Annotated in this window: 95 protein-coding genes, 6 pseudogenes and 1 riboswitch (1 of these 102 running past the window's edge); of the genes and pseudogenes, 39 read left to right on the top strand and 62 right to left on the bottom strand. The window is 61.1% G+C overall.

What is annotated here, in order from left to right:
• Positions 1–781: the 3' portion of a LysR family transcriptional regulator gene (locus EN845_RS29615; RefSeq protein ID WP_024505887.1), read on the top strand. Its footprint begins 137 nt before the window's first position; 781 of the gene's 918 nt are visible here — the last part of the coding sequence; its start codon lies off the left edge, out of view; its stop codon occupies positions 779–781.
• A gap of 48 nt (positions 782–829) precedes the next feature.
• On the opposite strand, the gene EN845_RS29610 is transcribed toward EN845_RS29615, so the two are convergent.
• The 11 genes from EN845_RS29610 to EN845_RS29560 form a co-directional block, all read right to left on the bottom strand.
• Positions 830–1633, bottom strand: a complete 804-nt coding sequence (locus EN845_RS29610; protein WP_024505888.1) for a TIM barrel protein — start codon at positions 1631–1633, stop codon at positions 830–832.
• A gap of 164 nt (positions 1634–1797) precedes the next feature.
• Positions 1798–2859: a LacI family DNA-binding transcriptional regulator gene (locus EN845_RS29605; protein WP_024505889.1), complete on the bottom strand. Its 1062-nt coding sequence runs from the start codon at positions 2857–2859 to the stop codon at positions 1798–1800.
• Between the two features lie 272 nt (positions 2860–3131).
• The gene (locus EN845_RS29600) at positions 3132–4418 is read right to left on the bottom strand and encodes a dicarboxylate/amino acid:cation symporter (protein WP_126063813.1); all 1287 of its coding nucleotides are present in this window, start codon (positions 4416–4418) and stop codon (positions 3132–3134) included.
• A gap of 377 nt (positions 4419–4795) precedes the next feature.
• On the bottom strand, positions 4796–5557 hold the full coding sequence (locus EN845_RS29595; RefSeq protein ID WP_024505871.1) for a sulfotransferase: 762 nt from the start codon (positions 5555–5557) through the stop codon (positions 4796–4798).
• A gap of 289 nt (positions 5558–5846) precedes the next feature.
• The gene (locus EN845_RS29590; RefSeq protein ID WP_029356621.1) at positions 5847–6635 is read right to left on the bottom strand and encodes an ABC transporter permease; all 789 of its coding nucleotides are present in this window, start codon (positions 6633–6635) and stop codon (positions 5847–5849) included.
• A gap of 3 nt (positions 6636–6638) precedes the next feature.
• Positions 6639–7553, bottom strand: coding sequence for a nodulation factor ABC transporter ATP-binding protein NodI (nodI, locus tag EN845_RS29585; protein ID WP_024505873.1), 915 nt, complete (start codon positions 7551–7553; stop codon positions 6639–6641).
• Positions 7554–7813: 260 nt separating this feature from the next.
• On the bottom strand, positions 7814–9139 hold the full coding sequence (nodC, locus tag EN845_RS29580) for a chitooligosaccharide synthase NodC (protein ID WP_032899868.1): 1326 nt from the start codon (positions 9137–9139) through the stop codon (positions 7814–7816).
• Between the two features lie 15 nt (positions 9140–9154).
• Positions 9155–9814, bottom strand: coding sequence for a chitooligosaccharide deacetylase NodB (nodB, locus tag EN845_RS29575; protein WP_126057632.1), 660 nt, complete (start codon positions 9812–9814; stop codon positions 9155–9157).
• A complete protein-coding gene (locus EN845_RS29570; protein ID WP_024505875.1) occupies positions 9811–10401 on the bottom strand; it encodes a NodA family N-acyltransferase in 591 nt (196 codons plus the stop codon). Before EN845_RS29570 ends, nodB begins: the two co-directional genes overlap by 4 nt.
• Before the next feature lie 853 nt (positions 10402–11254).
• Positions 11255–12463: a beta-ketoacyl-[acyl-carrier-protein] synthase family protein gene (locus tag EN845_RS29565; protein WP_135931259.1), complete on the bottom strand. Its 1209-nt coding sequence runs from the start codon at positions 12461–12463 to the stop codon at positions 11255–11257.
• Complete coding sequence (locus EN845_RS29560; RefSeq protein WP_126057635.1) at positions 12464–12745, bottom strand: acyl carrier protein; 282 nt, start codon at positions 12743–12745, stop codon at positions 12464–12466.
• 426 nt (positions 12746–13171) lie between these two features.
• Between EN845_RS29560 and EN845_RS36240 the strand changes: the two are divergent.
• Positions 13172–13297: pseudogene (locus EN845_RS36240) on the top strand (LysR family transcriptional regulator); the annotation flags it as partial.
• Positions 13298–13401: 104 nt separating this feature from the next.
• Here the strand turns inward: EN845_RS36240 and EN845_RS29555 are convergent.
• A pseudogene (locus tag EN845_RS29555) lies at positions 13402–13548 on the bottom strand (multicopper oxidase domain-containing protein); the annotation flags it as partial.
• Positions 13549–14541: 993 nt separating this feature from the next.
• Here EN845_RS29555 and EN845_RS35595 point away from each other — a divergent pair.
• Complete coding sequence (locus EN845_RS35595) at positions 14542–14811, top strand: hypothetical protein (RefSeq protein ID WP_024504272.1); 270 nt, start codon at positions 14542–14544, stop codon at positions 14809–14811.
• A 594-nt stretch (positions 14812–15405) separates the two neighbouring features.
• Here EN845_RS35595 and EN845_RS29545 read toward each other — a convergent pair.
• Entirely contained in the window at positions 15406–16347 is a 942-nt protein-coding gene (locus EN845_RS29545; RefSeq protein ID WP_281041029.1) for a TauD/TfdA family dioxygenase, read from the bottom strand.
• Here EN845_RS29545 and EN845_RS36235 point away from each other — a divergent pair.
• The 3 genes and pseudogenes from EN845_RS36235 to EN845_RS29530 form a co-directional block, all read left to right on the top strand.
• Positions 16253–16459: pseudogene (locus EN845_RS36235) on the top strand (pyridoxal-phosphate dependent enzyme); the annotation flags it as partial. The gene EN845_RS29545 and the pseudogene EN845_RS36235 sit on opposite strands and share 95 nt — an antisense overlap.
• Positions 16460–16734: 275 nt before the next feature.
• Positions 16735–16897: pseudogene (locus EN845_RS29535) on the top strand (thioredoxin domain-containing protein); the annotation flags it as partial.
• Between the two features lie 41 nt (positions 16898–16938).
• A complete protein-coding gene (locus EN845_RS29530) occupies positions 16939–18393 on the top strand; it encodes a glutamate synthase subunit beta (RefSeq protein WP_024504270.1) in 1455 nt (484 codons plus the stop codon).
• A 69-nt stretch (positions 18394–18462) separates the two neighbouring features.
• Here the strand turns inward: EN845_RS29530 and EN845_RS36230 are convergent.
• Positions 18463–18657, bottom strand: a pseudogene (locus EN845_RS36230) (DUF459 domain-containing protein); the annotation flags it as partial.
• A gap of 1201 nt (positions 18658–19858) precedes the next feature.
• Complete coding sequence (locus EN845_RS36805; RefSeq protein WP_236473435.1) at positions 19859–20167, bottom strand: helix-turn-helix domain-containing protein; 309 nt, start codon at positions 20165–20167, stop codon at positions 19859–19861.
• Positions 20168–20531: 364 nt separating this feature from the next.
• Between EN845_RS36805 and EN845_RS36225 the strand changes: the two genes are divergently transcribed.
• The gene (locus EN845_RS36225; RefSeq protein WP_224571023.1) at positions 20532–20774 is read left to right on the top strand and encodes a hypothetical protein; all 243 of its coding nucleotides are present in this window, start codon (positions 20532–20534) and stop codon (positions 20772–20774) included.
• A gap of 82 nt (positions 20775–20856) precedes the next feature.
• Here the strand turns inward: EN845_RS36225 and EN845_RS36220 are convergent, their stop codons facing one another.
• Entirely contained in the window at positions 20857–21240 is a 384-nt protein-coding gene (locus tag EN845_RS36220) for a hypothetical protein (RefSeq protein WP_245511838.1), read from the bottom strand.
• 586 nt (positions 21241–21826) lie between these two features.
• Here EN845_RS36220 and EN845_RS29510 point away from each other — a divergent pair.
• Both EN845_RS29510 and EN845_RS29505 read left to right on the top strand, forming a co-directional pair.
• A pseudogene (locus EN845_RS29510) lies at positions 21827–22048 on the top strand (insulinase family protein); the annotation flags it as partial.
• A 57-nt stretch (positions 22049–22105) separates the two neighbouring features.
• Positions 22106–23164, top strand: coding sequence for a class I SAM-dependent methyltransferase (locus tag EN845_RS29505; protein WP_127873394.1), 1059 nt, complete (start codon positions 22106–22108; stop codon positions 23162–23164).
• A gap of 611 nt (positions 23165–23775) precedes the next feature.
• On the opposite strand, the gene EN845_RS29500 is transcribed toward EN845_RS29505, so the two are convergent.
• From EN845_RS29500 to EN845_RS29490, 3 genes are read right to left on the bottom strand one after another with little or no spacing between them, the layout of a single operon-like run.
• Entirely contained in the window at positions 23776–24831 is a 1056-nt protein-coding gene (locus EN845_RS29500) for a hypothetical protein (RefSeq protein ID WP_063169411.1), read from the bottom strand.
• Positions 24828–26894, bottom strand: coding sequence for a hypothetical protein (locus EN845_RS29495; protein ID WP_127873393.1), 2067 nt, complete (start codon positions 26892–26894; stop codon positions 24828–24830). The genes EN845_RS29500 and EN845_RS29495 overlap by 4 nt, the downstream gene beginning before the upstream one ends.
• A gap of 2 nt (positions 26895–26896) precedes the next feature.
• Positions 26897–28234 (bottom strand): metallophosphoesterase, encoded by a 1338-nt coding sequence (locus EN845_RS29490; protein ID WP_127873392.1) that lies wholly within the window; start codon positions 28232–28234, stop codon positions 26897–26899.
• Between the two features lie 491 nt (positions 28235–28725).
• Between EN845_RS29490 and EN845_RS29485 the strand changes: the two genes are divergently transcribed.
• The 7 genes from EN845_RS29485 (at position 28726) to EN845_RS29450 (ending at position 34709) form a co-directional block, all read left to right on the top strand.
• Positions 28726–28989, top strand: a complete 264-nt coding sequence (locus EN845_RS29485; RefSeq protein WP_082826710.1) for a hypothetical protein — start codon at positions 28726–28728, stop codon at positions 28987–28989.
• A gap of 317 nt (positions 28990–29306) precedes the next feature.
• A riboswitch (TPP riboswitch) is annotated at positions 29307–29423 on the top strand.
• Between the two features lie 103 nt (positions 29424–29526).
• Complete coding sequence (gene thiC, locus EN845_RS29475; protein WP_063169414.1) at positions 29527–31362, top strand: phosphomethylpyrimidine synthase ThiC; 1836 nt, start codon at positions 29527–29529, stop codon at positions 31360–31362.
• Positions 31359–32360 carry a glycine oxidase ThiO gene (thiO, locus tag EN845_RS29470; protein WP_127873395.1) on the top strand — a complete coding sequence of 334 codons (1002 nt, stop codon included), beginning with the start codon at positions 31359–31361 and terminating at the stop codon, positions 32358–32360. Before thiC ends, thiO begins: the two co-directional genes overlap by 4 nt.
• Complete coding sequence (gene thiS, locus EN845_RS29465) at positions 32329–32526, top strand: sulfur carrier protein ThiS (protein ID WP_024504260.1); 198 nt, start codon at positions 32329–32331, stop codon at positions 32524–32526. The genes thiO and thiS overlap by 32 nt, the downstream gene beginning before the upstream one ends.
• Before the next feature lies 1 nt (position 32527).
• Positions 32528–33301 carry a thiazole synthase gene (locus EN845_RS29460; RefSeq protein ID WP_024504259.1) on the top strand — a complete coding sequence of 258 codons (774 nt, stop codon included), beginning with the start codon at positions 32528–32530 and terminating at the stop codon, positions 33299–33301.
• Positions 33298–33903, top strand: a complete 606-nt coding sequence (locus EN845_RS29455) for a thiamine phosphate synthase (protein WP_127873391.1) — start codon at positions 33298–33300, stop codon at positions 33901–33903. The genes EN845_RS29460 and EN845_RS29455 overlap by 4 nt, the downstream gene beginning before the upstream one ends.
• A complete protein-coding gene (locus EN845_RS29450) occupies positions 33894–34709 on the top strand; it encodes a hydroxymethylpyrimidine/phosphomethylpyrimidine kinase (RefSeq protein WP_127808891.1) in 816 nt (271 codons plus the stop codon). Before EN845_RS29455 ends, EN845_RS29450 begins: the two co-directional genes overlap by 10 nt.
• A 905-nt stretch (positions 34710–35614) precedes the next feature.
• Here EN845_RS29450 and EN845_RS29445 read toward each other — a convergent pair.
• From EN845_RS29445 to EN845_RS29415, 8 genes are all read right to left on the bottom strand, one after another.
• Entirely contained in the window at positions 35615–36181 is a 567-nt protein-coding gene (locus tag EN845_RS29445; protein ID WP_063169418.1) for a hypothetical protein, read from the bottom strand.
• Between the two features lie 24 nt (positions 36182–36205).
• Complete coding sequence (locus EN845_RS29440) at positions 36206–38179, bottom strand: DUF3732 domain-containing protein (protein ID WP_127873390.1); 1974 nt, start codon at positions 38177–38179, stop codon at positions 36206–36208.
• Positions 38180–38692, bottom strand: a complete 513-nt coding sequence (locus EN845_RS29435; protein ID WP_063169420.1) for a three component ABC system middle component — start codon at positions 38690–38692, stop codon at positions 38180–38182. It lies immediately after the preceding gene.
• Positions 38689–39855 (bottom strand): ABC-three component system protein, encoded by a 1167-nt coding sequence (locus EN845_RS29430; protein WP_063169421.1) that lies wholly within the window; start codon positions 39853–39855, stop codon positions 38689–38691. Before EN845_RS29430 ends, EN845_RS29435 begins: the two co-directional genes overlap by 4 nt.
• 323 nt (positions 39856–40178) lie before the next feature.
• Positions 40179–43652, bottom strand: coding sequence for an AAA family ATPase (locus EN845_RS29425; protein ID WP_127873389.1), 3474 nt, complete (start codon positions 43650–43652; stop codon positions 40179–40181).
• On the bottom strand, positions 43649–44908 hold the full coding sequence (locus tag EN845_RS29420) for a DNA repair exonuclease (RefSeq protein WP_063169423.1): 1260 nt from the start codon (positions 44906–44908) through the stop codon (positions 43649–43651). Before EN845_RS29420 ends, EN845_RS29425 begins: the two co-directional genes overlap by 4 nt.
• 71 nt (positions 44909–44979) lie before the next feature.
• Positions 44980–46440 carry a DUF3320 domain-containing protein gene (locus EN845_RS36215; RefSeq protein ID WP_245511837.1) on the bottom strand — a complete coding sequence of 487 codons (1461 nt, stop codon included), beginning with the start codon at positions 46438–46440 and terminating at the stop codon, positions 44980–44982.
• Positions 46397–50566, bottom strand: a complete 4170-nt coding sequence (locus EN845_RS29415) for a DUF4011 domain-containing protein (protein ID WP_245511836.1) — start codon at positions 50564–50566, stop codon at positions 46397–46399. The genes EN845_RS36215 and EN845_RS29415 overlap by 44 nt, the downstream gene beginning before the upstream one ends.
• A 633-nt stretch (positions 50567–51199) precedes the next feature.
• Here EN845_RS29415 and EN845_RS29410 point away from each other — a divergent pair.
• Together EN845_RS29410 and EN845_RS29405 are read left to right on the top strand one after the other, a co-directional pair.
• On the top strand, positions 51200–51613 hold the full coding sequence (locus tag EN845_RS29410) for a MucR family transcriptional regulator (protein WP_082826711.1): 414 nt from the start codon (positions 51200–51202) through the stop codon (positions 51611–51613).
• A 34-nt stretch (positions 51614–51647) separates the two neighbouring features.
• On the top strand, positions 51648–52478 hold the full coding sequence (locus EN845_RS29405; RefSeq protein WP_127224212.1) for a thermonuclease family protein: 831 nt from the start codon (positions 51648–51650) through the stop codon (positions 52476–52478).
• Positions 52479–52491: 13 nt separating this feature from the next.
• On the opposite strand, the gene EN845_RS29400 is transcribed toward EN845_RS29405, so the two are convergent.
• From EN845_RS29400 to EN845_RS29375, 6 genes are all read right to left on the bottom strand, one after another.
• The gene (locus EN845_RS29400; protein WP_095770037.1) at positions 52492–53637 is read right to left on the bottom strand and encodes a DUF4236 domain-containing protein; all 1146 of its coding nucleotides are present in this window, start codon (positions 53635–53637) and stop codon (positions 52492–52494) included.
• A gap of 50 nt (positions 53638–53687) precedes the next feature.
• A complete protein-coding gene (locus EN845_RS29395) occupies positions 53688–54737 on the bottom strand; it encodes a hypothetical protein (RefSeq protein WP_127382439.1) in 1050 nt (349 codons plus the stop codon).
• Positions 54734–56050 (bottom strand): hypothetical protein, encoded by a 1317-nt coding sequence (locus EN845_RS29390; RefSeq protein ID WP_127382440.1) that lies wholly within the window; start codon positions 56048–56050, stop codon positions 54734–54736. The genes EN845_RS29395 and EN845_RS29390 overlap by 4 nt, the downstream gene beginning before the upstream one ends.
• Complete coding sequence (locus EN845_RS29385) at positions 56050–56868, bottom strand: hypothetical protein (RefSeq protein ID WP_063169429.1); 819 nt, start codon at positions 56866–56868, stop codon at positions 56050–56052. Before EN845_RS29385 ends, EN845_RS29390 begins: the two co-directional genes overlap by 1 nt.
• Complete coding sequence (locus EN845_RS29380; protein ID WP_210326684.1) at positions 56861–58270, bottom strand: hypothetical protein; 1410 nt, start codon at positions 58268–58270, stop codon at positions 56861–56863. Before EN845_RS29380 ends, EN845_RS29385 begins: the two co-directional genes overlap by 8 nt.
• 227 nt (positions 58271–58497) lie before the next feature.
• Entirely contained in the window at positions 58498–58938 is a 441-nt protein-coding gene (locus EN845_RS29375; protein WP_126066778.1) for a hypothetical protein, read from the bottom strand.
• A gap of 129 nt (positions 58939–59067) precedes the next feature.
• Here EN845_RS29375 and EN845_RS36800 point away from each other — a divergent pair, with 129 nt between their 5' ends.
• The 4 genes from EN845_RS36800 to EN845_RS29355 are packed head-to-tail and all read left to right on the top strand — an operon-like array spanning position 59068 to position 60364.
• Positions 59068–59202, top strand: a complete 135-nt coding sequence (locus EN845_RS36800; RefSeq protein WP_199489651.1) for a YHYH domain-containing protein — start codon at positions 59068–59070, stop codon at positions 59200–59202.
• 28 nt (positions 59203–59230) lie between these two features.
• Positions 59231–59470 carry a hypothetical protein gene (locus EN845_RS29365; RefSeq protein WP_082826591.1) on the top strand — a complete coding sequence of 80 codons (240 nt, stop codon included), beginning with the start codon at positions 59231–59233 and terminating at the stop codon, positions 59468–59470.
• Positions 59471–59522: 52 nt separating this feature from the next.
• The gene (locus tag EN845_RS29360; RefSeq protein WP_063169433.1) at positions 59523–59807 is read left to right on the top strand and encodes a DUF6804 family protein; all 285 of its coding nucleotides are present in this window, start codon (positions 59523–59525) and stop codon (positions 59805–59807) included.
• Between the two features lie 14 nt (positions 59808–59821).
• Positions 59822–60364 carry a hypothetical protein gene (locus EN845_RS29355; protein ID WP_127382441.1) on the top strand — a complete coding sequence of 181 codons (543 nt, stop codon included), beginning with the start codon at positions 59822–59824 and terminating at the stop codon, positions 60362–60364.
• Positions 60365–60893: 529 nt separating this feature from the next.
• Here EN845_RS29355 and EN845_RS29350 read toward each other — a convergent pair.
• Both EN845_RS29350 and EN845_RS29345 read right to left on the bottom strand, forming a co-directional pair.
• A complete protein-coding gene (locus tag EN845_RS29350) occupies positions 60894–61592 on the bottom strand; it encodes an SMC-Scp complex subunit ScpB (RefSeq protein ID WP_127873388.1) in 699 nt (232 codons plus the stop codon).
• 2 nt (positions 61593–61594) lie between these two features.
• On the bottom strand, positions 61595–62551 hold the full coding sequence (locus tag EN845_RS29345) for a DUF1403 family protein (protein ID WP_127873387.1): 957 nt from the start codon (positions 62549–62551) through the stop codon (positions 61595–61597).
• Positions 62552–63445: 894 nt separating this feature from the next.
• Between EN845_RS29345 and EN845_RS35590 the strand changes: the two genes are divergently transcribed.
• Together EN845_RS35590 and EN845_RS29340 are read left to right on the top strand one after the other, a co-directional pair.
• Positions 63446–63601, top strand: a complete 156-nt coding sequence (locus tag EN845_RS35590; RefSeq protein WP_167531541.1) for a hypothetical protein — start codon at positions 63446–63448, stop codon at positions 63599–63601.
• Between the two features lie 15 nt (positions 63602–63616).
• Positions 63617–64039, top strand: coding sequence for a hypothetical protein (locus EN845_RS29340; RefSeq protein ID WP_127873386.1), 423 nt, complete (start codon positions 63617–63619; stop codon positions 64037–64039).
• 621 nt (positions 64040–64660) lie between these two features.
• Here the strand turns inward: EN845_RS29340 and recQ are convergent.
• Both recQ and EN845_RS29330 read right to left on the bottom strand, forming a co-directional pair.
• Positions 64661–66505 (bottom strand): DNA helicase RecQ, encoded by a 1845-nt coding sequence (recQ, locus tag EN845_RS29335; RefSeq protein ID WP_127873385.1) that lies wholly within the window; start codon positions 66503–66505, stop codon positions 64661–64663.
• Positions 66506–66711: 206 nt separating this feature from the next.
• Positions 66712–67254: a hypothetical protein gene (locus EN845_RS29330; protein WP_127873384.1), complete on the bottom strand. Its 543-nt coding sequence runs from the start codon at positions 67252–67254 to the stop codon at positions 66712–66714.
• A gap of 114 nt (positions 67255–67368) precedes the next feature.
• Here EN845_RS29330 and EN845_RS29325 point away from each other — a divergent pair, with 114 nt between their 5' ends.
• A complete protein-coding gene (locus EN845_RS29325) occupies positions 67369–68790 on the top strand; it encodes a coniferyl aldehyde dehydrogenase (protein ID WP_127873383.1) in 1422 nt (473 codons plus the stop codon).
• Positions 68791–68943: 153 nt separating this feature from the next.
• On the opposite strand, the gene EN845_RS29320 is transcribed toward EN845_RS29325, so the two are convergent.
• From EN845_RS29320 to uxaC, 8 genes are read right to left on the bottom strand one after another with little or no spacing between them, the layout of a single operon-like run.
• A complete protein-coding gene (locus tag EN845_RS29320) occupies positions 68944–69282 on the bottom strand; it encodes a cupin domain-containing protein (RefSeq protein WP_127275631.1) in 339 nt (112 codons plus the stop codon).
• Positions 69283–69292: 10 nt separating this feature from the next.
• A complete protein-coding gene (kduD, locus tag EN845_RS29315; protein WP_127873382.1) occupies positions 69293–70057 on the bottom strand; it encodes a 2-dehydro-3-deoxy-D-gluconate 5-dehydrogenase KduD in 765 nt (254 codons plus the stop codon).
• Entirely contained in the window at positions 70054–70905 is an 852-nt protein-coding gene (kduI, locus tag EN845_RS29310; protein WP_127873381.1) for a 5-dehydro-4-deoxy-D-glucuronate isomerase, read from the bottom strand. The genes kduD and kduI overlap by 4 nt, the downstream gene beginning before the upstream one ends.
• 22 nt (positions 70906–70927) lie before the next feature.
• Entirely contained in the window at positions 70928–71701 is a 774-nt protein-coding gene (locus EN845_RS29305) for a FadR/GntR family transcriptional regulator (RefSeq protein WP_127275634.1), read from the bottom strand.
• A gap of 12 nt (positions 71702–71713) precedes the next feature.
• Positions 71714–72994, bottom strand: a complete 1281-nt coding sequence (locus EN845_RS29300; RefSeq protein WP_127275635.1) for a TRAP transporter large permease — start codon at positions 72992–72994, stop codon at positions 71714–71716.
• A 3-nt stretch (positions 72995–72997) separates the two neighbouring features.
• Positions 72998–73585 carry a TRAP transporter small permease gene (locus EN845_RS29295; protein WP_167531540.1) on the bottom strand — a complete coding sequence of 196 codons (588 nt, stop codon included), beginning with the start codon at positions 73583–73585 and terminating at the stop codon, positions 72998–73000.
• The gene (locus EN845_RS29290; protein ID WP_127275636.1) at positions 73582–74559 is read right to left on the bottom strand and encodes a TRAP transporter substrate-binding protein; all 978 of its coding nucleotides are present in this window, start codon (positions 74557–74559) and stop codon (positions 73582–73584) included. The genes EN845_RS29295 and EN845_RS29290 overlap by 4 nt, the downstream gene beginning before the upstream one ends.
• 34 nt (positions 74560–74593) lie before the next feature.
• The gene (uxaC, locus tag EN845_RS29285; protein WP_167531539.1) at positions 74594–76006 is read right to left on the bottom strand and encodes a glucuronate isomerase; all 1413 of its coding nucleotides are present in this window, start codon (positions 76004–76006) and stop codon (positions 74594–74596) included.
• Positions 76007–76200: 194 nt separating this feature from the next.
• On the opposite strand from uxaC, the gene EN845_RS29280 reads away from it, so the two are divergent.
• Positions 76201–77709 carry a mannitol dehydrogenase family protein gene (locus tag EN845_RS29280; RefSeq protein WP_127873379.1) on the top strand — a complete coding sequence of 503 codons (1509 nt, stop codon included), beginning with the start codon at positions 76201–76203 and terminating at the stop codon, positions 77707–77709.
• Between the two features lie 143 nt (positions 77710–77852).
• On the opposite strand, the gene EN845_RS29275 is transcribed toward EN845_RS29280, so the two are convergent.
• The 8 genes from EN845_RS29275 to EN845_RS29240 form a co-directional block, all read right to left on the bottom strand.
• On the bottom strand, positions 77853–78260 hold the full coding sequence (locus EN845_RS29275) for a F0F1 ATP synthase subunit epsilon (protein WP_127873378.1): 408 nt from the start codon (positions 78258–78260) through the stop codon (positions 77853–77855).
• A gap of 111 nt (positions 78261–78371) precedes the next feature.
• Entirely contained in the window at positions 78372–79946 is a 1575-nt protein-coding gene (atpD, locus tag EN845_RS29270; protein ID WP_167531538.1) for a F0F1 ATP synthase subunit beta, read from the bottom strand.
• A 70-nt stretch (positions 79947–80016) separates the two neighbouring features.
• Positions 80017–80904, bottom strand: coding sequence for a F0F1 ATP synthase subunit gamma (locus EN845_RS29265; protein ID WP_127275642.1), 888 nt, complete (start codon positions 80902–80904; stop codon positions 80017–80019).
• Positions 80905–80950: 46 nt separating this feature from the next.
• Entirely contained in the window at positions 80951–82480 is a 1530-nt protein-coding gene (atpA, locus tag EN845_RS29260; RefSeq protein ID WP_127275643.1) for a F0F1 ATP synthase subunit alpha, read from the bottom strand.
• Positions 82480–83040 (bottom strand): F0F1 ATP synthase subunit delta, encoded by a 561-nt coding sequence (locus EN845_RS29255; RefSeq protein WP_127275644.1) that lies wholly within the window; start codon positions 83038–83040, stop codon positions 82480–82482. Before EN845_RS29255 ends, atpA begins: the two co-directional genes overlap by 1 nt.
• Positions 83041–83286: 246 nt before the next feature.
• Positions 83287–83682 carry a DUF4345 family protein gene (locus EN845_RS29250; protein WP_127275645.1) on the bottom strand — a complete coding sequence of 132 codons (396 nt, stop codon included), beginning with the start codon at positions 83680–83682 and terminating at the stop codon, positions 83287–83289.
• A gap of 94 nt (positions 83683–83776) precedes the next feature.
• Positions 83777–84472: an aspartate/glutamate racemase family protein gene (locus tag EN845_RS29245; RefSeq protein WP_127873377.1), complete on the bottom strand. Its 696-nt coding sequence runs from the start codon at positions 84470–84472 to the stop codon at positions 83777–83779.
• Between the two features lie 50 nt (positions 84473–84522).
• Positions 84523–86706 carry a primosomal protein N' gene (locus tag EN845_RS29240; RefSeq protein ID WP_127873376.1) on the bottom strand — a complete coding sequence of 728 codons (2184 nt, stop codon included), beginning with the start codon at positions 86704–86706 and terminating at the stop codon, positions 84523–84525.
• Positions 86707–86797: 91 nt separating this feature from the next.
• Here EN845_RS29240 and fsa point away from each other — a divergent pair, with 91 nt between their 5' ends.
• Entirely contained in the window at positions 86798–87454 is a 657-nt protein-coding gene (gene fsa, locus EN845_RS29235; RefSeq protein ID WP_127275648.1) for a fructose-6-phosphate aldolase, read from the top strand.
• Positions 87455–87533: 79 nt separating this feature from the next.
• Here fsa and EN845_RS29230 read toward each other — a convergent pair whose 3' ends face one another.
• The 3 genes from EN845_RS29230 to leuS form a co-directional block, all read right to left on the bottom strand.
• A complete protein-coding gene (locus tag EN845_RS29230) occupies positions 87534–90020 on the bottom strand; it encodes a DNA translocase FtsK (protein ID WP_127873375.1) in 2487 nt (828 codons plus the stop codon).
• Between the two features lie 331 nt (positions 90021–90351).
• Entirely contained in the window at positions 90352–90930 is a 579-nt protein-coding gene (gene lptE / locus EN845_RS29225) for an LPS assembly lipoprotein LptE (RefSeq protein ID WP_127279371.1), read from the bottom strand.
• Entirely contained in the window at positions 90917–93541 is a 2625-nt protein-coding gene (gene leuS / locus EN845_RS29220; protein WP_127873374.1) for a leucine--tRNA ligase, read from the bottom strand. Before leuS ends, lptE begins: the two co-directional genes overlap by 14 nt.
• A gap of 153 nt (positions 93542–93694) precedes the next feature.
• Here leuS and EN845_RS29215 point away from each other — a divergent pair, with 153 nt between their 5' ends.
• Together EN845_RS29215 and EN845_RS29210 are read left to right on the top strand one after the other, a co-directional pair.
• On the top strand, positions 93695–94357 hold the full coding sequence (locus tag EN845_RS29215; RefSeq protein WP_127873373.1) for a YggS family pyridoxal phosphate-dependent enzyme: 663 nt from the start codon (positions 93695–93697) through the stop codon (positions 94355–94357).
• 101 nt (positions 94358–94458) lie between these two features.
• The gene (locus EN845_RS29210; RefSeq protein WP_127873372.1) at positions 94459–95508 is read left to right on the top strand and encodes an aldo/keto reductase; all 1050 of its coding nucleotides are present in this window, start codon (positions 94459–94461) and stop codon (positions 95506–95508) included.
• 56 nt (positions 95509–95564) lie between these two features.
• Here the strand turns inward: EN845_RS29210 and EN845_RS29205 are convergent, their stop codons facing one another.
• The gene (locus EN845_RS29205; RefSeq protein ID WP_127873371.1) at positions 95565–96470 is read right to left on the bottom strand and encodes a LysR family transcriptional regulator; all 906 of its coding nucleotides are present in this window, start codon (positions 96468–96470) and stop codon (positions 95565–95567) included.
• Positions 96471–96607: 137 nt separating this feature from the next.
• Between EN845_RS29205 and EN845_RS29200 the strand changes: the two genes are divergently transcribed.
• Together EN845_RS29200 and EN845_RS29195 are read left to right on the top strand one after the other, a co-directional pair.
• Complete coding sequence (locus EN845_RS29200; RefSeq protein WP_127277733.1) at positions 96608–97789, top strand: MFS transporter; 1182 nt, start codon at positions 96608–96610, stop codon at positions 97787–97789.
• A gap of 55 nt (positions 97790–97844) precedes the next feature.
• Positions 97845–98879 (top strand): aldo/keto reductase, encoded by a 1035-nt coding sequence (locus EN845_RS29195; protein ID WP_127277734.1) that lies wholly within the window; start codon positions 97845–97847, stop codon positions 98877–98879.
• Positions 98880–99125: 246 nt separating this feature from the next.
• Here EN845_RS29195 and EN845_RS29190 read toward each other — a convergent pair whose 3' ends face one another.
• Positions 99126–99398 (bottom strand): usg protein, encoded by a 273-nt coding sequence (locus EN845_RS29190; RefSeq protein ID WP_023784217.1) that lies wholly within the window; start codon positions 99396–99398, stop codon positions 99126–99128.
• Positions 99399–99704: 306 nt separating this feature from the next.
• On the opposite strand from EN845_RS29190, the gene acs reads away from it, so the two are divergent.
• The 3 genes from acs to EN845_RS29175 all read left to right on the top strand — a co-directional run bounded on the left by acs (position 99705) and on the right by EN845_RS29175 (position 103389).
• Positions 99705–101660, top strand: a complete 1956-nt coding sequence (gene acs / locus EN845_RS29185; RefSeq protein WP_127873370.1) for an acetate--CoA ligase — start codon at positions 99705–99707, stop codon at positions 101658–101660.
• Positions 101661–101667: 7 nt separating this feature from the next.
• Positions 101668–102414, top strand: coding sequence for an MOSC domain-containing protein (locus tag EN845_RS29180; protein WP_127873369.1), 747 nt, complete (start codon positions 101668–101670; stop codon positions 102412–102414).
• A gap of 156 nt (positions 102415–102570) precedes the next feature.
• On the top strand, positions 102571–103389 hold the full coding sequence (locus tag EN845_RS29175) for a sugar phosphate isomerase/epimerase family protein (RefSeq protein WP_127873368.1): 819 nt from the start codon (positions 102571–102573) through the stop codon (positions 103387–103389).
• 22 nt (positions 103390–103411) lie between these two features.
• On the opposite strand, the gene EN845_RS29170 is transcribed toward EN845_RS29175, so the two are convergent.
• From EN845_RS29170 to EN845_RS29160, 3 genes are all read right to left on the bottom strand, one after another.
• Entirely contained in the window at positions 103412–104680 is a 1269-nt protein-coding gene (locus EN845_RS29170) for a cyclopropane-fatty-acyl-phospholipid synthase family protein (protein ID WP_127873367.1), read from the bottom strand.
• 361 nt (positions 104681–105041) lie between these two features.
• Complete coding sequence (locus EN845_RS29165) at positions 105042–106520, bottom strand: pilus assembly protein (RefSeq protein WP_127873366.1); 1479 nt, start codon at positions 106518–106520, stop codon at positions 105042–105044.
• 345 nt (positions 106521–106865) lie between these two features.
• Entirely contained in the window at positions 106866–107735 is an 870-nt protein-coding gene (locus EN845_RS29160) for a transglutaminase family protein (RefSeq protein WP_127277740.1), read from the bottom strand.
• Positions 107736–107900: 165 nt separating this feature from the next.
• On the opposite strand from EN845_RS29160, the gene EN845_RS29155 reads away from it, so the two are divergent.
• Positions 107901–108566, top strand: coding sequence for an HAD-IA family hydrolase (locus EN845_RS29155; RefSeq protein WP_127277741.1), 666 nt, complete (start codon positions 107901–107903; stop codon positions 108564–108566).
• Between the two features lie 60 nt (positions 108567–108626).
• Here EN845_RS29155 and EN845_RS29150 read toward each other — a convergent pair whose 3' ends face one another.
• Positions 108627–108845, bottom strand: coding sequence for a DUF1674 domain-containing protein (locus EN845_RS29150; RefSeq protein WP_127873365.1), 219 nt, complete (start codon positions 108843–108845; stop codon positions 108627–108629).
• Between the two features lie 105 nt (positions 108846–108950).
• Between EN845_RS29150 and htpX the strand changes: the two genes are divergently transcribed.
• The 4 genes from htpX (at position 108951) to purH (ending at position 114949) form a co-directional block, all read left to right on the top strand.
• Positions 108951–109970: a zinc metalloprotease HtpX gene (htpX, locus tag EN845_RS29145; RefSeq protein ID WP_127873364.1), complete on the top strand. Its 1020-nt coding sequence runs from the start codon at positions 108951–108953 to the stop codon at positions 109968–109970.
• Entirely contained in the window at positions 109967–111355 is a 1389-nt protein-coding gene (locus EN845_RS29140) for an RsmB/NOP family class I SAM-dependent RNA methyltransferase (RefSeq protein ID WP_167531537.1), read from the top strand. The genes htpX and EN845_RS29140 overlap by 4 nt, the downstream gene beginning before the upstream one ends.
• A 147-nt stretch (positions 111356–111502) precedes the next feature.
• On the top strand, positions 111503–113227 hold the full coding sequence (locus tag EN845_RS29135) for a heparinase II/III family protein (RefSeq protein ID WP_127873362.1): 1725 nt from the start codon (positions 111503–111505) through the stop codon (positions 113225–113227).
• Between the two features lie 105 nt (positions 113228–113332).
• Positions 113333–114949 (top strand): bifunctional phosphoribosylaminoimidazolecarboxamide formyltransferase/IMP cyclohydrolase, encoded by a 1617-nt coding sequence (gene purH / locus EN845_RS29130; RefSeq protein ID WP_127873361.1) that lies wholly within the window; start codon positions 113333–113335, stop codon positions 114947–114949.
• Positions 114950–115343: the final 394 nt, after the last annotated feature.

The raw sequence follows: 115343 nt of genomic DNA, 5'->3' as shown, positions 1-115343 counted from the left end.
TTATTTCCGCGATGAACTGTTTACGATAAGAGGTCGCGAACGATTTCTAACCCCGCGTGCGGCAGCATTTGCCCCCGCAGTTCGCGACGCTCTCCAGCACATCCAGTGCTCGATTATTTCTTCGGATCCGTTTGACCCAGCTCGAGCCGATCGCCTCTTCAGGATCATTCTTTCCGATTTCGTCACGCTCGTGTTTTTCGAAAAGCTTGTGGAGCGTATTTCACGGGAAGCCCCCGCCGTCAGCTTCGAACTGCTGCCTGTCGACGATAGCCCCGATGAGCTTCTCCGGCGCGGTGACGTCGATTTTCTAATTCTACCGGATATGTTCACGTCGAGTGTGCATTCAAGCATTGCGCTGTTTGACGAGAAGCTCGTGTGCGTAGGCTGTCCCACAAACAAGCAGCTGCCACAGCAGCTTACATTCGAGAGATACATGTCGATGAGGCACGTCGCGGTCAGGTTCGGGCGTACGATGAAGCCGTCTATCGAGGAATGGTTTTTGCTTGAGCATGGCCTTAAGAGACGTGTCGAGGTCGCCGTGCAGGGCTTCAGCATGATTCCACCTATGGTGTCCGGCACAGCTCGTATAGCGACCATGCCCTTACGGCTGGTCAGGCATTTCGAAAAAACGTTCCCCCTGCGGGTTATCGAACTTCCGCTGCCATTTCCCACATTCACCGAGACCCTCCAATGGCCGGCCCTCCACAATAGCGATCCGGCAAGCATCTGGATGCGGGAGATAATGATACAGGAGGCATCTCGGATGGCTGCCCCGCTGTGAACCCTCGGAAAATTCAGGCGCACCTATAGTCACTACTCCTGTCACCATCTACTTTGACGACAATAGCCCTCGCCGGATAAAGTCGATGCTGGCGGCAAGTGCGCCTGCGAGATCGTCCAGAGAATGGACTTCCTCGATCAGCTCGAACGAGAAAGGTCCCGCGTAGCCGCCATCCAGCAGCGCCTGAATCTGGCTGCCATTGTCGGAACCTGCAAGAAAGCGATCGGGGTAAATCCAGAAGGTCGGGTCGTTTACGCTTGAAATGTGCACCAGGCCGGTAAGCTCGCAGAACAGGCATGTCTCCCCGGCCAGGGTGTGGTGGAACGTGTCGTGCACGAGGCGAAAGACGGACTGGCCATCAACCGCGGCAACGGCCTCGGCCGCTTCCTTCTTTGATCGAAGCGAGCAGGTTCGGAAACCCAGCGGCTCGATGAGACCGATCAGACCCCGCGACTGGAGGATTGGCTTGATCTCGTTTAGAGCGAAACGAAGATTGTCCTGGCGCTCGCTATTGGTGGGCCACGAGCTGCGGTTGGCCGGCACCAACACGAGCGTCTCTGCCCCGCACGCCGTCGCATAATCGGCGAGGTTGCTTGCCTCGGCCTGACGCGTTGGAGTCCAGTCGTTGAACCGCTGCAAGGCGTTGACAGAGATGATCGTGACGCCCGCTTCGGTAGCGGCAAACCGAACGTCCGCAGCCGGAATGCCGCGTGCGACAGGATTGCTGAAATGAGGGTAACGGATTTGGACGTCGGTCAGGCCTTGGTCACGGGCAAGCGCGAAAAGCGCACTGACGTCAAGGCGGGGCGCCGCCATGTGATCGAGTGCAAAGCGGGGCGATACCTGGCGCATTGCTTGACTTTCCTTCCATGAAGCGCGGCTGCCATTTCGGCATCCGGCTTCTTTCAAGACGGAACCACGCCGGTTCACAGATCGGACAGAGACGGCCGAGTCAATCGAGCTTTCCTTTCATCGGTGAAAGGAAAATGGGCGCTCATGATAGAAATCCATCAAGGTCAAATATTTTCCGGAAGATAAATGTCGAACGGCAGAAATGTCTGCCCCGGGCTCTCCGCGACGCCGGCTTTGATGGCCCGCTCCATTGCCATTATCAGCTCCTGGCAAAGTCGGCGCATTGGCGTGCCGACCGCCATCGTCAAGATGTCATCCGCAAGCGCCCCACGTGACTGCGGCGTCATTTCACTCACGATCGCGACGAGATCCTGACCGCTCCCCTCTTCTCGGAGCGCGGAAATTGCTCCCTCTATACCCCCGCCGGCCATATAGAAGCCGACGAGCTCTGGTTCCCGCTGCATAAGATCCAGCAATTTTTCGTAAGTGAGCTGCCGTTCATCAAGGTTCACGAGCGGATCAAGCACCTCGAATTTGGGCGCGTTCTCACGAAAATAGGCACGAAAGGCCGTTTCCCGCGTCGCATGCGCCTGGAAGCGATGGCTTCCGACAAACACCGCCACCTTGCCGGGCCGTTTTGCGGCCTTGGAAAACACCCAAGCGGCAGTCCGTCCGACCTTGCTGTTGTTGAGGCCGATGTAGCCCTCGCGCACGCCATCGGCGAAGTCGGATAACAGCGAAAATACCGGGATACCTTTCGCCTTGAGCTCCTCGACTGATGCTGTGATTTTCGGGTGATCGGCCGCCACCATGGCGATCGCCTGGCAGCGGCTTCCAAGGTCCTTAAGAAGCGGGAGCAGGTCACGCGGCAAATGTGACTGCGCGAACTCGATGATCGGAAGGCCGTGGAAGGATTTAGCCATACTGACCGACTCTTCAATATTGCGAGCGAAATCTTGGTAAAAATCGTGGGCAGGTTTTCTCAAGATGAAGCCCAGCTTGTAGTGCGGCAGGTGCTGCTGCAAGCGCTGTTTGATGAGACCGGCAGCATGATAGCCGATCGCGTGCGCGGCCGCATGGACCCGCTGGGCGGTCTCCTCTCGCACCGGAAGGCGGACGTTCAGAACCCGATCGACTGTTGCTACGCTGACTCCGGCTTCGCGGGCGAGATCGGCAATTGTGACGCGCTTTCCCCTAGCGATTCTGATCGGCCGGTCCTCCGTCATCCGGTGCGATCCCGCGACGGCTTGGGGCGGCAAGCTGAAATAGTTACCACACCCCACGGTTGATAACGCATTCGACGAACAGCGCTCCATGCGGACCCAGATGAGTTTCCGTGAACCGTTCGTTTGCTTAGGGGCTTCATGGTGTTGTATTACTCTCCGCGTTAGTACACTATTTCCAGCGCTCTTTGGAGGCCGGCAATTCGACTGCTGTGAAGGCCGTGACTTACACGTCGCGCTATTGCTTGCTTGCGGGGAGCCCGTTTGATGTAACCCTAACCGCGGAAAGCGGCTTCCATCCGGGACTGGTCCAATTCGCCTTCCCAGCGAGCGACAACGAGCGATGCCACCGCATTACCGACTAAATTCGTCAGCGCGCGGCATTCCGACATGAAGCGGTCCACGCCAAGAATTAGAGCCATTCCGGCAACGGGAACACTCGGCACGACAGACAGAGTAGCGGCCAATGTGATGAAGCCGGCGCCGGTGACGCCTGCCGCACCCTTCGAGGAAAGCATCGCAATTAGCAGCAGGAGGATCTGATCGGCAATTGACAAATCTGTGTTCGTCGCCTGCGCGATGAAGAGGGCGGCGATCGTCATGTAGATATTGGTGCCGTCCAGATTGAATGAGTATCCAGTAGGGATGACGAGACTTACGACCGAACGCGCGGCGCCGGCCTTCTCCATCTTCTCCATGAGCGAGGGCAGCGCGGCCTCCGAGGAGGACGTTGCCAGGACAAGCAGCAGCTCGTCCTTGATGTAGCGGACAAGAGAAAAGATCGAGAAGCCGTTGCAGCGGCAGACCACGCCGAGAACCCCGAACACGAAGAGGAAGGCGGTCAGATAGAACGTCGCGACCAGTATCGCGAGGTTGGCCACCGAACCGATTCCGTATTTGCCGATCGTAAAGGCCATAGCGCCGAAGGCGCCGATGGGTGCAGCCTTCATGAGAATGCCGACGAGCTTAAAAATGGGGGCGGTGAGCGCCTGGAGAAAGGTAACGACCGGCCTGCTCGTCTCTCCGGTCATCGCCAGAGCAATGCCGAACAAGACCGAGAAGAACAAGACTTGCAGGATGTCGCCTTCCGCGAAGGCACTGGCAATCGTTGACGGGATGATGTTCATCAGGAAGCTGGTCACGGACTGCTCGTGAGCCGTGGCCACATAGCCCTTAACGGCTTCGACATCGAGCGAGGCCGGATCGATGTTGAGGCCGGCGCCAGGCTGAACGATATTCGCGACAATCAGCCCGACAACGAGTGCAAGCGTCGAGAAGGTAAGGAAATAAACCATCGCCTTGGCGGCAACTCGGCCGACCTTCTGCAGATCGCTCATGCCGGCAATGCCGGTCGCAATTGTCAGGAAGATGACAGGTGCGATAATCATCTTGATGACTTTGATGAAGGCATCGCCGAGCGGCTTCAGGCTTTGGCCGGTTTCCGGATAGAGGTAGCCAATTGCGGCTCCAAGGACCATGGCGGCAAGTACCTGCACGTAGGTCCGGGCAAAATGGCGCTTGCGGGGCGCTGCGATCGCGCGGGGGACTCTTGGAACCAACATCGTTTCTCTCTCCCTGACCGGATCGGGGTGGGGGCTCCTCCTTCTCCCATGCTGCGCTCCGGTCGAGCGCTGCTGTCATCTCGGAGCAAGCGCCGTGCCAACTGGACGCCTGTCCCGTCCAGCGAGATTGGTGCAGTTGCGCACTGGAACCCTCCACCTTGCCGGAATTCTGCACTCGAGGCTCGCCAAAGATCGCGTCTGAGGAAGTGCTTCATCAGAGAGGGAATTGACCAGGTCGCCTTGCGCCCGTGCCCTTTGATGTTCGCCGCAGATCGACTGCCGGTTGCCTTGGTGACTTTGGTTTGTCAGTTTTGGAACGGAATGCGCGCAAACTGCAGGATATCCTACACGCCCATCAGAGCACGCGGTACAAGCGATTAAGCGTAGGAGCGCATTGAATCTCCGAGGTCAAAAAATCTTGAATAAGGTCCGCGTGCGAAGTGAATCCGCAACTCGTCAAAGTTCTCCACCGTTTGATCAAGCGGTCGCGTTTCCTGGCGCTGCAAGATGGCGTTATCTGATGGCTCAAGCGCTGGAACGCCCAGGAAATCCCAAACCGCTCCCAAGCATTGGGCAGGTTCGTGAAGTAGGCTCTCGTATTCCATTACAAGCAGGTTGGTCGACGTGAAGGAGTCCATAACGCGAGCGTGAAAGTCGTCGGCGGCTTTGAAATAAGCCTCACAGTCGGCGATTGACAACCTGACGCTCGGTGGCCGAGCGGTATCGTTGTCCGAGCTGAACTTCAGCCACTGACCGCTTTCCCTGGCCTGCACAAAGGATCGGAGCGATTCCAATACGTTTCGGCGAACAACGAGGATGACCTTGAGTGCTGGCCAACGAGCTAATTCCGCAAAGAATGCTGGACGCTCGCGAAACTGAGGTTCATTGATCTTGCAGCCAAGATGCGTCACATTCTTGTAGTCGCGCATAGGGCAGCGCACATAGGCAAGCTCAAGAAGCTCGCGATCCGTGCCTAGCAGGCGATCCGTGCTGGGCCAATTGGGATCATATTCGTTTAGCAACTCACCGTTACTCAGAACGGTCGGATGCTCGTTTAGCAATTCTTCTAAATAGTGTGTTCCGGTCCTTGGCATAGCAAGGATCACAAAAGGCTCAGGAGTTGGTTCGTTGTGGGTCATTGCATGTGTATCCAACTAAATAATGGCCGCGACGGTCTGGGGACGCGCACAAGAAGCTTGGCTGCTATCGCTTGAACGCTCCGGGTGGGTCCGCGCGCCTCACCACCCAGCCTGTACTCCGAGGTGTGGTCGCGAAGATGGGCGCGTGCCTGCAGCGGCTGGGTGGCGCCCGGCTTCGGCGTTGTTGTACCACTCGCGATTCCTGGCACACGCATGCCTCCGGGCCGCTGGGGGCAGTTTGCAATCCGGCATTGCGGACCTCCTTCTCGTTGATGGGCGTAGGTAAGCGTCAACGCATTAGTCGTCGATGAAACAGTCCAGCCGACAGAAAAAAAGGCAATACAGCGAACATGCAAAGTGCGCCTATATGCAGCCCTACATTGTCGCCCAGGCGGCCGAGCATCACCGGACGGATTAGATCGATAGAATTCGCCAGCGGCGAGAAGGCCGCAATCTGCTGAAACACTCCTGGCAATTGGCCGACTGGAAAAACCGCGCCCGAAAGGAACAGCATGGGTGTGATGACAAGCGTCTGATAGAAAATAAAATAGTGATAACTGGGCGCGAGCGCGATGACGAGCATGGCCAGGCTCGCAAAGGCGAACCCGGTGAGAGCGATGACCGGCAGCACGTAGAGAACCGACGTCCACGCGGCATAACCTAGCGCGGCGGCAACAATCGCAATTGTCGTACCGGCCAGAAAGGCCTTTGTGGCTGCCCAGGTCAATTCACCGAGAACGATGTCGCCGAGGGTAAGTTGTGTGTGCAGGATTGCTTCCCAAGTGCCCTGATCGCGCATTCGACCGAAAACCGCGTAAATTGTTTCGAAGGTTGATGCTGTCATCGCGCTCGTCGCAACCATGCCGGCTGCCAGAAAGGCGATGTAGGATGCACCTTCGATGCGGCCTACCAACAGTCCAAGGCCAGTGCCGAGCCCGAAAAGGTAAATCATCGGATCAGCAAGGGTGCCGAGCATTGAAGCAAATGCCACCTTCTTCCATGCCAGATGATTGCGGCGCCACACCGCGATCCAGTTCCAGGCGTTGGCGGGTAGAGCGGCCGCAAAACGTTCACCCATTGCTCACTTCTCCATCTCACGTCCGGTTAACCTCAAGAAAACGTCCTCCAGACTGGGTGGACGCTCTAGAATACGCAGACCCGCTCGACCGCGAAGCTGGATGCGCACATCCTCCGGCTCAGGCGCATAGCAAAAGAGCGTCTCGCCGCTTACCTCGACACGCTGAACGTACGGTCTGATCAGCGAAATCAGCTCCTGTGGATTGCCGCCGAAGATCTCGATCACGTTGCACCCAATGTACTCGTCGATCAGCGCATGAGGACTGCCCTCGGCGATCTTGCGTCCCCGCTCGAGAACACACAGCCGATCACAAAGCCGCTCAGCCTCTTCCATGAAATGGGTGGTCAAAATGATCGTTTTTCCGCTCGCCAGCAGGAAACGAAGTCGCTCCCAGATCAGATGGCGGGCATGCGGGTCGAGGCCGGTCGTGGGCTCATCCATCACAAGCAACTGGGGGTCGTTGATCAGAGCACGTGCCAGCGTCAGGCGCCGCTTCATCCCGCCGGATAGCAGGCCGACACGTGAATCCGCCTTGCTCTCAAGGCGAGCGAACTCGAGGAGCCGTGGGATGACGGCGTTGATCTCTCTTGTACTCATGCCGAAGTAGCGCCCGAACACCAACAGGTTCTCGCGTACCGTAAATTCCAGGTCGAGATTGTCGAACTGCGGGACCACGCCTATGCCCTTGCGGGCCAAGCGGCTGCGTGCCGGCACTGGTAGACCGAGGACTGTTATATCACCCGCGTCAGGCCGGGTCATACCGAGGAGCATACGCGCAATCGTGCTCTTGCCTGCGCCGTTCGGCCCCAGCAGACCGAAGCACTCTCCCGATGCAACGGTGAAGGACAGCCCGTCCACAACGAGCTTGTTTCCGAATAATTTGGTTACGCCGGTAAGGTCGATTGCTACATTGGACATGCGTCTATCTCAAGCGGAATGAGTCCGATTGGCCACCGGCAGCTTACTTGCGAATTCTGGTTCAGAGCAGGCCACCGCCTTGAGATGGCACCTTTGGAAAGTCGCGGCCGGAGCGACGCGTGTATCGCTTCCGCCAAAGAATAACGTCAAGATGCCACGTGTCGCTTCCAGATAGTTCCCGTTCTGACCATAGGTAACTCGAAAGCTTCACCCCGTGTCGACTGACACAACTTACTCGGTCACTCGGCGCTGCAAGGCCGTCAGACTTCACCAGCTGTGAGCGAAAGATCTGCAGTATGAAGTGACTCCGCAATTCCAGAATTGCCCGCAGCATTTGCTCCGGCAAGCGGCATCGCGCTTGTGATTTCCTTTGTGCTCCTGTTGGGCAGGGGAACACTTTTACGCGACAGCCAATCGCTATTGCTCAATGTACACAGGGCGTAAGCCTTCAAGGGGATCAACAGGAATATCCTGATTAACGCGTGCATTGAATAGCCGATGAATCGAAGCTGCCGAGTGCGGAAAGATAACACCGTAGATCTGATTATGGTCATCGTGACAATAGCCAGCACCGTCCACCAATTTACTGTATGTGAAAATAGTAGCTCACCGAGCGCCGTTACTACCGCGATGCCGAGCAACAATGGGCCGAGATTCTCTCCCATCACATCCAAAGTTAGATAGCGATCCAGGCCACGCAGTAGACCTCGCGCAAGCATCGTGTCCCGGAAGGTGCTTCGTGCCCAGCGGAGTTGTTGGCGCAAATAAGGTCCCATCTTGTCCGGAACGACTGTCGCCGCGACGGCACCTGGAACGTACTCGGTTCGAAAGCCTGCTTTCAGCATGAGGATCGTAAGATGACGGTCTTCACCGAAGTCGCTTGGTTTCCCCCTGAACAGCTGCGTCTCGTATTGATCCAGCAGAGAAAGGAGACAAGACCGGCGGTACATTGCACATGGGCCGCAGCAGCACATGACCGCACCAAAGCGACCTTGCGCCGCGCGCTCCTCATTGCAAGCCAGCCAGTATTCCATATCGATCAATCGGGTCAACCAAGTGTCGCTGCGGTTGTATGCCGTCAGCTGGCCCATGGCCGCTCCGACCATGGAATCCCGCATTTTTACTGCAAGCTTTGTGATGACGTCGGACGCAAGTGTCGTGTCAGAGTCGACGCTGAGCACGAAATCTCCAGATGAGCGGCGGATGGCGGCGATCTGCGCCTTGCGTTTGCCAACATTCTCGCGGAGCAGAATGAAATTGAATCTCGGGTCGCCCTCGTAGGCGTGATGTACCGGGATGACGGCATTACGATTTCCAGAACCGTCGTCAACCAGATAGACCTGAAATGTTCCGGCGTAATCTTGATTTGCAATGGAAGCTAAACACGCCGCGAGTGTGCGCGGGTCCTCATTGTAGCAGGGGATAATGACATCCACGCTCGGCCAACGGTCGGATCCGAACAAGCTTTCCGACGGCGGCGTAACATTTTCCGGTTGGGAGTAGACCGCTTGCATGCCTCTGTAAACAGTCGAGAGCACCGCATAAGACGAAACGGCAACAGTACTGGCTGTGGTGAGAAGGTCCATAGGATCTCTGTTTGTTCAGGGGTGTTGAGGAAGTGATCGGATTACAAATCCGCGGCCGTGCAATTCTGGAATTAGGCGTGACAACGCTGTCACCGTCTGGTCGCGCAGACTGGCTTGATTGCCTGGTTGCAATTCGTCGGGAGCGCACCCGTCGTGCAACAGCACGATTGCGCCCGGCCGGATATCGGCGAGCACTCTGTCGACGATGGCGTCAACGCCGGGGCGAGACCAGTCGCGTGGATCAATGGACCAATGGACGGGCGCCAATGCCGCACCCGCTGATGCAGCGATTACTTCTTCGGTCCAGATGCCATACGGTGCACGAAAGTACCGAACCATGGCCTGCGGGCAAGCCATCCCTATGACTCTGTTTGCCTCAACTATCTGGCAGTCGACTTCGACGGACCCGCATTTGGCCAGGTCCGGATGAGTCATCGTGTGGTTGGCTATACCGTGCCCGTCTGTAATAATTCGGCGAACGAGTTCCGGCTCGTCGGCCGCGTAGGCCCCAACAACGAAGAAGGTCGCCGTCACCTGATGTTGCGCCAGCACATTGAGTATCTGCGGTGTGAAAAATGAATTGGGACCATCGTCAAACGTCAGATAGACGCTGCGCTCTGCAGTGCCATCGGCATTGTCACTCTGCCCTTCGCATATGTAGTCCAGAGGCTTCATAGTTCCGGACCGTTCCGGTCGATCAGGGTACCGGACGGCCACTCGTCCATCGAGCGTCCGATCGGCGAAACCAACACGAGTACGTCTTCCAGGCGCGTGGGCGGCAGGTCGGGATGCACATCTGGACGGGTCGATCGTACGCGAACGCCCGACACAATGTTCGCGAGGCCGGCTCTGCAGAATCTTTCGACATGGTTTCGCAGCGCGTGCCGAACCGTGCCGAAAGCGAATGGAACACCCAACTGATGGAGCACTGGGTACGCCACGCGCATCGAAAAACCGATTCCGAGCCCTTCAAGATCCGGACGAACCGCGTACAGGCCCAATTCAGCGACGATCAAGTCGACCTCGCCAACTTTGATGAAGCGCCGCAGCATGCCGATGTGAGCCGCTACCCCATGCGCGTCGTAGCCGATTGCGCGGAATTCCGGCCTCGCGCCGGCCCAACTGCGGCCGCCTTCGAATGGCTCCGCGTTGAAGGCGCCAGTCCGTCCATAGGTCTTTCGAAAAAAGTCGGAGAGTTCGACATGGTCGGCCAGTTGCAGCTCATTTTCCCAGCACAACTTCCAATCGACATTCGGGCGCATGGAAGACCTCACCTTGGAGCTGTCTGGTTGAGATAAATGTCCAAGCATTGGTTAAATAATTGGCATCGCACCAACGGGGCGTAACTTGTGGAGACCGCCGAAAGACCAAGCCGTAATGCAGATGCGACTGACTTTGTGCGCCCCGCACACCAGATGATGCTCCTCGGATCCAACGCAACCATGGGAACTACCTATCTTTCCAACTTGAAGCGCCTCTATGGGACCTGCAGCAAAAACGGTAAAATCCTTTGTTTAGATGAAAGGTATCCACGCTTTGGATAACTGGGCGAATGCGTTCCATATGGCTGGTCAATTATCGTCGTCACGCTCGAGGCACTTCTGACGAAGCGCAAAGCTCACGCCCGCGGCACGCGCGGCCGTTGCCGGGCCGCGCGATTATCTCCGTAAGAGCCGAGCGGAGCTCAGACACGACGATTGATCAGAATCTGATTCGCGGGTTCAGTATCTCTTTCGTGTATCCAGCTCTGGGCTGTCCTTTGGCGGGAGTTAGGTTCGCCCAGGTTCTGAGCCTGGGGCGTCGGCCCGTTCGCCGCACAGGCTCCTTCGCACACCGTCGAGGCCGAGAAAGAGGGGGCCACACAGCTCCCCCTGTACTTTCCACCACCCGACACCAGCGCTCACCCAGGGCGCCGGCCTTGCTCACCTCAACGGATAGCGCACTCGCGCCGCTTCACGATTAAAAGAATTCTACAAGCAGATGCCTGTTTGATCGTGAGACGTCCGCTGCCAATTCCCGCATCGCAGAGGCAGCCAATAGCGCTCGCTTCACATAGTGGTCCGGCAAGCAGCTAGATACGACAGGTGACCTCAAATGAGGCGTCTTGCATGGCTTCTACACCTGCCTGAATGCCAGAACTGCGTTCGTACCGCCCATGGCGAAGGCGTTGCTCATGGCGACGCGCACCTTGCGCTCGCGCGGCACATTGGGTGTGATGTCGAGGTCGCAAGCGGGATCTGGCTCGCGATAGTTGGCGGTCGGCGGCACGACGTCCTCTTGGATTGCCATCACGCAGGCGATCATTTCAAGCGCGCTCGCTGCGCCGAGGCAATGCGCGTGCGTGGACTTGGTGGAAGAGATGGACATCGAATAAGCGTGGTTTCCAAACACACGCTTGATCGCCGCCGTTTCAGTCTGATCATTGCTTTTGGTACCGGTGCCGTGCGCGTTGAGGTAGTCGACGTCCTCGGCATTCAGCCCGGCATCGGCAAGGCAGGCGCGCATCGCCGACGCTGGCCCCTCGACAGATGGCGCGGCAATGTGGAAGGCATCGGCGGAAAGGCCGACGCCGGCGATCTCGGCAAGAATTGTGGCACCACGCCTCGTGGCATGCTCGTAGCTTTCCAGCACGGCCATGCCCGCACCCTCGCCCAGCACCAGGCCCTTCCTATCGGCGGAGAAGGGCCGGCAGGTATCGGGTGAAAGCACGCGCATTGCTTCCCATGCTTTCAGCACGCCCCATGCGAAGGGTGCGTCGCTGCCTCCGGAAACCATTACGTCGGCCCGGCCCAGCTTGATCTGGTCCACCGCCGAGGCGATCGCATGGTTGGCCGAGGCACATGCGGAGGTCACCCCGAAGACCGGCCCGCGCAAGCCGAGGCTCAAGCTCACCTGGCCGGCGGCGGCGCTTGGCATCGTTTTGGGTACAGCGAGGATGCCAACTCGCCTCGCGCCGTCCAAAAGGAGGGCCCGGTAAGTTTCCTCCATCACATCCCAGCCCAAGCCGCCGACGCCCACTGTCGCGCCGAAGCGATGGGCATTCCTCTCGTCGCAGGAAAGTCCGGCCTGCCGCATGGCTTCGCGCGCTGCAAGCACGGCGAGCAAGCTGAAGCGGGCCATGGAGACGAACTGCTTGCGATTGATGTCGTGCTGGGGCAGCGCCTTGATCTCAGCGCCGGTCATGCCCTCCAGGTCATGAAGCTCGGAATTGGCGATCGGGCCGATGGCGGAGCGGCCTTCGCGCATCTCTTTCCACATAGAGGCGGCGTCGGTGCCCAGTCCGCACAGGCCGCCCACTCCGGTGATAACGACGCGCCTGTGCATTCAAGCCTCCTTCGCAAGCAAGCCGCGGACGGCTTCCACGACGTCGCCGACATTCTTGAGATTGGACCAGGCATCGGCCGTGTTCATGTCGATCTTGATGCCGTAGGCCTGCTCCACATCCCAGAGGACGTCCGCCAAACCCAGCGAATCAAACCCGAGCGCGTCCAGTTCCGTGGCGATTGTTATCTCGCCGACGAATGACGTAGGCATTCCCTCACCGCTCTCCGACTCGGCGCGTTTCTTGATCAGGGCAATGACGTCCGTTGCGAATTGATCGGCCATTCTGTTTCCTGTCTTTCTTTCCCGCGTTTCGACCTGGACGCGGCTCAGTTCCTGAGGCGCGCCGCGTCGCGAAAGCCATCACGCTTGGGCAACTGACAAAGCCCAATGCTCATAAAGCCGGATCAGGTCCGGCCGGTGTGTGGCGTAGGTGCAGTATGACGATGTGAGCCGCTACACCGTGCGCGTCTCCCAGTCTGTCCATAGGCTCGGAAGAAGTCGGACCCGGTCAGTTGCAACTCCCTTTCCCAGCACTCCACTGCCCGGTAGAGCGCATGAAAAATCTCCTTTCGGGCGGTTTCTTAAGACGCTCGCCACGCCATGAGGCAGTGGGGGCATCGGTGTGCGTCAGGTGCTTCTGCCCATGCAGGATTCCAGAACATTGATGAAATCGTTTGTTTCGATGAAAGGCATCCACACTTTGGATAGTTGACCACGCGTTTCAAAGATCGTGAACTACATCTCGTCGTTGTGCTCGACGCACTCCCGACAGAGCGCAACCTCATGGGCGCGGCATGCAGGATTAACCGAGCCCAGCCGGTCATGAGTGCGGCCGGCCGGGTCGGGCGATAGGCAGTCATGCCCTGCCCTTCCTGCGGGTCAAGCACTCCGAAAAAACATTTCCCCCATAAATGCTAGATCTTCCGTTGCCTTTTCGCGGGCTTCTGCGTGAGGTGAGGCACGCCATCCATGGCATGTGGCACACGCACGCGATGCCAGTGCACGGTCGTTTTCTCGGCAAGGCCGTTCTCTACCTCGACCCGCACGCGCTCGCCCTGACGGACCCGGATTTCCGGGCCTGGAACGGGCCTTCGGCGCGCAATCGAGCCCGGTTCACCCGGCCCAATGGCGTCCACTTTGGGGGCGCATGCACTGCAGACCCGCTGGACCTGATCCGGGAGAGGATGGGCGCGGCGATTGGAATAGCTATGAAAGCGCATCGGACCGTGGAACTGCGCGCGCAGACTTTCGGAGGAAGGCTCGCTTTTAAACGTTATCGTGCAACTCTGACCGTTCTTCGCCTTGGCGGGTGCCGCGGAAGAATCCCGGGTTCTGCGAGCGCTGCGAGAACACCTGCGGTCGATCCTGTACCACAATCTCGCGAAGCTCGATGCTCTCTACAAACGATGTCTTGGATTCTCACGCCCTTATTTCAGCACTTCGCTCGCTTGCCCGACTCGGCCGCGGTCAGCCTTCACCGCCAATTTTATTGGCGCAGCGACGTTCCTATCGGTTCAGGCGAAGCTTCTTGAACCTGCCGCTCTCTCGTTGCCCTGGCACGATTAATCGTCCTCTCAGTCTGTCATTGGCGGAGTCGCTCCTGAGGCGCGCGCCGGCGAGTTCGAGGAGCGCGTGGCTATCTCCTCGGTCCAGCCGGATTCCGCTGCGCGCTCAGCCAATTCCTGGAAGGCCGATTCCAAGGCGAGCTGGCATTGAAGGCCGCGGTCCGGATGGTCGACTAGCTTGGTTCCACGATCGCAATGCTTGATCGCTTCATTGCAGGCCATGGGCTCTCGCCCTCTCCTTTTGCCACACGAGGCGCCAGCTCACGTGTTGTGCGCCCCGGCAACCGCTTTCACCAGCCGCTCCAGCGATCCCGCGCGCTCCAGCTCCGCAAAGAATGATGCGGCGTGACGCTACCCAGCCGGTGCTTCTCGGCCATTTGCACACATAGGGATAGTCGACCATGAAATCGGACCGAGGCGAGGCGTTGGACGTTTCAGTCTTGGTCTGAATGCGCCGCCCACGAGCCGATCGGCCTTCTCGATGATTTGGCGCACCCTCGTTGTCGACAAGCCATGTTCCTGAGCCAGGTCGGCGAAACTCTTGCCCTTCAGAAAGCCGTCGACCAGGGCTATGTTCCTATCGACGGTCGGCTAAATCCCAGCAGGCGCGCGCAGTTTTCCGGCATCATTCCGTTTGTTCATCCGCTTGTCCGCGCCCCCTGCAAATCCTACCGGGCCAAATCGGTGCTTGGAAGACCCACTCATGTCATGGCCTCGGGAAAGTACAAGGCCGACGGTTATGTGAATACGAAAGATGCTGGCGATCACCATGATCGTTGGTGACCGCTGACCTCCCCAATGTCGGCTTCGACGGCACACCGGGAGCTCTCGGCAATGTTGAATAATTCCGTTTGAAGATGGTTGACTTCGTCGTCGAGGCTCGATCCATCAGGATCGGTATCGACGATTCTATATTTGAGAAACCCAAATTCGTTTGACTCGCGCAATTCGCTGTACGGCGTATCATCGCAAGCGCGGGATTCCGACATCCTGCGAAGTGCCCGCGTTGCTGGAATCGATTTTGCGGAAGTAAAAAGGCCCCGGCGCTGGGTCGGCGCGCAGGGCCTTCAGGCATGTACGAGCTACCAGCATGTCCAGTTATGATCGTGCGCTATCATAATGAACAAACGGTGAATGATCGCTATCCGAGGTGCAGGGCGGGCGAGATGGTGGGGCGGTGGGGGACCTGTACCGCTGCAGCGGGGCCACGAGCAGCGACTCGAGCCATGCGCCACGCTGCAGGACCTCGATTTCGGGCCAAGCCTCGAGCCCGCAACTCGCCTTGCTTCTCGGAAATCATAAGGCTTTGTGGGGCGGTTAAGCAGCGCGATATGGCCGCGGCGATACGAAGTTTTCATCTTTACCCTGTTCAGACGGTCAGGCTGCCTTCGCCGCCGGCTTGGCTGCCTTGACATGGGTTATACTGCGGCGACCGTCGACGCCGATCGGAACGTCACCGTCAACCGTAGCGCGACGCACAACCCGGTGCTGGTCGCCATAGTCGTTGACCGCATAATGCTGGTTAGCACGGTTGTCCCAGATAGCGACGTCGCCTACTTGCCAGCGCCACCGCACGGTATTTTCCGGGGCAGTGACGTAGGACTGGAACACCTCGTAGAGTTTGGCGGAATCGCTCTTGGAAAGGCCGACGAGGCGCTGCACGAAATTGCCGAGCAGCAGCGACTTCTCCCCGGTTTCCGGATGGACGCGCACGACCGGATGCTCGGTCTCGTAGATCGTCGATGTGAAAACTTCCTCGAAGTGCTTCTTCTCTTCGGCTGTGGCGCGCGGGCGCACGGCTGCGTAGTCGTAGGCATTGCTATGAATAGCCCACAGATTGTCCGCCAATATTTTGAGCGGCGCCGGCAGATTCTCGTACGCGGCGTGCGTGTTGGACCAGATCGTGTCGCCCCCCGCCGCCGGAATGACGACGCCACGTAGGACCGAGAATTTCGGATAGGCATCGACGAAAGTCACATCGGTATGCCACTGGTCTGGCCTGCCACCGCCACGGCCGGAATCGAGATTGAGGATTGAGGCCGTGCCGGCTGCCGGCCCCTGCGTGGGATGAGGTACAAGGTTACCCAGACGCCGCGCGAACAATTCCTGCTCCGCATCGTCGAGATGCTCCTGGCCGCGGAAGAAGATCACCTTGTGTTTTAGAAGAAGCTGGTTGATGGCTGCTATCGCTGCGTCCGAAAGGTCTCCACCAAGGCGAACGCCTCTGATTTCAGCTCCAACACGGCTGGTCAGCGGTACAACGTCGGAGTCAGGAATTCTCTTCGTCAAGCTCGAAAGCCAAAATCCCGGCGGATCGATCAAGGATCGCATTGCGTTGTCGATGATCGTTAATGCCGAACAGCGTGGCCAGCTCGCGCCGGGCGGTACAATCATCGAAGCGACCGCTGGCAACACAGGGCTCGGCCTGGCCTGGCGGCACGAAGCGCGTGATCGCGTGTCCAAAAGCTGACAGCGTCAGACAAATGTCAGGTTCATTACAACCAACATCTGGGCACTGACGAGGTTTTTCGAAGCAATGGGCGCTAACTGCGCGCTGAGCGCGTTGGCATGGCTTTTGAGACTGAGTGACTGTGACTGCACTTAATGGGGCAAGACGAGCGATGCGCTCCTCCCTGAACCCGTGTGCCGTCTCTGAGAGGAAACCAGCTCGTGCAGAAACCTTTGGAAATAGCTTTGGACCGCAACGTGGTATTGCAGATGGAGTCCCCGGCTCCTTCGATTAGAGTCGAGAACTGGCTGCATGGCGAGCCCCTCACGAGCTTTGAGCCCGGCAAGTGTACATAGTCGAATTTTGGGCAACTTGGTGCGGCCCATGTGGGACGGGATGCCCCATCTGATCCAGCTGCAGGGCGTCGCCAGGCGCGCCATCTGGACAGCAGGAGCTGGACTATGGGCAAGGTAACAGGCTTTCTCGAAATCGACCGGCAGGTGCACAAGTACCAGCCGGCCTCCGACCGCATCCGGCATTTCCGTGAATTCACGCTGCCGATGTCGGACAAGGAGGTCGAGAAACAGGCCGCGCGCTGCATGGATTGCGGCATTCCGTTCTGCCACGGGCCAACGGGCTGTCCCATCCACAACCAGATCCCGGACTGGAACGACCTCGTCTACAATGGCGACTGGGACAATGCGATCCGCAACCTGCATTCGACCAACAATTTCCCGGAATTCACCGGCCGCATCTGCCCCGCACCTTGCGAGGAAGCCTGCACGCTGAACCTCGAGGACATTCCCGTCGCCATCAAGACGGTCGAGCAGGCGATCGCCGACAAGGCTTACGAGACCGGCCATATCAGGCCCTATCCGCCGGAGAAGAAGACCGGCAAGCGCGTCGCCGTCATCGGCTCCGGCCCGGCCGGCATGTCGGCTGCCCAGCAGCTCGGCCGCGCCGGCCACGACGTCCATGTCTATGAGCGCGAGAGCCGGCCCGGCGGGCTGATGCGTTACGGTATTCCCGACTTCAAGATCGAGAAGCACTATATCGACCGGCGCATCGAGCAGATGCAGGGCGAGGGCGTCACCTTCCATTGCGGCGTCAATGTCGGCGTCGACAAGCCTGTTGCCGAGCTGCTCGCCGAACATGACGCCGTACTTTATTGCGGCGGTTCCGAAACGCCGCGCGCGGCCGGCATTCCCGGCGACGATCTCGGCGGCGTGCATGACGCGATGCCCTATCTGGTGCAGCAGAACAGGCGTGTCGGCGGCGAACCGATCCAGTCGGTGGCGTGGCCGTCGCATCCGATCCTCGCCGGCGGTCAGCATGTCGTCGTCGTCGGCGGCGGCGATACCGCGTCCGACTGCGTCGGCACCGCCTTCCGCCAGGGCGCGGTCCGCGTCACCCAGCTCGACATCCGTCCGCAGCCGCCGGAAAAGGAAGACAAGCTTTCGGTCTGGCCCTACTGGGCGACCAAGATGCGCACCTCGTCCTCGCAGGCCGAAGGCGCCGAGCGCGAGTTTCAGGTGGCGACGCTCGAGTTCATCGGCGAAGACGGCCAGCTGACCGGGGTCAAATGCTGCGAGGTCGACGAAAAGCGCAAGCCGATCGCCGGCAGCGAATTCGTCATTCGTGCCGATCTCGCGTTCATCGCCATCGGCTTTGCCGGGCCAGCCGCTCGCGGGCCGGTGTCGGAACTGGCCGGCCAGATGAAGATCGCCATTGACAGCCGCCGCTCGAAGAATGTCGAGGCCAATGACCGGGACTACAGGACCAGCGTCGAAAAGCTCTATGCGGCGGGCGACGTGCGGCGCGGCCAGTCGCTGGTCGTCTGGGCGATCCGCGAGGGCCGCCAGGCGGCGCGCGCCATCGATGAGGCGCTGATGGGATCGAGCGTGCTGCCGCGCTGAGTCCGTCTCGAGACCCTACTTGTGCGGCCACCTGAAGGCGCTTTCCGCCCTTCCGCTGCCCCGGGCAGCTTACGGACTGATCGCCGTGGTCGTTTCGGTTGTGGCCCCGGCCGCAGGCTGCCGCCTTGGCGGCCAAGAAAAATCGTCGGCGCGGCCGGGCGAAGCAGCGGGCGCCTTGCCCTCGACGACGAATTTTTCACCGGGCCCGTCCGGCTTGGCCGGCGCTGCGGCACCGAGAAGTTCCGAACCGCCGTCGAGTGCCGGTGATTGCGAGTCGGCGTCGGTAGCCGGGTCGGCGGCCTCAGTCTTTTCCTTCGAGGGTGGACTACGTTACTGGCCAGTACCGGCAACGCATCGAAGGAACTTTACAATCATAAAGGTACGTCACTGGTCTCGCGGCTCACCTATGACGATCTAGACGCGCATTCGAGTGAAGTCTTCTTCAACGCGATCCACAATCCGACTGGCATTTTCGTAAAGGCCTCCTCGGTGCGGGCGGCATCAGGGAGGATTTTCTCATGACGAGGACTTCTTACGGAAATGGGGGGCTACTCAAACACATTCAGTGATCAGCGCGGGGGCGGCGTCAGCTATTTCACCGCCGATCTTGGATATAATTTCTTGAACTCACCGCGCTACCGCATCGGTGCTTTTGTTGGCAACAATTTCTGGCACGAGAGCTACGATGCTTTCGGTTGCACGCAGCAGGCGACCAACTGGGGAACCTGTGTGCCAACCGTCCCACCTACGTCAACCTCTCAGCCAGGACAACGATTGGCATTCGCTGCGACTCGGCTTGGCCGGGCAGACGCAACTCACCGAGCGACTCAGCCTTTCTGGTGACGTGGCGTTCCTCTTCACGCGGCTCGACGGCAAAGATCAGCACCACATGCGCCCAAGATCAAGCTAATTTCCGAAGACGGCGATGGGCATGGCGTCCAGCTCGAGGCGGTGTTGCGGCCGTGGCGAATAACGGCACCGCTCATTTCGAAGAGGCAATGGGCGGTCGTGGTTCCCCGCAGGCCGACGATTGGAAGGCAAAGCGCTACGGCGTTTTCGTGCAGGCTAGCATCAAGTTCAACTGAGAGAGCAAGAACCGAGGAGAGCGGCGATGCCACTCCAGCTCATTACGATCATTGGATCAACAGAAGGAAGTTTTCCGAAGAGTTTTGCAAGCGTGCGCAAAGTCGCCAGACAAAGTTCTCTCGGTCCATAGTGTACGTGCCGTCACGCCCGTTCTCGACATGGTTGAATGATACGTCCCGCGCGATCGATCAAAGTCGTTTTTCATTGGTTTTCCGGAAATCGCGGGGAGCACAGCGTGCTGTGACCCTCGCCTGCTGGTTTTCTGTCAACGCGCAGATGAGGGAGAATGAGCGTACAGCAAAAATCATCAGTGCTGTCGCTTTCGCCAAAGCCCGCCGCAGCTAAACGGGGTCCCACGCCCGGTAGCGCCCCCTGCCGGTCACCTCACGGATGCCGAGTTCGGCACCAGCCCGAGCGCAGCGCGCTGGCTAATTTTCAGCTCGGCCGCGACCAGACCTGCCGACACCAGCGGCCGCGCCAGCACCAGCTCGATCAGCGCCGGCAGGCTCGAGTTTTTGCGCCGGTTCCTGAGCCGGCGCTCCATCTGGCTTTTGGCCAGCGCCTGGATGATTGCAAGGCTGAAACAGTCGATGGAACGCCCCTCCAGCGAAGCCGAACCGGACGAGGCGCGCGCGCCAGGTCCTTCGGCTGCCATCGGCACGCTGGGTTTAAGTGCTTGGGGTGACACGGCGTGATCTCCGCCGTTGGCGGGAACAGGGCAGTGCAATAGTACTGCCCTGTTCCTTTTGATCAGAGGCCAGTGCGGATTTCTTCGGCAAGCGCCCTCAACGTCGTCTCGACGTCATCGCCGTTTACCATCTTCTGCATCGCCACGGCCCATGCGTTCATGGCTTCGCCGAAGCCGACACGCGGTGTGAAAGCCAGCGCGGCTTGGTCCTGTATCTTTTTGAAGCTGTCAACGAAGTTGTTGAACTCGGGCTGCGAAGCGTACTTAGTCCAGGTGTCGTCTGCCAGGTCGACGTGCGCGGCGGATTGACGAGCTGGCCAGCAAGGGCACCCTTGAGCGCCACCTGCTTGGAGGTGCCCACGGGATGAACAGCCAGGCCGTGCCCTTCTTTTCGGAAGCCGCGTTCATGGCGAGAGCCCAGATCCAGATGTCAGACTCCAAGCTCGTGGCGCTCGGTGCGTGCAGCGGCGGAGCGAAGGCGATCTTGCCGGATGCCGGCTTCCCCGCAACATCGTTCCAGAAGCCGAACATATTTGAGTCGATCGTCATCGCGCTGCGGCCGGACGCGAAGGAAGGAGCCGCGCACTTCTTGATCATGTCCACGTAATGTAGTCGTATCCAGCATCGGTAAGCTTCCAATCGCTCAGGTATTTGTCCAGCGGCTCCAGGGCGCCACTCGGAGCGAGGTCCTACGCGGGCTGAATGCCAGTGCCGAACACATCCCATGCTGGCGACTTCGTCGCAGTTGGATCGTCATCTTGTTCCAGTAAGAATCGTCTGGGTAGAGTTCCGGCGTGACCTTGATGCCGGGTCAGCTTCTCGAACTCCGGAAATTGCGCAGCGAGAGCATCCGCATAGGGGTGGATGTCGTAGGCCCAAGTTATGCTGGTCCCTTCGAATTGACGCCAGTTCACGGTGTCGGCAGCGGCCGAATTAGTGAGCGATGCCGAGACGGCAAAAAACGCCAAGTCAAAAGCAAGCTGTTTGCGAAGCGACGCGCACCTGTAACGAGTACGGGGAATGAGCGACCCATGTAATCCTCCCTGGGGCATTTTGCCAATTTTTGGGTCCACTCCTCCATCCCGAGTTCGCTCATAGCCACAATAAGCGGTTTCCAACGAGCTCGCTCTGAATGCACCAGGCCAACTGGGTAAAAACGGGTAACCGGCACTAAAAGGCGTTGTAGTATCGCCACCAGAAATACTGCTCCGTGGTGCTGGCCTTTGCCTGGGGGCGCAACACGGCAACTACCCGCTCAAAACGGTTGGTCCTCTACCTCTTATTCACCGTCGCTTTCCTCGCGGCCTAACCCGGCCGGAATATCCGTTGCCAGAAAAAGGCCTCGCGGCCGGTTCGAGGCTCATCCCTCCTCCGAAGCAGCACGCTCAAGTATCGTCACAAGCCCCGAGCGCTTCGCGTTCGGCGATGTCCAAATTCCGACAATGTCGGATACAGTCAGATCTACTGGATTGCGTTTGAATGGTTTTCTCATTTGGCACAGTACATGCGGGTCATCCGCAAAACACGTGACCGACCAACAAGAGTTCGCATGATCACCTTACCACAACATACAGCCGCCGCGGAACAATCACTTGGCCCCTGATCGCCCACCCCGGCACCACAACCGGAGTCATCGATGTTCTGACAGGCTGCCCAAGGATACCTGCTGCAACAGGGCTTGCCCTGGTGACGACCACTCCGGCTCCGCCGGTTACCGACGAGGGCAAAGTGACGGATTTCCTGCTTTTCAACGGCATGGAGGTGGCTGTCATTCCCGACCACCGCGCCGGTCGTCACCCATATGGTCTGGTGCAGGATCGGCAGCGCGGAATGAGCCGCCGGGGATATCTGCATGTCTTCGAGCATCTGATGCTCAAGGCGCCTCATGACGAGCACGGCTCCGTCGCTGGGAGAGATTGAACCCAAAGGGAGATTCAGATGTCTGAAGCGAATCAGGAAAAGTTGGACGCATTCTTGGGGAAAATGGTCGGCGATCTCGGTGCGATCGCAACGGGCGCGGGAGTCCTGCTGGGGGACAGACTCGGCCTGTTCAAGGCATTGCGCGAAGGCGGCAAGATGACGGCCGCCGAACTTTCGACACGCACCGGCACCCAGGAACGCCTCGTAAGGGAATGGCTTTCCGGGCAGGCGGCGGCGGGTTACGTCGACTACGATGAAGCGAGCGACAAATTCTATCTCAACGCCGAGCAAGAGCTGGTGTTCGCTGATGAAGACAGCCCGGCCTTCATGGCAGGCGCATTCGAGTTCCTGTCCGCGCTGTGGCTCGATGAAGAAAAGGTGAGGCAGGCATTCCAGTCCGGCAAGGGCGTCGGGTGGCACGATCATAGCGCGTGTCTGTTTCGCGGTACGGAACGGTTCTTCCGTCCAGGCTACAATGCCAATCTGATCGACTCCTGGCTGCCGGCCTTGGAGGGCGTCGTCGAGAAGCTCGAACGCGGCGTGGACGTCGCGGATGTTGGATGCGGTCATGGTGCATCGACCGTGCTCATGGCACAGGCCTTCCCCAATTCGCGCTTCGTCGGCTTCGACTATCATGCCCCTTCGATTGAGCGCGCCCGCAAGGCGGCCGAGGTAGCCGGCGTCCGCGTTAACACGCGGTTCGACGTGGCGGCCGCCAAGAGCTATCCCGGAACCTATGACCTCGTCACATTCTTCGATTGCCTTCACGACATGGGCGACCCGACGGGCGCCGCCACCCATGTCCACGGATCGCTCAAGCCGGACGGCACGTGGATGATCGTCGAGCCGTTCGCGCATGATCATCTGGCGGCGAACCTCAATCCCGTCGGCCGCGTTTACTATGCCGCTTCCACTTTCGTGTGCACGCCCGCATCCGTGTCGCAGGAAGTCGGGCTCGCGCTTGGAGCCCAGGCCGGTGAGGCGAGGCTGCGCAAGGTTGTGACCGGCGGCGGCTTCAAGCGATTGCGTCGCGCCGCGGAGACACCGTTCAACATGGTGCTGGAGGCCCGCCCTTAGCGTGGCCGTCGCCAGAAATTGCAGCTCATCGCATTTGATGAAGATCACCGCCAAAAATCCGGACGCATCGGGCACATTTTCAAGGCGTCTGGGTTCACGCAGAGGTCGCTGCCGAGTTGTGTGCCAAGAGTCCCATACGTTGCGGCTCAGAAAGGACCCCACGCACGGCGACGAACATGCCCATAGCGATGGCCGCTATAATCACATATGTCCACCATGGCGCGTTCACAAAGCTGGTAAGCCACGTCGCACCGAACGCGCTTACGACAAAAACGAGAGCCTCGATAAAAAGACTGAGCCTGTACACATTCAGTCGTCTCATCCTCATACCACCCATCCAAAGACTGAGCTTGTTGCGCTACTGCGACAGAGCCTAACATATTGGAGAGTGCTCACTATTTCTATGCTGAACAGTCTCGCCTGAGTATATGTTTTAGCTAGTCGCTAATTAGACGGAATTCTGCCAGTCTGCATTCCCCCCTGATCTGATGTAGAGCAGCTTCCAAGTGGGAATTAGCCCCCCATCGACCGGATCGGGCGACACGAACATGCGCTGAAGGCTTGGCGGAACGGCTACTGGGACCATGATGCTACTCGAATGCAAGATAGTGTCAGAACGTCCCGGGAAGGCTGCAGGCAGGGGATGTCAGGTCAATCAGCCTATAGATATGATACCGCCCATTCGCTGAGACTTCACGATGGGCATAGGAGGTGGGAATTCGTGCCTTGAGATGGACGCGGCTGTCGGAGCAGGCGAGCACGGCAGCAGCGATGGCCTGAACCTTCGGGCCGCTGACAAAAACGTTCACCACCGCACGCGAGCCGAACCCGTCGAGATACGTCTCGAAAGCATCGAGGTGGGCCATCAGCCCGAAAGCCTGGATGTCGCGAACTTCGCCATCTTCGAGCCGGTGGGTTTCACGTACCTTGGCCACCTGTTGATCGAGCAAAGCATCGATATGCGCATTCTTGTCGCTTCTTGGGACGAGGAGCGAGATCCGTTCCGGACTGACGATATCGATCAATCCGTAGAATACGTCGGCATCTCCTCCGATCCCCACGAGCAGGACTTTCTCTTCGCCCATTCCTCCGCTGCCTTGAAGATGAGGGACGGTGACGTATCGGTCCAAGCCGCTGGAAAAATCCTCTTTGCCGATCGCGTTCCCGTAGATACCTTCGGCGTACCCGAATTCGAGAGACTGAATCGACATTTTCTTGAATGCCACCGCAATCAGCCATTGGATGTAGATTCGCGGCATCGTCGAGCACTCGACGAAAACCTTCCGCAGGCTTCCTTCGTATGAGCCACATGAAGCGGCCATCTGAGTGAGCAGGTGATCGAGGAGATTGATGTTCTTCTGATACTCGATGGAAGGCTCGAGGGTGATCACAGTCACTTCGACGCCCCATCGGGTACCCATAGCGATGAGCTTTCGCCGGTTTTCTTCGACGGCTGGGACGTTCGCTTCCTTCAGAGCAAAGTCCAGAACCACGATCTTGCCGACCTTCAGGTCAAGATGGTTTTCGAACGCGGCGAAACGCGTTTCCCATCCAAGCGCGACGATCGCGATATCTGCCTCCATCGTTTCGCAGGTACCTGCATCTCTCGCCTTCTCGGTGACGGCCAGATGGCCGAAGACTCGATACTCGACAGTTGAAGCGGTCATTCGAGATCGCTCTCGAAAAGCGAGTGCTGGAATTCGGTCTTGAGTGCGGGCCGCGCGACGAGCTCCTTAAACACCGAGTCGGCCCAGTCTTCTGGGAGCCGATGCCTGGTAAAAAGCAGGTCGACCATCCGCGCCGCAGGGATTGTGTTGATTTCGTACGGGCCGCGATAGGAGAACCCGAAGTAAGGTGCAAATCGCCGATGCAATCTGATCATCATCTCCTTCGATGCGGGGTCGGCGCGGTCCACCTCAAAGTTGCCGGCGGCGGAGACCTCCCGGATAAACCCATCCCTTTCCGCCCGACGCAGGACCTCGTCCAGTTTTCCGCTGGGTTGCTCCAGTCGGTTCACCAGCGAGCGCATTTCCTTTAGATCAACCCTGAAAATGCCTCTCTCTGTCGTTCCTAGAGCATTTTCTTCGGCAAACTCTGTCTGGAGGCGAGCGGTCAGGTAACCCAACGCCCGCACCATGCGCACGCTCTCTTCTTCGTACGGATGTGAAAGCGCCTGAAGTCCATCAAGCTTCCGTTGAGAGGCGGCGTTCACAGCCTGTCTCTGCTGTTCGAGATGAATCTGTAAATCCGAGTTGATGAATTCCACCAGTTTTCGTGGATCACTGGAACTCGGAACACTGCGGCGGAAGATCTCTCCCATTATATCAAGGAAATCGCGTATACAGACGTCGCTCAATGATGTGATGATCTGGTGCCCTACGTACGGGTAGTCATGCAGACGCAGCATCTGGCACGCTTTCAGAAAAGCCCATCCCTGTTTCCGGGCGATCGACCTCTTCAGATTTGAAGCATCCGCCTTGCTCATGGGCCGGCGCTTAATTTCCGGGTTCATGAGCGCGAGCGCCAGCCCTTCGGCATAAGGGCGCGCTTTTCGATCAAGAAGGAATTGCTGCTGATCCGCCGTCCTCAAATTCACGGAGAGGAATTCACGTGCTGCATCAGCAAGTGCCACAAGCTCTTCTCTGCCCTCGGAATGACCCGATATGATAACCCGCTCGATGATGTCATTGACGGAAAGCCGCCCCAGCCGGTTTTTGAGCGAAAACGCGCTGAGCGCATCGTTGCGCTCGAGATCACTCCGCAGATGGTCAGGAAGCGCATAGTACAGCCGAAGCGACGACACGTTCTCGCACAGCGTGGCGAACTCCCTCGGATCGACTGAATCAAGATTCTCGACGTCCCGGTCAGCATTCGAGAGCGACTGGCCGGGTATGATCGTCCGGATCGTGTCGTAGAGGCCGCCGATGTAGGCGAGGACCCATTTCACGTTGCCGCGCGTCTTTCTCACCAAGGTGTTCAGGAACTGCTGTTGGAGCGGTGTCAGTGCTTCACAGTCGTCAATCAGTATCTTGAAGAAGGGCGCCCTGTCACCGGCGAAAGATGGGCCATTTAAAAGTGGAGTGATCGCGGTCGCGACCTTGTTAATGATCGCGCCAGGGTCTGTTGCTCTGAAGCCGGTCGCTCCGGCATCGGCGGCAAAGAAGAACGCGTTGAAGCATTCGTCGACGTACCGGGTTATCCCACCCCGCAGCTCATCGATGCTGAAGAAGTCGAGACGGGCAGGTTGGGGTATGAAGTGCAGCACTTCGCGATGCAGTGCCAGGGCGACGTCCCTATCTTCGGAGGCCCGGTATTTCAAGTGGCCGTCGCGTCTGAGCTGGCCGATGCTCTCGAGCAGGCGTTCGACTATCTTCAGCTCCAGATAGTGAGAGAAGATTACGAATTGCCGCGGGATCACGGCGGCCGTGTCGAAGCGTATCCGCTCCGGAATGAGGTTCAGAACGGCGTTGTCGATTAGGGGCGAGAATGTCTCATTGAGCTGGAAGAAGACGCCATACCAAGCGAGCTTGCCGACTTGGTCCGCGAGACTTTTGTCTTCAAGAATATGGACTGTGGAAAGCGAGCGAAGAATGCTGGTCTTGCCGCTGCCTCTCGTCCCTGCGACGAAGACCGGCTTGGCGGCGGCAGAAATCAACGCCGACTTCTGACTGAACCACAGTATCGGGCGGCTTTCGTACTCGATCCTGTTGGGGCCGAACGGATTCTCCATCGCTATTCGTCCCTTACCTTAATGCGCCAAGCCGAGTTTGCCTTGGTGAGGCCGTCTATCTCGATGAAGCGCGCCGCTTGGAGCATCAGAAGAGAGTCTTCCAGATCTAGCCCGAGCTCGGCGGAGGCAGCAATCTCAGTGATCTCGTCCCAGAAGAGTAACCCATTCCCGCGCCTGGTGGCATGGTCGCGCAGTCGGCGCAGCAGGTCAAACGTGTCGTTGTTCAGAAAGGCCTTGCCGTTGGACATGGTCGAAATAAAGCAATGTTCGCCTTCCATGACCGTCCCGTCGGCGACATTGGTGCGGTAGGGTATAAGTCGGATGCCGACGAGCTCTCCCTGATCGGTCGTGAAGAAGACGAGCTCATTGAAACCTGACTGTATCTCTGGTGCTGAGATGCAGATCAATTTGCCGTCCGGAAACCTTGGATCGTTGACGATCTCGACCGGATCAGCATGTATGTGTCCATGCAGGTAGACGATAGGCTTGTTGCCCTGCAGCAGCTGAGTTCTGACAAATCCGCTGTTGAGCATCTCCGCGTATGGCGTAATGCGCGGAGTCTTTTGTGGCAGCAGATTGTGATGGCCGATCATGATGCCGTAACGCATGTCGGGCTGCTGGAGCAATTCCTGTAGGCCTGCAAGCATCTCACGCGAGATGTATGGCGTGTCCATCTGACCGTAATACTCGTCGTCGGACGCCTCCTTGTCTGGATCGCTGGGAGGTGTCGCGGGCGAATGTCCCGAGATGTCCGGCGAGCCGAGATCTACAGGCTCTGTAGAAGGACTGAGTGCCTCGAGACGATCACGAAGGAACGCGGGAAGGTTTTGAAGCTCCCAACTGCCTATCGCTGTGTTGACGAGGATGAAGTTTGCGCCTGCGGATCCTGTCGGAAGTCTGAAGTGCACGGGTTGGTCCACGGGAACGGTCTGCCAACCCAAGCGGGCGGCTAAACTCGCCATTTCGCTGAATTTCTCAGTCGGTCCAAGTTCGCGCGCGTCATCACGGTTCACATCGTGATTTCCCGGTACGAATATCAACGGAAGCGCCTTTGAACTGCGTCCCTGTGCGCGGCAGAGCAACGTGAAATGCTGGAATGCCGAAGCAATGAAGGTCTTGTCGCCACGGCTCGTGAAATCCCCCATGAAGGCGATCGTATCCAAGGGCTTCGAAGTCGTCAGCCGCCGAAGTTTCGTCAAGACGGCACGCAGCGAAGACGCGCGTAGCTTCTGCGTTATTTTCGGAGCGAACTTGCTATCCTTGGCATCGATGTTGCTAGAGGAAGGATGCCAGTCCGGATAGTGAATATCGCCTACTTGAAGGATTCGCACCCGCCGCATAACTCGCCCCCCTGCCGAGAGCCATAGACTAATCCGTTCGCTTTTGCCAAGCGCGAACGATCATCCGCAGTGTCCTTAACGAGGTAGCCTGCACTTTTCGAGAATTGCCACGGCGGCTATTTTTCGGCTGTGAAGCACACGAGACCCGTGACGTGAGACCCAGTTGCTCAATGCCCAGTTGCTCAATGAGCTTTCTTACGAATAAGGGAGAATTTCCGCGGCCGGACTATCTCTGAGCGAGCGTGCATGACTGCCAACGGAAGGTCTTGCACGCACCCTTGCGATCTTGAGCAATGGTCGCCATGACTTTCTTCTTGCAGGCTTTTGAGTGGCCCAGCCTGCGATCACCAGACCCCACCGATTCTAAAGAGCGTGGCAGATGGGATAGTCGAGGTTGCCCGTGCACAGTCACGCTCAGGGCTTGCGCCGCCCAGAGGACACGCTGAAAAGGCAGATTGGGGCGCAAGCACGCCATTCACGAGAGGTTCGACATGAAGACCATGCAAGAAAAAGACATTCCGGCATTCGTACAAGCAGTTGTGGACGCCGGCTGCAAAATTTGCGCGATTGGCAACTTGGGATACGTCTTTGGCGATGCTGATTTCACGCCAGCGCAACGGAGGGCCGTCGAGCCACAGCTGCGTAGGATTGCTGAAATCTACGGCGAACGCGATCATCTCATGAACGAGATAGCTGTATATCTGCGGTCGATCGGACGCCATGTCGAGGTTGAGCCGAAGACAGGTATTTCCTGATGGCCGTGATCGCGAGAAGCCGTCTTCCAACCTCTGAATCCTAAAGGAGGTGACCCCCAAGGCCGTTCGTCACCTTCGACCAGAATAACCACATCCGTGACCGCCTGAGCTACTTGGTCGATACGCGCACATGGCCAATACAGTTTCTCCATCCTTCACGAAGCGAATGAGGCTTTGGCCATTCAGCCCCGGTCTACGGGGCGTGACTTGTCCCCGATGCATGCGCGAGCTCTCCGCCCGGCTGGCCGCCGGTCGTCGCCACCGGCCGAAGGCGCCCGAATGCGCTTGACAAGATAGCGTCAGCCCGTTCAACCTAAGGCATTCACCAGGGGAGTCCCGGCAAGGGGCTGAGATACTGCTGGCTTTCGCGGCGCAGTGACCCGTTGAACCTGATCCAGTTCATACTGGCGTAGGGACGGTGCAAGCGCTTTGCGGGAGTTTACGCCCGAGGTCCTGTTGCAGCAGGTCTACAGAAGCGTCTTTTCATCCTTCCGGCACAGAACTGGGTCTCCAATGCATGAGCAAAGGAGCCTCACGATGAATGCCCTCACCCCCGCCGTATCGACGGGACCACTGCCCGCCTCGCGGAAAATCCACAAGCCCGGCGTCCTCTACCCGCAGATCAGGGTGCCGATGCGCGAGATTTCCGTCCATCCGACGGCCGGCGAACCGCCCGTCACCGTCTACGATCCGTCCGGCCCCTACACCGATCCATCAGTCGAAACCAGCATCGAAAAAGGCCTTGCCCGGCTTCGCCACGAATGGGTCACGGCGCGTGGCGATGTCGAAGCCTATGACGGCCGCCACGTCCGGCCGGAAGACAATGGATTCGCCACCGGCGAGCGCCTGACACCGGAATTTCCGATACGCAATCGGCCGCTCAAGGCCAAGCAGGGCAAGGCGGTGACCCAACTTGCCTATGCGCGCGCCGGCATCATCACGCCAGAAATGGAGTTCGTAGCCATCCGCGAGAATCTCGGCCGCGAGGTGATGCGCGGCAAGCTGCAACGCGACGGCGAAGCCTTCGGCGCGGCGATCCCAGATTTCGTCACACCCGAATTCGTGCGCGACGAGGTGGCGCGCGGGCGCGCAATCATTCCCGCCAACATCAATCATCCCGAGAGCGAGCCGATGATCATCGGTCGCAATTTTCTGGTCAAGATCAACGCCAACATCGGTAACTCGGCTGTCACATCGTCGATGGCCGAAGAGGTCGAAAAAATGGTCTGGGCTATCCGCTGGGGCGCGGACACGGTGATGGACCTGTCGACCGGCCGCAACATCCACAACATCCGCGACTGGATCGTGCGCAATGCGCCGGTGCCGATCGGTACGGTGCCGCTCTATCAGGCGCTGGAAAAGGTCAACGGCATCGCCGAGGATCTGAACTGGGAGGTCTACCGCGACACGCTGATCGAGCAGGCCGAGCAAGGCGTCGACTATTTCACCATCCACGCCGGCGTGCGGCTGCACTACATCCCGCTGACCGTCGACCGGGTCACGGGCATCGTCTCGCGCGGCGGCTCGATCATGGCCAAATGGTGCCTGCACCATCACCGGGAGAGCTTCCTCTACGAGCATTTCGAGGAGATCTGCGACATCGCCAGAGCCTATGACGTCTCCTTCTCGCTCGGCGACGGCCTTCGTCCCGGTTCAATCGCCGATGCGAACGACGCGGCGCAATTCGCCGAACTGGAAACACTTGGAGAACTCACCAAGATTGCCTGGGCAAAGGACTGCCAGGTGATGATCGAAGGCCCGGGCCATGTCCCCATGCACAAGATCAAGCAGAACATGGACAAGCAGCTCGCAGTGTGCGGTGAGGCGCCGTTCTACACGTTGGGGCCGCTGACGACCGACATCGCGCCGGGCTATGACCACATCACCTCAGGGATAGGTGCCGCCATGATAGGCTGGTTCGGCACCGCAATGCTTTGCTACGTCACGCCGAAAGAGCATCTCGGCCTTCCCGACCGCAACGACGTCAAGATTGGCGTGATCACCTACAAGATAGCCGCCCATGCAGCCGATCTGGCGAAGGGCCATCCGGCAGCGAAAACCAGGGATGATGCCCTTTCGCGCGCGCGCTTCGAGTTCCGCTGGGAGGACCAGTTCAACCTGTCGCTCGACCCCGAAACCGCACGGTCCTTCCACGACCAGACCTTGCCCAAGGAGGCGCACAAGCTGGCACATTTTTGTTCGATGTGCGGGCCGAAATTCTGCTCCATGCGCATTTCCCACGACATCCGTGCCGAGGCCCAGAAGGAAGGCATGGCGGCAATGGCGGCAAAATACCGGGAGGGCGGCGATCTCTACATGCAGGCGGACGAGACTGGCGTACCGGTCGTGCCAGAGGCTCCCAAACCATCATGAGGGTGCTCGTCAAAGGGGCCGGCGTTGCCGGCCTCACCGTCGCTTTCGAACTCGCCGCCCGCGGCGCGACGGTCACCGTCGCCGAGATGCGGCATGGCCTTGGTGGCAACGCGTCGTGGTTCGCCGGCGGCATGCTGGCGCCATGGTGCGAGCGCGAAAGCGCGGAGCAGCCGGTGCTGGATCTCGGACGCGATGCTGCCGACTGGTGGGATGCGGTGCTGTCGGGTCAGGTGACACGGGCCGGGACATTGGTCGTGGCCGCGCCGCGTGATGCCGGTGAGCTTGACCGGTTCGCCAGTCGCACGTCAGGGCATCGGCGCGTCGATGAAAACGAAATTGCGCTCCTGGAACCCGACCTCGCCGGCCGCTTCCGGCGTGGATTGCTCTTCCCCGACGAGGCTCACCTCGACCCACGCCCGGCGATGGCGGCACTTCATGACAAGCTTGCGACCATGGGTGTCAAATTCCACTTCGGCTGCGACGCCCGGCCTGTTTCGGGATTCGCCCGTCAGATAGACTGCATGGGAATGGCAGCGGCCGATGACAGGCTGCGCGGTGTTCGCGGCGAAATGCTGATCCTTCGCACGCCTGATGTCTCGCTGTCGCGGCCGGTCCGTTTGCTTCATCCACGCTTTCCGCTTTATGCCGTGCCGCGCACCGATCACTGTTTCATGATCGGAGCGACGATGATTGAAAGCCAGAGCGCCGGACCGGTGACGGCGCGTTCCATGATGGAGCTGCTGGGCGCCGCCCATGCCCTCCATCCGGCCTTTGGTGAGGCCGAGATCGTTGAAACCGGTGTGGGTGTCCGTCCGGCATTTCCCGACAATTTGCCACGCGTCGAAACAGACGGTGAGATCATCGCGATCAACGGTCTTTATCGTCACGGTTTTCTCCTCGCCCCCGCCATGGCGCGCCAGGCTGCCGACCTGGTTTTCAGTCAAGACAGAACCAAGGAGCATGCTCATGAAACTGATGGTCAACGGCGAGGCGCGTGAGATTGCCGCCACCACGCTGGCCGAGTTGCTTGCCGCGCTCGACTATGAGGGCGATTGGCTCGCCACCGCCGTCAACAGCGACCTCGTGCACAAAGCCAACCGCGCGGAGTTCCAGTTGAGCGACGGCGACCGGATCGAAATCCTCTCGCCCATGCAGGGCGGCTAGCATGTTGGAGCTTTATGGAACCGAGCTTTCGTCGCGCCTGCTTCTCGGCACGGCTCAGTATCCTTCGCCGGCCATCCTTGCCGATGCAGTCAAGGCATCGGGCACGTCGGTGGTGACCGTCTCGTTGCGGCGTGAGATGGCGGGCGGTAGGGCCGGCGAACAATTCTGGTCGTTGATCCGCTCGCTGGGCGCCAGAACCCTGCCCAATACCGCCGGCTGCCTCTCCGTCAAGGAAGCCGTCACCACCGCGAAAATGGCGCGCGAGGTCTTCGGCACCAACTGGATCAAGCTCGAAGTGATCGGCAATCACGACACGCTACAGCCGGATGTGTTCGGTCTGGTTGAAGCCGCCCGCATCCTGTGCGAGGACGGCTTTGCGGTATTCCCCTATACCACCGACGATCTCGTTGTCGCCGAGCGGCTGCTGGAAGCGGGCTGCAAGGTCCTGATGCCGTGGTGCGCACCGATCGGTTCCGCCTTGGGACCGGTCAACATGACGGCGCTGCGCTCGATGCGCGGATATTTCCCTGGCGTCCCGCTGATTGTGGATGCGGGGCTCGGACGGCCGTCGCACGCGGCCACCGTCATGGAACTCGGCTTTGACGCCGTGCTCCTGAACACAGCGGTCGCCAAGGCGGCAGATCCGGTCGGCATGGCGCGTGCTTTCGGTAAGGCGGTCGACGCCGGTCGTGAGGCGTTCAGTTCGGGAATGCTCGAACCGCGCGACGTCGCCGTGCCATCGACACCGATGGTCGGCAGGGCCGTTTTTTCATGAAGCTCGATCCCTTCTACCTGATCGTCGACAGCGCCGCCTGGATCGAAAGGTTGGCGCCGCTCGGCGTCAAGCTGATTCAGCTTCGCATCAAAACCATGGATGAAACCGGGCTGCGCGCGGAGATCCGCAAGTCGAAGGCCTGGTGTGTCCAACAAAAAAGCCAGCTCATCATCAATGATTATTGGCGCCTGGCAATCGAGGAAGGCTGCGATTTCGTGCATCTGGGCCAGGAGGATTTGCAAACGGCCGACCTCTCGAGGATACGGGCAGCGGGCGTCAGGCTCGGATTGAGCACGCATGATCATGTCGAGCTGGAAACGGCCATGTTTGCCGAGCCCGACTATGTCGCGCTCGGTCCGATCTATCCCACCACTTTGAAGAAAATGAAGTGGGCACCGCAAGGGCTAGAGCGGATCAGCGAGTGGAAGCGGCGGGTGGCGCCGATCCCATTGGTCGCCATCGGCGGCCTCAACCCCGACCGCCTCGACGGCGTCTTTGAGGCCGGCGCCAACAGCGCCGCAGTGGTCACGGACATCACGTTGAGCTTCGACGCCGAAGCGCGCACGCGAGAATGGATCGAAAAGACGGACCGATGGCGATGAGACGAGAACCGCATGTGCTTGTCGTTGGCGGATCAGATTCCAGCGGGGGTGCTGGAATAGCACGCGACATCGAGACGATCTCTGCCGTTGGCGTGCGCACCTGTCTCGCCGTCACAGCGCTAACGGTGCAAACGCACGACGCCGTGATCGAAATCCATCATTCGCCACCCAGCATGGTGGCCAATCAGATGTGTGCCGCGCTACAGGCCAACGACGTAGCCACAATCAAGATCGGCATGCTGGCGACTGCCAAGATCATTGTTGCCGTTGCCGCAGTGCTGCGCAAATTTCCGCAAGTGCCGGCAGTACTCGACCCTGTGCTGGCCTCCACCTCAGGCCGCGCACTTCTGGAAGCAGGCGCTATCGCTGCCATGAAGCGCGATTTGATGCCGCTTTGCTGCATTGTCACGCCCAACCTTCCTGAACTGGCGCTCCTTACTGGTTCCGAACCGGCTTCGGATGAGGACGGTGCGCTCCAACAAGGACAAAGACTGCAGGCCGTCGGCCCTCAGGCCCTGCTGATCAAGGGTGGGCACGCGTCGGGTCCCCGATCGGCCGATATTCTGTTACGCTCCGATCATGAACCCATCCACTTCGACACGCCGCGCCTTGCTATATCGATGCGCGGAACAGGTTGCATGCTGGCCAGCGCGATTGCGGCGCATCTGGCGAAGGCGAAGTCGCTCGAAGATAGCGTGCGCGAAGGCAAGCTGTTTGTGTTCGAGAAGCTTCAGAAATGCCGGCTGAATAATCACAACGTTCTGCGTCCAGCCAAGCAGACCCATTTTCCAGAATTTTTCCCGTAGCGAGACTGGAGGGCTACTGCTTCTCTATGCCATCCTTACAACGCGTTGAGTTCCACTGTGCCGTCCAGAATTATCTGTCGTTGTCCAGAATTAAGCCGGGCTTAGAACTGAAACGAACCCGCCGAAAGGTACGAGCGGCCCTCACTCGATAAGGGTTACCAAACCTATTCCTGTGGGCTACCAATCCGCGTGGTGGGTGGCCTTAGGTTACCAATCAGTGTGGCGTCCGGAATTATCTGCCTCTCTCCGGAATTAAGCCGAGATTAGAAGATCGGTGCGGTATTGCGCCCGGTCAAACCGTCTCGATTTGCGGCGTAGCCGACGTGTCTCACGCTTGGCGGCGTCGCACGCTGGTCCCGATTGTCGCCCGAATATCTGCCTACCGGCGACAGTGAATGCGCCAAGCTAGACCTTCGTCGATAGGGCGGCTCCGGTTTACCAATCCTGTCGTCCTAGGTTGACCAATCCGTTGTCGACCGTGAGCGGGTTTACCAATAAGGGCGGCTATATTCTGCGCAAACCCAATCACCTGATGCCAATCCAGAATTAATCGTCATTAAGGGCATTGGTAAACTCAGTCTGAAACCCCACCCTTAGCCAGAAAACTCTCCTGTTTTCAATCGCATAGCCCGCCCGCCAGCAACCGATAATTCGGGACCGGTAAACCCGTGAAAGGCCCAATAATTCCGGACGTCACACCAGTCTGCCCTTTTATGCGACTTTTCGAGCACAGACCGGGAACATCTGACCGTTTCCATTCATCGCCCAAGGCCGGTTTAGCGCTGGAAAAGCCAAAGTGCGGGAGTAAGAATGGCCGCAACGGGGCCGGAAGCCGTCGGTCAGCTTTCGGGGAGTGATCCCGGTAAGTTCGCAACTCATTCGCTTCTTTTCTGCAGTCCCCGCCATTACGAGTTGGCGGTGTCGGTCGCCGAGGGGATCAACGCCATTACTGCGGCTAGTTCGGCCCTCCGGACGAGGAATGGCATGCGCGTCGTCCCATAGTGCTTGGCAAGATGGAAGCGGTGCATGCCTCCTACGATGTGAACTTGGCCTTGGTACTCGCCGAGCAAAGGCGGTGTGACACCGCGGCCATGCAGCCATCGGTAGGCGATCCCACAGCTCTTGCTCTTGTAACGTTGATGCCAAGGACCCTTGTCCCTGCTGGCGGCGTAGGTAAGCCTACCGCCAACGTCAGTGACATCAGCGTCGATAAGAATGAAATCCGTCGAAGCGTGGTCGCTGGGATCATCGCCGTCGAACGCGAGATAGAAGTTTGCAGGATCGCAGTCCCATATCGCAGTCAGTGCAACCGGAATGTTCTTTCTTCCTTTGCACCAGATGTCGACCTTGCGTTTCTCCTGAGCGCGGGCGACCTCGAAGGCTTCGTCTAGTTTTCCTTCCGCGACATCCATGGCTGTGATGACGTTCAAGCCAAGGGCCGTCAGACGGTTGATCTCGTCCACGTTCGCCATGCCTTCTCCTCTGGCAGCAGATTATTATCCACCGTTGGAAGATGCGGCGGCAATCCAAGCCTGAGGCACGAGGGCCTGTCCACGCCATTCCTCAATCAACTTGACTCCGGGAAGCTTGCCCCAGACGTCCTCATCTGCATGATCCAGCACGATGATCTGGAGGCGACCTTTCGCGGCCATGACCTCAGCGCCTAGGAGCGCAAAGACCTTCCTGACGGCGACCACGTCCTGATCCCTCCACGCGATGAGGTCGGGGCCCTCGTCGCCCGCCGCCCGCTTAGGAAAATAGACTTGGCTAGGTTGGTCGAAGATCAGCTGACCAGGGACTGGGTGATGAGGTTCGGCCAGGAAGTAGTGCTGCAGCGCAAGCATTAGTGCGACGTGATACGCGAGCCAATTGGCGCCGCTGCCAATCTCCCACAGGTAGTCCTCACGCGTTCCCCTAGTCACCTTGACGGTCAGGTCTTCAATCAACAGCCTAATCGGGGCCTCGGGCCACTCCGCGTCAAGCTGCGGAATCAGCCGATTGGCATGATGGGAGACTTGGTTCAACGCGTTGAATAGCTTGCGCTGGATGTCGGCCTCGGAGATCGTCTTTTGCAGCGTTGCAATATCGGCCTGCAGCGAGGTGAGTTCCTGCCGCAAATCCGACGACTGGTCGGCGCGGTCGTAGACGTGCAACGCCTGCTCCAATCGACCGAGGAAGCGCTCAAGCCTATCGAAGCGATTGGCCTCGTCTCGGGCGACGTCAGAGTCCCGTTCCAGCACCGCTATCTCGCTACGGACATCGTTCAACTCAGATAGGACCGCTTCAGCGGCGCCGCGCTGGCGCAGGATTTCCTTGTCAAGCGTGTTAGACATCGCAGGGTGGGTCCGCAGTCGGATCTCCAGACCGCCGAGGTTGTCGCAAAGGGCCAAGACCTTCTCGCGGCCGCCGTCCCCGAGTGCGACCAACGGATCGGCGAACTCGTCGGCCAAGTCCCTCAGCCACGTGGAAAGGTCCAAGCGGTCACGTTGGATGCGCATGGCGTCGCCGTACGCCTCGCTGCTCTCCACCAGACGGCGCAGTTCGTTCAGGCGCTGACGATGCTCGGTAAGTCGCGCGGCGATTTCAGTTTCCGACGCACGAAGGGTTTCCAGACGCGTCAGCACCACATCGATGCCGGCCAGGCTTGGTCGAGCAAGACTTGAGTTGCTGTTCGACACGCGCCGAAGCAGGTCAACAACGTCACTCCAGTCCTTCGGCACTTCAGTGGAGGAATCGACTAGGCCAAGTTCGACTGCCTGACGCAGCCACGCCTCCGCCTCCGCCCGCCAAGCGCCAGTTGCCGACACGATCGCGCGTAGCTCAGCCTCCTTCCGGCGGAGGTTGCGCTGGAGCCGATCGATCTCAAACCGCGCCTGGAGAATCTTTGCCGTGACCGCGCCCAGAACGTACGGGAAGATGGTCTTTAGCTTCTCCCGGTGTTCCGTCGTATCGGCCTTGAAAAACATCACGTCGGGATTGGCGATCACGTTCTGAGGTTGGAACGTGAAGGCCATGAGGTCGCGGAAGCTTGGCCTTTGCTTGAATCCATTCTCTGTACCTGGTTCGAAGTCGAGGTCAGTCAGTCCTGCCAGGCGGTTCATCGCGCGCTTGACCGTGTCGACATTGGTGGTCTTGTCGGTGATCGTCTCCGGAATTTCGACCTGTGCGCCCTCCAGCAGCACCATGTCGCCTGTGCTCTGTTGGTCCCCCGGTTCGCGTCGCGCCAAGAGCTTTTCGCCCTCCAGCGTCTCGATCAGAATGCCGAACCAGCTGCAGTTCTCGCGGATTACGCCCACCGGAATCGCGCATTTCTCCGAGCCCAGACAGTAATCAACAATAGGGATAACGGCGGACTTCCCGGTCTTCGACGCGCCGCTGATGACGTTGACGACACCGGGCTCGAACTTGACGACCCGCGGCGCTGCACCATTGCGGGGCCAAAGGATCAGTTTTCGAAGCTGGAAATACATCTAGAACTCCACCCGTAACAGGTTGGCCACCTGCGCGGTCCCCAGGTTCGAAAACCAGAAACCCAATTTCTCCGAGGCAGGTCCGAGGTGCTTGACGCGCTCTGGAAGGACGAGCCTCCTCGGTTTCGGTTCTGGTACGTTTGCTCTTAAAGTAGCATCCTTGTAATCCACGGACAGCAGCCGCCCGCTCACACCGACAGCGGCCGATTGCAATGTCAGAGTACGCAGCAGCAGCGCTCGCTCGTGGACGGCGAGGAGTTGTTCCCGTTCCTTCCCGAGCTTGGCCGCGAAGAGCGCCAGTCCAGAGGGTCGGTTTGTCGAAGTCACGATTTCGAGCGTTGCGCGATGCAGGACGATTGGCAGCACGAGAAACGCCAAGGCGAACGGCGCTGGACGTTCGTCCTCAGCCTGGAAACCTTGGCCAAATTGCCACAATGCGAAAGCCCCAAGTCCTGGATTCTGGACAAGGGCGAGGTCGCTGAGCGGTAGGTGCGATCGGCCAGCCTCAATCAAGTCGCTGGCTCCAAAAGAGTCTGGTAGTCGGGATGCCAGCCGAGGCGCAGGCCGTGGGCAAGGGCGTTGAACGATCCGTGGACGAAATGACCGGGGACGACTCGACCATCGAGTGGAGGCTGCAACTGCGCGCAGCGCCTGTAAACTATTCTACCACGAACCGTTGCGGGGTGTCCGGCCTGTATGTCGTGCACCTCTGCACTGACGTGCTCATAGCGACCGACAAGATCATCGTCCCAGTCACTTAGGTTCTTCTCAAAGATTAGCCCGCTTTCGCCCCAGATCGAGATGTCGGCGAGCGTCCTAAGGTAATCGCTAACAGCCCGGACGCACGCTTCGTCTCCCACCTCGATCAGCTCGAGTTGGCGGACGAAGGCGGGACGGTCGGCGATCAATTGTTCGATGGCCTCGACAGGCGGTTGCTTGGTGAAAGACGACAGCAGCCCTGGAAGGTTGTTCTTCTGAACAAATGCTCTTTGCTCGGCCTGAAACGCGTCCACGTCCAAGATGGCGGGCTTGCCAGCTCTAATCAGCCTGTCCGCCGCCTCCTTCGCAGCGCCGATCGCGCGTTCGCACACTAGGTCGATGATGAGCGGAGAGACCGTCGGCTTGAAGATCGCGCGTATCGGATCGACGGGATCTGCATCGACGCTGATAACGGCGAGATTCTTGACCAAGGCGGCGCAATGAGCCGCATCAGCGTTCAGGAAAGCTTGGACGTCGGCGTCGCATGCCGGTGCAGCTTTCAGCTTGCTGTGGGCTTTGGCGAGGTTAGCGACCAGCGCCTCGACGTCGGCATCTGTTTTCGCGTCGTTCAGCGCGATCGCGAAGGCACCCGCCTTCACCGGTGTGACATATAGCCGGAAATGGCTGGTCGCCGGGTCGATCTCTCCCGCCGCCATGAAGCTGAGCCAGTTGGCCAGAGACTTCCACAGGTCCGCAGCCCAGTCGGATATCGGATTTTGCTTCAGTGCGCTCTTGCTTTGCTCAAGAACGACTTCGCCGCCGACCAGGTGAACCGCCACATCGTCTAAATGTTCAAGAGAGACCAAGGCGCCGCTAGGCGCGTTGAGCAGGTGAAAGCAAAGGCGTACAGGTTGAAGCGCATAGCCGAGGTATTGGCCAGCGGCGCTGTGTTTTCCCGTTTGCGTCTTCGCGTTCATTGCCCATCCCGTTCTCCCGAGTCGCACCGGAAGAAGCCAGTAACGATATTGGTATAGTTCGCCGTTGTTTACAATTGGCGCCCCGGCGATAGGACGGCTAGGCGCGATACAATTGCTGTTTAGGGCCAGCTCTCGAAGTCCAGATTCGGCAGGACAATGAATTTGCAGGACGTCCATTATGGGCACATCGGGGCCGTCTATGGCTCGGGCGATATGTCCGCTTTTGGACGAACGCGAAGTTTGCCGGAACGTCTGACTTTGGGCGCATACTTGCCGTCAAATTCGGCGTCCTTCACTGGTTCGTTCACGTATTCCGGAGAAAATTACTGTGCGAGTTGATGGATCCTCGTTCCCGGTACGACAGCCTCAGCTATTTCACATAGATGCTTATGGTGCGTCAGGTAGATGACCTGACCTGTGTTTGCCATCGCTCCGAACAGCCTGAAAACCTCCTCCGAGCGAATATGGTCGAACGTCTCCATGATGTCGTCGGCGACGAATGGGACCGAGGGCCGAAATTGCGCGAACTCGTAATAACCGGCGAGTCTTAGGGCAAGGTACAGCTGAAATCGTGCACCCTTTGAAAGCGCTTCGGTGACCTTGGATTGCCCGTCACCCTGCACAGCAATGAGAACCTCACCACCTCTTACAGGCTGGGTTGTCAGCCCCGAATACTGGCCACGCGTCATTAGCTTGAACGCGTCTGATGCGCGCGCCATCATGCCGGAGCGATGGCTCTCACGGTAGATCCGCAAAGCATTGCCAGCCGACATGATGCCAAGCTTCAGCTCTATGTAGCGAACGGCCTTCTCCTCGATTTCCAGCAGGGTTGTGCGCCGTTCAGCATCCAGGCGTGCAACCGCACTATCACCGCCGATGGCGTCCAGCTTGTCGGCCGCGCGCGTCTGCCGGATCAGCTGTTGCTGGATGGTTTCATCGAACAGGCGAAGCCGCTGCTCACCCTCAGCCTTCTCGACCGCGAGGCCGTCGAAATCGATCGCGTCCAGGATCGAGCGGGCCTGCTCGAATCCGTCGACCGCGAGCTCCGCCACTATCCGTTCCTCAAGTTCGGCGACGGTGGTGCGCAAGCCATCGCGCTCACGCAACAGCTCATCGCGTTCGACTACCTCGGGCAGAGTGGCGACACCAAAGACGCCCAGCACCTCGTTCTTGCGGCGTTCGTGTGCCAAAATCTCAGTGTCGAGGATGTCGCGCGCCTCCTTGAGGCGCTTCAGGTCGTTGCCGAGGCTTGCCTTCGTTTCACGTGTCCGCTCGGCACGCTCTAGGCGCTCGGCAAGGCGGATGGCCAACTGCTCCGGGTCGGTATCCTTCGTCGGCTCGTCGGCTTCAACCGCAACGGCGATGACCTCGACCAGAAAATTGGCCCTGTCGGCCTCCATCTTGTCGATACGCAGCTGCAGGTCGTCCCGTTCCTGCAGGCTTCTTGAAAGTTCGGCCAATTGATCGAGCACAGTGCCGACGCCGGATGCGGAGAGCCCGCTTTCGAGCCAAGTTCCCTTGAGTGCTTCGGTAATGCCGGCCAGCCATTCCTCCTCGCGACGCTCCGCCACACCTACTGCAACCCGTCGTGCCGCTAGATCCTCTTCTTTGGAGCTCACCATTCTGAGCGCCTCGGCATACTCGGCGTCCACCTTGCGCTGCCGATCCAGAAACGGCTCCGCGATGGCCATGATTGCTTCGAGGGTGTCGTTGGACTCTGATACAATGCCGACGCTTCCCAGCACTGCTCTCATTTCCAAGCGTATCTGCTCGCCGGCGTCAGCGGCTCGCTCGGCCTTCAAGCGAGCAAGTTCGATCTGCTCCCAGGCAGCGAGCGCATCGCTGCGCGCCTCGATCTGATCCTCGATCCTTTCGATCAGGCGCTCAGACGAAGGTTCCACGGCGTCTCCGAGCAGGTCCCTGGCGGCCGCGCGGATTTCCAACAATTGGGTATCCACATCCTTGCCGAGCTGTGTGCGTTGGATGCCGTTGCGTGACAGGTTGGCCGCGGCCTCGGCCAGCTCGCGCGTAGTTGCCCGGATCTCAGCCAGATCCGCCGCGCCGGCCAGCCGGCCTGCGCTGGCAATGTCATCGCGCGCCAATGCCACGGCGAAGTCGTCAGCGGTGTCACCGGTCAGCGCTGCGCGGTGCGTTGCCCACGCATCATCGCGAACTCGGCGGATGGCGGTAGCCGCTTCATCGTCGACAATGTCGCCCGAGGCACGAAGGGCATCCAATCGTGCGGCGAGCATGGCATGGTTGCCCTCGTATTCAGCAAGGCGTTCGGCAAGTACGGCGGTGTTCCTTGCCAGTTCTGACGCTACTGTCTTCCAGGCGGCAATCTGCCCGGCGCTCGGAACCGCGACGTTGGCGAGAGCGAGGGCATCTCCGTTCCATGGACGCAAGCGCGCGAGCGCCGCCTTCCATCGGATTGTTCCCGCATCTTCCGCCTCGCGAGCCGTCCTAATCTCTGCCTGGTGTCCGCTTGCTCGCGCTTTCGACAAAGCCGAGCCCAGCCTTGCCCTGGCAGGTTCGGGCACCGCCCTTTCCTCGCCGACCCGCTGCCTTGCCACCTGCAGCGCATCGAGTGCCGCCGCGGCTTCGTCGCGAGCGGCACGCATCCCGGTAGCAATCCCGGACCTCTGCTCGACCATGGCGCGAACGACGCCAACGGTGACGGCAGGCAGAAGCATCGCGCCAGGATCCGCCTCGGAAGATCGGCCCAAGGCGGCAAGGCAGCTCGCCACGCTGTTGTTGAGGATTTGCAGCTCCATCCTGCGAGTGGGCAAGTCAAAGCCAGCCGCGGTATGGCGCACCTTGCTCTCCGCCAGCCCGCGAATGCGTTCGGAAATCGACAGGATCGGTTCGTCCTCGTCGACCGCAGTGACTTTTTCCGCCAGGCGCTCGGTCTCGTCGATGTTTGCGGACAGCCGCGTTCTGAGGCTGGCATCGTCATCGATCAGTTCGGTGACACTTCCCGTCGATGTCCGGGCTGGGGAGGCGATGTCCGGCAGCTGATCCAGCCGGGCAATCTTGCGCCGGATATCCGCCAGCATCGGCGCAGCACGCACGTAACGAGCAAAGGTATCCAGCCTGGCCACCAGCACCGCCCGATCGCTGATGGTTCGGCCGTACTGCTGCGCTGCATCGAGACGTTCGGCCTCCAGGCCCTCGTAGGTTGATGCAAGGGTGTCGATCGCATCCCTGCGCGACTTTACGTCAACAAGGCGCTTCTTCAACAGCGCCAGTTCGGTTCCATGCGCCTGCTTCCGATACAGAGCGTCTGCTTCGGCATCGAGGGCGTTCAACGTATCACTTGCGTTCCCAAGACCGGCGCTGGCCGTGAACAGAAGCTTGCCGAGGTCGCCCCGCGACTCCAGGATAGATTTTCCGCCGGCTTCCAACGTCTCGTCATCGAGTGAGAACATCGTCGTGTAGGCGTCGCGCGACAGACCGGCGAGATGCGCCGTGATCGCCACCTCGCTTACCGGTTGGCCCGTCGCATTCAATAGCGAATTACTGCGCTGTTTCGTACGCGTGAACGTGTGTTCGGAGCCGGCCAGTTCCAGCACCCCGCCGATGCGCATGGCACTGTACTCGTGCAGGAAGTTGTAGCGGCTCCGTTCCTCGATGCCGAACAGCAAGTCTAGATAGGCCGAAAGCGCAGTCGATTTGCCGGCCTCATTCAGGCCAAACACGATATGCAGATCAGGTCCGGATTCCGGTTTGGGTCCGAAGTCGATCGAACGATCGGTGAACTTTCCATAACGAATGAGGTCAAGGCGCCGCAACCTCATGACGATCCACCGGCCTTAAGGCGGGCAGTCACCAAGTCCGCGCCCTTGGAAAGCACCTGATCGAGGAACTGTTCCAGCCCGGCTTCGTCCGTCCCAGCAAAATCCCGCCCGTCGGCCGGAAGGTCGGCGACCATCTTTTGGACGAACGCCCTCGCCTCAGCGCGGAAGGCCTCCGAGGTGGCATCGGCACGCATTGATTGCTCGAGTTCGAAAATCGGATCAGCAATATCCTCGGCGGTCTCCGTCCGAGGCGGCGCGAGGTCAAGCTCGAGCTTCTCCACCCACGTATGGCCTAGCTGTTCCGCAGCCTGTTCGGCTTCGGCAAGAAGGAGGTCCCTGTCGCGGATCAGCGCCCACATCAGTGGTGACGTTCCTGTCAGGCCAATGCGAGCCACAGCATGACGCGATCGGACGGTTGCCCGCATCTCTTCGAGTGCGAAGCGAACACGCGCGACGGCCTCGGGCCACTCCACCGCTCCGGTAAGGTCGACGCTCACCCGTTCGAACTGCGCAACGCTGGTCAGCCGTTCCTCGATCTCCACCGAACGGTCGTGGCGCACCGTCACCAGGGTGACTGATTTCTCACCGGCCTCGTTGATATCCCTCCCCTGCGGTATTCCCGGCATCACCACGGCACTGGCGCCAGGATGGACTTGGCGAGCATGGATGTGGCCGAGGGCCCAATAGTCGAAACCGTGGGCGTGCAAGTCAGCGATGCTGCAGGGCGCGTAAACGTCGTGACCTGGCGATCCAGCCAGACTGGTATGCATGATGCCTATGTTGACGGCCCCTTCACGAGCCGCCGGATATTTGGTTAACAGGCTGTCCGGCGCCTTAGGGTTCGCAAAGCTCAAACCATGGAATACGACGTCCAGACCGCCGGCTGTCTGCAATACCGACTGAGCACGACCACCAAAGATGGTAACGGTGTCGGGAAATACCAGCTGTTTGGAAATCCGCGACAGGGCGTCATGATTACCGCGGATCTTGAAAACCATGATGCCGGCCTGGTGCAGGCGTGTCATCTGCGCGCCCAAGAACCGCGCTGTCTTCATTGAAGTCTGGTCGCCATCGTATAGGTCGCCAGCAATGACCAACGCGGCCACACGTTCCTCAAGGCAGAGATCCACTATCGAAACGAATGCCTGGCGGCTGGCGTCGCCCACCAGCCCGGCAAGATCGGGATTTCGCATCGCCAGCGAACGAAGCGGCGAGTCGAGATGAATATCGGCCGTGTGTACGAATCGAAATGCCATTCGGCCTCCGCCAGCAAAAGAGGTGTTCCGAGCTTCGACAGAAATTGCAACGAGGGCGCTGCAGCGCCCCGTTACACTTCAGCTAATTTCTCGCTCGCGGATTCGCCGGCCACCAACAAGCCGTCTTGGGACCGTAACACTCCTTTGGCAACCAAATCGGCGACCCCAGCTGAAATCAGCTGCCTTAATTGTGCGCTTGTGGCTTTGAAGCCCAGCATCCTGGCAACGCCTGTGGCGATTTCTTCCTCTGTCGCACCGAGGTTGGATTTCACGACTTCCATAGCGCCTTGGGCGACCTCGTCCTGCGCAATCATTTCGGGCTTGCGCAATCCAGCGGACACGACCCCACTGCGATCCCTGAGACGAACAGGAACACCTGGCTTGAAGCAGAAGTTGCCTCGACGGGCTACTGAACCACCTCTCTGTGCTATGCTTACCCCCCGCTCGATTGCATCCTGAATCCTGCCACCGGCCCGCTGCAGACCCCAGGCGTCCCGAATACGCGAAACTATTTCGTCGACATGGATTGGCGTTTCTGTAGCCACGACCTGCTCGACCAGTCCGGCCATGATTCCGCTGGGCGTCTCGTGGAGTTCGAACGATCCCGGTCGCTTTAGTTCGGCCTCTTCGTAGGCTCGATTGGGTGTCTCGGATCCGTTTGTGCTTTCGAGACCGATTTCCGTCACGTTGCCTCGGTCGACCGTAACAACCTGCACGGCTACAGCTCGATTTCTCTGGACCCCCAATTCGGCCCGCTCATCGAGTTCTTTTCTGGCGGCCTCAATCGCTAGTATGGTTCGCTCCAGCTGCTCACGAGGCCGTTGGAACCAGTCAGCGCTCCAGATGCGATGGATGATCCAACCATGGTCTTCCAGAACCGACTGCCGAAGCCGGTCTCGATCTCTGGCCGAGCGAGATGAGTGATATTCTGCGCCATCGCATTCGATGCCAAGAATATAGCGGCCTGGCCTCTCTGGATCCGCAACTGCGAGGTCGATGAAGAAGCCGGCAATGCCCACTTGAGCATGAACCTGATAACCCATTTCGATCAGCGCGTTGGCTACCTGTTCTACAAAGATTGAATCCATTTCGCGAACCGTGACTTGGGCAAGCGAAATTCGCCCTGTTCTCGCGTAGTGCAAGAAGAGCTTGAAGGCGAAGATGCCTTTCCCTTTGCCACGCTCCAGGTCGATGTCCTCGTCTGTGATGGACGCGAATACTTCGCAGCTGCGCTTGGCGCGGCTTATGAGGACGTTGAGCCGACGCTCGCCGCCTTCCGCGCCAAGAGGGCCGAAACGCATGGCCATGTATCCCTGGGCATTCTTGGCATACCCCACCGAGATCATGATCACGTCGCGCTCATCGCCTTGAACATTTTCGAGGTTCTTGACGAAGAATGGCTCGCTTGGATGAGCGTGAAAGAATTCCTCGGTGTCGGGATTTAGTCGCCGCAGCGCTTCGAGTTCATCCTGGATCGCGCGGCGTTGGCTAACCGAAAATGTTGCAACGCCTAGAGTCTCTTGCGGGTTCACCTTCGCATGACGGATGATCGCCTCCGCTACTGCTCTCGCCTCTACCGGATTGGTTCCTGTGCCGCCGGAATCGAAGTACCCCCTCCGGCACATGATGAAACCGCAACCCCATACCTGCCTCTTGGGTATAAGGGCTTGGCACGATGAAAAGCCGGTTCTCGTAGAACTGGCTGTTCGATACTGCGATTAGAGATTGGTGACGGCTACGGTAGTGCCAGCGCAGCATACGCTGCGGCAAGCCGCGGGCCGTGAACAGGCCGAGGATGCTTTCAATGTCGGCGACCTGCGCGCCCTCACCCTCGTCATCTTCAGACTGCGAGCCTGTCATCTTCGCGAAGAATGTCGTGGGTGGCAGTTGGCGTTCGTCGCCAACGACGACCACCTGACTGGCCCTGGCGACCGAGCCAAGTGCGTCCACGGGCTGGATCTGAGACGCCTCGTCCATCACGAGCAGATCGAACGACATCCGGCCGGGCGACAGGAATTGCGCCACCGAAAGCGGGCTCATCATGAACACTGGCTTCAGCGCCTGGATGGCAGGGCCTGCCTTCTGCATCAATTGCCGGATGGGCATGTGGCCTCGTCTGCGCGCCATCTCAGAACGAAGCAGTCCGACAGGTCCAGCTCCGCCGTCTCTTGAAGGAATTTTCCGGTGATGAGCCGTTACAACTTCGATGGCGCCGGCCTTGATGCGCTGGCGGTCCAGATCTGCGAAGTCACGTACAGCCCTGGAATGCAGTTCCCCGTCGAACCTTGCCAGCTCCGGCTCATCGGTCGCCATCGCCAGAAACATTCGTTCGTAGTAGGCCATATCAAAAACTGATCGAGCCGATCCTGTTGTAATCTGGCCGTTGGCTAGGCCGTCTATCAACTGTCCCAGTCCAGCCTTTCGGGCCGTTTCGGATCGCTCTTCATAGGCAACCCATTTCGAGAGCTGCTCCTGATGATCGAGCCAACCCTGCAGCCGAGAAACGACCTCGCCTATCGCGACGTCCGGAAAATCGACTACTCCAAACAAGGAGGGAGCATCGGCTTTCAAATCCCCTGTAAGCGCCTTCAATTCCCGCGCTGCCGCTTGGGCCGCTTCACGTGCTGAACGTGCCGAGTTTGCGATCTCGATTCTTTCAGGCAACCGCGCAGCCAGATGTCGGATCGAGCCATTTTCTTTCAGCCAAAGCTCGGCTTGCGTGAGAGCGGCCCAATCGGATCCTCGACCGTGCCACGACGAGCCGAATACGAACTTGCCAAGGCTCTCTCCCGCATCGATCCCTTGAGCAAGTGCTTGTAGTCTGCCTAGTCGGCGCAGTAGCTCCACCCGCTCAGTGATCAGATCCGGAACGTCAGTCAGAACCTGTCGTGACGCATCATCGGCTTGAGCTACAGTGCTCGCCTTCGCTTCCATCAGTTGCAGCGAGGCCCGCTCGGCGGAAGCCACGTCGCCTAGCATGGATGACGCGAGGTGCCCGAGATCGTTCCAGAAACCTTCGATAATTGGCCGACCGATTTCGATAACCTTGCGAACGCGCGCTGCACGCGCACCGGCCTCGGAGCGTTCCGCCATCCGGCCGGCGATAATCCGAGGTTCGGGGCCTAGCCCTCGTAGAGTCCGCATCCACTCCACTAGCGCGAGCAGTGGCGCGGAAGCCGATCGCTCCCCACGCCAATCTGCCCCGAAGGCGGAACGGCCAAAAGCGTCGCCTTCGCGGACTCTTGCTGCGGCAGCCTGACCCTTCATCAAAAGGTCGAGGAGACCAACTATCTGCGTCGCAGGCGCGCTAGGGTCGACCACAATAGTCCGCGCAAGTGCTGTGGCGCGACGGTAGTCGCCGTTCAATGCTTTCAATATTCCCGTGTGTGTGGCGAGCGCCTGCCGCGCCGCGGCCACCTCGGTGCTCCACGCCGCGTCAACAACCTTGCCCTGAAGGTCGGCTCTGGCAGCCTCAAGCGTCGCTACGCTGTCGGCAAGGTCGCCTGCCTGCTCAAGTCCGGAGTCCCAAACGGTGGCTGCGAAGGCCTCCGGACTTGCGTCAGGTGCTGCCGCTACTCGCTCGCCGGTCACGGCCAGCCTGAGCAAGCCTGCCAACGTGTCTGGCAATATCGCCGATCCGAGTTCCTGATTCAGGCGCTCAGCTTCTTCCCTCAAGCGTGGGAGCAGAATGGTGAGCTGTCGCGCACGATGGAAACCATCTTTCGGAAATTCCGAGGGAAGCTTTGCAAGCTCTGTCTCGAGACCTTCAATTGGCGTGTCGATAGCCGTTGCCGCCAACTGCTCCGAAAGTTCCTCGGACTTGCGGGCGAAATCCGTTCCTGACCAGAGAAGCGATGAAATGTCTTTCGGACGCTCATCCCATACCGGCGAGACGAGCGCCTCGGCAGGAAGTCCAGGCGCGGACGCGAGAAGCTCAGCGCGATCTTCTATCTCGCCGCTGTCGCTGAGAATTTTCGGAGGCTCGGCCTTGATCCGCTCAGCGATACCGACCAGTTTGGCGTGCAGTGCCTTGGCTTGGTCCAGCAACGCCGCGATGCGTGGGACGAGCCTCTCAATGGTCGTTGGAAGAACGACATCCAGGCCAACTCCCCGCCACGGGTGGTGGATCGGCAAGCCGATCTCGTTGATCCGCTGAGAGACCTCATCGAGCAATTTGCGACGTTGCGAAACGCCGTCAGTTGTCCAGCTTGTGGCATCCGTAAGTTCGATGTCCACTGGTTTCTGACCGACCTGCCTTAGTCGGGTTAGCTGGCCGAGAACCTGATAAGGAGTGAGTTCGGACGCTCCGAACGCAACGTGCATTCGTGCAGCATGTGCGTTGAGTTTATCGCGAGCCTCCAGCAAGCGATCAGTTAGGGAAGAAGGAAGCTGGCCCCTGGGCGATCCGAGTTGCCAGGTTCGCCGCAGCTCCTCTAGCATCATGCGCTTGTTCGCCTTGTTACTATGCAGCTCAAGGCAGGCGTCCCCCACCCCAGCAGTGTCAAGCCGTCGCTTGACGACCTCCAGCGCTGCCATCTTTTCGGCCACGAACAGCACGGTCTTTCCGTCGGCAACGGCCGACCCAATAATGTTTGCGATCGTCTGCGATTTTCCTGTCCCAGGCGGACCTTGGATAACGAGGTCGCGACCTTTTCTGACGTCATGGATCGCCAGTGTCTGAGAACTGTCACTGTCGACGATATGCAACATTTCGGCGGGCGCAATGTGCGGATCAATCGCTATGTCGTCCGACATAAGCGGCTCGCGTGTTTCGAAACCATCTGAAAGAAGCGAGCGGATCTTCGGTTGTTCGATAATCTTTGCGCCATCGGGCCAGAGATCCGGATCCAGATCACGGTACATCAAGAACTTCGCAAACGAGAAGAAGCCGAGCACCATATCGTCGCGAAGCACCTCCCAACCCTCTTTGGTCGAAATTGCTTCGGCAACGGCATCGAGATAGGCCGAGACGTCGAAGTCATCTCCCACCTCAAAACGCGGCAGAGCGAGCTTGTGAATGCGGTCGAGATAGAGTTCCAAGGAGAGGTTTGCGGTAAGATCTTCCGGCCGGGCTCGTAGGCGGAATTTTTCTCCAGCGGCCCCTCGCTCAAGCCGAACCGGCACCAAAATGAGGGGGGCCTGACGGATGTTCTCTTTGTTGTTCGGGTCAATCCACTTCAGCATTCCAAGGGCCAGAAAGAGGATATTGACGCCCTGCTCTTCCTCGAGTGTGCGGGCATCATGGTAGAGATCAAGGAGCCGCCGCTGCAGCCCAGTTGGGGTCATACGCGTCTGCAGCTTGGTGTCCGAGTGCCGCGCGGATATCCCTCTGTTATCGACTCCATCGTCCTCTGGTTGGGCGAGAGCGACGGGGGAATAGTCGATCTCTTCGTCTGGAGGGCTGCTTTCATCCTGGCCCGCTTTCGGCCTATCGGGCTTGCCGGCCAGGAAGGTAAAAGCCTTTCCTTCGGTCACCAGCAATCGATAAATTTCGGACGACTTCTCATCGACGATATCGATCGTCTTCGCGCTCTTGGAAAACCGCGGCACATTCAAAAGTCGATTGCGGGCGGAAAGATCGAGCAACTCCATCCTGGCGCGCTCGAGTTTCTCCTTTAGAGGGAGATCGCTTTGGAAGACTGACTGTTTTACGTCCAAGACTTACATCCCCTTTGAAAGGAGAACCAGCTAGAGCCCGCGTAGAGCGTTCGCGCAAGAAAAAACAGCCGTGTTCAATTAGAAACGACTGCGATCACTTCTGGACACCGTCCAATATTGCGACGTGTGATATGGGTCAGAGCCTGCATTCTTGGCCCCCTTTGCCTAGTCGCTATCCGACGAGGATTCTCGCTCCCTGCCCCCGTATTTAGCCGCCTCCACAATGTCTTTTTCTGACACAGAGAGTCCGTTGCGGACCCGAATGGCTCCCGCACTTGGAACGCGGTCCAATTCAGATCCAGTCTTTGCCTTATCCTTCTGGGGCTTAACCTCCGGCGGCGGGTCTTTCGAAAATGTCATGCGTAGGTCCTACTCGTCCAAATCTAAATGCATCCGCCTGTGAGCCTCAAGCCGCTTTCCTGGTCATACAAAGAAAACGCCGCGCCCAATCAATCCACCGTCTCTCGTGGTTCCGCATTCTGATTGGCGCTTTAACATCCATCACTATTAGCGCCTGGCATTTAGTATCCTCCCTCTACTGGTTTTTTTAGCCGATAAGTAATAGATCGGGATTTCACTGCAGAAGTCCGGAGCCATGAAGTGACTGAAATCCAAAATACGGCCACCGCGCTGATGGAGCTTACCGCCGATATCGTTGCGGCTTATGTGAGCAAGAATTCAGTGCCGGTCTCCTCATTGCCGGACCTTATTGCCAGCATCAATTCGTCATTAGCGCGTATCGGCCAGCCGTCCGAACCGGAAAAACCCGACCAAGTTCCCGCGGTCAACCCCAAGCGCTCAGTCACTCCAGACTACATCGTCTGCCTCGAAGACGGCAAAAAGTTCAAGTCCCTCAAGAGACACTTGAACACGCATTTTGGACTGACGCCCGACGCCTATCGCCAAAAATGGGGCCTCTCCAACGATTACCCCATGGTCGCGCCTAACTATTCAGCCAATCGCTCCAGATTGGCAAAATCGATTGGCCTCGGTCGCACAGCAGCCGCGCCCAAGAAAGCAGCAGCCAAGAAGTCAAAGACGCGCTAGCAAAACATTTGGCAGCTTCGCAAAGGATCGAAAATTGAATCGCGATCGCTATTCCCATCGCCGCAGCTCGCGGCCAAGACGCGGCCGGGTTTCAATTATGCGCAAGCGTTTCTTTTCACATAAATCATTAGCCGCGATCCTGGTGATCACGCTAGCAGTGGGCGCTTATGTCACCTCCTACTTTACAGGGTGGGGCAACCAGATCGCGGGACCCAATACAGCAAGCGCACTCGGGTCAAAACCGAAGCCTATCGTCGGCGTAGCGTCCATCGTTGACGGGGACACGATCGAGATCCACGGACAGCGTATTCGTTTCAATGGCATCGACGCACCTGAAAGCAGCCAAAACTGCAGCGACGCAAGCGGGCAAGAATACCCATGCGGCCGCAAATCCGCAGAAGCACTGGACATCTTCCTCAGTCAATCCCGACCCATCCAGTGCAACTTTGTTTCGTGGGATCGTTACAACCGCTTCGTTGGTGATTGTCAGCGGGCGGACGGTGCTAGCATTGCGTCTTGGATGGTCGAACAGGGTTATGCCCTGGATTGGCCTCGATACAGCCATGGTAGTTACGCGTCACAACAGGCAGATGCCCAAAGGGCCAAGATTGGCATCTGGGTTGGCACTTTCACAGCCCCTTGGGATTGGCGAGCAACACATGCAGCCAACAATAAACCCGGTAATGACACATCCTACGGCCTTACAGGCCGTCGCCAAATAGCTCAGAGCTATTCGTGTCAACCGCGTCGCTATTGTAAGCAAATCTCCTCATGCGATGAGGCGCGCTGGTATCTCAATAACTGTAGCTGGGGACCCAAATTGGACCGGGACGGCGACGGAATTCCGTGCGAAGGCATTTGCTGACCAAGCCAATTCCTTAGCGCGCTTTCAGCAAGCCGGACTGGCCACCAGCGTTTCGGTGCATTTGCGCGAGTGCCAATAGAGCCTGGCAAAAGGGCTGGCTGACGTTTGTCTTGGAAAATTCCACCAGCTCGTTGAGCCCGGATGGGCTAGAAAACCGCAAGGCTTCGTAGCGACAGACAGGGATCTGCCGATTATCTCTGAAGCGTTTGTCGGGTCCGCCATTCTTATTGGGATGAGCCCAGGTATAGCTCACGATCTCAGCATCAGATGGAACTTTGCCGGTCTCAATAAAATTGCTGGGGGCAAATTGCGTCCTGAGGTCTCCATACCCAACGGCACCGTACTGGTTTCCGTCCTTCACCAAAATCATGTCTGGCATGAAATAAAGGATTTGCCGGCCGACGTGTATCGACGGTGGTGTGACATTGCTGCGAACAACCGTCGGCAAGGAAGCTTGGAGCGTCGTCGACTTTTTATCGACCAACATCGTGGCTCCCGCATTGCGCTTCCAAGTCGTCAGATCCTCTATCTTGCCACCAGCCGCGACATGCCAACTCGCCGCGCAGCGTGTGAGCGTGTCAAAGGCGGCGACAAGTCGCCCGTAGGCCGCCTCCGCGTCCTGCTCCAAATCATAGTAGAGCACGCTCACCCGGCGGTAGCTGTCCAACCAGTTGCCAATAAGCATGCCCGGCAAAAAGGCAGCAATACCGATCAGCGCCACCCCACCTCCCAGCATTGCGCCTGCGATCAATCCGGCGATCCCAAACAGCACGGCCAGGATGAGCGACATTCGCGTCTGCGATTGCCTCGCATTGATTTCATCAAGCACATTGGCAAATGTCTCATCACGCATCTCGATCACATCGGCGGACTCGATTTCTCTCATCACGACGCCACCGCTGACATATTCCACGGGTGAGGATGTTGGATGGGGCTTTGGCCCAGATGGGAATTCAGACAGTTGCAGCGTCTGCTTGGCGCTGCGCTTTCCCAAAGTGCCTCGGTAGTAGAGACCGCCGACGCCTGCATGAATATAATGCCCTCGTGGGCCAGTCCCGATACGAAGACCTTGCACGCCAACGGACGCGCCAACCCCGCCAGACGAGAAGTTAAAGCGGAAAGGTCCCGCACTAATCGATTTTCGAACGTAAAACCCCATCCCCGCAATCCCCCCCAAGCCCTGTGAGCGAAACCCAAGGGCAGTTCGCCTCACAACTTTGGTACCGGAACCAGTCCAATATCTGTCTCTCGCGAACGTTGCCTGACCCTGATCTCAATTCGCCTCCTCGCCTTGACGTCGCCGGCCTGTGCGCCGTCGGTGAGCCGGTCGCCAGGCAATATCAACTGGCCGCCGGACATTGGCAGGATGGTGAAGCCTTTCAGTTCCGGCATATCGCGCAGGATGCCTGTGACGGAGATCGCTCGCGCTAATCCAAGCCCGGCATTGTCGGCAGGATGGAGTGTGCCAATGTCCATCTTGCGCGCCAGTACGGGCTGAAGGCCTCTGTCCATATTCGATGAGTCACCGGACATCGCCTGCTCGTCCGTGTGGCCAATCACCTCAATGACGTCCACACCATAGGAAGTTGCAATTCCAGCAATGGTCTTCGACATCTGCCGCAACTTCGTTTTGAAGCCACCGGAAAGCTCCGCAATTCCAGTATCGAAATTATAGCCATCGAGCTCGCTAAGACTGATGATCGGTGGCCAATCGTGTGGCTTGTCAGCAGAGGCCTCGTTCCTTGCCTTCTTCAGTGCGTCAGCAAGATCCTTGGACGTCTTGCCCGTGCCAACGTAGCCGAGCTCGCGCAGAACCTTCATCTTCTCGATCATGGCTTTGGCCTGATCAACGTCGACGTCGTTGTCAGAGAGGACTTTGGCGGCCGGCGCGCTTTTCACCGCTTCCTCAAGGGTCAGTCCCACTTTTTTGATTGCCTCTGCGGCCTCTTTGGCCCGGACCAATTCACGCCATTCTTGATCTGGTACATTGCGTCGACTTGCAGGCTTGACCATGGCATTCAGCTGAGCCAGCAACCGCTTGTTTTCCTCGTCAAGCTTGCGAGCGTTCTCATTGAGGGACTGCGCAATCTTCTGCGCTGCCGCAGCCTCTTTCTTTGTCTTGGCGATGAGCGCGCCTGCAGCAAGCAAAAGGCAGAAAACGAGAAGCAGCATCGTCTCAGCCATCGTCAGGCCGAGTATCAGGCCGCGGCCATAGCCCTTGCGCTCAAACGTAATGGCTGTTCCGCTAACCTCACTCACCTGCCCCACCAACTTGCTCTCTTTGGCGGTTCACCCTTCTCCACCTCCGCCGGACTGCTTAACGATCGGAAGGTGTCGCCCTCCGTGTCATCCGAAACCTTGATTGGCGTCTCCACAGGGGAGGCAACAGTGGAAGGTGCCGCCACTCGCTCGACATCGTTCGCTATCGCATTGCTCAGAGGCTGGGGCGTGCGCACGGCCGGGAGGCTATGTTGTGTAAGGGTTGCGACGAGGCCGCGTGTTTCATTGCTGTGTTTCTGCATCACAGCCATGAACTCCTCAGTCAAACGCTGCTGCGCTTGGACAGTTTCTGCGGTCTTTTCTGCGGCCGCTGCCGCTCTCTCCACTCCAGTCGCCACCTTGATCACTGCGTCGGCAAGACCGGTCATCCGCGTTTGCTGCTCTTGCGAGGCTGTTTCGGTTTTTATCGCATATTGTGCGACAGCATTACCCAGGAGCTTGACCATCGGCGCCAGATCGTTCTTCAGCACCTCATCAGGAACAACCACCTTTTCCAGCTTGGCAGCCATATTGTCGGCTTGATCACCGAGCTTTCCAACAGAGTCGGACATCGAGCTGTTGGCTTTATCCAGCAAATCCGCTGCAGCTCCAACGCGGTTCGCTATCGAAGCAAACTGGGTTTCGACTTGCCCGAAATTGTGCTGCAACGCGTCACTGAGCTTGGCAGACGCCTCTTGGACAGGCTTGATCGATTCCATGGCAATATTGTCCAGGGCAGATCGAATGTGCTCCCCATTGCGTGCCGCTTGCTCGGCAATCTCTGCAAAGCCCTCTTCGAGCATTTGATGGCTGACACGACGAAAGTCGGCGAACTCCCTGGTTACGCTTTCCATCTCGGCTCTTACACGCCGTGTCATGTCGGCAAGTTCGTGCCTCGCCGTTCGCTCAATGTCCGCGGGATCGCGCCGCATCTGATTGTAGAAAACCCTCAGAGCAATACCGGTGATCGTCGACGTGATCGCGATGCCAAAATTTTGGACGATCGTGTCGGTTGAGCCTTCCGTTCCAAACTGAAACAGCGAGACCCCAAGGCTCGTCAGGGTGAACAGGAAGCCCATATAGTAGAGGTTATCGCCGGTCTGCTCGTCGTGCAGTTGTAGCTTTCCAGCAAAGATCGAAACCCCGAGATAGAAAAACATCAGGCAGGCCGGTGCTACCGCCGCGACGATCGGATTTACGCCTGAGAGTTTTGCAATGGCGATGAATACACACCCGCCGAGTGTCAATGCCGCGAAAACCACGACCGGCAGACGTGGATGATCCAGCAAAGGTTTGTCGTGCGCTCTCGCCATCAGTTTAACCCATCCAAGCCAACCAGCTTTTCGAACTCGCCGTGATGGTTCTGGACCCAATGTGTCCAGAACTCCGCGTGATCCAGGGTCTGAAATGGCTTCTTTGCCCGATCGATATAAAGAATTGTGATGCCCACCCCATCCAGCGACGTCCCATATGTGCGGTCGGCGGCGCTGTTGAGGTATTTTTGGTAATCCAGTCCCGATCGGTACTGCGAGTAAATCGTCGTATGCTCGATCATGTCAGAGGCGACCACCAATCGCTTGGGACTGCCCTGTTTGGCCAAGCTGCTATCGAAGAGCGACAGCTTGATTTTCTGAATTCCAGCCATGATCGGAGATTGGCTCGCGGAAGCCGCATTCGGGATTTCATCGGGAAGTTTGTTCAAAGGATCGCCGAAGGCGTTTTCCCACTTCTTTTGACGCCGCGCAGGATTGTTGGTCCAACTATCGACGGTCGACCCATCACCGGGATTGCATCCATCGAACATCACCGTCAGCTCACCAGGCGCCGAGCTCAGGGTATAAATCCTCACATACCCACCCGGCTCGACCTGCCCAATGGTCTTTCGGAACTCGTTCTTGAGATCAGCCATCGTCGTTGCCGAAATTGGATCAGTGGCGTCGATGAGGACGGCGGTCAGGCTGGAGGGTCCGTCCAATGGGCAATTCGTGTTGGCGTCGATATGGCCATTGCCAGACCTGGTCCACATCCAGCCGAAGCCGGCCAACATCGCAACGGATAGCACACCAAGGGCAATGGCCGCGGCAATGGTACCCGCATTGCCTTTCTTGCGTCTGCGGGTTCGCCTAGACATTCACGCTGTCCGGGTGAAGCTTATCAAGATCTCGGTACTGCTCAATTCCCCGTTCGCATTCCTGACCAATCAGACGAACCTGCTCGTTGAGTTCCTCCTGCGCCTGGCGAATTGATGCGCCAACATCTCCCTCATTCCACTCCCGCTCGCCGGTGACGTATGGCTTGATGCGATCAAGTTTGTAGGGCGTTCCGAAATGCTTGGGCGCCGGCTCGGTCCTCGCCTGGATGTTGGCTTCCCGATACATCGACAAAAGCTGATTGCAGGCTCGCTCCAATTGGTCTTGATGCTGCGCAAAAAGAGCCAGAAGCCTCGATCGATGATCGACAATCGCGCGGTGCTCGCGCCGGCGACTACCAAGCTGCTTGACGATTTCCTCCACTTTTTCGTTGTGGTCGTCGCGGACATCCTGCAGCTCTTCGATCAGTTCCTTCTTTCGATCGATGTAGTCATCGCGCCGTCGAACGAGCCGATTTTCAACGCCAGTGTAGCCTGGGTAAGGGTCGAGCACGAACCAGCCGTCGATAAAAGCGAAAAGCGAAAACATCAGGCCGATCGCAAACAGCAACCAGGACTTGATGTCCGTGAGACCCGCTGGATTGGCGAGCATATTACGGATGACCTCAGCGCCGGCGCCGTCAGCGAGCGAGCCGCTGACCTCACGGTAGTGCGCTAGCGCCAAGTTTATCGAAATCGCCAAGCCGATATAGAAAAGGATTGAAATGATCCCAACGAATTTTACGAAAAACGACCGATGGGTGACGAGACGAGCGCAGAAAACCGCCAGGAGCAAAGCCGCCCCGATGTTGATGAAAGAGAATGCCGCAGCCTCAAGGATGCCACCAAAAAATCCCTGCTCATTGCCCTTGGCCAGGAAGTTGCCGTTCATCGCTGTCTCGACCAGAAACAGAAATAGCAGAAGCGATAGCCGGAAAATGTGAGCGGCACCGTGCTGCACACGCGCGGCACGAACGAGACCGTGCTTCTCCTTAAACCATGCATGCTCTTTTTCGGCGTCGTTCAGGGCCCTTCTCAGGCCGTGAAGTTCATCGAGGCCCACGGCGACCGAGGCTTTGAAGTCCGAAACGCTAGCGGCATTCGTCTGACGGATTAGACCGAATTGTTCCTCGAAATCGAGGCCGGCAAGACGACCTCCAAGGAGTTGCAGGTTGTCCTCAAGAGTGTGATGCGCAGCCTTCTTCTCATCCTCAACGCGTTCCACGATGGCATGTTCGACATCGTCGAGATTCTTTGCCGTTTTCGGGGGTTGGTTCACCTCGCCGCGCTGCTTTCCGCGGTTAATGACATCCAGGTCGCCGTCGATCTTGGCAGGGTCCAGGCTGTTGAATAGCTGAGTGCTCGCCCGAAAATCGTGGTTGGATTCTCGCAGTGAGTCACGCAACTTATTTAGTTTTTCGAATTTAGAGCCCACGCACTCACAACCCCAACTTTACGCCCCCCGGCAGAGTGGTTTCTATGCATAGTAGAGCTAAAGGGCAACCGCACATTCACTTCTATCCACTTGCTAGTGCGGATCAGGCTCAATTGAGTTCCAACAAATGATCATGGCTGCTGATCAACTGGTTGATCGGCCGCGACTAGTCATGTCATGAGCCGTGCTGCGATGCTCTAAGGACAGAGTGCTACGAGCGGGTTCGCGACTGGGAAATTATCCACAGTCGTATACGTGTACTGGATCTCACCGCCCAGGCGAACGAAGGCAGATAGTTCCTCCGCACGACAGACATAGTTTTTGGTCATTTCATCGATCTTCTGGACATAGACCGGCCGCGAGACGCCAGCAGCCAACAATTTGGCGTCTACTTCCGCATCGGTCTGAGCCCAGGTGGCGTTGAAAACGATCCTTGGCCCGATTGCGATGATGCTCCGAACGGAGATGTTCGAACTGATCAGCATGGGCAATGCTGGAGCCATTTCGGTTTGCATTTTTTTTGCGTAGGCGCAGACGTCGGTCTTGGTGTACTTCGAGAGGCATTCATTTGCCGTCGCCACCCTTGGCCATGTCAGCAGGATCGCCAACGGGACGTGCATCAATCGCAATCCATCCAAAGTATTCTCCTCGCCCGATCTTGGCCTGCACAGAGGAGCATCTATCCTATTTGTGTTCACAGTGCCACGAGCAGCTTGTGCCCGACCGGCAATAGTGCTCTGTCTGAAATACTTTGGGAGGGCAATAAAATGAAAACAACATTTCTCGCGGCTATGGCCGCTGCAATAATCGCTTGCGCGACCGGCGCGTTTGCACACAGTGGCGGCACTGATGCCAACGGTTGCCATACCAACCATAAGACCGGCGCGTATCACTGTCACTGAAGGTCACGCCTTTCTGAGGGACACAAACATGCTGAAGAACATCATGTCAGCTCCGCTGGGCCTCCTCTTCATGCTGGGCGGGCCGATCACCTACGTGATGAATGTCGTCGACACATGGCAGGGCCATGCATCAGTGGTCGTAAAAATCCTGATTAACTTGAGCCTGGATGCGATGTTGGCGTTCATTTGGCCGATCACTTGGGCAATCTGGCTTTTCAAATATATGGCGGGCGCCGAAACTCCACTAACAACCGTGCTGGGCGTTTGAGGATCAAGTTTGCTGAAAATAATGCTTTTCGACGCCGGCCGGAACGGTCCGGTTGGTCTGCATCTGTGTAGCTATTGCCTCGCTGCTGGCGGTAGCGCCATGGCCGTACGGCTATTACCAATTCCTCCGCGTGGTGGTCTTTTTCGCCGGGATCTACTGCGGAGCCATGGTGTGGCGATCAGGCCCTGAAAATCGCACCCTGGCTTGGGCGCTGTTTGGAGCGGCAGCGATCTTCAACCCGTTCATGCCGGTTCATTTGCCGCGCGAGCTGTGGGCAATCTTCAACGTCGCAGCGGCTACTCTGTTCGGCTTTGTCGCATACCGGCACCGGAATTAAGCCGATAATCTGAGATGGCCAAGAGTGGACCTGAGACGCCGAAGGTCAAGGCGCGCCCGAGGGTCACCGTGTCACAGCCGTTGGCGCTTTATGCGGGAGATCTCCTCGAGCGGACGAAGGAGTACTTCGAGGCTTTCAACCATCTAGGCTCGGAGTCGGAAAAGGCGCATCTTTTTGCCCGTTATTTTCTATTTTCGCATGCCCTAGAACTCCTCTTGAAAGCGTATCTAGCTTCAAAGGGCGTGTCGAAACGCGGTCTCCGGCTCGGCTTCGGTCACAAGATCGAGGACATTTACGAAGCCGCAGTGGCCCTAGGAATGCCGCCGATTGGGAACGTGAAGATGATTGCCAACAACCTTGACCTGATGAATTCTCAGCAAGATTTTAGGTACCCGTCGGGGTACAAGCTGAATGTCCCGCCGCCGAGCTTCTGCCGAGAAACGTATAACGCTCTCCACACAGCGATCGAGCCGAGGATCCCCACCGAGGTACTGAAAGCCAACCTCAAATTTCATTGGGATTTTCGGGGGAAGACTGTCATTTGGAAGGACGAATAGCCCGAGGATGATCTTCCCCATCTACGTTGGCGTTCTTATGGCGCTGCTGTCAGCATCCGCCATTGGCGGTGGCGGCAAGGCGATCTTGTTGGGATGGCCGCCTCGCTGACAATGGCCGGGATGGGCACTCGCCGGCTGGCTAGGTTCTTAGCAGGCCATAGCCGGCTGTCTGGTGGAGATCGTCTTTCAGGGCTTTGATCGTCTGTGAAAGGTCGCGAACCTTGTCCATCAGCGTCTGAATGGTCGCCCCGATGGGCTGGATCTTAACGCCTCAATCGTCGCGAGAAGCTCAAGGTAGACGTGGTTCAATTGAACTTTCTCCCTTCGAGAGCTCTCAATGGTGATCGACATGTGCGACCAGGCTCGATCAATTGCCTGTTCGCTTATCCTTCATCGACAAGCGGACGCGTGCCGCCACCTCCCTTCCGTCACGCGAAGGACCCAGACGGCGAGACCAGACGGCGTGCGTGGCGCAATCTTCTATGTGACGAGCGGCGAGATCGCGTGTGTCCCGCCGTGATGGGATCATCTATTCGTCGAGCGCGGCGCTGGCGCCATCATCGTCGATATCTGCAAACCCTGGGATGATGTTACCGGCCAGCAGCTTCTCCTTCGACAGCAGCCCGGCGTCCTCGAGCGCCTCGAAATCCGGCAGCTGGCGCAGCGTGTCGAGCCCGAACTGCGACAGAAAAGTTTTGGTCGTCACATAGGTGTAGGGCGCGCCCGGCTGCGGGCTGCGCGGCCCCGAGGCGACCAGCTGCTCAGCGCGCAGCACGCCGATCAGGTCACGTGACACCTCCTTGCCGAAAAAGCTCGACAGCTCGCCACGGGTGATCGGCTGGAAATAGGCAATGCACATCAAGACAAGCGCCTCCGCCTGCGACAGTTCTTTTGCTCCCTCGCCCGCTGCCGTGCCGAAGGCTGCGTGAATGGCGTCGCCAAAAACCTTTTTGGTCCGGTGCTGCCAGCCGCCGGCGACCGCGACCAGCTCGTAAGGGCGGCCGGCGAGTTCGGCGCGAATGTCGTCGATGATCAGCTCGATATTGCAGTTTTTTCCCACCACCCGCGCGAGGACACTACGTGTCACCGGTTCATTTGCCGCAAAGATCACCGCTTCGACGCGGGCCATCCATTCGCACCAGCGCAGCTCCGGCGGCAGATGTTCCAGTTCGGTGTCGAGCAGCGCCGGCTGATCGTTTGGCTTGCGGCGGGCGGACGCTTCGCTCATCGCTACAGCCCGAACAGCCGGAATGTGGGGCGGCCGGAGAGCTCGCGCACGACCTCCAGTTGCTGCAGCCGTTCGAACAGCCGTCGCGATGCAAAGCGCGACAGATTGTCCGTCGTCAGCGATCCGGACACGGCGTCTTCACTGAGCAGCAGAAAGATTACGTCGCCGGCGCCTTTGGCGCGCAGTTTCGGCGCCACCGCCAGGAGTTTTTCGGCCCGGCGCGACAGCTCGGCGGCCAACCGACAAGCGTCCGCGGCGGCCGCGACGAGCGCGATGCAAACCGCCCGCTCAAAATTCTTGTCCCCGGGCCGGATGCGCCGGCCACCGCCGGCCTCGGTGCGGAAAGATGGTCCAAAACCCTGCGCCATTAGGAGCGGCAGGGGCTGCGGCCAGCCCAGGCGTTGCGCCAGTACCAGGTCGGCGAGCCACCAGCCAAAGAGTTCGGCATCGGGACGCATGGCGACGACCTCAGCGGCGATCGCCGCGGCGTCGAATGGCGCCGACCGCTGGGATACCCCGAGTTTTTCGATCTGCGTGCAAAGGTCGGCGAGCGCGGCGCCGTCCCAATGGAGGCCAAGCTGGTCGAGTATCTTCCCGAGCCGGCCGGGCGTAGCGGCGGGCGGCTGCCTGGCCAACTGCCGCCAGGCGCCAAAGACGGCGCCTGCGGGACCGGGGTCAGCACCTAGGGGACGCAAATGCCAGGCATCGCGCAAGGCGGCCGCATCCTCGGCGCGGCCGGCGAGCCGCATGCTGGAGGCGGCGCAGCGAACCGCCAGCCGCTGCCGCCAAGCGCCGGCCCAGGCTGCCTGCGCGCGGGCGAGCGTGTCGAGGGCACCCAGGGCGGCGCCGGCCCGGAAGGCGGCGTCGCCGTCACTCGGCGCGCCGGCGCTTGTGATCGCCCACGCGGGAACGGAGGGCGGCGCAGAGGAGCTGGCGGTCGCGGGATCGAGGCGAATCATAATTTGGAGAGTAAAGTGCCGGTGCGCTTTTCGCCATGATTTTCGTGCCAAAACGCACAGCCTGTCGGATCAGCACAACGACTGATAGTGTTGCATTATCAATCTCTTCACGAGTTCGTCCCTGCTAAGCCATTTGGCCAACAAGTAAGTCTCGACAGGGCACCTTTTTGCGCAGCCGGACGAAACTCCGTTCGGAAATGTGCCGGCTCGCGGCGTAGGAGCCTGCTCAGGTTCAGATGTCATGAAGGCATCTAACGCCCGATCTGCCGCGCAACTTCGGTCCCATATTCATTGCCGACGGGGTATCTGAGGGCGACGTTTTTTGCGGGTTTTTCCTGGTCGGCTTTGGAGGTGATGCTGGCGCCGATTGTCACAGGCTACTTCACTATCTGTTCCTTGACCGATGAGATCTTTTGCGCTGCGGCGCTCCCGTCTTTGCTGTGGGTCACCTTCTGACCCAAGCCCCAACGTACACACGCGGGAGTGTCCTACAAGCCATCGGTTTCGACAGATCGGATGGATTGGGCAGGCGAGCCCAAAAGCTGCGAGCTTAGAGCGGTTATAAATCGTAGTTGTAGCTGTGTAACAAACTGTGTAACAAAAAGCGCGAAAAGACTAGTATTTTCAGTATCATAGAGGTGAAAGGGAATCCCTCCCTCTCCGCCACAACATCAATAACAACCGTCGCATGCCCACAAAAAGTCCGGAAGCCGAGGTCGCCGGGCTAATTCGTTTCGCTTGCATAATGATATTACTTCGCTTAACCGGATTTTGATTAACCAGTTGTGGTCCGCGAGATCACTGCTAAAACCGTCTTGACCGCCCCCGTCCGGGTTCGATGACGCCATATCGAGGGGATTCATAGATTCCCGGTTTCGATCTATGTTGCTCGGCATGGAACGCACTTTCGACATTCCTGCTGTCCTGAGAGCCCCGCCAGCGTGTTTGCGCGAGCGCTACGGCGCCTTTGTCATCCGCATTGCCGAAAGCCTCGCCACGGGCCTTGCGATCGGCGTGGGCTTCGCCATCGTGCGCGCCTTGGCGGGTTAGAAAGTGGTGCGGGTATTGCCGGTCTACACCCCAGAAGATTATCCACTTATCCGGCAACTTCCTGGTGCCGATGATATGCCCCTGACTTGGGAAGAGTGGCACGCGAATTTCGATGCGACGCATATGGAGAGCTTGGAGGGGCTAAGCTACGCTACCATGCGCATCAAGCCCGACTTGTTCAAAGTTTGGTTGGACACCAATTCGCAGGTCGCTTCGGAAGACTCCAGACAACTTTACGCCCAAGAGTTGCTTGATGCGTGCAAGGCGAAATCTGAAACTCGCCAAGAGGACGAACGTGCCCGACGGTTGATCGCTCGCATGGCGAACGACCCGCTCCCCACTGACCCCCTGATGTATAAATTGGCTGAGGTCGGTGCGCTGTTCATGATCGTGATGGCGATCGTTTCAGCCGCGTTGATCATACTGGCGAGGCGCTGACGTGGTCGCGCTAAGGATACCTCCTATTTCATTCATTCGGATAACTTCGCTTCTATTGGAGGAAGGCGCATGATCATCCTGGCCAGCGGGATGCCGTGGCCCCTACCAGTCTCTCGCCGGTTAGGCTCGGCGCCATCAGGCAACTCTTGCAAGGACGCCGAGCCGCTGCATCGCTATCGGGCCGGCGCTGCTCTGGTGGACGAGGCCACGTAGCCGTTCGCGCCTTCATAATCCTCTGCCGGACTAACCTGAGCATCTATTTAGCCGATACCTGCGCTCGCGCCTTGATTACGCGATGCTGAGTTGGCGCAATAATGAGGGGCGGGTTTTGCGTAGATTCCGACACGTCGCTGCGGCGGCGCATGATCACTAACCTATTGGCGTCGCCGCCTTGGCAATCCTCATCCCGCTCTACATCATCCTCAAATGACAATCCCATAGAAACGCCTCAGATCCCGTCTGCCGAAGACGCATGTCGTCGTCTGGGAGAAGAGAGCGGGTGGGTAAGTTCGATCCGCAAACAATCGGTACACCGTCGGAAGTATGGCGGTGGCCGTCGTTTCGGCGGAGGCGGGGTAGCCTAACAGCAGCTGAAGGCAGTCCCATCGCCAAGCCTGATCCTCAGCCTGCCCCGTCGGGCCGATGCCCCGCGATCGCGGCCAGAAAAACCTCGCCAAACTCCTTGAGTTTCGCCCCGCCCACGCCATTCACCTCGGTGAAGGCGTCGAGGTCGCGCGGGCGGCGGGCGGCCATGTCGATCAGCGTGCGGTCGGAAAACACCACATAGGCCGGCACCTGGCGCTCCTTGGCCAGCCGCAGCCGCAGCGCCTTGAGCGCCGCCAGCAGCGAGGCATCCACGCCCTCGGCATCGGCGGGAGAGCCTTCCCCGGAACGCTTCCTGCCGCGCGTGAGAGGGTCGCGGTTCTCGACGCGATACCGGAATTCAACCTCGCCGCGGCCGAGCGCGCGGCCGCTTTCGGAGATGGCGAGACCGCCATGGCCCTCGGGATCCGGCATCAGGAACCCGCCGGCAACCAATTGCCGGATCAGAGACAGCCACACGGTCTTACTGTGCGCGGCGCCGGTGCCAAAACTGCTCAGCGATTGATGGCCCCGCGCCAGCACCTTCTCGGTCTCATGGCCAAGCAGGATGTCGATGACATGGGCCGCGCCGAAGCGCTCGCCGCTCTGCGCGACCGCCGCGAGGATTTTCCGCGCCTCGGCACTGCCATCGGCGCGCGGCGCCTGATCGAGGCAGTTGTCGCAATTGCCGCAGGCTTGAGCCTCTTCGCCGAAATAGCCGAGCAGCACCTGGCGGCGGCATTGCGCCGTTTCGCAATAACCGATCAGCGTGTCGAGCCGGCGATGCGACCGTCTCTTGTGCTCGGGCGAGGCGTCCTCGTCATCGATGAACAGCCGCCGCATGCGGATGTCGCCAAGACCGTAGAGCATATGCGCCTCGGCCTCGCGTCCGTCGCGGCCGGCACGACCGATTTCCTGATAATAGGCCTCCAGGCTGCCCGGCATATCGGTGTGGAAGACATAGGCGACATCGGGCTTGTCGATGCCCATGCCGAAGGCGATGGTCGCCACCATGACGACGCCAGACAAGGTCATGAAGGCGTTTTGATTCGCCTCGCGCGCCTCCTTGCTCATGCCGGCGTGATAGGCAAGCGCTCTGACGCCGTTCCTCTCGAGGAAGGCCGCCATCTCCTCGGTCTTCTTGCGCGACAGGCAATAGATGATGCCGCTCTTGCCCGCATGGCGCTCGATGAACCGCAGCAATTGCCGCTTGCTGTCCTGCTTGGACTCGATGGCCAGCTTGATGTTGGGCCGGTCGAAACCCAGCACCAGCGTCTCGACCCGCTCGGCGAACAGCCGAGCGGCGATGTCGGTGCGCGTGCTCTCGTCGGCCGTCGCCGTCACCGCGATGATCGGCACATTGGCAAAGATGCCGCGCAACCGGGACAGATCTTCATATTCGGGCCGGAATGCCGGACCCCATTGCGAGATGCAGTGCGCCTCGTCTATGGCGATCAGGCTGACGTCGAGCCTGGAGAGCGCCTCGAGCATGCGCTCGGTCATCAGCCGCTCCGGCGCCAGATAGAGCAGCCGCGTCTGGCCTGAAGCGACGCGGCGCCAGGCCGCGACATTGGCCTCGCGGTCGAGCGAGGAATTGATCGTATCGGCCGCCACCCCGGCAAGCCGCAGCGCCGCGACCTGATCCTGCATCAGCGCCACCAGCGGCGAGACGACGAGGGTGAGCCCGCCCAGCACCAGCGCCGGAACCTGGTAGCAGAGCGATTTTCCGGCCCCCGTCGGCATGACGGCCAGCACATGGCGCCCGCCGAGCAGCGCGTCCATGACGTCGGCCTGGCCGGGACGGAAATCGTCGAAGCCGAACACGTCCTTCAGCACGCGCCGCTTGGGATCCTCGGCGCGGATGCTCGCTGCCATTACCTGCATCAGGCGACCGCCGGACTGGGAACGGCTTTTCGTGGATTGGAGAGGATAGGCAAACCGGTCAAAGCGACCTCCGGGTGAGGGCCTGGAGTAGCGCAGCCCTCATCCGATCACAACGGTCGATATCGCCGATCTGCACCAGTGCAGAGCACGACCGCCTGACAGGTCAGACTAAGGTGATACAGAGATATATCGTTCCCTCCCAGGCATCACTCGCCGCTGCCGCCTTGCTCCAATTCGTCATAATAGCGCTGGGCGGCCTTGCCCTTCTCCAACCGATATGTCTCGGACCGGCGATCGAATTCGGCCTTGAGAGCCTTCGACAGATGCAGCGCATGGAAGCAATAGCCGGTAAGGACCGCCAGCAGCATGATAAACAGGCCTATCGGCACCTGGCCATCGCTCAGCATGAGGATGCCGATGACGGCTTCCAGCAGCGTGGCGAGAGCCGCCATGACCGTCAGGAAAATCTTCGCCGGCCTTGACCCTTTCAGGAAGTAGTAGCCACCGATGACGTAGGCCACGCTTGAGGCCGAACCCACAATATTCGGCGAATGTCCAAAGGCCAGCAGGACGATCGCGGACAGGATGCCGATCGCGCCGGTTACTAAGAAAATGCCGGCCACTGCCAGCATGTGGTGTTTTCCGCTCATTCGAACCCCCTTGGTGTCGAGCTCTTGCCCGTCCAGCATTGCAGCATGCAACCAAGGATTGCACAAGGCCTGCCGCACCACCTTCTGCAAAATCGCCAACGCCGCTTATGGCATCGGGGCATCATCGCGCCTCCTTCCCCAACGACACCATCGCTCCCGCTGGATTCCTTCGCTCTGCGATGTAAACTTGGCCAATCAGGCCGGGAGGGCACGATGCTGCAGGTGAGACAGGATGCTCTCGACGAGCGGTTCCGGCTACAGCGCGCCGCTTTCGAGAAGCAACCCTTTGCGGACCTTGGCCTGAGGAAAGACCGTCTCAAACGCCTGCTGGCGCTGACCGAGCGGCATGAGAGCGAAATCTGCGCCACGATCGACGCTGACTTCGGCGGCCGCTCGGCGCATGAGACCCGTCTTGCGGAACTGTTCGTCGTGCGCGCCGGCATTCGCCATGCCCTTGCGCATGTCGGCGGCTGGATGCGGGAGCGTCGTGTCGCCACCACCTTGCCCTTCCTGCCGGGCAAAAACCGCCTTCTGCCGCAGCCACTTGGGGTGGTCGGCGTCGTATCGCCCTGGAACTACCCCTTTCAGCTCGCCGTGGCGCCGGTCACGGCGGCCCTCGCCGCCGGCAACCGCGTCCTGGTAAAGCCTTCCGAATTGACGCCTGCTTTCTCCGAACTGCTGGCCAGACTGGCCGGCGAGCACTTCGCCCCGGATGAACTCAGCGTCATCACCGGCGATGCCGAGATGGGCAAGGCCTTCGTCTCGATGCCCTTCGACCACCTGCTGTTCACCGGCTCGACCGCGGTCGGACGCCAGGTCGCCATCGCCGCCGCCGCCAACCTGACCCCGGTCACGCTCGAACTCGGCGGCAAGTCGCCGGCGATCCTCGACCCTTCCTGCGATCTCGACGCGGCAACAGCCAGCGTCGCCTATGGCAAGCTGCTGAATGCCGGGCAGACCTGCATCGCGCCGGATTATCTGCTGGTGCCCAAGGGACAGGCAGCCACGGTCGCTGCCAAGCTCGCAATCGCGGTGGCGCGGCTCTATCCCTCGCTGCGCGACAACCCCGACTATACCGCCATCATCAGCGACCGGCATTACCAGCGCCTGCGCGCCATGATCGCGGAGGCCCGCGAGGCCGGCGCCGACATCACCGAGATCAACCCGGCCGGCGAAGACCTCGGCACCACGGGGCGGAAGCTTTTGCCGACCCTGGTCAGCAACGCCGGGCCGGACCTGCGGCTGATGCGCGAGGAGATTTTCGGCCCGGTGCTGCCGATCGTCGAATACGCCACGGTCGACGACGCCATCGACTATGTGAACCGGGCCGACCGGCCGCTGGCGCTCTACTGGTTCGGGCGCGACAGCGGCAACCGCCGGCGCATCCTGCGCGAGACCGTCGCCGGCGGCGTCACCATCAACGACTGCATGCTGCATCTGGTGCAGGAGAACCAGCCCTTCGGCGGTGTCGGCGCCAGCGGCATGGGTGCCTATCACGGCGAGTGGGGCTTCCGCACCTTCAGCAAGGAGAAGCCGGTCTTCCAGCAGTCGCGCTTGAGCGCGGGAGCCCTTCTGCGCCCGCCCTATGGCAGGACGTTTGAACGGCTTTTCGGCCTGCTCAGGCGCATCACCTGACACGCATTAAGTTTATATTCACCATGATCCGGCAGGTTTCCGGTTCTGCGGTGATGTTTTGAGTACCGCGGCGCCATTGGCGCCCAGGCAACAAACCCGCGCTTCCTTGGAAGTGCGGGTTTTTTCATTGGCCGGGAAATCTCGCCGGCCCGGTCAGGCGAGAAAATCGGCGCGGTGTGGCGTGAAACTGTCGACCAGCCGTCCCGCCTCCAGCGCCCTGACGCCGTGCACCAGGCCGGACGGCACGATGAAGCTGCCGCCGGTCTCGAGGATTGCGGTCCGTCCGTCGATGGTCACCTCGAAACGGCCTTCGGCGACGTAGCTTGCCTGGACGTGCGGGTGCGAATGCAGCGCGCCGACGCCACCCTTGTCGAAGCCGAATTCGACCATCATCAGTTCGTCGGTGGACAGCAGCACGCGACGGCGATTCCCGTCCAGGGTCGGCGTCCAGGCACCCTCGCCGGCTTGCGCGAAGATTTTCGGATCGGTCATCGTCATCTCCTCATCGCGCCAGCCAGCCGCCGTCCACTGGGACCACCGCGCCATGCATGTAGTTCGAGGCCGGTGCCAGCAGGAAGACGGCGGCATCGCCAATGTCTCCCGGCTCGCCCCAGCGCCCGGCGGGAATGCGCCCGAGGATGGCGGCACTGCGGTCGGGATCGGCGCGCAGCGCCTGCGTGTTGTTGGTCTCGATATAACCCGGCGCTATGCCGTTGACGTTGATGCCTTTCGCCGCCCACTCGCAGGCGAGCAAACGGGTGATGCCGAGCACGCCATGCTTTGAGGCAGTATAAGACGCGACGCGGATGCCGCCCTGGAAACTCAGCACCGAGGCGATGTTGACGATCTTGCCCCGGCCCCCGTCGGCAAGGACGCGCCGGGCAAAGGACTGGCTGAGCAGGAAGACCGTCTTCAAATTGACGTCGATGACATCGTCCCAATCGGTCTCCGTCAGGTCGACGGCATCGGCGCGCCGGATGATGCCGGCATTGTTGACCAGCCCGTCGAGCGGCCCGCTTTCGTCCCAGACACGATCGAGCATCGGTCCGGCCGCTCCGGTGTTGGCAAGGTCGGCGGCGACCGCCTTGAATTCGCCGCCCAGAGCCGCGACCTTGCTCGCCGTATCGGCCATAGACGAGCGGCCGACGCCGATCACCGCGCCGCCGGCGCGCGCGATGGAGACCGCGATGCCTTGGCCGATCCCAGTGTTGGCGCCGGTGACCAGGATGCGTTTGCCGGCTAGGCTGAAGGCAGTGAGGTCGCTCACCGCAGCGCGTCCATCGCCACGGCATCGACATCGGTGTAGTCGACATTGTCGCCCGCCATCGCCCAGATGAAGGCGTAGTTGGACGTGCCGGCGCCCGAATGGATCGACCAGCCCGGCGACAGCACCACCTCTTCGTTGCGCATGACGATATGGCGCGTCTCGTCCGGCTCGCCCATGAAATGGAAAACGCGCGCCGCCTCGGGCAGGTCGAAATAAAGATAGGCCTCCATGCGCCGGTCATGCACATGGCACGGCATGGTGTTCCAGATAGAGCCCGGCGCCAGCTGCGTCATGCCGACGACGAGCTGGCAGGTCTTTGTTCCCCCGGCGTGGATGAACTGGAAGATCGAGCGCTCGTTGCAGGCCTCCTTGCTGCCGAGATCGAGGCGCTTGGCGTCATCGAGGCGGATCAGCCGGCTGGGATGAGCCTGATGCGCCGGGGCGCTGAGCAGATAGAACTTGGCGGGGTCGTCTTTATCTGCCGAAGCGAATGCCACATCGCTGGAGCCCATGCCGAGATAGAGCATGTCGCGCGCCCGCAGGTCGAAGGACTGGCCGCCGGCTTCGATCGAGCCGGCGCCGCCGATATTGACGGCGATCAATTCGCGCCGATCGAGAAAACCTTTGGTGCCGGTCGGCTTGATCGCTTCCAACGGCAATGCCGTCGCCACCGGCACGGCACCGCCGACGATCATCCGGTCGTAGTGGGTGTAGGTCAGGCTGATCCGGCCAAGCTGGAAGAGATCGTCGATATGGAAATTATGGCGCAGTTCGTCCGTTCCCATGGCGGCGGCGGCCGCCGGATCGATGGCGAAGCGCGATGTGTAGTCTGTGTGGTTCTGGCTCATCTCTGTCCTGACTTCCGGTGGATCATTCGCCGGCGGCGGCCCTGGTCGAACTGGCGTAATAGGCCTGCCGCGCCTGCAGGCGTTCGCGGTAGCGCTGCTGGCTGGCGCCGAGATGGGCACGCATCGCCTCGCGCGCGGCCTCGGCATCGCCCGCCGTGATCGCGTTCAGGATCACCAGATGCTCTCGCTGCAGCCCGCGCTGGTAGCTGTCGGACTGCACCAGCTCGGTCGACCAGGGCGAGGTCACGTCGCACGGAATGGCGCGCCGGCCGAGCACGTCGAGCATCTCGACATAGAACGGATTGTTGGTGGCGCTGGCGATGGCGCGATGGAAGGCGAGATCGGCGGGTCCGGTCGGCTGGCCGTCGAGCAGCAGCCGCTCGAACTCGAAGAAGGCTTCCTGGATCGCCGCTTCCTGCGCGGCGTTGCGGCGGATGGCGGCGAGCCCGGCCGATTCGATCTCGATCGCCAGCCGCACCTCGAGCACGTTGAGCGCGATCGAATCCTTGGCCCCCATGTCGGCAGCCAGCGCCCCGAACATGGTCGAGATGTGCTCGGTGACGAAGACACCCGCCCCCTGCCGCGGCTCGACAAGGCCGTCAGCGGCGAGCTTGGCCATCGCCTCGCGGATGACGGTGCGACTGACGCCGAAGGTCTCGGTCAGCTGGCCCTCGGTCGGCAGCTTGTGGCCGGGCAGGATTTCACCCGCATGCAACTGCTTGCGGATCGCCGCCACGACGGTTTCCGACAGTTTGGGTTTTCTCTCGACCCTGAGGTCGTTTGCGATATCGGACACCTGGGTGATCTCCTAATGGAACAGGCTCGGCAGCCACAATGAGATTTCCGGTATGTAGGTGACAAGCATCAGCACCACGAAGGCGGCGCCATAGAATGGCCAGATCGAGCGCATCGCCGTCCAGATCGGAATGCGGCCAATGGCGCAGCTGACGAACAGGACCGCGCCAACCGGTGGCGTGCAAAGGCCGATGCCGAGATTGAGGATGAGGATCACGCCGAAATGCACAGGATCGACGCCATAGGCCATGACCACCGGCAGGAAGATCGGCGTCGTGATGATGATCAGCGGCGACATGTCCATGAAGGTGCCGAGAATGAGCAGCACGATGTTGATCAACAGCAGGATGACCAGCTTGTTGTCGGATACCGACTGCAGAAAGGCGACTAGCGCCGCCGGCACCCTGAGATAGGCGAGCAGCCAGCCGAAGGCCGCCGCGCAGCCGATAATCATCAGCACCATGGCGGTGGTCCGTACCGAGGCCGTCGTCGCCGCGACGAAGTCACCCCAACTCATCGAGCGGTAGATGATCAGCGTGACCAGGAAGGCGTAAACGATAGCGATGCAGGAGCTCTCGGTCGCGGTGAAGATGCCGGACCTGACGCCGCCGAAGATGATGGCGATCAGGATAAGGCCCGGAATGGCGGCGACAAGCAGCTGCAAGGCCCGACCGAAGCCCGCGAAGGGCTCCGTCGGGTAGCCGCGGCGGCTGGCGACCCAATAGGCCGTTATCATCAGCGACAGCGCCAGCAGCAGACCCGGCAACACGCCAGCCGTGAACAGATCCGCGATCGAGATACGGCCGCCGGCCGAAATCGAGTAGATGATCATGTTGTGCGAGGGCGGGATCAAAAGCGCGATGATGGCGCCGACCGAGGTGATGTTGACGGCGTAGTCGATGCCGTAGCCGCGCGCCTTCATCTGCGGGATCATCAGCCCGCCGACTGCCGACGCATCCGCCACCGCCGAGCCGGAAATGCCGCCGAACATGGTCGACGCCGCGATGTTGACCTGCCCCAGACCGCCACGCAAATGGCCGACCAGTGAGCCTGCCAGCGCGACCAGCCGCGCGGCGATGCCGCCACGCACCATGAGGTCGCCGGCGAAGATGAAGAAGGGTATGGCCATCAGCGAAAAAACGCTGACGCCGGAATTGAGCCGCTGGAACACCACGACCGGCGGAAGGCCTAGCGTGAGGATCGTCGCGAAGCTGGCGACGCCCAGACAGAACGCGATCGGCGTGCCGATGACCAGCAGGAACACGAAGGTGCCGAAAAGGACCATCAAGGCCATGGTTCAGACCTCCTCGCCGGTTGCATGGATGTCGGCGTCGACGGGCAGGCCGGCAAAACGCCCGGCCAGCCGTTCCAGTGAAAACAGGCAGACCAACGCGCCTCCCAGGATGACCGGCAGGAAGCTGACGCCGCCCGGCAGGGCGAGCGAAGGCATCACCGTATTCCAGGTCAGCCTCGCCAGTTGCACGCCGTAGACGATCATGCCGGCGCCGAAGGCCAGCACGACAAGATCGGAAATGCTGCGCAGCACCGCCTTGGCCGAGGCAGGCAGGACGTAAAGCAGCACGTCGAAGCCCAGATGCGTGCGCTCGCGCACGCCGACCGCGGCACCCAGGAAGATGAACCAGCCCATCAGCAGCACCGAGAAGGATTCGGTCCAGCTCGGCGAACGGTTCAGCATGTAGCGCGAGAAGACCTGCCAGAAGATGATGATCGTCATCAGCGTCAGGCCGGCGCCGCTGACCCACAACGCCAGCCGGGCAAGCCCGGAGAGAACGCGCTCGGCAGCGAGCCAGAAGCCTCTCGTGGCAGGGGCGTCCGAAGGCAGCGCAGGAGTCCTCGCGCTGCCTGACCTGTTAGCCCCGTTCATTTCTCGGCCTGTATCTTCGCCGCCAGATCCTTCAGTTCCGGCGTCGACAAATATTTGTCGTAGACCGGCTTCATTGCGTCGATCAGCGGCTGCTTGTCGATCTCGCTGACCTTGACGCCGGCCTTCTCGACGATGTCGCGCGACTTCTTCTCCTGCGCGTCCCAGAGCTCGCGCATCTTCACGACGCTGTCCTTGGCCGCCTGCCGCACGATCGCCTGGTCTTCCGGCGACAGCTTCTCCCAGCTTGCCTTCGACATGACCAGCACTTCCGGCACGATCTGGTGCTGGTCCATGGTGTAGTGCTTGGCCACTTCGTAGTGCTTGGCGGATTCGAAGCTCGGCCAGTTGTTCTCGGCGCCGTCGATGACGCCGGTCTGCAGCGCCGAGTAGACCTCGCCATAGGCCATCGGCGTGGCATTGGCGCCAAGCGCGTTGACCATGTCGACGAACACGTCGGACTGGATGACGCGGAACTTCATGCCTTTCATGTCCGCCATCGAGGTGATGTCCTTCTTGGTGTTGTAGAAGGAACGCGCGCCGGAATCGTAGAAGGCGAGGCCGACGAGGTCATGCGCCTCGAACGCCTTGAGTATCTGGTCGCCGATCGGCCCGTCCATGACATGGCGCATGTGCTCGACCGAGCGGAACATGTAGGGCAGCGACGGCACGGCGGTTTCCGGCACGATACCGTTGAACGGTCCCATCGAGACACGGTCGAGGTCGATGACCCCGGCCTGGGTCTGCTCGATCGTGTCCTTCTCCTCACCGAGCTGCGCCGAGTGATAGACCTCGATCGAATAGCGGCCGGCGGTGCGCTGCTTGATGAGGTCGCCCATGTACTTGACCGCTTCGACGGTCGGATAGCCGTCCGGATGGGTATCCGAGGATCGCAGCACGGTCTCGGCATTTGCAATGCCGATCAGCAGCGAACCGAAGGCGAATGTGGCCGCCGTCAATTTCGAAAAATGCAACATGACTTCCTCCCTTTGAAAAATCGGAGCGTCCCGTTCAGAGCCGGTACGCCGTCTTGGCGAGCGTGTAGGCAAGCTCCTTCGCGAGTTCATGAGCCTCGTCCTCGCGCAGCCTGTGCTCGGCGACGAGGCGCGCCAGGAACGCGCAGTCGACCCGCCGCGCCACGTCGTGACGGGCCGGGATCGAGGGAAAGGCGCGCGTGTCGTCGTTGAAGCCGACGGTGTTGTAGAAGCCGGCGGTCTCGGTGGTCATCTCGCGGAAACGGCGCATGCCTTCCGGGCTGTCGTGGAACCACCAGGCCGGCCCGAGCTTCAGCGCCGGGTAGACGCCGGCCAGCGGCGCCAGCTCGCGCGCGTAACTGCTCTCATCAAGCGTGAACAGAATGACGGTCAGGTCGCGCTCGAGCCCGACGCAGTCGAGCAGCGGCTTCAGCGCCGTCACATAATCGGTGCGGGTCGGGATATCGAAGCCTTTGTCCCTGCCGAATTTCTGGAAAATTCCAGGCGAATGATTGCGCCAGGAGCCGGGATGAACCTGCATCACCAGCCCGTCATCCCGGCTCATCTTGGCCATTTCGGTCAGCATCTGGGCGCGAAACAGCTTTCGTTCACGCTCGTCCTGCGAGCCGGAGCGAATCCGGTTGAACAGCTCCTGCGCCGCAGCATCGGAAAGGTTGGCGGTCTCGGCCGTAGGATGGCCATGATCCGACGAGGTCGCGCCGAAGCTCTTGAAGAAGGCGCGGCGCTGGCGGTGCGCGTCGAGATAGCCGGCCCAGCTCGCGGTGTCGCACCCGGTGATCTCGCCGAGCCGGTCGAGATTGACCGAAAACCCCTCGAAATCGGGATCTATAACGGCATCCGGCCGATAGGCGGTGACGACGCGGCCCTCCCAGCCGCTGTCGCGGATCATCTGGTGCCACTTGAGGTCGTCGAGCGCGCCTTCGGTCGTTGCGATGACCTCGATGTTGAAGCGCTCGAACAGGGCGCGAGGACGGAAGTTCTCCCACTGCAGCACCGTCGCGATCGTGTCGTAATGGCGATCTGCGGTTGCGGCGCTCAACGGCTCTTCGATGCAAAACAGATGCGCAAGCACATGGTCGAACCACAGCCGGGTCGGCGTGCCACGGAAGAGATGATAGTGCTCGGCGAACAGCCGCCAGATCGCCCTGCCATCGGTCTCGACGGGCGCGCCATCGAGCGTTGGCACGCCGAGAGCCTCCAGCCGCACGCCCTGGCTGAACAGCATGCGAAAAATATAGTGGTCAGGCACGATGAGCAGCTGCGCGGGATCGGAGAACGGCTCGTTCAGCGCATACCAGCGCGGGTCGGTGTGGCCGTGCGGGCTGATGATGGGCAGGTCCTTGATGCCAGCGTAGAGATCGCGGGCGATCGAGCGCGGACGCGCCTCGGCTGGAAACAGCAAATCCGCGTTGGTCAGTGCCACGGCCATCCTCCCAGGGTCGCTATCGGTAGGGTTGGTCAGAAATAATGTCAACATACAAAAATTAGATTGTTGTATGATGACTTTTGAGCCAAGCTGCGCATTGTCGGCGAAGGCCGCCGGTGTTACGCCGCTTGCGATCCGCCCGTGGCTCACCAGCCATCCCATGACCAGCCGTTCCCCGAGATGAGTGCCGCAAACCGATGACAGCCCTTCGCCTTTCCAACCGCACGGCGCAGGCCTTGCCGACCAAGGTCGCCGCGCCTCGATACGATCGTGGCGCGATTACGCCGGGCATTGTGCATCTTGGCGTCGGCGCCTTTCACCGGGCCCATCAGGCCGCCTACATCGATGAGTGCCTGGCCGCCGGCGAGACGGGCTGGGGCATAACAGGCGTGTCGTTGCGCAGCGCCGACACCCGCGACGCGCTGGCGCCGCAGGATGGGCTGTACACACTGGCGGTTCGAGGCAGCGGCGGCGAGAAGCTGCATGTCATCGGTTCCATCGGCTCGCTGCTGGTGGCGCCGGAGGACCCGGCTGCGGTGCTGGCGGTGCTGACCGATCCCCGCACCCGCATCGTGACGTTGACCATCACCGAGAAAGCCTATTTGCGGGCGGCCGGCGGCGGGCTGGACACGGCGCATCCCGACATCGTCCACGACCTGGCCAATCCGCAACAGCCGAAGACCGCGCATGGTTTTCTGACCGAAGCGCTCGCCCGGAGGCTGGCCGCCGGCACCCCGCCCTTTACCGTGCTGTGTTGCGACAACCTGCCGGCCAACGGCGCCACCTTGCACAGGCTGCTGATCGAATTCGCTGAATTGCGCGATGCCAGGCCTGGTTCGGCGGGCGGTGCTGGAATTGCCGGCCACATCGCCGGTCAGGTCGCATTTCCCTCGAGCATGGTCGACCGCATCGTGCCGGCCACGACCGATGCCGACCGGGCGCGGATATCGGGCGAACTTGGCATCGAGGACGCCTGGCCCGTGATGACCGAGCCTTTCCGCCAATGGGTGATCGAGGACGATTTCCCGGCAGGCCGTCCCGCCTGGGAAAAATTCGGGGTCACCATGGTCGGCGATGTCGCCCCCTTCGAGGACATGAAGCTGAGGCTGCTCAACGGCGCGCATTCGGGCATCGCCTATCTTGGCCTGCTCAGCGGCCATGCCACGGTCGACAGCGCCTTCGCCGATCCGGCGATCCGGCGGTTCGTCGATGCGCTTTGGGAGGAAGCCAAATCGACATTGCCTGACGATGCCGGCCTCGACACATCAGCCTATACGGCCGAGCTTGCCGAGCGTTTTTCGAACACGGCACTTGCCCACCGTACCGCACAGATCGCCAATGACGGCAGCCAGAAACTGCCGCAGCGCATCATTGCCTCGGCTATCGAGTGCCTGGAAGCCGGCACCGAGCTGGTCCACCTCACGCTGGTGGTGGCAGCCTGGATCGCCGCCTGCGCGGCGCGCGGAAAGAGCTTGCCGAGGGGCCATTTCACCGATCCGCTCGATGCGGAGCTGACGGCGCTTTTGGACCAGCAGCTGCCGGCGAACGAAACCGTGACGGCGGTATTCGATCTGGCCGGCTTCGCCGGGGATCACGCCGAACGCCAGACGCTGATCGAACTCGTGGCCATCCATCTTGTCCATCTGCGGAGGGACGGCACGACCTTGGCCTTCGCCGCGCTCGGCATAGACGGCGAAGGACCGTAAGGCGGAGCTGGACGGGTCAACAGGCGGTACAGGACCTCGATGTCGGCGGTACGATATCGCCGCCGCAGCTGAAACGCCTGACACCCCAACAAACAAAAAAGCGAGGCAAGGCCCCGCTTTCAATCCGTCTTCCGGGACAAGCCTCAGGCCGGCAGGATTGCGCCTTCCAGCGTGGTGAGCTGGCTAAGGAACTGTTCCGCCTTGCTGCGCGACTGATCGTCCTTGGCGTCGGCCGCGTCTTCCCTGGCTTCCTGGATGCGGCGGGCGAGGTCGGCGCGGTCGACATCCTTCACCGCCACAGCCGATTCCGCCAGCAGCGTGCAGCCGGCCGGGACGATGTCAGCGAAGCCGCCGAACACGACATAGCGTTCTTCGCTGCCCGAGGCATTCTTCACCGTGACGACGCCCGGCTTGATCGTGGTCATGACCGGCGCGTGATGGGCCATGACGGTCATCTCGCCCTCGGCGCCCGGAATGACCACGGATTCGACCTCGGCGGAAACCAGCAGGCGCTCCGGCGAGACCAGTTCGAACTTGAAAGCTTCAGCCATGTCAATTTAGCGAGTAGGGAATAGTGAGTAGGAAGTAGGGAGAGAGGACAACCGCCCCGATCACCCAGCTGCTATTCACTACTGACTACTGACTACTCCCTATTCCCTTGATTAAGCCGCTTCAGCCGCGAGGCGCTGTGCCTTCTCGACCGCTTCGTCGATGCCGCCGACCATGTAGAAGGCGGCTTCCGGCAGGTGGTCATAGTCGCCGTTGCAGAGGCCCTTGAACCCCTTGATGGTATCGGCGAGGTCGACCAGTTTGCCCGGCGCGCCGGTGAACACTTCGGCGACAAAGAACGGCTGCGACAGGAAGCGCTCGATCTTGCGGGCGCGGGCCACGGTCTGCTTGTCCTCTTCCGAGAGCTCGTCCATGCCCAGGATGGCGATGATGTCCTGCAGCGACTTGTAGCGCTGGAGGATCGACTGCACCTGGCGGGCAACGGCATAGTGCTCGTCGCCGACGACCAGCGGGTCGAGCATCCGCGAGGTCGAGTCCAGCGGATCGACGGCCGGATAGATACCCTTTTCGGCGATCGAACGGTTGAGCGTCGTCGTCGCGTCAAGGTGGGCGAACGAGGTCGCCGGCGCCGGGTCGGTCAAGTCGTCGGCCGGCACGTAGATCGCCTGCACCGAGGTGATCGAGCCCTTGGTGGTGGTGGTGATGCGTTCCTGCAGCGCGCCCATGTCCGTGGCGAGCGTCGGCTGATAGCCCACGGCCGACGGGATACGGCCGAGCAGAGCCGACACTTCCGAACCCGCTTGCGTAAAGCGGAAGATGTTGTCGACGAAGAACAGCACGTCCTGGCCCTGGTCGCGGAAATATTCGGCAACCGTCAGGCCGGTCAGGCCGACGCGGGCGCGCGCGCCCGGCGGCTCGTTCATCTGGCCGTACACCAGCGCCGCCTTCGAACCTTCGCCGCCACCCTTCTTGTTGACGCCGGATTCAATGAACTCGTGGTAAAGGTCGTTGCCTTCGCGGGTGCGCTCGCCGACGCCGGCGAACACCGAGTAACCACCATGCGCCTTGGCGATGTTGTTGATCAGTTCCTGGATCAGCACCGTCTTGCCGACGCCGGCGCCGCCGAACAGGCCGATCTTGCCGCCCTTGGCGTAGGGCGCGAGCAGGTCGAGCACCTTGATGCCGGTGATCAGGATCTGCGCTTCCGTCGACTGTTCGATATAGGCCGGAGCCGGCTGGTGGATCGAGCGCAATTCGACCGCGTCGACCGGGCCTGCCTCGTCGACCGGCTCGCCGATGACGTTGATGATACGGCCGAGCATGCCCGGGCCGACCGGCACGGCGATCGGGCCGCCGGTGTCACGCACTTCCTGGCCACGCACCAGGCCTTCGGTGGAGTCCATGGCGATGCAGCGCACGGTGTTTTCACCCAGATGCTGCGCAACTTCGAGCACCAGGCGATTACCGACATTGTTGGTCTCGAGCGCGTTCAGGATCGGCGGCAGATGCTCGCCGAACTGCACGTCGACGACGGCGCCGATGACCTGGCGGACCTTGCCGACAACGCCGGTCGCCTTGGTGGCCACGGCCTGGGTCTTGGCAGCGGCGGCCTTGGCCGGCGCTGCTGCCGCCTTGGCCGGAGCCGCCTTTGCTGCCGGAGCCTTGGCCGCCTTCGCGGGAGCTGCTGCCTTGGGGGCTGCCGTCTTCGGGGTCGCTGCTTTCGCCATCGTCTTTACCCTTTTCGTCCTTTGTTTCTCACGCGGTCCGGTTCGCGGGCCAATGACCCGCTGACCGCGCCTAGAGCGCCTCGGCGCCCGAAATGATTTCGATCAGTTCCTTGGTGATCTGCGCCTGCCGCTGGCGGTTGTAGGTGATCGACAGCTTGTTGATCATCTCGCCGGCGTTGCGCGTCGCATTGTCCATGGCGCTCATCTTGGCGCCCATTTCGCCCGCCGCGTTTTCGAGCAGCGCACGGAATATCTGCACCGCGATGTTGCGCGGGATGAGGTCGGACAGGATTTCGCCCGGCTCCGGCTCATACTCGTAGACGGCGCTGGCGCCATCCGCCGTTTCGGGCTGAGCCGAAGAGGCGGACGCTGCCGGAATGATCTGCTGCGCGGTCGGAACCTGGCTGATCACCGACTTGAACTGCGAGTAGAACAGCGTGCAGACGTCGAAGGCGCCCTCGTTGAACAGATGGATGACCTTGCGGGCGATCGCATCGGCATTGACGAAGCCGAGCGTCTTGACCTCGCGCAGATCGACGCGTTCGATGATCATCGCGGCATAGTCGCGGCGCAGGATGTCGAAACCCTTCTTGCCGACGCAGATGATCTTGACCTGCTTGCCGTCGGCCAGGAGCCTGCGGATATGGTCGCGGGCATGACGGGCGATCTGCGAATTGAAGCCGCCGCACAGGCCACGCTCGGCGGTGCAGACGACGAGCAGATGCACGTCGTCCTTGCCGGTTCCGGTCATCAGCGCCGGGGCATCGCCACCGCCACCGACAGCCTGGGTGATGTTGGCCAGCACGGAACCCATGCGCTCCGAATAGGGACGCGCCGCTTCCGCCGCCTCTTGCGCACGGCGCAGCTTCGCCGCGGCGACCATCTGCATCGCCTTGGTGATCTTCTGCGTCGCCTTGACCGAGGCGATACGGTTACGAAGGTCTTTTAATGAAGGCATGCTTCAAACCTGATCCCGTCTTGTCTCATCCGGACTGGCACTTCGCTCAGGCGAAGGTCTTGGCGAAGGCGTCGATCTCGGCCTTCAGCTTGGCGCGCAGATCATCCGACAGCGCCTTTTCCTTGCGGATGGCGTCAAGCACGTCCTTGCCGGCCGAACGCATGTGGCTGAGCAGGCCGTGCTCGAACTTGCCGACCTGGTTGACCGGCAGCTTGTCGAGATAGCCGTTGACGCCGGCGAAGATCACCGCGACTTGCTCTTCCGTCTTCAGCGGCGAGAACTGCGGCTGCTTCAGGAGCTCGGTCAGGCGCGAGCCGCGGTTGAGCAGGCGCTGCGTGGCGGCGTCGAGATCCGAGCCGAACTGCGCGAAAGCAGCCATTTCGCGGTACTGCGCGAGCTCGCCCTTGATCGAGCCGGCAACCTGCTTCATCGCCTTGATCTGCGCCGACGAACCGACGCGCGACACCGACAGGCCGACGTTGACGGCCGGACGGATGCCCTGGAAGAACAGGTTGGTTTCGAGGAAGATCTGGCCGTCGGTGATCGAGATCACGTTGGTCGGGATGTAGGCCGACACGTCGTTGGCCTGCGTCTCGATGACCGGCAGCGCGGTCAGCGAACCGCCACCGAGATCGTCGTTGAGCTTGGCGGCGCGCTCGAGCAGGCGCGAGTGCAGGTAGAAGACGTCGCCCGGATAGGCTTCGCGGCCCGGCGGACGGCGCAGCAACAGCGACATCTGGCGATAGGCGACGGCCTGCTTCGACAGATCGTCATAGCTGATCAGCGCATGCATGCCGTTGTCGCGGAAATACTCGCCCATGGTGCAGGCCGTGAACGGCGCCAGGAACTGCATCGGCGCCGGGTCGGAAGCGGTGGCGGCGACGATGATCGAATATTCGAGCGCGCCGCGCTCTTCCAGCACCTTGACGAACTGCGCGACGGTCGAGCGCTTCTGGCCGACGGCGACGTAGACGCAGTAGAGCTTTTCCTTCTCGGGGCCGTTGTCGTGCACCGACTTCTGGTTGAGCATCGTGTCGAGGATGATGGCCGTCTTGCCGGTCTGGCGATCGCCGATGACCAGCTCGCGCTGGCCGCGGCCGACCGGGATCAGCGCATCTATGGCCTTGAGGCCGGTCGACATCGGCTCGTTCACCGACTTGCGCGGGATGATGCCGGGCGCCTTGACGTCGACGCGCTTGCGCTCGACCGCCTTGATCGGGCCTTTGCCGTCGATCGGATTGCCGAGCGCGTCGACGACGCGGCCGAGCAGGCCGGGGCCGACAGGCGCGTCGACGATGGCGCCGGTGCGCTTGACGGTGTCGCCTTCCTTGATGTCGCGGTCGGCGCCGAAGATGACGACGCCGACATTGTCGGCTTCGAGGTTGAGCGCCATGCCGCGGATGCCGCCGGGGAATTCGACCATTTCGCCGGCCTGGACATTGTCGAGGCCGTAGACGCGGGCGATACCGTCACCGACGGACAGCACCTGTCCGACTTCGGAGACCTCGGCCTCCTTGCCGAAATTCTTGATCTGGTCTTTCAGAATTGCGGAAATTTCCGCGGCGCGGATGTCCATCAGCCGACCTCTTTCAGTGCAAGCTTGAGCGAATTGAGTTTGGTTTTGAGCGACGTATCGATCTGGCGCGAGCCCATCTTGACCACCAGCCCGCCGAGCAGTGACGGGTCGACGGTAACGGAAATGGCCACGTCCTTGCCGGCAACGCTCTTCAGCGCGGCCTTGAGTTCGGTCTGCTGGGCCGCGGTCAGCTCATGAGCCGAGGTGACTTCGGCGGCGGCCTCGCCACGGGCTTCCGCCGCGATCTGGCGGAACGCCTTGATCATGCCGGGCACCGCGAACAGGCGGCGATTCTTGGCGACGACGCGCAGGAAATTGCCGGTCAGGCCGGTGATGCCTGCCTTGTCGGCGATCGCCGCGATGGCCTTGGCCTGGTCCTCGCTGGAAAACACCGGGCTGTTGATCAGCCGGGTGAGATCCGCGCTGCCCGCGAGCAGTGCCTCGAAACCGTTGAGGTCGGCCTCGACCTTGGCCACGGAATTTGCCTGCGATGCCAGTTCGAACAGCGAACCGGCATAGCGTTCTGCGACACCTGAGATTGGCGATGACGATTGGGCCACGGACCGTCTTTTCTCTTGTCTGACAGGCCGCAGATTGTTGGCGCGAGCAAAAACTCTGGCTAAATCTTTGACCTTACTGCATTTTTTCAAGCACGGAGGCGCGGCTTCCGCTATCCCCGGCCGAAAGTCGATTGCCGTCTAGCACAGGCATTTTAAGACCGCAATGCGTCGTTCCGCATGGTTTTCAGGCACTATTGTCGCATCCGGCGAAAGATCAGGGTCCTGCGCGCCGGAATACCCTTGGATTCAGGGCACAAAGCCGAAGGCAAAGGCGAGCGGCAGGGCCGCGAGCGCCAATTCCACCACAATGGAAACCCAATTGAAAGGCGTATTGGCGCCATCCGACATCATCGACAGCAGCCGGCCGAAGGCAGTGAACAGCCAGGAGAAGCCGAGCGCCATGTAGACCAGCGGCTGCGCGAGCAGGATGCAGCACAGGCCGACTCCGAGATAGAAGCCCGACATGCGGCCCCGTCCCTCGGCGATCGCCGCCGCCTTCTCGGGTTTCGCCTGCAGGCGCAGGATGCGGAACGCCAGACCCGGCGCCAGGAAAAACAGCAGGCCGAGCAACACGGTGAAGACCGCGCTCGACCAGGCCAGCCATTCGCCCTGGCTCGTCGGCCATGGAAGCGCAAAATCCATCGTGTCCCTCGAAATGCCTATTTTGAAATCGCGGGCATTCTAGCGGAGGAAAAATGCCGCGCCAGATGGCTCAAGGCACTTTAGGTGACCCGCATCAACCGAGCGCGAATTCCACCGCCGCCTCGGCATGGATGCCGGTCGTGTCGAAAACCGGAATGTCGAAATCGCCCTGGCCGATGAGCATGGTGATCTCCGTGCAACCCATGATCAGGCTGTCGGCGGCCTCTTCGCGGCGCAAGCGGTTGGCCTCGGCGACATAGGCGGCCTTCGAGGCTTCGGAGACAATGCCCTGGCAAAGCTCGTCATAGATGACGCCGTGCACCATGTCGCGGCCGGCCGCATCGGGTACGACCGGTGAGAGGCCGTATTTGTCGGCGAGCCGGCCCTTGTAGAAGTCCTGCTCCATGGTGAACCGCGTTGCCAACAGCGCCGGGCGCTGCAGGCCCGCGCGCTTGATCGCCAACGCCGTGGCATCCGCAATGTGAATCAGCGGGATCGACACCGATGCCTGCACCTGGTCGGCCAGCTTGTGCATGGTGTTGGTGCACAAGAGCATGCCTTGCGCGCCGCCGGCCTCGAGCTTGCGCGCGGCATCGACCAGCAGCGCGCCGGCACCGTCCCAATCACCATGATGCTGCCGCTCGGCGATCTCGGCGAAATCGAACGACCACATGAGAAGCTTGGCCGAATGCAGCCCACCCAGCCGCCCGCGCACGATCTCGTTGAGCAGGCGGTAGTAGATTGCGGTCGATTCCCAGCTCATGCCGCCGAGCAGGCCAAGGGTTTTCATGTGATCTTTCCGTTTCTCTCGCCGAGACAGCTGTAGCTGAAATTGCGTCGCTACAAAAAGCTCTGCGGGTCGATGTCGACCTGCACCCGGACCGAGCCGCGCTGCTTCGGTCCATTGGCGAGCATGGCCCTGATAAACCCTTGCATGTCGGCGCGCCGTTCGCCCTGGATCAGCAGACGGAAGCGGTGGCGGCCGCCGAGCAGGGACAGCGGCGCCTCGGCCGGCCCGAGCACGAACAGGTCCGACGCTTCCGGTGCCGCGCGGCGCAGGCCGCGGGCATGGCCTTCCGCTTCCGCCCGCGTCACGGCGCTGACGATGACGCCGGCCAGCCGGCCGAAGGGCGGCAAGGCAGCGCGTTCGCGTTCAGAAATCTCACGCTGGTAGAAAGATTCGGCGTCGCCGGAGACGATGGCCCGCATCACCGGATGGTCGGGCTGGAACGTCTGCAGCAGGCCCAGGCTCTTCTTGCCGGTGCGGCCGGCGCGGCCGGTCACCTGGCTGAGCAGCTGGAAGGTGCGCTCGGCGGCGCGCGGATCGCCATTGGCAAGGCCGAGATCGGCATCGACGACGCCGACCAGCGTCATATCAGGGAAATTGTGGCCCTTGGCGACCAGTTGCGTGCCGATGACGATATCGGCCTCGCCATTGGCGATTGCCTCCAGCTCCAGCCGCAACCGTCGTACGCCCCCCATGATATCCGACGACAGCACGATGGTGCGCGCGTCCGGGAAATGCGTGACGACCTCCTCGGCGATGCGCTCGACCCCCGGACCGCAAGCAACCAGGTGGTCGAGCGTGCCGCATTCCGGGCAGGCTTCGGGACGGCGCTCATTGTGACCGCAATGGTGGCAGACCAACTGGCCGCGAAAGCGGTGTTCGACCAACCAGGCCGAACACACCGGGCAGCCGAAGCGATGGCCGCAGACCCGGCACAGCGTCAGCGGCGCGTAGCCGCGGCGGTTAAGGAACAGCAGCGACTGCTCCTTCTTCTCCAGCGTCCGGCGCATATGGTCGATCAGCACCGGCGACAGGAAGCCGCCACGCGCCGGCGGCGCGCGCCGCATGTCGATCGACTTGAGGTCGGGAAGTGCCGCCTCGGCGAAGCGGGCCGATAGAACGGCCCTGTTGTATTTGCCCTGGCTGGCATTGACCCGGCTCTCGACCGACGGCGTCGCCGACGCCAGGACCACGGGGAAGCCGCCTATATGGCCGCGCACGACGGCCATGTCGCGCGCATTGTAGAAGACGCGGTCTTCCTGCTTGTAGGCGGGGTCGTGTTCCTCGTCGACGACGATCAGGCCAAGCTCCTTGAATGGCAGGAACAGCGCCGAGCGCGCGCCGGCGACGACGCGCACGCCGCCTTCCGCCACTTGCCGCCAGACTTTTTCGCGCATTCGCGGCGGCAGGTCGGAATGCCACTCGGCCGGCTTGGCGCCGAAACGCTGCTGGAAGCGTTCGAGGAAGGCATGCGTCAGCGCGATTTCCGGCAGCAGGATGAGCACTTGGCCGCCCTGCTCGAGCGCGGCCGCCACCGCCTCGAAATAGACCTCCGTCTTGCCCGAACCGGTGACGCCGTCGAGCAACGCGACATTGAACTCGCCGGCCGCGACATTGGCGCGCAGCATCGACGCGGCCTCGTTCTGGTCCGGCATCAGTTCGGGAACGGCATAGCTTGGGTCAGGCGCGGCCACCACCGGGCGCGGCGGGATCATCACCGTCTCGAACACGCCTTGCGCTTTCAGCCCCTCGATCACCGTCGACGACACGCCGGCGGCGTGCGCGAGGCCGGAGCGCGTCCAGGCCAACCCACCCTCGGCCGTCTCCAGCACGCGCGCCCTGGCATCCGTCATCCGGTCGGGCACAAGCAGGGTGCGCTGCAGCCCCTCGATCCAGGGTTCGGGATCAAAGGCCTCTGGCGCCCTGAGCAGCATGCGCGCCACCATGCCCGGCGCCGACAGCGTGTATTGCGCCACCCAGTCGACGAATCGGCGCATGGCGCGGTCGATCGGCGGACAGTCGAAAACCTGCTCGATCGGGCGCAATTTCCTGGCATCGACCTGCTCGACCGCGCCGTCCCAGACGATGCCGGCGACCTGGCGCGGCCCAAGCGGCACGCGCACGATCGAACCCGGCACCACCCGCATGCCGGCCGGCACGGCATAGGTGTAGGGACGTTCGGCCGGCATCGGCACCAGCACCGGTGCGGCCGCGACAAAGGGCGAATCTTCGATCATGAGGCGTGACCTTGCCCTGACTTTGGTCTAGATCAAAGAGCAACGCTGAACGCGCCTTCCCAAGCACGACGAAATCGTCAGGAGACCCGCCATGAAATTTTTTGCCGACACCGCCGATATCAAAGAGATCAAGGAACTGAACGATCTGGGACTGCTCGATGGCGTCACCACCAACCCCTCGCTGATCCTGAAATCGGGCGGCAAGATCGCCGAGGTCACCAAGCAGATCTGCGACATCGTCGAAGGGCCTGTCTCGGCGGAAGTCGTGGCGATCGAATACAAGCAGATGATGGCGGAGGCCGAAGTGCTGGCCAAGATCGCGCCTAATGTCTGCATCAAGGTCCCGCTGACGCTGGACGGCCTGAAGGCCTGCAAGACCATCCGCACCGAGATGAACCGCATGGTCAATGTCACGCTGTGCTTCTCGGCCAACCAGGCGCTGCTCGCCGCCAAGGCCGGCGCTTCCTTCATCTCGCCCTTCGTCGGCCGCATCGACGACACCGGCTCGGACGGCATGGAGCTGATCCAGGAGATCCGTCAGATCTACGACAATTTCGATTTCCAGACCGAAATCCTGACCGCTTCCGTGCGAACGGTGAACCACGTCAAGCAGGCGGCTCTCATCGGCGCCGACGTCATCACCGCGCCGCCGGCGACGTTGAAGGCGCTGGTCAACCATCCGCTGACCGACAAGGGCCTTGCCGCTTTCCTCGCCGACTGGGCCAAGACCGGCCAGAAGATCGGCTGAGCGGTCCGACACCAGATACAAAAAAAGGCCGGGCAACCGGCCTTTTTTACGCGCTGCGGATCAGGAGCAGCCTGCCCGGTCAGTCCGTGCCGTCATCGGGGAGCGCGGCCGCCGGCTGGCGCTTGCCCGCCATGATCTCGCGCTTGCCGACATGGTTCGGTGCGCCGACCAGACCTTCCTTCTCCATCCGTTCGACCAGTGACGCGGCGCGGTTGTAGCCGATGCCGAGGCGGCGCTGGATGTAGGACGTCGAACATTTCTTGTCGCGCAACACCACCTTGACCGCCTCGTCATAGCTGGAATCGCCATCCTCGGCGGCAACGGCTCCCTTGTCGAAGACCGCTCCCTGGTCGCCTTCCTCTTCTTCTTCATCCTCGTCGGCCGTCACCGTCTCCAGATATTCGGGGCGTCCCTGCGCCTTCAGATGCGCCACGACATGCTCGACCTCGGCGTCGGACACGAAGGGGCCGTGCACACGGGCGATGCGCCCGCCGCCCATCATGTGCAGCATGTCGCCCTGGCCGAGCAGCTGTTCGGCGCCCTGCTCGCCCAGGATGGTGCGGCTGTCGATCTTGGAGGTGACCTGGAAGGAGATGCGGGTCGGGAAATTGGCCTTGATCGTGCCGGTGATGACGTCGACCGAAGGCCGCTGCGTCGCCATGATCAGGTGGATGCCGGCGGCCCGCGCCATCTGCGCCAGGCGCTGGATGGCGCCTTCGATCTCCTTGCCGGCGACCATCATCAGGTCGGCCATCTCGTCGACGATGACGACGATGTAGGGCATCGGCGCGAGGTCGATTTCCTGCTGTTCGAACAGCGGTTCGCCGGTGCCCTTCTCGAAGCCGGTCTGCACGGTCATGACGACCGTCTCACCCTTGTCGCGGGCTTGGGCGGCGCGCTCGTTGTAGCCGTCGATGTTGCGCACGCCGAGCCGCGCCATCTTGCGATATCGGTCCTCCATCTCGCGCACCGCCCATTTGAGCGCGGTGACGGCCTTCTTGGGATCCGTGACGACAGGGGTCAGAAGGTGTGGGATGCCGTCATAGACGGACAGTTCGAGCATCTTCGGGTCGACCATGATCAGCCGGCATTCTTCCGGCTTCAGCCGGTAGAGCAGCGACAGGATCATGGTGTTGATGGCGACCGACTTGCCGGAGCCGGTGGTGCCGGCGACGAGGAGATGCGGCATCTTCGCCAGTTCGGCGATGACAGGTTCGCCGCCGATCGTCTTGCCAAGGCAAAGCGCCAGCTTGCAGCTGGTCTTGCGGAAGCCCTGCGATTCGATCAGTTCGCGGAAATAGACGGTTTCGCGGGTCTCGTTCGGCAACTCTATGCCGATGACATTGCGGCCAGGCACCACGGCGACGCGCGCCGAGACCGCCGACATGGAGCGGGCGATGTCGTCGGCGAGACCAATGACGCGCGAGGATTTGACGCCTGGCGCCGGCTCGAATTCGTAGAGGGTGACGACCGGGCCGGGGCGCACGTGGATGATCTCGCCGCGCACGCCGAAATCCTCCAGCACGCTTTCCAGGAGATCGGCATTCTGCTCGAGCCGCTCCTGCGACATGTAGAAGCCTTGGCCCTCGGGAGGCTGCTGCAGCAGCTCCTCCGAGGGAAGCTCGTAGCCTTCGCCCGTCTCCGGCTGGGCAACCTTGCCAGCCATGGGCAGCGACGGTGCGCGCGCTGCGGGAACGGCTTCGCCCACGCGTTGCACAATCGGCGCCGAGGCGGCGCTGCTTGCGGCAGGTGCGACTGCGGCCGCCATCCGAGCCTGCCGGGCAGCCCTGCCAGCCGGAACGGACGGCTCGGCCACGGCCTTGTTGGAGTTGGCCGGAAAGACGTCGGGCGGGGCGGACGGTGCCTGGCCGGGAAGGCATTCGATGACACGGAACAAGGCGGTGACATCGGCCGCGGCGGACGCGGAGACGTCGGCTCGCGCCGCGGCAAGCGGTGGAGCCGCGACCGGTGCGCGCGGAGCCGGGCTGACCTGCCGGACCGGCGACGTCACATCGACCAGAAGGGGCGCCAGGCCCTCGAAGAAGGCGTGATCCGAAAGATAGGGCCGCCGGGCTTTTTCAGCGGTGGCTGCTTTGGCCGGCGCGCCATTCCCGGCGACGGGTGCCGGACGCGTGGCCGCTGGTGCCGTTGCGGGCACCTTCGGAGCCGCCGGCACAACGCCTTTCGACGTCTCGCCGCCGCGCGCTGGCTGAGCGGACCCGGCCGGTGACGCCCCGCGATGCATGACGGCGCCAGGCCCGGCCTGCTGCGTCGGGAGCGCCTGCGGGCGACCCTCCCCGGCAACCTCGTCCTGCTGGCGATGCTTGGGCTCATAGTCCGGCGTGCGTGTAAAACGCACATTGGGCGCAAGGAAAAAATACTCTTGCCAGGCAGGGCTTTCGGTGTCGCCGCCGAAATCGGCGACCCGCTCGGAATGACCTGCGTGAGAAGCGCCGGGCTGGCGAACATCCGCCTTGCCGCGCGGGCCGCCGGAACGCTCTCCTTGGGGGTCATCGGGCGAAACTGCGTGCAACGAATTGACCCGAGAAAAACGCCTGGCTTCCATGCTCAAGACTCACTGTGAAATGTCTGCTGAGCAATAGGGAGCGAGTGGTTAACAGATGCTTCCTGTCAGCGTCGCTGGAGCGATCGAGACGCATCTTTCGCGGCGACGCCGCACGATGAGGATTCGAGCAGCCGATCGTGTTTCCACAACCGGTTGCTCATCCGAATGCGGCTATTGGAAAAAGGGCGAGCCTTTGCTCGCGTGACAACCAGCGGGCGGAGATTTACATGCCGCCAAACAGCACGGCTGCCGACGAGTCCGATCGCCGGGAACAGGAAATGCGATCAAGGAGAGAGGGGCGATTCGGCCTCTTCTGATGCGGCGACTCGCGCTAGCTGGCCGTCTTGCCGTGCCGGGCCAGATCCTGGGCGATGGACAGTTGCAGGGCCTCGGCCAGTTCGCGCGCGGCACGGTTCTCGGCGTCGATCTGCGCCCGGTAGGAAGCAAACTCCTGACGCGGCCTGTCGAAGGACGAGGTGATCGCCCGCTTGCCGACCGCGATCACCGCGCCGGTTTTCGCATCGGTTAGCGTGTAGCCGGCGGTCAGTGTCACCGAACCGGCGGTCGGCTCGTCTTGATCGGTTCCAACCTGGACCAGCGCCGAGGATTCAACGGCTTCGGTCACGCCGAGATCGAGCGAATAAAGCGGCGAGGCCGGTTCGCCGGCGCCGCGCCCGAACCCGAAGATCAGATTGTTGCGCACCTGCTGGGCATAACGCGTCCGGACCGGCTTGACGGCAATCGACGCCAGCTCGGCATTGGCGGTCGAGCCGGTCGACAGCGGCGCGCTGGAATAGAGCGGCCGCACCTGGCAGGCCGAGACGAGCGCAAGCGAACCGACAAGACCGGCAAGCGCGATGCGGCGCAGCAGACCGCTCAACTCTGTCTTTTCCCGATCAGGCAACGACATTGACGATCCTCTGCGGCACGATGATCACCTTGCGCGGAGCCTTACCTTCAAGTGCTTTCTGCACGAAGTCGAGAGCCAAGACCGCTTTTTCGACCGCACCTTGGTCCGCGTCGCGGGCAATTGTCAAATCGCCCCGCTTCTTGCCGTTGACCTGCACCGGATAGGTGACTTCGTTGTCGACGACCAGCGCCGGATCGAAGACCGGCCACGGCCGTTCGGCGAGCAGATCGGTGCCGCCCAGCACCTCCCAGCACTCTTCGGCAAGGTGCGGCATCACGGGCGCGATCAGATGCACCATGATCTCCACGGCCTCGCGGCAAGCGCTTTTCAGCGCCGTATCAGCCTTGCCTTCCGTCACCTCGTTGAGCGGAGTGGTCAGCGCGTTGGCCAGTTCATAGATGCGGGCGATGGCACGGTTGAAGGCGAGCTTCTCGATGTCTTCGCCGACCGCCTTCAGGATTTTGTGCGCGGCCTTGGAAACCGCTCCGGCGTCGCCATCATTGGCGGCCTTCGGTGCGATGCCTGCCAGCGTCTCGGCCGCCGTCGACACCAGCCGCCAGATGCGCTGCATGAAGCGATGCGCGCCGGCCGCACCATCGTCGGTCCACTCGACATCGCGTTCGGGCGGCGAATCCGACAGCATGAACCAGCGTGCCGTGTCGGCGCCGTAGCCATCGGTGATGTCTTCCGGGCTCACCGTGTTCTTCTTCGACTTCGACATCTTTTCGAGCGGGCCGATGGTGACCGCCTCGCCGGTGGCGATGTCGATGGCGCGGCGCTTGCCGTCGACATCCTCCAGCCGCACTTCGGCCGGCGCCAGCCAGCGGCCGTTCGATGCCGAACCGACACGGTAGGTTTCGTGCACGACCATGCCTTGCGTGAACAGGCCCTTGAACGGCTCGGCCAGGTCGACATGGCCGGTCTCGCGCATGGCGCGGGTGAAGAAGCGTGAATAGAGCAGATGCAGGATCGCATGCTCGATGCCGCCAATATACTGGTCGACCGCCAGCCACTCGTTCGCTGCCTTGGGATCGGTCGGGTCATGCGCCCACGGCGCCGTGAAGCGGGCGAAATACCAGGACGAATCGACGAACGTGTCCATCGTATCGGTTTCACGGCGCGCGTCCTTGCCGCATTGCGGGCACTTAACATGCCGCCAGGTCGGGTGACGGTCGAGCGGATTGCCCGGCCGGTCGAAATCGACATCGTCCGGCAGCTTGACCGGCAGGTCGGCCTTCGGCACCGGCACCACGCCGCAATCCTCGCAATGGATCATCGGGATCGGGCAGCCCCAGTAACGTTGCCGCGAAATGCCCCAGTCGCGCAGGCGGAAGTTCACCTTGCGCTCGGCCATGGGGCGATTGCCGATGGTCTTTTGTTCCAGCAGCCTGGCGACCTCGTCGAAAGCTCGGTCCGGAGTCATGCCATCAAGGAAGCGCGAGTTGATCATCGCCCCATTGTCGGTATAGGCCACGTCGATCACCTGGAAAGCCGACGGGTCCTCGCCGTCCGGCATCACCACGGGCACCACCGGCAAGCCGTATTTGTTGGCGAAGTCGAGGTCGCGCTGGTCATGCGCCGGGCAGCCGAAGATGGCGCCGGTGCCATATTCCATCAGCACGAAATTGGCGACATAGACCGGCAGCGTCCAAGTACCGTCGAAGGGATGGACGACGCGGATGCCGGTGTCGAAGCCCTTCTTCTCAGCCGTCTCCAGCGCCGCCACCGAAGTGCCCATATGGCGGACTTCGTCGATGAATTTCGCCAGCGCCGGATTGGTCTCGGCGGCCTTTTTGGCCAGCGGATGATCGGCGGCGATCGCCATGAACGAGGCGCCGAAAATGGTGTCGGGCCGCGTCGTGTAGACCTCAAGCTCGTGCTCGCCGGCAATTTCCGAGGCCAGCGGCCAGCGGATCAGCAGACCTTCCGAACGGCCGATCCAGTTCTGCTGCATCAGCTTCACTTTTTCGGGCCATTCGTCGAGGCCATCGAGCGAATCCAGCAGGTCCTGCGCGAAATCGGTGATCTTGAAGAACCACTGCGTCAATTCGCGCTGCTCAACCAGCGCGCCGGAGCGCCAGCCGCGTCCGTCGATGACCTGCTCGTTGGCGAGCACCGTCATGTCCTCCGGGTCCCAGTTGACCTTGGAGGATTTGCGCGTCACCAGCCCCTTCTCGACGAAGTCGAGGAACAGCATCTGCTGGCGGTGGTAGTAATCGACATCGCAGGTGGCGAATTCGCGCGCCCAGTCCAGCGACAGGCCCATCACCTTGAGCTGCTCGCGCATAGTGGCGATGTTCTGGTAGGTCCACTCCTTGGGATGAACCTTGTTCTGCATGGCGGCGTTTTCGGCCGGCATGCCGAAGGCGTCCCAGCCCATCGGATGCAGCACGTTGAAGCCCTTGGCCCGCTTGTAACGCGCCACCACGTCGCCCATCGTATAGTTGCGGGTGTGGCCGATATGGATCCGCCCCGACGGATAGGGGAACATTTCCAGCACGTAGTATTTCGGGCGCGGATCGTCATTGTGCGCTTCGAAAAGCTTCTTTTCGGCCCAGGCCTTCTGCCATTTGGGTTCTGACGCGCGCGGATTGTATCGTTCGGTTGCCATGGGACGTTTTTCACTTAAAAGCATGCGGACTGCGGGCAAGAGCCCGGCAGTTCGCGAAATGTGGTCCGGGTGTTCACCATGGTTTGGCAAACCCGTCAACCATATGGGCATCGCGTCCGACAAAAACGCGGGTCAAAACAGCGGGATTTGCATATGGGCGACACCGTTCAGCAGTTTTTCGCGGTCAAGGCGAGGATCGCCGCCGCCGAGCAGGAGGCTGGCCGTGAAGCCGGCGCGGTGACGCTGGTGGCGGTCTCCAAGACCTTCGACGCCGTCGATATCCAACCCGTGATCGAGGCCGGGCAGCGCGTCTTCGGCGAGAACCGCGTCCAGGAAACACAAGGCAAATGGCCTGACCTGAAGGAGGCTTTCCCCGACATTGAATTGCACCTGATCGGCCCGCTGCAGTCGAACAAGGCCAAGGAGGCGGTAGCGCTGTTCGACGTCATCGAAACGGTGGATCGCGAAAAGATCGCCGCCGAGCTCACCAAGGAAATTGTCCGGCAAGGTCGGGCGCCAAAACTCTATGTCCAGGTGAATACCGGTTCCGAACCGCAAAAGGCCGGCATCGAACCGCGCGAGGCGGTCGCCTTCGTCAAACGCTGCCGGGAAGTCCACGGCCTCACCATCGAAGGCCTGATGTGCATCCCGCCGGCTGACGAGAATCCCGGCCCGCACTTCGCCTTGCTGGAAAAACTGGCGCGGGAGGCCGGCGTCGCCGGACTGTCGATGGGCATGTCGGGCGATTACGAAACGGCGATCGCCTTTGGCGCCACCAGCATACGAGTCGGCTCCGCCATCTTCGGCAGCCGCTAGCCGTTGGGCCAGATCGACGAGGTCGCTGCACCAGCACTGGAAACGAAACGTACCGTTCCTATTTGTTTCGTGTCATCACACATTTCTCTGGAGCTTTCGCCATGCGCTACAATCAGCTTGGAAATACCGGGCTTTTCGTTTCCGAACTTTGCCTCGGCACCATGACCTTCGGCGCCGCCGGCCAGAACGCCCAATGGGGCCTGATCGCCAGCCTCGACCAGAAGGGCGTCAACGAGATCGTCGGCCGTTCGATTGCCGCCGGTGTCAACTTCTTCGACACGGCGGACGTCTATTCCTTCGGCGAGTCCGAACGCCTGCTCGGCCAGTCGCTCCGGGATCTCGGCATTGCCAGGTCGAGCGTGGTCATCGCCACCAAGGTCCATGCCGCCACCGGCGACGGGCCGAACCAGCGCGGCTCCTCGCGCGGCCACATCATGGATTCGGTCGATGCCAGCCTCGAACGGCTGCAGCTCGACCATATCGATCTCTATCAGTTGCACGGCACCGACGCGGTAACGCCGATCGACGAAACGCTGCGGGCACTCGACGATCTCGTCTCCAGCGGCAAGGTCCGCTATGTCGGCGTGTCCAACTGGCAGGCCTGGCGCATCGCCAAGGCGCTCGGCATCGCCGACCGCAAGGGCTTTGCCGGCTTCGAGACCATCCAGTCCTATTATTCGATCGCCGGCCGCGACCTCGAACGCGAGATCGTGCCGCTGATCAACGAGGAGAAGCTCGGCCTGATGGTGTGGTCGCCGATGGCCGGCGGCCTGCTGTCCGGCAAATACGGCCCTGGCGCGCCGGGCAATGGCGAGGGCCGCCGCGCGTCCTTCAACTTCCCGCCGGTCAACGAGGAGCGCGCCTGGGCAGCGGTCGCCGCCATGCGCGAGGTCGCCAGGAAGCATGATGTCAGCGTCGCCACCGTGGCGCTCGGCTATGTCCTGGCCAAGCCTTTCGTCATGAGCGTGATAATCGGCGCCAGCCGCATGGAGCAGCTCGAACAAAACCTCGCCGCCACCAGCCTCAAGCTCGATGCCGACGATCTCGCCAGGCTGGATGAGGTGAGCGCCTTGCCGGCCGAATATCCCGGCTGGATGGTCGAGCGCCAGGGCGCCGGCCGGCGTCCGGCGCCCTTCGTCCCTAAGGCATAGCCTGCGGGAAAGCCGGCCTTTTCGAAGCCGCGTATCCCATGGACGCGCGGCTCCAACTACAGCCGAACCGTCTCGGCCAGGAAATCGAGAAAGGCCCGCACCCGTGCCGGCAGATGGCGGCCCTGGCCGACATAGACGGCGTGCGTCGCCTCCTCGTCGCCCGGGTTGAAATCCTCCAGCAGCGGCACCAGCCGCCCGGCGGCGATATCGGCCGCCACATGCCAGCGCGCCAGCCGGGAAATGCCTACCCCGGCCAGCGTCATCAGCCGCATTGCCTCGCCATCGCTGACCAGCGCGTTGCCGGTGATCGGGATCATGACGGCATTGCCCTGCGCGTCGAGGAACGGCCAGCCGTCAATATGCCTGACGAAGCCGAAGCCCATCCGGTTGTGTGTGTCGAGATCGGCTGGCGTCAGCGGCGTGCCATGCGGCTCGAGGTAGGAAGGGGCCGCAACGAGGACCACCGGGCTCTGCCCGAGCTTGCGCGCCACCAGCCGTGATTCGCCGAGCGGCCCGGCCCGGATCGCTACATCGGCGCGTTCGGCCATCAGGTCGATGACACTGTCGGTCAGCACCAGATCGACCGAGATTTCGGGATAGCGTTCGAGGAAGCGCGGCAGCAGCGGGATCAGCCGGTGCACCCCGAACGGCACGTAGGTGTTGACGCGCAGCCGCCCGCGCGGCGCGGCGCCCGCGGCCGCCTCACGCTCAGCCGCCGCCATGTCGGCAAGGATGCGTAGCCCGCTTTCATAAAACGCCGCCCCTTCCGGCGTCAGCAGCAGCTTGCGCGTCGAGCGGCTGACCAGCCGCGCGCCAAGCCGGGCTTCCAGCCGCGCGATCAGCTTGCTGACGGCCGACGGCGTCATGCGCAGCGCGCGCGCCGCGGCGGAAAAGCTGCCTGCCTCGACAACGCGCACGAAGACTTCGATCTCGCCGGAACGGTTTATGTCGGGTCTGGCCATCTGTGAATCTATTTCACAGAAAATATGCCCTGATCAAGTCTGGTTCACAGCACTCGGCAACACGATCTTCCCGGTCGGGGCGCGGGTTGGACAGGCGCTCATCGCCTGAACGGCCCGTCTTTCAAAGTGGAAACGCCATGCCTCTTGCTCTCTACGCCCTCGCCGCCGGTGCCTTTGGCATCGGTGTCACCGAATTCGTCATCATGGGCCTGCTCATCGATGTCAGTAAGGATCTTGGTGTGTCGATCTCGGCCGCCGGCCAATTGATCTCGGGTTATGCGCTCGGTGTCGTCATCGGTGCACCCCTGTTGACCATCGCCACCGGCAACTGGCCGCGCAAAACCGTGCTGCTGGCGCTGATGGCGATCTTCACGATTGGCAACCTCGCCTGTGCGCTGGCGCCCGATTACTGGACGCTGATGGGTGCCCGCATCATCACCGCCTTTGCCCACGGCACTTTCTTCGGCGTTGGCTCGGTGGTCGCCACTGGTCTGGTCGCGCCCAACAGGAAGGCTTCGGCGATCGCGCTGATGTTCACCGGCCTGACCATCGCCAACATCCTCGGCGTACCTTTCGGCACCTGGCTCGGCCAGGCTTTTGGCTGGCGCGCGACCTTCTGGGCAGTGACCGCGGTCGGCCTCGCGGCCTTCGCCGTCATCCTGGCCCTGGTGCCGCGTGGCCAGGCGACGCCGGAGAAGAGCGACTTGCGCGCCGATCTCGCTGTGCTGCGCCGAACGCCCGTCCTGCTCGGCCTCGCCACTACGGTGCTCGGCTATGCCGGCGTCTTCGCCGTCTTCACCTACATCGCTCCGTTGCTCACCGAGATCAGCGGCTTCGGGGAAGCAGCCGTGTCGCCGATTCTGCTCGTCTTCGGCGGTGGCCTCATCGCCGGCAATCTCGCAGGCGGCAAGGTCGCCGATCGCTGGCTGGTGCCGGCGGTGCTCGGCAGTCTCGTGGTGCTGGCGCTGGTGCTTGCCACGATGAGCTTCGCCATCCACAGCCAGGTCATGGCCGTGATCTATGTCGGCCTGCTCGGTGCGGCCGCCTTCGCCACCGTGGCGCCACTGCAGATGTGGGTGCTGGAAAAGGCGCAAGGCGCCGGCCAAAGCCTGGCCTCATCGTTCAACATCGCCGCCTTCAATCTCGGCAATGCCGCCGGCGCCTGGCTTGGCGGCGCGGTCATCGCCCATGGCCTTGGACTGGGTTCGCTCACTTGGGTCGCTGCCCTGCTGCCGCTCGCGGCACTCGCCGTGGCCGGACTGGCGCTGCGCCTCGATCGCGGCGCCACATCAGGCGCGCCCGCCTCCGTCCGGTTGTGACATCAGCCGACATCCGAATCGCCTCACTTCTTCACAAACCACCAGGAGCAAGAAAATGGACTATCGACGTCTCGGCGCATCGGGTTTGAAAGTCCCGGCGCTTTCATTCGGCGCCGGAACCTTCGGCGGATCCGGCCCACTGTTCGGCGCCTGGGGCAACAGCGACGCGCAAGAAGCGCGGCGGCTTATCGACATCTGCCTCGAGGCCGGCGTCAACCTCTTCGACACCGCCGACGTCTATTCGAACGGCGCCTCGGAAGAGGTGCTCGGCGAGGCGATAAAAGGCCGCCGCGACGCCGTTCTGATCTCGACCAAGACCGCGCTGCCGATGGGCGACGGCCCGGCCGACCACGGCTCGTCACGCTCGCGGCTGATCAAGTCGGTCGATGCCGCGCTGAAGCGTCTCGGCACCGACTATATCGACCTGCTGCAGCTGCACGCCTTCGATGCCGGGACGCCGATCGAGGAAGTTCTGGCGACGCTGGACGGCCTCGTTCGCTCGGGCAAGCTGCGTTATGTCGGTGTTTCCAACTTCTCCGGCTGGCAAGTGATGAAGTCGCTCGGCTTGGCGCAGACGCACGGCTACCCACGCTATGTCGCGCACCAGGTCTACTATTCGCTGCTCGGCCGCGACTATGAATGGGAGCTGATGCCGCTCGGCCTCGACCAGGGCGTCGGCGCGTTGGTGTGGAGTCCGCTCGGCTGGGGCCGCCTGACCGGCAAGATCCGCCGTGGCCAGCCCTTGCCGGAAAAGAGCCGCCTGCACGAGACCGCGAGCTTCGGCCCGCCGGTCGAGGACGAACATCTCTACAGGGTCATGGAGGCGCTTGACGCGGTGGCTGAGGAGACCGGCAAGACGGTTCCGCAAATCGCCATCAACTGGCTGCTGCAGCGCCCGACCGTTTCATCTGTTATCATCGGCGCCCGCAACGAGGAGCAACTGCGCCAGAACCTCGGCGCCGTCGGTTGGACGCTGACGCCGGAGCAGGTCAAGAAGCTGGACGCGGCAAGCGAGGTCACCGCGCCCTACCCGTACTTCCCCTATCGGCGGCAGGAAGGCTTTGCCCGGCTGAACCCGCCGGCGGTGTGAGGGGCGAGGCCCTCAACGTCGTCATCCACGGGCGGAGCAGCCGCGAAGACCCGAGGATCCATTCCGTGACCTTGATCGTAGAGCGCGGCGGTGCAGAATTCTGGACCGTCGCGACGCTTCAGAGTCGCGGCATGGATCCTCGGGTCTGCGCCGCGTCGCTTCGCTCCTTGCTCCGCCCGTGGATGACGAAAGAGATGGGCGTTTCCGCTAGCCGCCAGCGCAAGCGAGCCGGATGCGCCACTGCTCTCAGTGCAGGACGAACTCTCCATCCACCTTGCGCCATTCATTCGGGGCGATCAGCTTCTGGTGCGTATAGACCACCGAATGCAGCGGCCCATCCAGCTTGGCTTTCCAGAATTCGATGAACCGGATCAGCACCGGAAACTTCGGAGCGATGTCGTAGTCCTGCCAGACGAAGCTCTGCAGGAGATGCGGGTGGTCGGGGAAATGATAAAGAATCTTGGCCGTTGTCAGGCCGTAGCCTTTGAGCATCAGGTCCATTTCAAGATGGTCGCGCATTGCGGTCCCCAAGGTTGATTCTCCTTTCCTCCCAGGCACCAATTGTGCGCGCCGTTACTTAACTGTCTATTGATTTTTCTTGATCGCAAAACGAACTTTTCCCGCAAAAACATGCAGTTAGCAGCGAACTGTTTCGAGTGCTGACAGTCTCGAAAAGCGCCCCTGCGGCATCCCGCCGCGCGAATCCAACGTCTAATGTTGCCGTCGCGGCGGAACTGGTAATAATGCCGCCGAATTCGCGGCTGCGTCGCCGCGATCCCGCAGGCGTTTCAAGCTGGCGGATTGGTTCGGGAGGAAAGCCAAGAAATGTCCGAGGTTCATGTCCATCGCGTCAAGCCGGCGTGGAAGAAGAACGCCCTGATCGACAATGACACCTACCTAAAATGGTATGCCGACAGCGTGAAAAACCCGGACAAGTTCTGGGGCAAGCACGGCAAGCGCATCGACTGGTTCAAGCCCTTCTCCAAGGTTAAGAACACCTCCTTCGACGGCAAGGTCTCCATCAAGTGGTTCGAGGATGGCCAGACCAATGTCTCGTACAATTGCATCGACCGCCACCTGAAGAAGCGCGGTGACCAGACCGCCATCATCTGGGAAGGCGACAACCCTTACGACGACAAGAAAATCACCTACAGCGAGCTCTACGAGCATGTCTGCCGGCTCGCCAATGTGATGAAGAAGCACGGCGTCAAGAAAGGCGACCGCGTCACCATCTACATGCCGATGATCCCGGAGGCGGCCTACGCGATGCTGGCCTGCACGCGTATCGGCGCCATCCATTCGGTCGTCTTCGGCGGCTTTTCGCCGGATGCGCTTGCCGGCCGCATCGTCGACTGCGAATCGACCTTCGTCATCACATCGGATGAAGGCCTGCGTGGAGGAAAACCCATTCCTCTCAAGGACAACACCGACAAGGCGATCGACATCGCCGCCAAGCACCACGTCATGGTCAAGAACGTCGTGGTCGTGCGCCGCACGGGCGCCAAGATCGGCTGGGCGCCGGGCCGCGATGTCTGGTATCACGACGAAGTCGCGACGGTGAAGTCCGAGTGCAAGCCGGAGAAGATGAAGGCGGAAGATCCGCTGTTCATCCTCTACACGTCGGGCTCGACCGGCAAGCCGAAAGGCGTGCTGCACACCACCGCCGGCTATCTCGTCTATGTGTCGATGACGCACCAATATGTCTTCGACTATCATGACGGCGACATCTACTGGTGCACCGCCGATGTCGGCTGGGTGACCGGCCACAGCTACATCGTCTACGGGCCACTCGCCAACGGCGCCACCACGCTGATGTTCGAAGGTGTGCCGAACTACCCCTCGCAGTCACGCTTCTGGGAGGTCATCGACAAGCACAAGGTCAACATCTTCTACACCGCGCCCACGGCGCTGCGCGCGCTGATGGGCGCCGGCAACGACCCGGTGAAGAAGACGTCGCGCAAGTCGCTGCGTGTGCTGGGCTCCGTCGGCGAGCCGATCAACCCGGAAGCCTGGGAGTGGTATTTCAACGTCGTCGGCGACGGCAAGGTGCCGATCGTCGACACATGGTGGCAGACCGAAACCGGCGGCATCCTGATCACGCCGCTGCCCGGCGCCACCGACCTCAAGCCGGGTTCGGCGACGCGGCCCTTCTTCGGCGTCAAGCCGCAGCTGGTCGACGGCGAGGGCAAGGTGGTGGAGGGTGCGGCCGACGGCAATCTCTGCATCACCGATTCCTGGCCGGGCCAGATGCGCACCGTCTATGGCGATCACGACCGCTTCGTGCAGACCTATTTCTCGACCTACAAGGGCAAGTATTTCACCGGCGACGGGTGCCGCCGCGATGCGGACGGCTATTACTGGATCACCGGCCGCGTCGACGACGTCATCAACGTCTCCGGCCACCGCATGGGTACCGCCGAGGTCGAATCGGCGCTGGTCAGCCATGAGAAAGTCTCGGAAGCCGCAGTCGTCGGCTATCCCCATGATATCAAGGGCCAGGGCATCTACAGCTACGTCACCTTGATGAGGGGCGTCGAAGCGACCGAAGATCTGCGCAAGGAACTTGTCGCCCATGTCCGCAAGGAGATCGGCGCCATCGCCACGCCCGACAAGATCCAGTTCGCGCCCGGCCTGCCCAAGACCCGCTCGGGCAAGATCATGCGCCGCATCCTGCGCAAGATCGCCGAGGACGATTTCGGCGCCCTTGGCGACACCTCGACGCTTGCCGATCCGGCCGTGGTCGACGACCTCGTCGCCAACCGGCAGAACAAGAAGGGCTGACGCGGCTATGGCCGCGATCGGCTGCGTTGCCGAACTCTGGCGCTATCCGGCGAGTTCGCTCGCCGGCGAGCGGCTGGAGGCGATCGCGGTCGGCACCGACAGTATCGAGGGCGACCGTATGTTCGGCCTCGTCGATACGTCGGACAACGAGATCGCCCGGCCCGATCGTGACGCCAAGTGGCACAAGGTGCCGCGCATCAGGACCCGGTTGAGCCATGATCGCGTCCTGGAAATCGCCGTTCCCGGCGGCGACTGGCTCAGCGCGCCAGGCCCCGAATGCGACCGCGCGGTGTCGAACTATCTTGGCTTTGCCGCCTCGATTCGCCCGTTCGGCCGCGAGAACGCCCCGCCCGCCTATGCCGGCCCGCTGACGCAGGCGCGCTACAAGAAGGCGCCGATCCATCTCCTGACCACGGCCTCGCTGGCGCGGCTGAAGGCACTGCATCCCGATGGTGCCGCCGATCCGCGCCGCTTTCGTCCCAACATCGTCGTCGACATGGCTCCAGTCGACGGCTCGTTTCCCGAAACCGAATGGATCGGCCGCAAGCTAGCCATCGGCGACCTCGTCTTGACCATCTCCGAGCCGTGCCGCCGCTGCGGCTTCACCATCATCGCCCAGGACGGTTTCGACAACGATCCCGGCATCCTGCGCAATCTGGTGCGCTACAACGCCCACAATCTCGGCGTCTATTGCACCGTCGACCAACCCGGCCGTGTCGATATCGGTGCGCCGATGCGTTTCGTGGCGGCATAGCCCCGTAGCGCGCCGCCCTGGTGCGATGGAGATGTGGCGCGCCCTCTTCACGCTGCCTGTAATACGCGTGACAGAAAACCGCGCCATACAGCTGGCGCGGCTCGCCTTGTCGCTTCCGTCGTCCACCAATTTCAGATCCCACCAATCGGAGTGCCTATGACTTCCTTGCCCATCCTTGGCGCTGCCATGGCCCTGGACGACCTTGAGATCCACCGCGACTGGCTTTTCGAAAAGCAGCGTGACCTCGAATTGCAAAGCTTCGCCGAGGCCAGAGTTCTTAACGGCGACTGGGCACCGCTCGCCGCCCGCGCCAGAAAGCTTCTCGACGGCCACAAGGGGCGGCTCGGGATTCACGGACCTTTCTGGGGCTTCACCATCGCCTCGCAGGACCCCGATATCCGCAGCGTCGTCAGCAAACGTCTGCTGCAAGGTCTCGAAGTCTGCGCCTCCGTCGGTGCGACGCACATGGTCGTCCACAGCCCCTACACGACCTGGTCCTACAACAACCTCGACAACAATCCCGGCGAGCGCGAAAAAATCACCGAGTACTGCCACCTGACACTGCGCGACGCCGTCAAGCGGGCCGAAGACATCGGCTGCACCATGGTGCTCGAAAACATCGAGGACAAGGATCCGCACATCCGCGTGGCCTTGGCCGACAGCTTCAAGTCGCCCGCGGTCGCGGTCTCCATCGACACCGGTCACGCCTACTATGCCCATGGCTCGACCGGCGCTCCGCCGGTGGACTACTTTGTGCACGCCGCCGGCAACCGCCTGCAACATGTCCATCTGCAGGATGCCGACGGCTACGCCGATCGTCATTGGAGCCTCGGCGAAGGTACGATCCAATGGCGTTCGGTCTTTGCCGCGCTCGCCAGGCTCGAAAGCAATCCGCGCCTCATCATCGAGATCAGGGACAAATCCAAGATACCGGCTTCGGCGGCCTATATCGCCTCGCTCGGCATCGCCGAATAAGGCCCGAACTGGGGGCGCCGCGCTACCGGTACAAATCCGCCCGCGTCGGGGGCAAGCCACTAGGCCCCCGCGCGCGCTTTGTGGCTACGGTCTGGAATATCTGCGCCGAGGCGCGTTCGAAGGTGATGGAGCAGCCGCTCAGGTAAAGCAGCCACAGCCGCGCCTTGGCTTCGCCGACCTCGGCGATCGCCTCGCCGAACCGCGCCTGCAGACGCTCGGCCCACAGCCTGCAGGTGCGGGCATAGTGCTCGCGCAAATTCTCCACATCGTAGACGAGGAAGCCGTGTGCTTCGAGATTGCCGAGCGTCATGCCGATCGTGTCCAGCTCGCCCCCCGGGAAGATGTATTTGATCAGCGCCTTGTATTCCGGCCCCTTGCGCAGGGTCTTCTTGATGTCGCCCTTGCTGCGCCTTGTGATGGCGTGATGCAGATAGATGCCGCCCGGTTTCAGCAGGCGATGGACGGCGGAGAAGTAGACGGCATGGTTTGCCAAGCCTAGATGTTCGAACATACCGATGGACGATATCTTGTCGAAGGTGCCGGTCAGCTCCGCGTAGGACTTTATCTCGATGGTGATCTTGTCCTCCAGACCCTCGGCGCGAATGCGCTCGCGGGCTAGCGAGGTCTGGGCTTGCGACAGCGAAACGCCGTGTCCGACGACACCATAATTTTTCGCGGCGTGGATCAGCATCGCGCCCCAGCCGCAGCCGATATCGAGCAATCTTTCACCGGGTTTCAGCCGAAGCTTGCGGCAGATATGGTCGAGCTTGTCGACCTGCGCCTCGTCGATGCCGTTTGCGAAATCCTGGAAATACCCGCAGCTATAGACCATGCGCTCGTCGAGAAAGAGCCCATAGAAGGCATTCGAGATATCATAGTGATGCTGGATCGCCTCCTTGCTGGAGCCGCTGACGAACGGGTTGCGACCGGCGAGATCTACCCGCGACGTCATCTGCTTTCTCGAAAACAACACCGCCGGCAAGTCACGCAGAAGCGCCCGTTTCGGCAAAGTCTTCAGCTTCGGCCGCAGCTTGCCCGTCGAAGGCAGGGCATAGAAATCGAACAGCGATCCGTCTTCGATGTCGACTGCCTTGGAAATCCACATCTCGATAAGGGTCGACAGGGACGGTCGGCGAACGATCTGCCAGACAATGTCGTGGTCGTTGATGATCAGCACGGGGCCGGTGGCAGGGCCGATCCGCTCACCTGTCCACAGCCTGACCGCGAAGCTGGGTTTCACCGCCTCGACTACCGTTCTAACGATGCGCGCCGCTCTTTCGGTGGCGTCCATGTCCTTCCCCCCGCGGTCGATGGCTCAATCTTGTCCGTTTAAGACCTGGATCGCAAGCCGGAGCATGCGGCGCCATCTTCCGGCAAGGACGCCTTTTTCAGCAGGGCACTTGTCATTTGCTGCAACGCACCCCATCATGAAGGTGTGTTCAACGAACTGAAAGGAGGTGATCCGATGTCGAGTGATTTCGTTTTCCAGAACGTGGCCTCAGCGGATTGCACTTTCGGGAAGCAGTCTTCCCGTTAAGGCGCGAGATGCGCGGCGGGTGACGTGAACGTCACCGCCATTGAGCCGCGCCATGGACGGAAACACGGAAGGCCGCCGGCTTCGAAAGAAGCGGCGGCCTTTTCCGTTTCGCGGATTATTGGGTCAGTATGACCTTTTCGGTGTTGCGGATGATTTCCTGAAAGGCATCGTCCAATTCACTTCCGGTGGACACCTCGAAATAATGTTTCTCGGTGGCGGAGGAGTCTTTCGACGAACAATCCTTTAGCACCGCCTTTGCCTGGTCCCGCTCGGTTGCCGACATGTCCTTATCGTTCAGGTCGAAGCCGATGGTGAAAATCTCGATGCCGTCATTTTTCATGTTGCCGCACAGCGTTTCAGCATTGCCGCGCGCAAGGTTAGCCTGGCCGTTGTAGCTCCCGGCGGCACCCGCGAAGGCCGTATTGAACTGGCCATCGGTCATCAGGATTGCGACCTTGGCAATCTTCTTTCCATTGGCATTCGAAGCGCCGTTGCCGAGGCCGGCATTCTTGATCGCGCTGCGCCATTGCGGCGACAGCATATAATAGGTCCACTGAATGGCGATTGCGCCGGCTGTATAACCACCGGCCCGGAAGTCGTCGATCGAATCAAGCAATGCATCGGAATCCGCGGTCAGCGGGATCACTTGCGCGTCAGGACACCTGTTCATTCCTTCGCCGCCGAGATGATCATCCCGATTGACCAGGGCATAATATTTCTTGCCGTTCCTGTCTGTGCGAACAGTGTCTGGGCCGTCGGCGCTCAAATCCGCGTCGCCGTTTTTGTTCTTGCGCTCCGTAGCGCAATTATCCGGGCGCGGCATGGCCGCACCAACAATGGAGATGTAGTCGCTGAAGGACGGCAGCAGATTTTTGCCCGTCTTGGCAACCAGAAGCGAACTGCCGGCGACGGGTGGCAGTTCAGAACTCCCTTGCTTTTCGGCATAGACGTTCTCCGCCAGTTTGCCGGCGTTCACGCCAGATGCATAAGGCACAATCGCGACACGAACGCGGGGGTTCTTCGAGTCCTGGTTCTCGAGCATCGTCTGGACGGCATTTCGCGCAGCTGCTTTCAGGTCGCCGATCTTGTTGACGTTGCCCCGTTTGGCCATCGATCCCGTTATGTCGAGCATCATGGCCACCTCTATCTGCTTGTCGGAATAGAGCGCTGTGGTGGAAGCGCCGACGCGCTGTATGGCACCGGTGCTGAACAACGGGAAATAGAGGCCGACATCGACGTGGGCATCCGCCTGGACCGTATTGGCGGTCCTGTCGACGATCAGCTTGTCGAGCACGATCTGGCCGGCGTGCAGCATGCCCGCCGTGCTGTTGGCTTCCAGAAAAGCCTGCACGGATTTGTTGGCGTCGGCTTCCTTGATGGCACCGGTGGTCAGGTCACGCGCCGTCGATGTTACAGCCGCATCGACCACGCCCTGCAGGCTCGATTTGGCATTGTAGAGCTGGGTCACATTGACCGAAAAGCCCGCGACCAGCGCCAAGACCGAGGCGGCAAAGCCGAACAGGACCGCGAAATTTCCACCGCGATCCCTGGCCAACCCGCCGACCGCGTGAACAAGACCCCCGTAATTCCGCATCCAACAGCCTCCGCTTGCCTCGGCCTCGTCGCCGCGGACAGGGCAGTGCAGGATTCCAGCCGAATGACGCGGCGATCGGACCGCAGACCAGGAGTTCGCCAGCAGAACATTGTTTTTGTTGGATTTCACAGCGCAGGAAGGTGAATGACCGGTAAACGTCGGACTGTATTCGCGCGCGCGTTTACCGGACGCTTACCATGCGAGACCAAAGACCTCGTGGGGTGTGCGGCGACGTCTTGTTGCGGAACAGCGTCTCTGTGCCGCAACGGGTCAACTGTACCAGGACAGCTGTGTTGAGATTCAGGTGAGGCAATCGCAGGCCGCCTCATCCGAATATCGACATGCCTAGGCCAGCATCTGTGCGCTGGCCGTCCTGTCGATACCGTGGTGGGGTGGATTGAACAGCCTGCCTTCCTGCTCGTAGGTCCATACCTTGAACAAGGTAAGCCGGTGCGGGCCGAAACTGTGCAGCAAGGGAACGTCGGTGGCATCGCGGCCGCGCGCGATGACGACGCGACCAATCCTGGGCCGGTTATGGCGCGGATCGAACGTGTACCACTTGCCGTCGAGGAATGCTTCCATCCAGGCTGAGAAATCCATCGGCGCCGGATCGGCCGGCACGCCGATGTCGCCGAGATAGCCGTTCACGTAGCGCGCCGGAATGTTCATGCAACGGCAAAGCGTGATCGCCAGATGGGCGAAGTCGCGGCACACTCCGACACGTTCCTCGTGCGCCTGCGCGGCGGTGCGAGTCGAACGCGCATAGCCGTAGCCGAAAGACAGCCGGTTGTGGACATAATCGACGATTGCCTGTACGCGCGCCCAGCCGGAGGGAAGATGGCCGAAAAGCTGCCAGGCGAGATTGCTCAAATGATCTGTCTCGCAATAGCGACTGCCGAGGAGATAGCCGAGCACCTCGTCGGGCAATTCGGCGACCGGCATTTCCCTGGCCAGCGTATTGATCTCGTCCGTCTCGCCGCTGTCCTCGATCACCGCGTCGTAGAGGATGCGAAAGCCGCCGGCGGGGGCAGTGAAGCGGCGGCAGGCATTGCCGTGCAGGTCATGGTAGAGCCGAGTCGGCACCGAAGGCGACGTCAGCACCCGCGTCTGCCGCTTGATATCGGCCTGCCTGTCCCGGTGAATCTCGAGCAGCGAAATCACCGGCGTCGGCTCTGTGCATTCAATGGCGATTTCGTAGCCGAGCCGTATCAGCATCGCGTCCCCCTTCGATGGTCATGGAGATAGTGTGGCTGAAACGCGGTTGGGGGATGGTGGTTCCCTGGACCGTCCGAAAAGGCGTTTTCGCGCCTTTCCATGCCGGCGCCTGGAAGATACGGTTGCGCTCTTCCCCAAGGCACACCCCGCAATCCAAGGAAAATCATGTACCCAGGCAAGAAATTCGCCGCCTTTCTCTTTGACATGGACGGCACGCTCATCAATTCCATCGCCTCGGCGGAGCGGGTATGGAGTGATTGGGCACGACGGCACGGCCTCGACGTCGCCGCCTTCCTGCCGACCATCCATGGCGTGCGGGCGATCGAGACCATCACCGCCCTGGCGCTCCCGGGCGTCGATCCGACGCACGAAGCCGACCTGCTCCTGAAGGCGGAAGCGGCCGATCTGGATGGCATTCTCCAGATCGCCGGCGCCGTTGCGTTCCTCAATTCGCTGCCACCGGAGCGCTGGGCGATCGTAACCTCGGCGCCACGCTCGCTGGCGCTTGCACGCATGAAGGTCGCCGGCATTCCTGTCCCAGCGGTCCTCGTCGCGGCGGAGGATGTTTCCCGCGGCAAGCCGGCGCCCGATTGCTTCCAGCTCGGCGCGAGACGGCTTGGCTTCGACGCGCGCGATTGTCTGGTGTTCGAGGATGCGCCGGCCGGCATTGCGGCGGCCGAGGCGGCGGGCGCTTCGGTCATGGTGATCAACGCCACGCACCAGCACGCGCTGCAGACCCCGCATGCCGCGATATCGGCCTATGATATGGTCGGCCTCACGGTCGACGAGCAAGGCTGGCTGGCGCTCGAGCCCCAGCGCAGTGCCGCTTAGTCTGGGCGCACCAGCTATGGCGAGATACGCCGGCCGGCCTCAGCTGAATATCGACACACTCTAAAAGTCGCTGGTCAGGCCTTTGATCTCCCAGTCGCCATAGCGGCCGGGCTCCTTGCCGCCACGGCCACCGATCTCTTTCGGCAGGGCGGCTTCCTGCGCGAGATAGTCGGTGCGTCGTGCGTCGGCTTCCGCCAGCGCCCGGCGGGCGGCTGGCGTCAAATCTTTCCGCGGCGCATTGCCATCGGCGGCGGGCGTTTTACTGGTTTCGTCGTTCATGCGATATTTCCCGCGGATTGAAACAGGAACAGGCGTTTCCCATCATATAGCGATGACCTCGCAAGGATCGACCCTTTTTCACCACCATCGCGACAGGAGCAGACGATGAACACCATTCGCACCGCCATGCTTCTCGCCGCCATGACGGCGCTGTTCATGGGCGTCGGCTTTTTGATCGGCGGCTCGGGCGGCATGATGGTCGCGCTGGTGGTCGCCGCCGGTACCAATCTGTTCAGCTATTGGAACGCCGACAAGATGGTGCTGTCGATGAACCGCGCCGTCGAGGTCGACGAGAAGAACGCGCCGGAATATTACGCCATCGTCCAGGCACTGGCCAAGCAGGCCGGGCTGCCGATGCCGAAAACCTATCTGATCGACAATCCGCAGCCGAATGCCTTTGCCACCGGCCGCAACCCGCAGAACGCGGCGGTGGCCGCCTCGACCGGCCTGTTGCAGCGGCTGACCCATGAAGAGGTCGCCGCCGTGATGGCGCATGAGCTCGCCCACGTCCAGCACCGCGACACGCTGACCATGACCATTGTCGCCACCTTTGCCGGTGCCATCTCGATGCTCGGCAATTTCGCCTTTTTCCTCGGCGGCAACCGCGAAAACAATCCGTTCGGCTTTGTCGGCGTGCTGGCGGCGATGATCGTGGCGCCCTTCGCGGCCATGATCGTGCAGATGGCGGTCAGCCGCACCCGCGAATATGAGGCCGACAGGCGCGGCGCGGAAATCTGTGGACACCCGCTGTGGCTGGCCTCCGCGCTTGACAAGATCGCCCGCGGGGCCGAACGCATTCCCAACCCCGACGCCGAGCGCAATCCGGCAATGGCGCATCTCTTCATCATCAACCCCCTGCATGGCGAGCGCATGGACAGTCTGTTCTCCACCCATCCGAGCACCGACAACCGCATCGCCGCGCTGCAGGCGATGGCGCGGCAAATGGGCGATGGCGCTGCGCGGGCCACGCAGCGCCAGGCACAGACGCCGCCGCGGGCGGACGAGCCGCAGGCGGCCGGACCGTGGGGCAAGCCGGCCGAACCGGAACAACAGGCCGAACCGGCCAGCCCGAAATCCAATCCGTGGGGCCGCAACCCGACCGGACCCAAGGGCCGGTGGTCGTGAGCGTGGCGGGCAGAGCACCTCGACGCACGGTTTCAGGCGATCAGGAACACAATGCCGGCGGCGAGTTCGTTGCCGGCATTGCCGCGCGCAAGGCGGCGGCGCGGCTGCTGGCCGCCGTCATCGACGCCCGCACGCCGCTTGATGGCCTGACTGACCACGAGAACGGCCATCCGCAATACAAGGCGCTCGATTTGCGCGACCGTGCCCTGGTGCGCGCCATACTGGTCACCGCGCTGCGTTACCGCATGACCATATCGGGATTGCTGGCGCGGCGCCTGGAAAAGCCGCTGCCGCCCAACGCGACCGCCTTGTCGCACATACTGCATGTGGCGGCGGCCCAGATCCTGTTCCTCGACATTCCCGACAGCGCGGCCGTCGACCTCGCCGTGACGCACGCCAAGTCCGACCCTCGCACGCAGCGTTTTTCCGGCCTGGTCAACGGCGTGCTGCGCACGCTCGCGCGCGCCAAGGAGGCCGAACTTCCGGCAGTGCTTGCCACCACCGACGAAGCGCCGAAATGGTTTTCCGACCGGCTGAAGGCGGCCTATGGCGCCGAGAAGGCTGGGCAGATCCTGGCCGCCCATCGCCACGAGGCGCCGGTCGACTTCTCGGTCAAGGCCGATGCCGAACTCTGGGCCGAAAAGCTCGGCGGCATAGTCCTGCCAACCGGCACGGTGCGCGTGGAGAAGCTTGCCGGCCCTGTCACCGAACTGCCTGGCTTCGCCGAAGGCGCCTGGTGGGTCCAGGATGCGGCCGCCAGCTTGCCGGCAAGACTGTTCGGCGATGTCGGCGGATTGCGCATCGCCGATCTCTGCGCCGCGCCCGGCGGCAAGACAGCTCAGCTGATCCTGGCCGGCGCCAGGGTCACCGCCGTCGATACCTCGAAGAACCGGCTTGCGCGGCTGGAGCAGAACCTCGACCGCCTCGGACTGTCCGCCGAAATCGTCCAGGCCGACCTGCTCAAATACGAGCCGGCGGCGTTGTTCGACGCCGTGCTTCTCGACGCACCATGTTCCTCGACCGGCACGGTGCGGCGGCACCCCGACGTGCCGTGGACCAAGACGGCGGCGGACGTCGAAAAACTCGCCGACCTGCAGCGCAGGCTGCTCGCCCGCGCCGTCACGCTGGTCAGGCCCGGCGGCCGGATCGTCTTTTCCAATTGTTCGCTCGACCTGCTCGAAGGTGAAGAACTGCATCGTTCCTTCCTCAAGGACGCGGCTACGGTCATTGACGATCCGCTGCATCAGGGCGAGATCGCCGGCATCGATTCGTTCCTGACGCAGCAAGGCACGCTGCGCACCACGCCCGCCGATCTCGACCTCGGCGCGCCGGAGCGCTCCGGTCTGGACGGCTTCTTCGCCGCGCGTATGCGCCGCGCCGGCTAAGCGTGTAACCGCCCGGATTTGTTGACTTTTTTAGGGCAAGTCAGGGTTAAGACCGGGTTAACTGGACCCGTTGCCAGGAATTCGCCTTCGCACGCTACGTTCAATCATGTAAACTTGTGCCGGGGTAGAGGACGACCAGGAGGGCTTTTGGCACTTGCTGCCGGCAACACGACGCGTCTGTGGACGCTGGTCGCGAAGGAGTTCTGGCGCAAGACGCGCCGGCGCCTGCGTGCCGGGCCGGTTTATCGCTGGCGCTATTCCGGCCGCACGCCCGAACGCGTCCTGATCGCGCCGCCTGACCTGCGCCTCGCCGATCCGCAGATCGCACTTGAGATCTATTACGGCCGCTATCCCCTGTCTGGCCATCTGGTCGAGACCGGCGGCAAATCCCCTTTCCAGATCAATGTCGCCAATCACGGTTGGCAGAAGACCCTGCATGGCTTTCGCTGGCTGCGCCACATGCGCGCCGCCGGCACGGAGCTGGCCGCGGCAAACGCCCGCGCGCTCGTTTCCGACTGGATCACCATGCATGGCAGCCATATTTCGGGCATTGCCTGGGAGCCAGGCACGACGGCCAAACGCATCATCGCCTGGCTGCAGCATTCTTCCGTCGTGCTGCAGGGCGCCGAATTTCCCTTCTACCGGGCCTTCCTGAAATCGCTGGCGATGCAGATCCGCTATCTCAAGTCCATGGCGCGCGAAATGCCCGACGGCAAGGACCGGCTGCGCGCTCGCATCGCGCTGGCATTCGCCGCACTGTCCCTGCCGGCGCCGGCCTCGGCGCTGCGCGGCGCCACCCGCAACCTCGCCGAAGAACTCAATCGCCAGATTCTTGCCGACGGCGGCCATGTCTCGCGCAATCCGATGGTGGTGCTGGAAATCCTCGCCGACCTTCTGCCGCTGCGGCAGACCTATGCCAACCAGGCCGAAGCGCCGCCGCAGGCGCTGATCGGCGCCATCGACCGCATGCTGCCGGCGCTGCGCTTCTTCCGCCATCAGGATGGCAGCCTCGCCCGCTTCAACGGCATGGGCGCCACCATCCATGACCGCATCGCCACCATCCTGCGCCACGACGACACCGCCGGCTCGCCGCTGCTGCATGCGCCGCATTCGGGCTATGAGCGGCTGGCGATCGGTGGCACCACGGTCATCGCCGATACCGGCCTGCCGCCACCGGTCGACGTGTCCAATGCAGCCCACGCCGGCTGCCTCGCCTTCGAACTGTCGTCGGGCCGCCAGCATTACATCGTCAATGCCGGCATCGACACCTACGGCGCCGCCGAGTTCCGACCGCTGGCCCGTGCCACCGCGGCGCATTCGACAGCCACCATCAACGACACGTCTTCGGCGCGTTTCACCCATGCGCTGCGGGTCAACGACCAGTTGGGTTCGCCGTTGATCGGCGGCCCGCAGCAAGTGCAGTGCAAACGCATCGACCAGAAGGGCGTCCACGGCTTCATCGCCCGTCATGATGGCTATCTCCAGCGTTTCGGCTTCCTGCATGAGCGTGAACTGAAACTCTCCTCGGACGGCAATGTGCTGGTGGGCCGGGACCGGTTCCATCGGCCCGGCAACGCCGCGGTCCGCAACAACGGCCGCGATTTCATCACCGTGCGTTTTCACATCCATCCGGACATCAATCTGCTGCAGGACGAACAGGAGCGGCTGATCCTGACCGCCGATCAGGCCGACACCTGGGTGTTCACCTCCAGCGAAGTGATGCCCGAGGTGGAGGAATCGATCTATTTCGCCGGTCTGGGCGGTCCACGCCGCAGCCGCCAGATCGTGCTCGCTTTCAGGGCGTCCGAAATTGCCGAAGTCCATTGGCAGCTGACGCGGACAAAGATCACCGGTTATCCCGAAAACAACTGAGCTTGCGGCGGCAATGGCATGCCGTGAAAAAGCGAACGCTTGATTTCCGGGCCTCATGTGCTACGGCGCGGGCTTGCTCCTCCAGACTTGAAAGGCCGCCAGCCCATGGCCGTTCCTGCCAAGAACATTCCCGCCCCCGACCTCGTTCCGGTCCGCCGCGCGCTGCTGTCTGTCTTCGACAAGACCGGCATGCTCGACTTTGCCAGGGCGCTGGCCGCGGCCGGCGTCGAGCTGGTCTCCACTGGCGGCACGGCAAAAGCGATCGCCGAGGCCGGCATGGTGGTACGCGACGTCTCCGAGCTCACCGGCTTTCCCGAGATCATGGACGGCCGCGTCAAGACGCTGCACCCGTCGGTGCACGGCGCGCTGCTAGGCGTGCGCGATGATCCCGAGCATGCATTGGCGATGCGCAAATATGGCATCGAGCCGATCGATCTCGTCGTCTCCAATCTTTATCCCTTCGAGGAAGTCCGCCGCTCCGGCGCCGACTACGCGGCGATTGTCGAGAATATCGACATTGGCGGCCCGGCGATGATCCGCGCCTCGGCCAAGAACCATGCCTACGTCGCCATCGTCACCGATCCCGGCGACTACGCTGCGGTGCTCAACGCGCTGGAGATGAACATCGGCTCGCTGTCGCTGGATTTCCGCAAGAAGCTGGCGGCCAAGGCCTTCGCCCGCACCGCCACCTATGACGCGGCGATCTCGGGCTGGTTCGCCGAGGCGCTGGAGATCGAGCATCCGACCTGGCGCGCCTTCGGCGGCAGGCTGGCCGAAGTCATGCGCTATGGCGAGAACCCGCATCAGCGCGCCGGCTTCTATGTCAATGGCGACAAGCGGCCGGGCGTCGCCACGGCGCGGCAGCTGCAAGGCAAGCAGCTATCCTACAACAACATCAACGACACCGACGCCGCCTTCGAACTGGCCGGCGAGTTCGACCCCAACCGCTCGGCCGCCGTCGCCATCATCAAGCACGCCAATCCCTGCGGCGTCGCAGAGGGCGCGTCGCTGAAGGCGGCCTACGCCAAGGCGCTCGCCTGCGACCCGGTCTCGGCCTTCGGCGGCATCGTCGCCTTGAACCGCACCCTCGACGCCGAGGCGGCGCAGGAAATCGTGAAAACCTTCACCGAGGTGATCATCGCGCCCGACGCCACCGACGAGGCCGCGGCAATCATCGCCGCCAAGAAGAATTTGCGCCTGCTGGTCACCGGCGGCCTGCCCGATCCGCGTACAGCAGGCACGACGGTCAAGTCCGTCGCCGGCGGCCTGCTCGTCCAGGGCCGAGACAACGCCGTGGTCGACGACCTCGAACTGAGGGTGGTGACGAAGCGCGCGCCGACGCCAGCGGAAATGGCCGACCTCAAATTCGCCTTCCGCGTCGCCAAGCACGTCAAGTCGAACGCCATCGTCTATGCCAGGGACGGCGCCACTGTCGGCATCGGCGCCGGCCAGATGAGCCGCGTCGATTCCTCACGCATCGCCGCCCGCAAGGCGCTCGACGCGGCGGAGGCCGCCGGGGTGACCGAGCCGCTGACCAGGGGCTCGGTGGTCGCTTCGGACGCCTTCTTCCCCTTCGCCGACGGCCTGCTGTCGGCCATCGAGGCCGGTGCCACGGCCGTGATCCAGCCGGGCGGTTCGATGCGCGACGACGACGTCATCGCCGCCGCGGATGAACATGGCATTGCGATGGTGCTTACCGGAGTTAGGCACTTCCGGCACTGAGGCGGTGCATGGCCATCCATGCGAAGCGATTAGGGAAGAGCCTCATTCAGATCTGCGGCGATCCGTGCTATCACCCGCCAGTCCAGCAGGTTTCCAATGCGCGTGTCGATCGTTGAACTTGCATCAGCGATACCGCCATCTTCTTCGTGATTCCAGATGGCTGGCCGCCGCCCACCTCCCGTAAAGTATTCCAGTTTATGTTCGTTTAGGTCACGAAGGCGCTTGATGTTCTTCGCATGAATATTAAGTTCGGCCGTAAGGTCTGCATCTAGAGCGGTTCCTGTTTTGAGAGAATCGTAGGATTCCCAAAGCAGCTGGTTTGTGATTCAAGATGCTGGCTGGATTGGAGGCCAGCATCTGATGACGCGAGCGCTTTCAAACGATCTTCGTGAGC

Source organism: Mesorhizobium sp. M8A.F.Ca.ET.202.01.1.1 (genome assembly GCF_004791595.1).
Taxonomy (GTDB): Bacteria; Pseudomonadota; Alphaproteobacteria; order Rhizobiales; family Rhizobiaceae; genus Mesorhizobium.
This window is presented reverse-complemented; position numbering and strand designations above follow the sequence as displayed.

Coding starts and splice junctions, on each gene's coding strand:
- EN845_RS35590 (WP_167531541.1), top strand. CDS start 63,446: ATGGAACGCACTTTCGACATTCCTGCTGTCCTGAGAGCCCCGCCAGCG.
- EN845_RS29400 (WP_095770037.1), bottom strand. CDS start 53,637: ATGGGGTTTTACGTTCGAAAATCGATTAGTGCGGGACCTTTCCGCTTT.
- EN845_RS29275 (WP_127873378.1), bottom strand. CDS start 78,260: ATGGCTGAAGCTTTCAAGTTCGAACTGGTCTCGCCGGAGCGCCTGCTG.
- thiS (WP_024504260.1), top strand. CDS start 32,329: ATGAAACTGATGGTCAACGGCGAGGCGCGTGAGATTGCCGCCACCACG.
- nodI (WP_024505873.1), bottom strand. CDS start 7,553: ATGTCCAATGTAGCAATCGACCTTACCGGCGTAACCAAATTATTCGGA.
- EN845_RS29565 (WP_135931259.1), bottom strand. CDS start 12,463: ATGCACAGGCGCGTCGTTATCACCGGAGTGGGCGGCCTGTGCGGACTG.
- EN845_RS29150 (WP_127873365.1), bottom strand. CDS start 108,845: ATGAACGACGAAACCAGTAAAACGCCCGCCGCCGATGGCAATGCGCCG.
- EN845_RS29490 (WP_127873392.1), bottom strand. CDS start 28,234: ATGCGGCGGGTGCGAATCCTTCAAGTAGGCGATATTCACTATCCGGAC.
- nodC (WP_032899868.1), bottom strand. CDS start 9,139: ATGGACCTTCTCACCACAGCCAGTACTGTTGCCGTTTCGTCTTATGCG.
- kduI (WP_127873381.1), bottom strand. CDS start 70,905: ATGAGCCAGAACCACACAGACTACACATCGCGCTTCGCCATCGATCCG.
- EN845_RS29430 (WP_063169421.1), bottom strand. CDS start 39,855: ATGAACGCGAAGACGCAAACGGGAAAACACAGCGCCGCTGGCCAATAC.
- EN845_RS29350 (WP_127873388.1), bottom strand. CDS start 61,592: ATGAGCGAAGCGTCCGCCCGCCGCAAGCCAAACGATCAGCCGGCGCTG.
- EN845_RS36800 (WP_199489651.1), top strand. CDS start 59,068: ATGAAAACAACATTTCTCGCGGCTATGGCCGCTGCAATAATCGCTTGC.
- EN845_RS29355 (WP_127382441.1), top strand. CDS start 59,822: ATGGCCAAGAGTGGACCTGAGACGCCGAAGGTCAAGGCGCGCCCGAGG.
- EN845_RS29325 (WP_127873383.1), top strand. CDS start 67,369: ATGCTGCAGGTGAGACAGGATGCTCTCGACGAGCGGTTCCGGCTACAG.
- EN845_RS29155 (WP_127277741.1), top strand. CDS start 107,901: ATGTACCCAGGCAAGAAATTCGCCGCCTTTCTCTTTGACATGGACGGC.
- EN845_RS29425 (WP_127873389.1), bottom strand. CDS start 43,652: ATGAGGTTGCGGCGCCTTGACCTCATTCGTTATGGAAAGTTCACCGAT.
- EN845_RS29290 (WP_127275636.1), bottom strand. CDS start 74,559: ATGTTGCATTTTTCGAAATTGACGGCGGCCACATTCGCCTTCGGTTCG.
- htpX (WP_127873364.1), top strand. CDS start 108,951: ATGAACACCATTCGCACCGCCATGCTTCTCGCCGCCATGACGGCGCTG.
- EN845_RS29450 (WP_127808891.1), top strand. CDS start 33,894: ATGGCGATGAGACGAGAACCGCATGTGCTTGTCGTTGGCGGATCAGAT.
- EN845_RS29560 (WP_126057635.1), bottom strand. CDS start 12,745: ATGGCCGATCAATTCGCAACGGACGTCATTGCCCTGATCAAGAAACGC.
- atpA (WP_127275643.1), bottom strand. CDS start 82,480: ATGGACATCCGCGCCGCGGAAATTTCCGCAATTCTGAAAGACCAGATC.
- EN845_RS29245 (WP_127873377.1), bottom strand. CDS start 84,472: ATGAAAACCCTTGGCCTGCTCGGCGGCATGAGCTGGGAATCGACCGCA.
- EN845_RS29215 (WP_127873373.1), top strand. CDS start 93,695: ATGGGCGACACCGTTCAGCAGTTTTTCGCGGTCAAGGCGAGGATCGCC.
- EN845_RS29175 (WP_127873368.1), top strand. CDS start 102,571: ATGACTTCCTTGCCCATCCTTGGCGCTGCCATGGCCCTGGACGACCTT.
- EN845_RS29600 (WP_126063813.1), bottom strand. CDS start 4,418: ATGTTGGTTCCAAGAGTCCCCCGCGCGATCGCAGCGCCCCGCAAGCGC.
- EN845_RS35595 (WP_024504272.1), top strand. CDS start 14,542: ATGTTCCTGAGCCAGGTCGGCGAAACTCTTGCCCTTCAGAAAGCCGTC.
- EN845_RS29455 (WP_127873391.1), top strand. CDS start 33,298: ATGAAGCTCGATCCCTTCTACCTGATCGTCGACAGCGCCGCCTGGATC.
- EN845_RS29195 (WP_127277734.1), top strand. CDS start 97,845: ATGGACTATCGACGTCTCGGCGCATCGGGTTTGAAAGTCCCGGCGCTT.
- EN845_RS29505 (WP_127873394.1), top strand. CDS start 22,106: ATGTCTGAAGCGAATCAGGAAAAGTTGGACGCATTCTTGGGGAAAATG.
- purH (WP_127873361.1), top strand. CDS start 113,333: ATGGCCGTTCCTGCCAAGAACATTCCCGCCCCCGACCTCGTTCCGGTC.
- atpD (WP_167531538.1), bottom strand. CDS start 79,946: ATGGCGAAAGCAGCGACCCCGAAGACGGCAGCCCCCAAGGCAGCAGCT.
- EN845_RS29410 (WP_082826711.1), top strand. CDS start 51,200: ATGGAGCTTACCGCCGATATCGTTGCGGCTTATGTGAGCAAGAATTCA.
- EN845_RS29420 (WP_063169423.1), bottom strand. CDS start 44,908: ATGGCATTTCGATTCGTACACACGGCCGATATTCATCTCGACTCGCCG.
- EN845_RS29265 (WP_127275642.1), bottom strand. CDS start 80,904: ATGCCTTCATTAAAAGACCTTCGTAACCGTATCGCCTCGGTCAAGGCG.
- EN845_RS29180 (WP_127873369.1), top strand. CDS start 101,668: ATGGCCGCGATCGGCTGCGTTGCCGAACTCTGGCGCTATCCGGCGAGT.
- EN845_RS29190 (WP_023784217.1), bottom strand. CDS start 99,398: ATGCGCGACCATCTTGAAATGGACCTGATGCTCAAAGGCTACGGCCTG.
- EN845_RS29300 (WP_127275635.1), bottom strand. CDS start 72,994: ATGGCCTTGATGGTCCTTTTCGGCACCTTCGTGTTCCTGCTGGTCATC.
- EN845_RS29500 (WP_063169411.1), bottom strand. CDS start 24,831: ATGACCGCTTCAACTGTCGAGTATCGAGTCTTCGGCCATCTGGCCGTC.
- EN845_RS29200 (WP_127277733.1), top strand. CDS start 96,608: ATGCCTCTTGCTCTCTACGCCCTCGCCGCCGGTGCCTTTGGCATCGGT.
- EN845_RS29250 (WP_127275645.1), bottom strand. CDS start 83,682: ATGGATTTTGCGCTTCCATGGCCGACGAGCCAGGGCGAATGGCTGGCC.
- EN845_RS29280 (WP_127873379.1), top strand. CDS start 76,201: ATGACAGCCCTTCGCCTTTCCAACCGCACGGCGCAGGCCTTGCCGACC.
- EN845_RS29460 (WP_024504259.1), top strand. CDS start 32,528: ATGTTGGAGCTTTATGGAACCGAGCTTTCGTCGCGCCTGCTTCTCGGC.
- EN845_RS29160 (WP_127277740.1), bottom strand. CDS start 107,735: ATGCTGATACGGCTCGGCTACGAAATCGCCATTGAATGCACAGAGCCG.
- lptE (WP_127279371.1), bottom strand. CDS start 90,930: ATGTCGTTGCCTGATCGGGAAAAGACAGAGTTGAGCGGTCTGCTGCGC.
- EN845_RS29165 (WP_127873366.1), bottom strand. CDS start 106,520: ATGCGGAATTACGGGGGTCTTGTTCACGCGGTCGGCGGGTTGGCCAGG.
- nodB (WP_126057632.1), bottom strand. CDS start 9,814: ATGAAGCCTCTGGACTACATATGCGAAGGGCAGAGTGACAATGCCGAT.
- EN845_RS29530 (WP_024504270.1), top strand. CDS start 16,939: ATGGGCAAGGTAACAGGCTTTCTCGAAATCGACCGGCAGGTGCACAAG.
- EN845_RS29485 (WP_082826710.1), top strand. CDS start 28,726: ATGAAGACCATGCAAGAAAAAGACATTCCGGCATTCGTACAAGCAGTT.
- EN845_RS29595 (WP_024505871.1), bottom strand. CDS start 5,557: ATGACCCACAACGAACCAACTCCTGAGCCTTTTGTGATCCTTGCTATG.
- thiO (WP_127873395.1), top strand. CDS start 31,359: ATGAGGGTGCTCGTCAAAGGGGCCGGCGTTGCCGGCCTCACCGTCGCT.
- thiC (WP_063169414.1), top strand. CDS start 29,527: ATGAATGCCCTCACCCCCGCCGTATCGACGGGACCACTGCCCGCCTCG.
- EN845_RS29390 (WP_127382440.1), bottom strand. CDS start 56,050: ATGGCGAGAGCGCACGACAAACCTTTGCTGGATCATCCACGTCTGCCG.
- EN845_RS29210 (WP_127873372.1), top strand. CDS start 94,459: ATGCGCTACAATCAGCTTGGAAATACCGGGCTTTTCGTTTCCGAACTT.
- EN845_RS29240 (WP_127873376.1), bottom strand. CDS start 86,706: ATGATCGAAGATTCGCCCTTTGTCGCGGCCGCACCGGTGCTGGTGCCG.
- recQ (WP_127873385.1), bottom strand. CDS start 66,505: ATGCAGGTAATGGCAGCGAGCATCCGCGCCGAGGATCCCAAGCGGCGC.
- EN845_RS29365 (WP_082826591.1), top strand. CDS start 59,231: ATGCTGAAGAACATCATGTCAGCTCCGCTGGGCCTCCTCTTCATGCTG.
- uxaC (WP_167531539.1), bottom strand. CDS start 76,006: ATGGCCGTGGCACTGACCAACGCGGATTTGCTGTTTCCAGCCGAGGCG.
- EN845_RS29440 (WP_127873390.1), bottom strand. CDS start 38,179: ATGTATTTCCAGCTTCGAAAACTGATCCTTTGGCCCCGCAATGGTGCA.
- EN845_RS29205 (WP_127873371.1), bottom strand. CDS start 96,470: ATGGCCAGACCCGACATAAACCGTTCCGGCGAGATCGAAGTCTTCGTG.
- EN845_RS36225 (WP_224571023.1), top strand. CDS start 20,532: ATGAACAGCCAGGCCGTGCCCTTCTTTTCGGAAGCCGCGTTCATGGCG.
- EN845_RS29605 (WP_024505889.1), bottom strand. CDS start 2,859: ATGACGGAGGACCGGCCGATCAGAATCGCTAGGGGAAAGCGCGTCACA.
- EN845_RS29445 (WP_063169418.1), bottom strand. CDS start 36,181: ATGGCGAACGTGGACGAGATCAACCGTCTGACGGCCCTTGGCTTGAAC.
- EN845_RS29345 (WP_127873387.1), bottom strand. CDS start 62,551: ATGATTCGCCTCGATCCCGCGACCGCCAGCTCCTCTGCGCCGCCCTCC.
- leuS (WP_127873374.1), bottom strand. CDS start 93,541: ATGGCAACCGAACGATACAATCCGCGCGCGTCAGAACCCAAATGGCAG.
- EN845_RS29230 (WP_127873375.1), bottom strand. CDS start 90,020: ATGGAAGCCAGGCGTTTTTCTCGGGTCAATTCGTTGCACGCAGTTTCG.
- EN845_RS29610 (WP_024505888.1), bottom strand. CDS start 1,633: ATGCGCCAGGTATCGCCCCGCTTTGCACTCGATCACATGGCGGCGCCC.
- EN845_RS29590 (WP_029356621.1), bottom strand. CDS start 6,635: ATGGGTGAACGTTTTGCGGCCGCTCTACCCGCCAACGCCTGGAACTGG.
- EN845_RS29295 (WP_167531540.1), bottom strand. CDS start 73,585: ATGAACGGGGCTAACAGGTCAGGCAGCGCGAGGACTCCTGCGCTGCCT.
- EN845_RS29495 (WP_127873393.1), bottom strand. CDS start 26,894: ATGGAGAATCCGTTCGGCCCCAACAGGATCGAGTACGAAAGCCGCCCG.
- EN845_RS29570 (WP_024505875.1), bottom strand. CDS start 10,401: ATGCGCCCGAATGTCGATTGGAAGTTGTGCTGGGAAAATGAGCTGCAA.
- EN845_RS29385 (WP_063169429.1), bottom strand. CDS start 56,868: ATGTCTAGGCGAACCCGCAGACGCAAGAAAGGCAATGCGGGTACCATT.
- EN845_RS29320 (WP_127275631.1), bottom strand. CDS start 69,282: ATGACCGATCCGAAAATCTTCGCGCAAGCCGGCGAGGGTGCCTGGACG.
- EN845_RS29170 (WP_127873367.1), bottom strand. CDS start 104,680: ATGGACGCCACCGAAAGAGCGGCGCGCATCGTTAGAACGGTAGTCGAG.
- fsa (WP_127275648.1), top strand. CDS start 86,798: ATGAAATTTTTTGCCGACACCGCCGATATCAAAGAGATCAAGGAACTG.
- acs (WP_127873370.1), top strand. CDS start 99,705: ATGTCCGAGGTTCATGTCCATCGCGTCAAGCCGGCGTGGAAGAAGAAC.